The sequence below is a fragment of the Psychrosphaera sp. HA2-10 genome (assembly GCF_055693745.1).
On sequence record NZ_CM146341.1, the window covers coordinates 2,705,150 to 2,820,492 of the forward strand.

Sequence of the window (115,343 nt, forward strand, 5' to 3'; positions counted from 1 at the left end):
GTATGAACAGGGCTCTGAAATATTTATCGTCGACAACGGCAGCCAAGATGGCAGTGTTGAATTATTAAAGCAGTACCAAGCACAACATCCAGATATTATTAAACCCATATTTTTTAAAGAAAATACCGGCACGACTTTTTCAAGAAACAGTGCAATAAAAGAATCTACCGGCGACTTTGTTTTAGTTTTAGACTCAGACGCTTACATTACGCCAACTTGTCTTGACGCCTTGCTAAGCTATAGCCAGAAAAACCCTGAATGTGGCATTGTGGTCCCTAAACTGACTTACGCTAGCGGTAACTTCCAACTATCTTGTGATGTATTCCCAACACTTTTACAAAAAGCCAAACGCTTTTTATTCTTAAAAAACATGGAAGCCAACGAACACCCGCTTAGCAAAGTTACGGCCCCTGTTGATGTAGATTATGCCATATCGGCGTGTTGGCTGATTAGCCGAGAGTGTGTCGAGAAAACCGGCTTATTAGACGAAAAAATCTTTTACTCACCAGAAGACGTAGATTACTGCATTAGAGTATGGAAAACGGGTTTTAAGATCACTTACTTGCCACACACTCAAATGATCCATGACGCACAAGAGCTCTCTCGAGGTTTTAAACTCAGCAAGTTTCACTTTTCTCACTTAGGTGGTTTGTTTTACCTATTTAAAAAGCATCGTTACTTTTGGGGTTTAAGCGGGCTGTATAAAAAAATGGCTAGGCACAGCTAACCATGTGCGGATTTGTTGCCATCATTAGTCCTTTATTGGAAAAAAACACGGATTTGTTGCTAAAGGAAATGACGGCGACGTTAGATCATCGTGGCCCCGATGACCGTGGATATTTTATTAATAACCATAAAACCGTCGGATTCGGCCATACCCGCTTATCAATTATCGATATCGACAATGGTCATCAACCTTTAATTAAAAATGATGTCGCTTTGGTCTACAACGGTGAAATTTACAATCACAATGAACTTAGAGCATCGTTGATAGAGCTCGGCCATGAGTTTAACTCAAAATGCGATACCGAAGTACTATTGCACGCCTGGTTGGAATGGGGCGAAGCTTGTATAGACAAGTTTAACGGCATGTTTTCCTTTGCGATTTACGACCAAACGAGTAATAGCGTGTTTTTTGCGCGTGACCGACTTGGTATTAAACCACTGTATTGGTCACAGCTACCCGACGGCACAGTATTATTAGGCTCAGAACTCAAAGCCTTACTTGCTTATCCCGGTATCGAAAAACAATATTCACTGTCTGCTGTGCATGACTACTTCTCGTTGGGATATGTACCAGAGCCTTATACTATTTATCAAGGTATTAACAAACTGGCTGCGGGTCATAAAGTCACCATCGAGCTTAACAATATTAACGTAAACCCAGTGGAATATTGGGACTGTCTAAATAACATCAATACCAATGAAACGAGCACGAGTGCGCAAGAGCTCAACAACGGCCAGATGCTGTTAAGCGATGCCATTAACAAGCGAACCATTGCAGATGTTCCTGTGGGCGCGTTTTTATCTGGTGGCGTCGACTCGTCGATTATCGTCAGTGAAATGAATAAAAACCAAAACGTATCGACCTACTCCATGGGCTTTGACCGAAGAGAATATGATGAGTCAGCACAAGCAGAAACTGTCGCAACCTATTTAAAAACAAATCATATTGGCATTAGCGTATCGTGTAACACCTTTGATTACTTGCCCGAACTAATCGCCATGTTCGACGAACCCTTTGCCGACAATTCAGCCATTCCCACTTACTTGCTAACCAAACAAGCAAAAAAACAAGTAACGGTTATGCTCAGTGGCGACGGCGCCGACGAGCTTTTTCTTGGTTACCGTAATTACCGATTATTGCGCCTAGAAAACAAAATCAAACAATTGTTACCAAAATCCATCGGTAAACCTGTGTTTGCATTTTTAGCTAATGTTTACCCGGCAATGCCTTGGGCACCACAATTTTTAAGAGCGCAATCAACATTAGCAGCCTTAAATAACGATTTTGTGACTAATTTCCATCAAGCCATGAGCATTAATCCTCCCGAAGTTTTAGCACAAATATTTACGCCAGAATTCACGGCGTCATTAAAGGGTTATAGCTCAAAAGCGCATTTCGAAAAATATGCGAGTAAAGTAACGAATAAAGACGTTATCAAAAAAGCGCAATACATTGATTTTAAGACCTATTTGCCGGGCAACATTCTTACTAAAGTTGACCGCACTACAATGGCCAATAGTATCGAAGCGCGAGTGCCGTTTTTAGATCATCGTTTAGTGGAACAATGGTTACCAAAATCAAGCGAGCAAAACATCAAAGGCCGAAAAGCCAAGCTACTGCTGCGTCAAATCGCTAGCCATTTATTACCTAGCTGGGTAACAGGGCGAAGCAAAAAAAGCTTTACCTCGCCCATGGATGAATGGTTTAGAATGATGACCAAGTCCGAGCTCAAAAAGCGCATGCAATTAGACGTTTTAAAATCGAGCAATTGGTTTAATATGGACGGTATTGAGCAACTCATAGACTCGCATTATTCAGGCAAGCAGAACATTGGCATGACACTTTGGTCTCTCACAGTATTTGCCGAATTTTTGAAAGCCAACTTAATAAATAAAGAATCGTAAAATAATGAAAATTTTATACCACCATCGCATTGCTTCAAAAGACGGTCAGTTTGTTCACGTAGAAGAACTCACCAACGCACTTTTAGAGCAAGGTCATGAACTCAAGTTTGTGGCGCCACAAGTAAACGAACAGTCTGACTTTGGTCACGACGGTGGATTTGTAAGTAAATTAAAAACCGCACTGCCCGCCTTTATCTATGAATTATTAGAACTTACTTATAGCTTATGGGTTTTCATTAAACTCGCCGTGGCGATAAAACAATTTAAGCCTGAGTTTATTTACGAACGTTACAATCTTTATCAGCCAGCCGGCATTTGGGCATCCAAACTTTTTAAAGTACCGCTTATTTTAGAAATTAATGCGCCGCTTGTTGAAGAACGCAGCCGTTACAGTGGTTTGTCATTAAAGTGGCTGGCAAAAAAAGTAGAAAACTATACATGGCGTGGTGCTGATCATTGTTTACCAGTAACCGACGTTTTGGCGGATCATTTGCGCGATGCCGGTGTAGCTGAGAGCAAAATTACCGTAGTACATAACGGCGTACGTCAGCCATTTATTGACGAAATGCTCGCCTCGCCTATTGATTTAGAAAAAGACAACATAGTGATTGGCTTTACCGGCTTTATCAATCCTTGGCATGGAATGGACAAAGCCATTGAAGCCATTGCCGAGCATAAACACTTACCGTTAAAACTAGTGTGCATTGGTGATGGTGCTATTTTGCCAGAGCTAAAACAACAAGCTGCCGACTTAGGCATTGCCGACAAAGTTGAATTTAAAGGCTTAGTGACCCGCGACAAGGTACTGGATTTTGTAAAACAGTTTGATATCTCGTTGCAGCCAGACGTGACCGCCTACGCCTCGCCATTAAAAATGTTTGAATACATGGCCGTTGGCTCACTGATTATTGCACCACGAACACCCAACATAGAAGAAATACTCAGCGACAACACCGCCGTATTTTTTGAAAAAGGCAACCAGCAATCCTTTAAGGCCAGCCTTAACGAAGCCATAGAAAACTACGTAAACTACAAACACAAACGCGAAGCCGTAAAGCAAAGCGTCATCGACAAAGGGTTTGTATGGCATGAGAATTCAAAGCGTGTGGTGGCTATTGGGCAAGCGCTGATAAACAAAAACGCTAGGGACTAATACCATGATGAACAATAATAAAAACGTAATTTTAGTCGAGTTTAACGAACTCGTTCCTCACCTAGTTGATAAGTTTATGGCTGAAGGTCATTTACCTAATTTCAAAAGGCTCGCCGAAAAATCACAATGCTTTGTTACTGATGCTGCACAAGAAGGTGAAGCCCTAAACCCTTGGATTCAATGGGTTACGGTTCATACTGGTATGACACCTGAAGAACACAAAGTTTACCGTTTAAATGAAGCAGACAAGTGCAAGGGCCACTATATTTGGGATACGTTGTCTGAAAAAGGCGAATCTAGTCTTATATTCGGCAGTATGAATGGTTATATTACAGAGTCGTTTAAAGGTACTTACTTACCGGACCCTTGGGATACCTTAACTGAGCCTTCTGATAACTTAAAAAATTACGCTGAGTTTATAAAAGCTTATGTACAAGGTAATCCAGCGAAAAGCAAAGTCTCTGCACCTCAATTTTTGTCATTCATGATTCAAAATGGTTTGTCATTTAAAACATGCCTCAAAATCGCAAAGCAGTTAATTATCGAAAAACTAGACTCTAAGAAAAAGTGGCGCCGTGCTGGTTTACTTGACTGGATTCAACTTGATGTATTTAGACACCTTTACAAAAAAGAGAAACCAGCGTTTGCGACAATCTTCTCTAATAGCACAGCCCATATTCAGCACACTCTTTGGAAAGAGTCTTTTCCTAACGAGTTTGGTGAAAACTCAGTTAAAACAATGGCTGATAATCCTATGCTTTTCTCTTATAAAAACCACGATAAAATATTAGGTGATATACTCAAGCTTGCTGATGAAAATACTGAAATCGCTTTATGTACGGCATTGAGTCAGCAACCATATACTAAAAACGTTAAGTGTTTTTATCATATCAATGACTTTAATAAACTAAAAACTACATTAGCGATTCCAGGTAATCCCAAATATATTCCAGTTATGGCCGAGCAATTTCATATTCGATTTAATAACAAGGAGGACGTTGAGGCAGCATTTGAGCATTTATCTCAATTTGAAATGTTAAACTCAAGCTACTTCTATGAAGGTTCGAACAAAATATTCTCAATGACCATTGATGAGAACACCCTCCATATTAAAAATCGCTGTTCAACAGAAGTAGAACAAGAAGCGATATTTAAGAGCGTATTAACAGAACAAACATTCTCCTTTTATGATTTATTCTACAAAATGGATGATCAAAAGACAGGTATCCATCACCCTCATGGGATTTTCTGGATCACGGATTCTGATATAAACCAAAGTGACTCGAATATAATTCCACTTGAAAGCGTTTATCCGCAAGTTTTGAGATTAGTGAACTAATAATTTAAGGAGTTACCTTGTGAAATACTTTATAACTATAGTTTTAATTGTTTCTAGTTTTATAGTCTACCAATGGCTAGAGGTGCAGCCAGTTTCACTTTGCAAAACAAGCGAAACATCCACGCCTTACTGTAAGTACAAAGGAAAAGTAGACAAAATCTATCTAAATGAAAAAGGGCTAGCTTTGATTTTCTTGAAAAAACAATTTGACTTAAAAAGTGCCAATGAATTTGGATACAAAACCAGTAACAGCAAAGCCATGTCTTTGAATATTGATACAAACAAAATGGATAGAGAAATGTTTAATTTGCTTACTGTCGCATTTGATGAAGACCTTACTGTAGAGTTTCATGCTAGATCTGTTGAAAAAGGCTTTATGAAAATAGATAGAGTCTGGGTAACTAAGTAAGCCTCAATATGTCATTAACTGTAATCGCTTTTTTAGGTGCGTATTTTGGTTGTTTACTTAAAGCCTTCACTTCTAAGCCTATTTGGGGGCTTTACGCCTATCTAATTGCCTTCTATGCACACCCAATGGCTAGGTGGTGGGGAGCAAGCCTGCCTGATTTGCGCTGGTCTCTACTAGCTGCATTAGTGACGCTATTAGCTTTAGCTATGCATAAGAAAGATGAAAACAGTAACTGGTTCGAATTTAAAGAGACTAAACTATATTCGATATTTGTACTTTTCTTATTTATACAATATATATGGGTATTAAACGGAGCTTTACATTCTATTTACGTCCAATTGGCCGTAAAATATTTAATTCTCATCTTTCTAATTCAAGGCTGTATTAAAACTAAGCAAGAAGTTATTGGTTTTATTGTAGCAAATGTATGTGGTGCATTGTACTTCGCCTATTTGGGTTCGTCATACCCAGGAGGTCGATTAGAAGGAATCGGTGGACCTAGTATTGAATCATCAAATGGCTTGGGGCAGCATCTGTCAATATTATTAGTCTTTGCTTCATATTTGCTGTTTATAAGAATTGGTAAGTGGAAAATAGCGTTAGTCTTAGCAATAATTTTCATACTAAATACTATTATGCTTACTCAAAGTCGAGGAGCAGTCGTTGCATTAATTTTGACAGGTTTGGTTGCTCTATATTTTATACCTCGGGGTTATAAAAAGCACTTTATAATGCTCGCTGGATTAGGAGCTGTCGCCTTTTCTATTTTAATAGGCCCTCAAATTCTAGAGAGATTTAAAGGTGTAGAAGCCGACGCTGACGGACAAATAAAAGACAAAAGTGCTGGTACTCGTATCGTCGTAATAAAAGCACAGTATGAAATGTGGAAAGAAAATCCTATTTTAGGGCAAGGACACAGAACAACGTTAATTTTAAGCCCATATTTTATTCCACAAGAGTATATGACCACTGTTAAAAATGGCCAACAAGCTGTTTCTCGCCGAGCATCTCATAACTTCATTATGGGGGTGCTAACTGACCATGGCATTGTAGGTTTAGGCATCTATATAATGATCGTGATAACTATTGCAAAACACCTGTTCAGATTAAAAATGCATACAAAACACAATGCAGACTCTGATCTAATAGTGATACAAACAGGTCTTTGCTTAGCCTTTTTATGCTATTTATTTGCTGGGTTATTTTCCAACAACAAAATTTATGAAATTGCAGTTTGGTTAATCGCAATTATCCCAATCGTCGACAAATTAATGGGCAATTCAAGAATGGAACCTAAAGATGTTAATTAATGCAAGAGAGCTTAAAAAGCCTATTAATCTAAAAACAAATATTTGCATTTTAGGAGGTGGAGTCGCAGGCATTACGTTAGCAAACGAACTTAAAGAGCATTTTGATGACGTCGTATTGCTTGAAGCTGGCGGAAGACAATATGAACAGAGTATTCAAAAATATTATGATGCGCACACTGTACCTAAAAACTATCCAGATCCCACAAATTCCAGATTGCGTTTCTTAGGCGGCGCAAGTAATCACTGGGCAAACAATACGTCTCCTTTCTCCCCCATTGACTTTGAAAAAAGAAGTTGGGTGCCCAATAGCGGTTGGCCAATTACATTTGATGACTTAAAACCTTTTTATATAAAAGCTGCAACATATTGCCAAACAGGAATCGATAGTTACGAACCTGACTATTGGCTTCCTAAACTAAATAAACACAAGCTCTTTCATGGAGCTCAGCATACTGAACTTGCAATAGCAAAGGCATCTGTACCACCAACAAGATTTTTTGATAGTCATGGCCAAGCTTTAATTGATAGTAAAAATGTAAGCGTTTATACCTATGCAAGTATCAAAGACATAGAGTTTGACAACAATACTAATAGAGTTATATCTACTACATTTACTTCATATAATGGGATAGAACATAAAATTAGTGCTGAATTATTTATTATGTGCTTTGGAGGTCTTGAAAACGCTCGAATGTTGCTTCACTTCAATGAAAAGAATGGTAACAAATTGGGAAACAAATATGACAATGTAGGTCGATATTTTATGGATCACCCTACAATGAATGCAGCTCAAGTATTTAGCGATCATGACAAATTCAATAAAATGGGCATGATGGATAAAAATCGATTCATCGTTGCGTTTTGCCAACTAAATGAACAAAGCCTCAGGGAAAATGAAACCATTAACTTAAGAATGCCTTTTTCCCCTGCAAATGAATACCAAATGTCTGACGGTATATCGTCGTTTCATATATTGAAAGAAGCTATAGCTAATGGAGAGTTACCTGACGCCTTTGGTACTCATATTTCAAATTTCATCTCAGATGCGGATATGGTTTTAGAAGCTATTTCGCGAAAGGAATTTGATACTTCATTATTTGAATCCTCAAATACAAATGTTGGTTATCAAATACCAATGATGATTGAGCAGACCCCGCATAGAAGTAATAGAGTAAAATTATCGAAGCGAAAAGATGAATTTGGAATTCCAAAGTTATCAATCGAATGGGAAATGAAACAAATAGATAAAGACTTTATCTGGAAGTCCTTATCATTATTTGGTCAAGACTTAGGAGCGCTTTCATTAGGCAGACTTAGGCTATTAAAGGAACGAACATCTCGGTTATTTGGAAATCAAATGGGGTTTGGCCATCATCACATGGGGACTACGCGAATGAGCGATAACGAAGCAGATGGTGTTGTTGACTCTAACCAAAAAGTATTTGGAACCAGTAATTTATTCATAGCGGGTTCAAGTGTATTTCCAACTGGAAGCCATATACCTCCAACGTTAACTATCACTGCGCTTTCAATTCGCTTAGCATCTCATTTAAAGGAAGCTAAATTATGATAAATCTCTCTCGTCGTAAATTTATTCACCAAAATGGAATCCTAGCAATTGCGGCTTCTGTGCCTAGCCTGTTCAGTTTCAAATCTGTCAATTCATTAAGTTCCCCGGTTCCCAAAGAATTCGCAACTATAAGAAATGAATGGGATTTAACTTTTAATAGCACTCCGCAGCAATATATAGAAAGTATACCTGCCAAGTATTTTGATGATGCCGATTCATTTAAGAAGTTAACTTCGATCGAATTTAGAAATGGCCACTATATTGAGGTCAACGGATTGATGCTAAGCTTCTCAGAGGCTGCGTCAATAGCTATTTTAGTAGACTCTCAACTCACATGACGAATACCAAGGCAACTACATTTAGCCGGTTGTTATCCGGTGGCATTTTAAGAACGCTAACGCTGCTAATCACTATTGTGATTAGCTTCTTCATGATGCCATTTATGGTTGAGCACCTTGGCGATAAGACTTACGGCCTATGGGTTTTAATTGGTTCCTTAATGGGTTATTACATGGTGGTAGATTTTGGGCTGCTTTCTGCAACTCAGCGCTACCTTGCCAGGCACCTTAAAGAGACCGTGAGACTTAATGCCGTTATCAATACCGCCTTTTATCTGCTATCAATACTAAGTGTTATTGCTGTTCTGCTCACATTTGCTTTTTGGCACATTTCTCCTTTTTTAGTATCTGAATCTAATGTTGTTCCAACGATGCAGATGTTGGTCGTCATTATGGGAGCAAAGACCGTACTTACATTGCCACTCATGGTGTTTAATGGGATGTTAAGTGCAAAACTTAGGTTTGATATTGCATCTTATATAGAAATCGGTAAAAACATTCTAAGAACCGCTCTAATGATTGGGTATTTACTCAATGATTACGGGATAATATCACTTGCATTAATCACGTTAATCTCCGAGTTATTGGCTTTCTTCTTTATTACTATTTGTGCAATTAAAATCTATCCCGAAGCATCTTATGGCACTCGATATATCGATAAAACACTCGCTAAAGATCTATTTAAATTTGGGAAATATACGTTTATTGGTGAAACCAGCAACCTGCTAAAGTTCAAAGTCGATGATATCGTGATTGCAAAATATATTGGGCTAGCGAGTGTCACAACATATGCAATTGCTTTCAGTCTATTTAACTATGCTGGCCAGTTCATAAATAGTTTGCTAGGTGGGTTAGTCACAGTATTTACCACGAGCATTAATGATGGGCCCGAAGTTCTCCGAAAGCGGTTTTTAGTTTTTACTGAAATTTGTGCCCTCGTTGCTACTTATTTCACCCTATTCATGCTGTTAGCCGGTAAGTCGTTTATTATCCTTTGGATGGGAAGTGAATACAGCGAAAGCTTTACAATACTGGCCATTTTTTGCTTAATACTATTAATCAACTCATCAACACGGGCCTGTGTTCCATTATTTTATGCTTTAACAAAACACAAAAGACTGGCCTATTGGAACCTCATAGAGGGAGCAATTAACTTAACGATAAGTATCGCTCTAGTACAAAATTACGGAATCATCGGTGTAGCACTTGGAACATTAATTCCGGCGGTCTTTTTTAGGTTAATTTTACAAGTAAATTACGCATGTAAACTCATCGACCTTAATATTACACAATATTGGCGAGTCATAATTAAACACTGGTTAATGGGTGGTGCATTTTATCTCTTGTTTACTTTTATAGATTTGTCGTCTGCTATGGAAAGTTATATTGGATTAATAACCATCTGTGCAGGTCTCTCAGCTGTTTACATCCTGATCGTTTGCCGTTACTTTTTGTCAGATACCGTCAAAGAAATTCTAGTTAATAACTTATCAGCTAAAATTCCTCCACGTATTTTAGCCATCGTTTTCAAGAAGACTGTTGAAAAAAGAGGCACTGTATAATGAAGTTTTCAATTGTTATTCCAGTTTTTAACGGTGAGTCTGTCATCAAAAAAGCGATAAAAAGCGTTGCCCAACAGACTTTTTCTAATTTTGAGTTAATCTTAGTTAATGACGGTTCTACAGATAACTCTGAGCAAATTATTAACGAGTACTGTAAACAAATTCCAGATTTAAACTGGCAGCAAATTATTTCTAGAAACCGAGGCCGAAGCCACGCAAGAAACTTAGGTATTAAAGCCGCACAAGGACAATTCGTTTGTTTTCTCGATGCTGATGACGCCTTTAGTTCAGATCATTTAGAAGAATTTCATAAAGCAACGGAACGTTACCCAAATAATAGCTGTTTCTTCGCGGATAGTCAGATTAAAACAACGGATAAGTCATGGGCTCGATATAATAACTTTTTAGAAAGGATGTTAGGTAGAGGTACGTTTTGGAAACAAGAAGACGATTACATCATATTTGATGAATGTTTAGCTGAATACTTAGTAGAAGGTAGTCTAATTCCAATGTGCTCTACTGCTATCAGCCGTGAAGTGTTAATCGACGAACAAATGTTTAATGAGGCGTTTAGTTCATCAGAAGATTTTGACCTTTGGTTTCGCCTGTCTCTACAACATCGATTTATTGCGATTAACAAGCCTTTGTCTATCGTTTATCATCACGATGACAATACTAGTCATCCTAAACAAAAGTACGATAATTTATCGAAACAGCTCGTCGTGACTCAATCATTAATAGAAAAAGAGGGTTTGGCACCTAGATTACAATTTCTTTTAAAACAGAAAGAACATACACTTTTTCATGACCTGCTTTATCACTCAAGTGTTCGTTCAATTAATAGCGTGTTATCAGCGATAAAAAATCATCGACACTTAATTAGTCAACATAAAGTTGATGCGTTAAAGTCATTGATTAGAGCCATTATTAAAAGGAGATAATATGACCATATTTGTAGGAATGATCTCACTCGATGATAATACTATCAGCACTTCCTCATCTGAGCATTTAAGGCAGTCATCTTTAGCGTCGTTAGAATTACACTCTTTTACAGAAGAAGCAGTCTATTCGAATTTTGTTATATACCAATATGATATTGGGGTTTTTGAAAAACAATTCGAGAATAATTGCGATGACTTTGTCAGCGCTTTAGCGGGCCAGCCAATTTTTAATCATCCTAATGCAGATACCCAATCAGACTTCTCGTATCTTGCCCAACACAAAGATTCTGTGCCAGATTTGCTAACAAATGCGCGTGGCACGTTTGCGGGTGTGTTCCATGATATTAAACAAAATAAAACGTTTTTATTTACTGATAAAGTGGGTGTTCGCCCCATTTTTTATATGACCCGTTTAGGACGCCTCTACTTTAGTTCTAATTTTTCAGTCCTTAAACATCTCTTTTTCGATGAGTTAACCCTTTGCGCCGATGGTATAAAAGAATACTTAACTCTTGGTTATTCTTTAGATGACAAAACGGCTTTTAACGAAATCAAACGCCTTAAGGCTAGCCACTTACTTGAAATTAACAATACAATTAACAGTGTTGAGTATTGGGATTGGTCAATAATTAACACAGAAAGTGTGGACGACGATTTTTATCAACACCTGTTTGATACTTTTCAAGAGTCTGTTCAGCTTAGAACATTTGATAAAGAACACGCTTATTCCTTTTTAAGTGGAGGTTTAGATTCACGCGCGGTGACAAGTTCTCTCATCATGCAAGGTAAAACACTAACTTCATTCAATTTTCAAACGGCTTACTGTCAAGACACAGAATATTCAAAACTATATGCTGAAAAAGCAGGCATAGACTTAAAACCAATAATTGTACCTCAAGAGGATTTTCATGGTTGGTCACGTTTAATAGCTAAGAATATAAAAAAAGTAGAGAATAAACATAAGGGCCAATACGTTTGGTCAGGAGATGGTGGTACGCCAATAGGTGGTGTTTTTCTTAATACAGGTACTATAAATGCTTTCAATGACAGTATTAAAAAAGCAGTTGAAGTTTTTTTAACTAGCAACAATAAAGTCTTACTAGCCAATTACTTTGCTGGCCCTTTAACGGTTGAGCATTCCGCAGAATTAATTGACAACATCTGTTCAACCTTTAAACATTTTCCTAATGAAAGAGCCAAAGCGTTGTTTTACTTCTTACTAGTAAATGGGCAAGCAAGAACGTTACAGACTCACTTTGAGACAATTCATTCAAATAAAATTGAAATGGCCTTACCGTTTTTTGATAGCGAATTCATAACCAGTGTTTTTAAAATTCCAATGGAACAACTTACTTATCACAATGCTTATATGAAGTGGTTTGACTATTTCCCAGAGTTTACAAGACAAACCCCTTGGCAAACTTACCCAGGCCACGTGCCCTGCCCAGTAGAATATGAGAGTGAGTTTGTTGATCAGTGGGAAATGAATAAAAAGAATAATGTATTCAACTTACAAGAGTCTTTGGCTATTCTAAAAATTCTTCGCTATCCATCATCAAAAAATGTAAATAAAACAAAACTTTGTTTAAAAGCCTTTTTACACTTTGTAGGTTTGCAAAATAATAAATATTTGGTGAGGTATAATAAGGCATTAATAGACTTACTACAGACAGATCACATAAGATAGCGTTAAGTGGATATACTGCTGGATTTCAGATGGAGATTGTAAGTTTAAAAGTATTCTTTTAACGACACAGTTTAATATTCGCTTGAATGTATTGCTTTAATACTATTTATATAAAGGAACATTATGATCAACTGGAAAGGAAAAAAATATTATTTACATATTTTTCTGTCTATCGTTTCTAGAGTAATGAGTAAAAGAAGTAATATAATATTTTACGCCCCATCTATACATCATTCTGTACATCTGCAACCGGTTATTGAGCGCTTCAATAAGTTAAGTTATAGCAACCTTTTTATCGTTGGACCGTTTAGTAGTGATAAAAATAATACGGTATATGATTGTCTTGACGACCTACCAATATATAAGCATTATGATTTATTTATATCAACAGAATTTGTTTTTCCACCATGGTGGGTTAGAACAAAAACTATCTTTTTTGGACATGGTATTGGGCCAAAGTTAGGCTATCAAGGAGGTGATGCACTTGATAAATTTGACTATTGCTTTTCGCCTTGTAAGCCTATTTATAAATTACAATTAGAAAAAGGCGTTAAAGTAAAAAAAATCGGTTTACCAATTTTAGATACGCCTCCAAATACTTCATGTAACGACGTGTATAGAGCATTTTCCTTGCTCCAACATTTACCTTATATTGTATATGCTCCTAGTTGGAATAATAATGCAGACTTAATTTCTGATATAAGACTAATTATCGAACGATTAAGTACCTTAAAAAATTATAATATTATCATTAGTCCTCATCCAAATTTGTTAAAACCAGAATTGTGTAATGGGATTAATTACTTTAGCAATTGTAATTTACCTATCAATAAACCATCCAATAAGCTGTCAACCCTTGACATATGTTTTAACGCAGAAGGAGTCATTAGTGATATAAGTTCAATACTCTTTGAGTCAATTGCGCTTAAAAAGAAGGTCTACTTTGATGGGTATGACAATGTATATCACGCATCTGCTGCTTCGAGTATATTAAAAGATGTTAAACTTGCCATCCCTACAATACAATGGGAAAAAGATGTTGAAAAACAGATTTTTAATAATTACAACCTAGAACGTAGCCAGATTTTTATAGAGACATATTTGTTCAACAGAGGCTATGCAGGACTGGCCTTTTATAATGCGGTAAAGGAAATAATAGAGAATGACTAGAATATTGACGTGTGGAACATTCGATGTATTTCATATCGGGCATTTAAGAATGCTTAACAGAGCAAAAGAACTTGGCGATGAGTTATATGTGGGAGTTTCAAGTGATGAACTCAACTTCTCAAAAAAGAATAGATATCCTATATATACTGAAGACCAAAGAATAGAAATTATTTCGAGCCTCAAAAGCGTGTCATTTACATTTGTCGAAGAATCTTTAGAAGCAAAGAAAGAATATATCTTAAAGTATAATATCGATCTGTTTGTCATTGGTGACGATTGGGCTGGTAAATTTGATTACCTTAACTCTGTATGTGATGTGGTATATTTAAAGCGGACACCTTCTATTTCAACGACTGAGTTAATTGAAATAATAAAAGAATTATAGGTATGACTTTTGTTTGTGCTTAGTTCATTGTGTAGAGCTTTCCAAAGCAAAACCTAATAAAATAAACACTTCATTTTTTAGTAGTTATCTTAAAAATCACGACTTTTTAGTACAAATTAAGAAATAGACTTAATATCAATTGCCGATAGTGCCTATTATTTTTACTAAAAAGCAAACTGAGCAATAATCGTTGCTTAAAAAGTCAAGGTTAAACAATGTGCGGAATCCTAGGAACACTTAATTTCAATAACGCAGCGGATGCAGAACGTATTGCCGCCATGCGAGACACTATGCCTTATCGTGGACCTGATGATAATGGACTGTGGATTTCAGACGATAGCTATTGTGCCCTAGCGCATTTACGTTTGAGCATTTTAGATCCTACTCCAGCTGGCCACCAGCCGCGAATTGAACAAACAGGTCGTTTTGTTATTTCTTATAATGGCGAAGTGTATAACTACATAGAAATTCGCGCTGAATTAGAACAGAAAGGCTATACCTTTGAAACAGGAACAGATACCGAAGTTATTTTGCAAGCTTATGTAGAATACGGTGTTGAATGTTTGCATAAATTTAATGGCATGTTTGCTATCGCAATTTGGGATAACCAAACTCAAGAACTGTTTCTGGCTCGTGATCGTCTCGGTATTAAGCCTGTTTATTATTACCAAGACGACAACGAATTAATCTTTGCGTCTGAAACCAAAGCTATTTTAAAGGGCTTAGATGCCTTGCCAAGCCTTAATATCGAGCTTATCGACGACTACATGAGCTTTGGTTATATTCCCGGCGAAAAAACCTTACACCAAGGCATTAATCGATTAATGCCGGGTCATTATGCCATTATTAAAAACAAACAAATGAGTATTACTCAGTGGTGGGATCTTAAGTTTGATAATACCCAAGACAAAGGTTTTGACTATTATTTAAACGAAAGTAAACACTTACTTGAGAGTGCTATTGACCTTCGACTTCGCAGTGACGTTCCACTAGGTATTTTCTTAAGCGGTGGCATTGATTCAAGTGCTGTTGTTGGTCTACTGGCTGACAAAGTGAAAGAGCCACTTAAAACCTTTTCGATAGCTTATGATTTTGGTAAAAATTTCGATGAGACTCAATACGCTCGTATGGTGGCAGAGAAGTTTGGCACCGATCACCACGAACTTAAGATCACCCCACAACAGTTTAAAGACTTCATCCCAGAATACATTCAATTAATGGATGAGCCAGTAACAGAAGCCGCCGCAATATCGCTATTTTTCGTCTCTAAGCTCGCTAAAGAAAAAGTCACCGTTGCCTTGTCGGGCGAAGGTTCAGACGAAATTTTTGCTGGTTATGACTTATACCAATACATGAACGTACTAGAGAAATACCGCAACGTTGTTGGTCAATCTGGTAGCGAATTTTTTGCGGGCATCTCTAATAAAGTGCTGGGTAAAAGCCACAAGGTATCCAAATACCTAAACATGGCCACACAACCTATAGAGCAACGCTATAAAGGCATGTCTACTTATCCAGACGCCTCAAAAGAAGCCTTATATAAGCCCGAATTTAAACAACAGCTAGAGTCAGAAAAAGCACGAACCAACCACGGTGCGTTTTCAAAACAACTGTTCGAGAATATGAAAGGCCAAGATCAGCTTAACAAAATGCTCTACTTTGATACAAAAACTTGGCTCGTTGATGACTTACTAATTAAAGCCGACCGTATGAGCATGGCAACATCCGTTGAATTACGAGTACCCTTTTTAGATTATCGTTTAGTAGAATTTGCAGCGACGATTCCATCGCACCACAAAATCAAAAAAGGCGAAGGCAAATTCCCACTGAAAAAGATGATGGAAGGCATACTGCCAAACGACATCATTTATCGTAAAAAAATGGGCTTTCCAACACCACTAAAAATGATGTTCCAAAACGAGCTAAAAGACTACGCACAAGACTTGTTATTGTCGGACAATACCAAGCTGCACCAGTTCTTTAAAGTGGAACGCATCCAGCAACTCATCAATGAGCACAATGCCAATAAATATGACCACCATAAAACGTTATGGCAATTAGTAGTATTAGAAGAATGGCTTAGGAAGAATACGGACTAAATTAATATGGCCTATAAAAACATTCTCGCCATTAGCTACTTATTCCCAAACGTTGAGCGTCCAAATCATGGGATCTTTGTTTTTAATCGTTTAAAAGCAATGAGTAAATATGCCAATGTTATTGTGATTAATCCTATTCCTTGGTCTCCAGCTCATGGCTTTATAGATAAGTTTAAACACTTAGCTAATATTCCATTTAAAACCGAACGAGATGGCATTACGATTTATCATCCACGATTCTTTTCTATTCCTGGCCACTTTAAAGGTTTAGAAGTAATAACGTATAAACAAGCGGTAAAGAATGTCATCAAACAAATTGGCTTTGAGTTTGATTTAGTAGATCTTCACTGGACCTTTCCAGACTTACCAACAGGTGACTATCTAAGCAACTACTATAAAGTGCCTTACAGAGTTACTTTGCGCGGTATGGAAGCCTTCCACCAGCAAGACGGAGATGTAAGAGAAACACTGGTTGCTCATTATCTTAGTAAAGTTGATAGCATTATTTCGTTAAGCGAAGAAATGGCCGACACGGCAGATAAAATTGCCAATACTCGTTCAAAAACAAAAGTGGTTAGAAACGGGGTTGATACCGATGCGTTTTATCATATTGATCAAGCTGAATGTCGAACCAAGCTAAACTTGCCGCATGATCAAAAAATCATTTTAGGCGTAGGTGCACTTATTCACCGCAAAGGCTTTGACGTTGTTATTAAAGCCCTTAAAAAGATCATTCTACAACTAGGACTAAACAACACACACTTTTATATTTTAGGCTCAGAAGGAGCCGAAGGTGATTACCGTAAAGAGCTAAAAGCATTAGTAACTTCGTTAGGCCTTAAAGACCATGTTCACTTTATGGGTGCTGTACCTAATAATGAGCTTATTACCTGGTATAACGCCGCCGATGTATTTTGTTTATCTAGTCGCGGTGAAGGTAGCCCTAACGTACTAACCGAAGCATTAGCCAGCGGTTGTCCTGCAGTAGCGACTAATGTAGGTAGCGTACCTGAGATTATGACTAGCGAACCCAATTTAGGTACCGTAGTAAAAGTAGACGACATTGATGCAATTATTAAAGACTCAAGCGACCTGCTGCTCACAGAAACAGACCGAGTCACTCAAGCTGCTAACTTAAACAAATACACCTGGGATTGGTGTGCTAAACAAGTTTTATAATTTTAAATCTATTTAATTGGCTTTAATGCGTAGTCAATCGTTCTAATATATTTCGAAGACGCATCACCATGATCGTCGCGGTTCCAAGGCCATTTTGTTCCTTGGTTTTCACCTTTTTTAGACACATCTTTTATTGCAAAATAAATCACTTGGTAATTATTTAAAACACTCTGTGGCAATTGAAAGCGAGTCCAAACATCCCGGGTATAATCATTGGCCCTTCTCACATAGTGCGGGTTTTTAGTTCCTACATACTTTTCACCTGAGTAAAATTCTGGTGTGACAATATTTGCTGTATTATAGTTTGAATTAGTAATTGGCATTGTTGACCAGCGTATTTCAAAGGTCGAAAATTTATGCTCCCCCACTGAAAAATTACCACCATCTTTAAAGCCCATTTCCCAATAGTTATTTTCAGGCCAATAGCCGACCCACAAAGACGTAATAGACTCGTCATTTTGATTGGGTTCGATACTGTTTTTTGTGCTGTAAAAGGTTAATTCATCTACCACAAATTCAGTGTCTTGATCTTGTTTAGCTCTAATTTCAAAATAAAAACGGCTTAACTGAGCAAAGTATGACTTATCACTGTCTGATACAGGGTTATTTTTATGATAACTATTGCCCGGTTTTCCTCGATGATGATTTGGGTGATCGTCTAGTTCGACATGCAACCAAGCACCTGGATTAAAGCCTAAATAATGGTAGTAATGCTGATTACCCGGCCCTTCGCGTGGGCAACCGTCACCTGTGCTATAGACTGGTTGGCCTGTCTCCCAGCATAAATAAGTACCGACATGAAAGTTAGTCCCTATAGAGTGTGGTGTGCCCTCAGGGCCTTTAGTTTCTATTCCGTCTAGCTTTATATAAAACGACATTCGATCAGTAGATTCAGAGGTTACACCACGCTCACTTAACGGTTTACCTGCGTAATACATCCACCAAGAGGCTTGATTCGGTGCCGTATTATTTTGAGGATTGTCAAACACTCTAAAGCTACCACCTGATGAAGTTAACGGCGCTCTAATATCACTAACAATTTCGGCTAAGTTGTCATCTTTATAATCACCTTTATCAAAGCTGCGAGGGCTTTGTCCAAAGTAGGTTATAACGCCATCACCTAAAGGCCCTCCTGTGTCTAACACCCAACCTTCATTTGAATATGCTACGTCTGGCTGCCATAACCACCCATTCCAAAGCGTATCTTGGTCACCTTCGTCGTTCCAATCGAACAAAGTAGTTACGTCAGAGGCGACCATCACCGAATTATGGTAAAAGGTTTTGCTGGTTTGATTGTCATCTTGGGTTTTGTCACTATTTTTTTCTTTAGATTCTCCGCTACATGAAACAAGGAGAATAACTAACGCTATATAGCCACAGATATTTTTCATTGCTCTAAAACCTTCAGATTCTATAAATCGTTTGAGGATTGAGACTAAAGTATAGGACATGATTTACTACTCATTTTAGGTTTAGGTGGTGGGTACATTTAATACGTTGTGAACTGGGCGTTAAACAAGCCCCAACATTACTTGCTCTAACTGCCTTGCCTTTTGTTCGCGGTTATAGTCAGATAAATCTCTTTCATATACCTGTACATTGCCTGATTGTTGGCGTTGCTCGTTTTTGTGGTTAATAAGGTTTTTAATTGCAATGGCCAACTCTTCCGCTGCCATGCCTGTTTCCACGCCATCAAATGATGAGGCTAACTTATAAGTTGCACCTTGTGAATCCGCTTTTACTAACATAGGACGTTGCGTTCGCAGGTATTCGTATACTTTGCCCGGAATTTGTTTGTTAAATCGGGCGTCTTGAATAAGCACTAATGCATCGGCTCGTGTCATGTTATTTAATGCGTTAATAAAAGGCACAGGTTCAATAAACTGAACTAAGTCAGTAATGCCTAATGCAGTTAGTGCATCGCTAAACTCTTCGCCACTGCCTGCCCCTTGAAATATTAATTCAAAGTTTTCCGCATTCACTAAACCGTCGTTGTTTAACATGGCTATGGCTTCAAAAATGGGTACCGGATCGCGACCATGTGCATATAAAACACCACTGTAATACATTGAGAATTTTTTTGAATCAAAGGGCGTATTCGCTCGCTCCACCGAACTTAATGCGGCGAGGCGTTCAAAGTTTGCTTCGTCAAAACCGTTTTCAATTACGGTGTTTTTACTTTCAACTAAAGCGCCATACTTAGCCTGGTATAAATCGCGCACTGCGGCTGTTGCGTAGGTAAGGTGTGCTGAGTTTCGCATCACTTGGCGGTCAATTTTTTTATGTATGAAGTCTAACCATCGCCCTGCACTACCATTCATGTAATGACAAGGGTCACGATAATCAGCAACCCAAGGCAAGCCAGTTTGTTTTGATAATTTATTGGCTATGTAGTGTGTGCTTGGCGTTGGTGCTGAAGACCAAATAACGTCGGGCTTGTATTTTTTAATTAACTTTGCGCCCACTCTAACCGACGAAGGTATCCATGTAAGGCCCCAGCGGTCAGGTGTTTCCATAATTGAAAAGTACTTACCTTTGTACGACAAGTCGCGCTGAACATCGAGTGCTCGAGTTCGGTAAATTTTATCGTCTGGCCCGTCTTGATAAGTTGCATCCACTTTTGAATATGCGCTCGGGTCTGCCGTTAATACAATAACTTCCCAGCCCCACTGTTTTAGGTATCGATAAAAACTCTCGATGCGTGGAACTGACGCGCCATTGCTTGGTGGAAACTCAAAGGCGATCATCAGAACAGTTTTAGTGGCGCTCACGGGCTGTTACTCTCCGGCTATTTTTAATATTGATAAACAAAACTGATTAAACTCTTTTCGATGCGGCATAAATCGTGGCAAAGCCGTCAAACTGGTTTTAGACGTAATGCCACCATCATTTGTTGCTACCCCATATTGAATGCCAAGTTCATTTAGCATGTGTTGATGCTCCGCGGTAAAGTCTCGACCAAACCAACCATTTGGGTATGCAAATAGCGGCGGCACTTGTCCCAAAATATCAGTTAAATACTCCACCGACTTAGCCATTTCTTGTTTTGCTACTTCAGGCTTCTGCATCGCAAGAATACTATGAGAGTGCGTATGCGCGCCAACATCGTGGCCCAGTTTGGTTAGTTTATTTAATTGTTGTGCTGTCATCATGCACCTAGCCGGCTCAAAACGACCTATCTTTTTGTAAATGGCGTTAAGTGCTTCATCACGTTCTTGATTTGCTAAAAACTTAATTTTATTTACTAAGTATAAGTATGCGTTAGCTTTTTCTTGTTCGGTATTAAGAACAAATGACTGATCGAACATACCAAACTGCGTTGCCATGGTATTTTTTAACGACTCGGCCAATTCATCATTCCACAAGTAACCTTGTTCAGTTCCTTTTGTGGCAATAAAAAAGCTACCCTTTATGCCGAGCTTCTCAAAAACTGGCAGTGCGTTATCAAAGTTATCGACATATCCATCGTCAAAGCTTAGCACTAAAGCCTTTGGAGGCAACTTACCTTGCTCAATCAATGCCAACGCTTGGCTTAAAGAAAATATCTTAAAGTATTTATTTAGCTTGGTGAGCAACACTTCAAAATTTGTGGCAGTAATGTCGTCGGGGCAAAATAATGACGGATCGTTAAGAACGCGATGAAAGTACAATACCGCTAGTGGATGTTCTTTATGTTTTATTCTATTTATGCAGGCCAATAGGCTTAAACCCAAATGTAACATTTCTTTTGTATCCTTACTTATCAGCGCGATTAACAAGAGTACACGGAGTTGTTTTCTTTGTGAATAACCTAATGTGCGATAGCAATACATAATGACTATATTTATTGCGGCGCTAGTGGCAGAATAACAATCTAAATGCAGGCTACGGAAATTTAAATAGGCAACGTAAATGAAAAAGGTATTAACGGTATTTGGTACACGCCCTGAAGCAATAAAAATGGCACCTTTGGTTCATAAACTAGCCGAGTCAGAACATATTGATTCGCGAGTATGCGTCACCGCCCAACACCGAGAAATGTTAGATCAGGTACTGCAGTTATTTGAAATTACACCTGATTACGACTTAAACATTATGAAGCCAGGCCAAGACTTATACGATGTTACTAGCAACATATTAGCGGGCATTAAGTCGGTTATTGCTGAATTTAAACCTGATATTGTATTGGTGCATGGTGACACATCAACGACGTTTTCCGCAGCTTTGGCGGCGTTTTACCAACAAGTTAAAGTAGGTCATGTTGAAGCAGGCCTTAGAACCGGCAATATTTATTCACCGTGGCCGGAAGAGGCAAACCGTAAGCTAACGGGCGCCATCACACAATTTCATTTTGCGCCAACTAAATCGTCACAAAATAACTTACTTAAAGAAAATGTAACCGCCAGTAGCATTTCGGTGACGGGTAACACGGTTATTGATGCCTTGTTATGGGTAAAACAAAAGCTTGATAGTGATACTTCTCTGGCGACTCAGTTTTCACAGCAGTTTGATTTTATTGACCCCACCAAAAAACTCGTTTTAGTCACAGGCCACCGTCGTGAAAGTTTTGGTGATGGTTTTGAACGTATTTGCCAGGCGTTAGCGAACATAGCGAAACAACGCCCAGACGTACAAATTGTTTACCCTATGCACATGAATCCTAACGTACGGGAGCCGGTAAATCGGTTATTGTCGGGGTTAGACAATGTGTTTTTAATTGAACCTCAAGACTACTTACCGTTTGTATACCTAATGAACCAGAGTTATTTAATTATTACCGATTCTGGTGGCGTACAAGAAGAAGCGCCGTCATTAGGCAAGCCGGTATTAGTTATGCGTGACACTACAGAACGTCCAGAGGCGGTAGATGCCGGCACAGTTATATTAGTAGGCACCAACGAGCAAAACATTGTAGAACAAACCCTACTGCTCCTAGATGATGAGCAGCACTATAACACCATGTCACAAGCGCATAATCCGTATGGCGATGGACTCGCATGTCAACGTATTGTGCAAACGTTAGTAGAGGAATTATAAACATGGCTTTTGAAACAGTTTCGGTAATTGGTTTAGGTTATATTGGCTTGCCAACAGCAGCGGTTATTGCCTCTAGAGGTATTAAAGTGGTTGGTGTAGAGATTAACCAACACGCAGTAGATACCATTAACGCCGGTAATATTCACATTGTTGAGCCTGACTTAGATATTGTTGTTAAAAGCGTAGTGTCTACTGGTTTTTTACGTGCTACGACTCAAGTTGAAAAAGCCGATGCCTTTATGATTGCGGTGCCAACGCCGTTTAAACATGGCAACGACGATTCTCACTCGCCTGACTTAAGTTATATTGAGTCTGCAGCAAAAGCGATTGCGCCTGTTATTGAGGCAGGCAATTTAGTTATTTTAGAGTCAACGTCTCCTGTTGGCGCTACAGAAAAATTAGCTGGCTGGTTAAAAGAAGCCCGCCCTGACTTAACCTTCCCGCAAGATGCTGGTGAACAAGCCGACATTAAAGTGGCTCACTGCCCAGAGCGCGTATTACCGGGTTATGTATTGCAAGAATTAGTATCAAATGATCGCGTTATTGGCGGTATCTCGCCAGCTTGTAGTGCAGCAGCCGTTGAGCTTTATAAAACCTTTGTTCGTGGTGAATGTATTGTTACCAATGCCCGAACCGCTGAGATGGCTAAACTAACTGAAAACTCATTCCGTGATGTAAATATTGCCTTTGCCAATGAGCTATCAACCATTTGTGACCAGCTTCATATTAACGTGTGGGAATTAATTAAACTGGCGAACCGTCACCCTCGAGTGAATATTTTGAATCCAGGTCCTGGTGTTGGCGGTCATTGTATTGCTGTTGACCCTTGGTTTATTGTCGATAGTTGCCCAGAACAGGCTAAGCTAATTAAACAAGCGCGCTTAACCAATGATGCAAAACCGCATTATGTAGTGTCACAGATAAAAGAAGCGGCGGATCAATTTAAACGCCCTGTTATTGCGTGTTTAGGCTTAGCATTTAAAGCTGATATTGACGACTTACGCGAAAGTCCAGCTGTGCAAATTGTTCAAGAACTTGCGAACGCCAGCGTTGGTGAGTTGATTGCGGTAGAACCAAATATTAAAGCACTGCCAGATAAATTAGCTAGCCAAGGTATCGAGTTTGCAAACTTAACGTCGGCTTTAGACAAAGCTAACGTTGTGGTGATATTGGTTGATCACAAAGAGTTTAAAGCAGCGGATAAAAATGCGTTTGCGAAAAAAGTAGTGATTGATACTCGCGGCTTATTATAAACAAGGATAACCTGATGCAAAAGACGAAGCTCAACAATGGATTTGGCCAAAGCCTAATTTTATTTATTGCGCTGTGTTTTAGCTCTGTTTTGCATGCAGAAAAAGTTATCGTTGATGGTATGCCTTTTGATTCTTTTAAAAGTGCGGTGGCGGCAATTCAAGATGGCAGCACCGTTTATTTAGAAAAAGGCGTCTATAAAGACGGTGTATACATCACTAAAAATGATATTTCTATTTTAGGTGAGCCGGGCGTTGTTTTTGATGGTGCCTCCGCTGATGGTAAAGCTGCGTTAGTATTAACGGGTAAAAACGTGGTGGTTGAGTCTATTGAGTGCAAAAATATAGCAGTGCCTGATGGCAATGGCGCTTGTATTCGATTTGAAGGCGAAAACATAACCATCCGAGACTTGTATGTACATGACAGTCAATCGGGTGTAAAAACAAGTCGCGTTAAAGGCTTTGTACATATCGAGTTTTCTAAATTTGAACGTATTGGTAATCGCAATGGCTTTTCACACGCAATGTATATCATTGCCGATGAACTTAAGGTTCGCTACAGCCAGATATTGAGTACTAAAAGTGAAGGGTCTGGCATTAAATCGCGTTCTAAACGGGTAATTGTTGAAAATAGCCTATTGGCTTCTTTAGACGGTGTTGATAGTCGTTTAATCGACATGGCGGAATACGGCGAATTAATTGTTCGTGATAGTATTTTGCAACAAGGCGATAACTCATCAAACAGCCAACTCATTGCCTACGGACTAGAAAAGAAAGCTAGACAGTTTGCCGTTAACCGTATCGAATTGCGTAATAACTTAATCTTTTTTGATCGCACTCGGCCAAATGTGCTCATTTCAAAACAGTTAGACGATGAGTTTATTAATCGCGGTAATATGTTTATTGGCGATTTGAACCATGTGCCGCAAATGGTGCCTGGCAACGAGTGGTATATGAGCCGAGAAGATGCCAAGCTAGAAGCCTACCCATTTTTACCGAGCATTTCTGAGCGCGAAAAGATCATGGATTTTGTGCGTATCGCCGGTACTCCAAAAAACATTTAACATTATGGAAAATGCTTTGATTTCTGTTTCAATTTTACCACCTGATGAGTTTGCAGCTTGGGATAAGTATGTAAGTGATCACCCTCTTTCTAGTCTTTATCATAAAAGCGATTGGTTAAGTCTGATAGAAGCTTCATTTGGCCAAAAAGCATACTATTTTATTGCTAAAAATACCGACGATACCATTGTCGGAGTTTTGCCAATTATCAATTTAGACAGCTGGTTGTTTGGCAATTATATGGTTTCGATGCCTTATTTTAATTATGGCTCTGTATTGGCTGACTCAGTAGCGGTTGAGAACCAACTTATTTCTGCAGCGATTGAAGCAGCGCAACAAAACAAAGTAAGTCATATTCAATTTCGCGCCATAGAAAGCGCTGAATCATTATTAAAAACCATGCCGGTTTCGACGCAAAAAGTTAATATGATTTTGGACTTGCCAGAAACACCAGAGTTATTAGGCAAAGCAATTGGTTCTAAGCGTCGTTCGCAAATAAAAAGGCCTATACGTGAAGGTGTGTCTCATAAATTTGGTGGCGTAGAGTTACTGGAAGACTTTTACGAAGTATTTTGTTTGAACATGCGCGACTTAGGTACGCCGGTTTACAGCAAGACTTTTTTTAAAGCCATTTTAGAGACCTTTCCAGATAACTCGTTGCTGTGTGTTGTGTATTGGCAAGGTAAACCTGTATCGACTGGCTTTTTAATGCACTACAAAGACCGTATGGAGATCCCATGGGCAAGTACAGTGCGTTACGCCAACCGAATTTCTGTGAATATGTATTTGTATTGGCAAATTTTAAGTTACGCCATTGAGAGTGATTTTAAACAATTTGATTTTGGCCGTTCAACCGTTGATGCTGGTACTTATAAATTTAAGAAACAATGGGGCGCAGAGCCGCTGCAATGTTATTGGTATCATTGGGTGCCAGAGGGTGGCGAGGTACCAAATCTATCGCCAAGTAGCGCTAAGTTTGATCTTGCCATTAAGGTTTGGCAAAAGTTGCCGTTGTGGGTGACTAAAATGATTGGCCCACCAATTGTGCGAAACCTTCCTTAACTGCTGAGATAGTGGCTAACTACTGATGCTGACTTTACGCTGTTTCTATTTGATATAGCCCTAAGTAGGCATCGACCATTTTATCCATGCTGTAATTGTCGTAAACCAGTTGGTGTGCTGTTTCAATTTTTTGTTCGCGCGCCGTTTGGTCTAACTTAATCTCATTCAATGTTTCTGCGTATTGTTCTACATTTTTACTTTCTACGAACCAGGCATGTTGCTCAGAAATAAATTTGGCGATTCCACCAACGTTGGTTGTGATCACTGGTCGCTTTAGTGCCATGGCTTCAAGTATCGTCATTGGCATGGCTTCATAATTTGATGATAAAGCAAATAAGTCGGTAGCCTTAAGAATGTCTGGAATGTCAGATCTGAATCCTAAAAAGTCGATATCATCAGCACTGGCTAACTTATCTTTAAAATCGACAAGTTCTTGGTAAATTGGGCCATTGCCTGCCAACTGAAGTTTTACATTTTCCCAATTAGGGTAGGTCTTTTTAGCCAAATCAAACGCCGACAATAATAACTTTTGATTTTTAATTGGGTCTAATCGGCCAACCGTTGTGATCATAAATGGCGGATTGCTACTCGCGGACGTGTCTGAAGTATGATTTTCTGCTACGTGTTTTTCAACTGTGACGCCATTAAAGATAAGTTGGACTTTGCTTTCGCTGATTTTTAACGTTTCCGTCACCCATCGATATAAGTCATACGACACCACAATATAGTGGTCGATAAATTTTGAAATGAGTTGCCTGAAGCGATTGTTAAATTTATTTTTTCCCGCTGGATCGTCACCACCACGGCCATGATCGCAATGCACGGTAACTGGCACACCAGCTAATTTAGCAACTAAATGATATTCGATGGTGCCGAAGTTATAAGTATGAAATGCCGTTGGTTTTATCCGCTTTAGCAACCGAAACAATTTAACATGACTCAATATGTCATTGCCCGGTTGCTTACCTAAACAATAGACTTCTACGGGAACATCGATTTCCTTTGCTAATTCAAAGTCAGTCGTTAGTGAAATAAGTACATGTTTAACATTGTAATGTTCTGAGTTATTGATCAGGTTTACCACGACTTTTTCCAGCCCACCACAACCAAAACTTGGTACGATGTGGACGACCTTTTTTCTGTTAAGACAACTATTTATCGCTACTTTGTTCATATAATCATGGCATTCAATAAAGACTAACTTTACTATAACACCAGACTCATCAAAAATTCAGTAACGATATTGTTAAATCCTACGATAAAGGTTATTCCACTTAAGGAATATCCGCTTGAACAGTTAGAGCAAGAATGGATCGCTTTGTTTGAACGAAGTGCCGGATGCTTTTTTCTGTCTTGGAATTGGATTGGCAGTTGGCTGTCGATTTTGCCCAATTTTGACAATGTTTATGTGGTTCGGGCCGTCAGCACCGTTGTCAATAAGCCTTCGATGAATAACGATGCTTTGAATGACTATACATTGGACGACTATGCTTTGGACGACCTACTCGGCTTTGGTATTTTCTGTGAAACTCATGTTCGTCGCCACGGCTTTGTTACATCAAAACAATGGCATTTACATCGCACTGGTAACGATAAGCTTGATCAGATTTGGATTGAGTACAATGATTTCCTTCTGTCCAGTGGGGACGCGATTTCCAGCCACCAGATAAGAACGGCTATGTGGCAATCGCTATTAACATCTAACTCTTGTTCGCAAAATGTAGATGAATATATCGTTAATGTCGCTGAGTCAAACTCTTATAATGCATTAAAACAGAGTTTGTTTAACCAAAATCATGCTCATTCATTTACGTTTGAACTGGACAGCAAACAGCTCGGATTTAAAACCGCATTAACCGACCCAAAAATACAAGATTACCCAAATAAGTTTTCTAAGTCCTCGTTTAAACAAATTAGTAAAACAAGACTGGAATTGTCAAAGCTCGGCGACTTAGAGATTGAGTATATTACTAACCACGATGCTGCGTTTGAGTGTTTAAATTTTGCTAAAACTTGGCATATTGATAAATGGGCTTCTTCGCAAACCCCAAGTGGTTTTTGCAATGACGCTTTTATTCGTTTTCATAAAAAATTATGTGAGCAAAATAACAACGATCAAAAAGTGGTGTGTATTGTCGCGCGGTTAAATAATCAAGTTATTGGCGTTAACTACATATTTATTGATACTACTACTGCTTATTTTTATTTAAGTTGTTTAAAACCTAAGAATAATAGTCGAATAAAATTGGGCTTATTGCTTCATCAAGAGTCAGTTAAATATGCGCAATTTCAAAACCTTAACTATTACGATTTTTTAGCGGGGCAAAGTCGTTACAAACAACAGTTGTCCGATATAACAACCGAATTTGCCTGTTACACTTTGCGCCGAAAAAAAGCCCGCTTTGTCATAGAGAGTACTCTCAGCAAAGTTAAGGGTTATTTGGTTAGAAATTAATCACCACAGATGATATAAAGAGTCTGTAGATAATTTAATGGAATAATTATGAACTTATCAAAGTCTATTCTCACCACTTCTGTCGCCTTAGCTCTTGTTGGCTGCGGGAAAAACTCACCGGAAGAGTCGATTATTGCAGGCAAAAGCTTTCTGCAGAATAATGATTATGATGCTGCTATTATTGAGTTTAAAAACGCGATTAAAGACGCGCCTAATGACTCTAACGCTCGATTAATTTTAGCTGATTTGTATTTGAAGCGAGGCTTTTTAGACGCGGCTGAAAAGGAGCTTAATGTTTCTTTGCAAAATGGCGCCCCTGAACAAGCGGTATTTCCCAATTTAGTTAGGGTTTTGTACTTACAAAATGATTATCAACAGATCACTGAGATTGACGTTACTGTTGACGTTGATTTAAACACATTTTCAGAACTTGAAACTATCCAGTTTAATACCTTTCGAGGTATCGCTTTTGATAAATTAAATCAGCCAGAGGGACTTGAGATCTTAAAAAGTGTCGTTGAAAGTAATGACAATTCGCCTTTTGTTGCTCTTGCTCACGCTTATATTACCTTTAAAGAAAATGAAGCGAATAAGCAGTATGATTTTTCTGAATCCATTAATATTTTAGATAACGTAATTACCCAAAACCCTGACTTTACCGATGGTATATTGCTTCGTGGTTATCTCTACAGTGCATCAAATAATTATGAAGCTGCACTTAAAGACTTTAAAACGCACTTAGAGTTAATGCCAAATGCGAATTTTATTCGCTTTCACCTGGCGCATTCTTATCTTCGTTTAGACCAAAATAATAAGGCTCTTGAGCAGGCTGACATCATTCTCAAGCTAGTACCAAACCACCCTTACGCAAATGAAGTAAAAGGGGTTGCGCTGTTTAGAGAGGGTAACTTTGAAAGTGCTCAACTTTATATGGAAAAGGCGATTCAGTCTGGTGAAGATAACGATACAAATCGAACTGTTGCTGGGTTAAGTGCGTACCAACTTAATAATTACAATCAGGCGTTAAATCATTTAGAAAAACTATCTAAGAAGCTAGATGGTACGCATCCTGGAAAGCGCGCGTTATTGCTCGCACAGATTAAATTAGGTCATAACGATGCCGCAAGCCAAGCATTATCAGATATTTCTGGTTCTGTAGAACCAGAGTTGCTGTCGCAAATTACTTATGAGTTTATAAAAGCTGGCAATGAGGCCGGTGCCAGTGAAGCGATTGAACTACTAGAACGTTCTTTGGCAAAACTAGAGCAGGAAGACGTATCTTCGGACTTAAAGCGCCAGTTAGGTACATTTAAACTCTCGTTATCGGACATCAGTGGACTAGAGGATTTAGAAGAGGCCGTAACCTTAGCGCCAGATTCTGATTTAACTCGTTCTAATTTAGCGGCAGCTTATTTGCAGTCTGGTGAGTATCAAAAAGCTTTAGAAGTAGCGCAAGTATGGCTAAAAGATAAACCAGAGAGTGCGAGTGCTTATAGCTTAATGGGTATATCTCAATTAGCGATGGGCAATAAGCAGCAAGGAAACTCTAATCTTGAAAGAGCATTAGAGCTCGACAAGTCAAATATTGCGGCACAAATGTATGCGGCTTCGAAAGCGGCGGATGCAGGTAACTATAACAAAGCAACGAACATTGTTCGTAATGTTTTAGCTATGCAACCTCAATACTTTCCAGCAGTAGAAATGTATTACTCGCTAGCAATGAATTCCGAAGACGCTAAGCTATCCAGTGTCATTGAGCATATTGAGACTACGATTTCGAATGCAAATAACCAAGCTCTTACTATCTTTTTAGCCAAGATATATTCACAACAAAAAGAGTATGAAAAGGCGTTAAGTGTTTTAGATAAGGTAACTAGCAAGTCGGCAGAGTTTTGGCAAATGAAAACTCGTCTATTGATTTTAACCAATAATATCAAACAAGCCTTAGAGGTAGCAGATAGTTGGATTAAGGCTTCGCCAAATAAACCGGTGAGTTGGGCCAACAAATTGCAAATCACTGAAACTCTTGGGTTACATAAACTGACTATAGAAACGGCTGAAAAGGCGTTGGCCTTATTCCCTGATAATTCTTTGTTTTTATTATTTAAAGCCTACCACGCAATTAACACAGGCAAAATAAAACTAGCAGAAAGTGTGATGGAGAATGTGACAGACGACATTCGAACTTCTGGTATGGGCCTTCGAGTGACAGGCCAAATTATCGCAATGAAAGGAAACTATTCTGACTCTTTGCCAATTCTTTTGGAAAGCTACGAGAAATGGGATTCAAATGGCACTGCAGCGATTATTTACATTACTTACACAAAAGACAAGAATACAGATAAAGGTATTACGTTTTTAGAGCAACATGTAGAAAGTAAACCAAATGATGCAAATGCTACCTTTATTTTGGCAAATCACTTTATATATTTAGATAAAGTAAAAGCGTTAAAATACTACTCTAAGTTACTTACCCTAAACGATAAAAATTTAGTCGCATTAAATAATGTCGCTTATTTATATACTGAACAAGGCAAACATAAAGAGGCATTAAGCTTTGCATTAAAAGCTGCAGAAATTGCGCCAAACAATAGCCAGGTTATAGATACTATTGCTGATATTTATTTAAGTTTAAAACAAAAAGACAATGCAAAAGAGTGGATTGAAAAAGGCTTAGTCATTGCACCAGATCATGCTGGTTTATTGGAAAAGAAGCTTATCGTTAGTCAGATGAAATGATCGGCGATAGTAAATAACAGACATAAAAAAACCAGTTGATAATCAACTGGTTTTTTTTATTTAAGCTAAGTCTTATTTAGCTTTACGTCTTGCTACACCAGCTAAACCTAAAAGGCTTAAACCGAAGATAGCTAACGTTGATGGTTCAGATACTAGACGTAAGTCAATAGAACCTAATGAAGTTGTTCTAGTGTACTTGTCATATGTAGTACCACCAATCTCGTATGTACCATCTAACACTGGAGCATTACTTTGATTTTGTAAGTCAGCGTTTGCTTTCATATTAAGTACAACATTTGCACCTAGTAGGTCAGCTAAGTCATTTCCGTTTGAGAAGAAAAGACCAGAAACTACGTCAACAATTTTAAACGTAAAAGTTAACGCATTTTGACCACCTGAAATAGGTGTACCGTTAGATGCTGTTAATTCTAGTTTAAGTACGTCGTCATAAACTGTGTTATTAATTAAGTCTGTTAAGTCTATGTTCGCCCAACCACCAGTAAACACACCAACATAGTTTGTTGTAGGAGTTGTTGTATCTGGAACTAAAGCTGCAAAACCTTCTAACATGTAATCAATGTCAAAAGCCCAACCAGAGCTATATAACTCAGTGTTAGATCCGTTGTTAGGTGCAGTACCTAAGTTTAAGCCGATACCACGGTCTTGGACTAAGTCAAAAACATAGTCACCTGTTTGAATGCCAGCAACACCATTATTATCAACGTAATTTGAAACGTTTGTGCTACTCGCGTTAATTGTTAGAGCATCAACACCTGCAGTTAATGAATTACCATCTGTGTCGAACGGTGCTACATCTGTTGGATAACCTGCCATGTATGATGTATCGATAACAATAGGATCTGCAAACGACGCGCATGAAGCAATTGCTAATCCTGTTGCTACTAAAGCTTTGTTAAATGTTTTCATAACACTTTCCTTAATGGAGTTGTAAGCTGTGTGATACAAAACGTATCGTACTGCCTAGTACAAAGCAAGTTACTTGCCAACAATATAATATGTTGATTTGTAATAACTTTTTTCTTAATTCACTGTTTTTAAATTATACTTTGTAAAAAAGTTAGACAGTCTATTTATTAACTATATTGTGCGCTATCTTGTACATTAGTCTCTGCTTGATACCGCGGTTTCCAAATGGCAAGTAGGTTTTCTTGAGTTTGTTGGTGTAACCATCAAAGTGGAGGCCATGCGGTGCGACAATCACGTCACCTCTGTTTAGAAGTACTTTTAATACGTTAGATGCTGCAACCGCTGCACAAAACATCACACCCATTATCGTAGAAGGCCCTTTTTTTGCTTTAAAATCAGCCTTTTCTGGCAGAACCAAATACTTACGTTGTAACATTGATGGTGACAGACCAATTAAAAATTGGATTAATTGCTCATTTTCCGTTTGTTTGTCTTCAAACCTAAAATACTGTTCATAAGACATTTTACCCGGCATAAAGCACAAATAGGCACTGCCCATACCTAAGGGCGCTGCTGTTATAACGGGAATTTGCTTTTCTTCACATTTTTTAAAAACTAACTTTCGTGCCTCAAGCGCAAAAAAGTCTAAGCAGTCAACGTAAATGTCTACGTTGTCGAGAAATTCATCAACGTTATTTTCAAAGATTCCTGTTGGAAACTCTTTCACATCTGCTTCTGGATTAATATCTTTGATGACTTTGCCCATCACCGAGCATTTAGGCTCATCAATGGTAGACATATAAGCTCCGAGCTGACGGTTAAAGTTATGTACTTCATATTCGTCAAAATCAGAGATGTTAAAATTTCCGACACCTAAACGAGCCAGTGCAGTTACATGTGCAGAACCAACTCCTCCACAACCTGCAAAGGCGATTCTGCTGTTTTTTAGTTTGGCTTGTTCGGCCTCCGTTACCCAACCTATATTTCTTGAAAAAGCATCATCGTAATTAAACATAATTTGGCCCGACTTATGACTCAGTTTGGATTAGTTTTTTTGGAAAGGCATGTACACCTATTAATTCTGCATCGAAGTTTTCTTTGTTGTCCAAAGAAAGATCATTAATGATATTTTTAAATAATAGCTGAAATCCAGGGCTTAGTGTTTTATGCAACGAATAAGGATCTATGTAGTAAGGTGCTCGCTTGCCGTGGTAGTCAACAACAGGACCAATTTGTTCGAACTCTATCCCGACAAACTTTAAGCTTCGAGCTAGTCTAGGCTCCATCATAACAAAGACATGTTTTACGCCGGCCTTCATAACCACACTCGCAGCAGAAAGATATAAACCTACCGCAATAAAAGGGAAGCAACGTAATTCACGTTCAGAATAAACTGTTTCATTAATTGCACCTGTCGCAGCACCTTTAAACTTATCTGATTGTCGACGTCTGAATTCTGAAGGTACTGCTAATCTCGAAATCTCACAAATTTCTTCGCGTTTAAATAGGTTTGGGTTTAGGGTTGGATGATCAATTGAGTCTAGGCAATATTTTTCTATTGGTAATAGTTGTTCAGGAGAATTAGAACATACCATTCTAACCGTACCGGCATATTTTTCCGTAGAGCGGTGTTGTATGAGGCAGTGGATAGACTGCTTGTCAAATTCGTCATTTTCCAGTCTAGACTCTCTAAGCGGTTCAAATTTTAATTCCTCACAATAAACGTCGTGTCTTATTGCGAATGCCTTTTCTTTTTCAGATTCTGTCATTGCTACTGTTGGTTGCAAATACTCAGAGAAATGGTTAGCAATACTTTTCGCTTGTTGGTTGGCTAACACTTGCATCAAATATCTAACCGCACCACCTATTACAGGTTTTTTAGATAGACTTTTCAAGAAATTCATAACAATTGTCCTAAACTGCGTTCCTTTATCACTTACACAGTGCCTTTAAATTTTTCGTTTGTAAAACCATTTTAATGATGTTCTGTGCGTTATAAATTAGTAAAGCTTATTCCTCATATTTTGCCTTTAAAATAAGTTAAATAGATTTCAAAACCTTAATATTAAATTGCGCGTATATTTGTATTTAATAAACCTGTTGTAGTTAGGTAAATATCCTAGCGTAAAAGTTGGCATTTTATTTACTGTCAGGATATTTAACAACACCTTCTAAGTAGGAATAAAAAACAAACAAAATCAACGAGTTAAAATACGGCCTATAAATTGCACAATTATGTTTATAATTTCGGCTTGTCTGTTTATAATTAAACAAAGCTCTGTAATAAATTCTGGTGGTAAGAAACATGGAAAATCAAAAAAACGACGTTAAGGGCGCTTTAAAAGCCTCTAGACGACAGCTCCTGATCAAAAGTGCAAAGGTTGCCCCAGTAATAACGGCAATCGCGGCCGCACCTGTGTGGGCGACTGGAAATGCGAACTCTAGTCACCAATCTGCGGGAATGTCCTCTACTTCCAGAATCACGCGTTTTAACGGTTTTAGCCCTGGCTATTTCCATGATCACAAAAATGACAAAAATAAAGGCCCTAAAAGTTCGAGTTCATCAGCTCTCGTGACAAGCAATGACAACGAATGCCAAACATCAAAAGGCGGTAGCAAATTACCAGACTTTTACTACGACAAGTTTTATGGTGGTATTGGTGGTATTTTCCCGGGGTCGTTATTGGCAGCCCAAGTTAGAGATGTTCTTTCACCTAGCAACTGGACTAAAGGCGGCGAAACAGCCAATATCAATGGTCATTCAGTCACCCAGGTCGACCGCTTCATGCTAACAGCCTATCTAAATGCTGATCCATTGTATGGCGCAAGCGGTTACCCTTACACACAAGAAGAGATCCGTAACTTCTGTAGAGACTACGAACAAGGCCGAGTGTCGTATACTGATGCTAAGCTAATCTTAACTAACCTGATTCATGAAGGTCAGGAAGATATGAGTTGGGAAGCTGATACGGTTTGTTAAAGTTTTATCCTGGTATTGTGACCCGCACTCATGAGGGTCACGGTACTTATATCTACCACACCACGCATTCTGAAACCCTCTTTGTTCCCTTAGATAACCAAGATTTTTTTACCCTATTAAGTTCCGGCGCACCAGATAAGCAAGCCTTAGCTGCAACTATTATAAAAGACTATGGTTGTACTGAAGATGAAGCTTTGTCGGCTGTTAATAATACGGTAGACTCGTTACAAAAGAGAGCACTGATAGAGAGCTAGTCGTTGAAGATAAAGGAATTACCCCAATCACAGTTGAAAAAAGGAAATATTCTCAAGTTTGATGTCGGTCCTTTTTCTGTGTCTGTTGATAGTGACTTTGATGTTGTTTATCAAGAAATCTCAAAAATTTACTCCGAATTTACTGCTCTACCCGACAATAGTTTTGTTGATTTTGAAATTAGGTTACGAACCTCCAAGTCTTTTATTAGACGCTTCGTAAGAAAACAATGCATTTTTTCGCTAGGCGATAACGAACCTTTTACACCTATTGGTGCCTCACAGGCTTTTCCTATGTTTGAGTGGGGATTAAACTGGTGTATTTCTTCCCATAGCCACCAATATTTAATTGTTCACGCTGCAGTGATTGAAAAAGAGGGAGTTTGCATCGTAATGCCAGCGCCACCTGGTTCAGGTAAAAGTACCTTAACCGCTTTGTTGGTGTACTCTGGATGGCGGTTGCTTTCTGATGAATTAACCTTAATAGATACCGATTCGGGCTTAATACAACCTCTAGCTAGGCCAATTAACCTAAAAAACCAATCTATTGATGTAGTGCAAAAAGCTTTCCCTAATGCTATCCATTCAGATATTGTTCGTGATACGCACAAAGGTGATGTATGTTTATTTAAAGCGCCAGATAGTGCGTTGCAAAACATTAACATCAAGTCCAAAGCCACCCATGTTATTTTTCCAAAATATGTCGTGAATACCGATATTTACTCAGAAGCTATGAGTCAAGATAAGGTGTTTTTTTCGGTTATTGAAAACTCATTTAATTATAATATTTTAGGTTTATCAGGTTTTAATACATTGACTAACTTTGTTGATGGCATTCAAGGGTACTCTCTGCAATATAGTGATAATTCAGCTGCCATAGACTGGTTTGAGAGTTTGCAATCATGAGTAATCTTTTAATCTCAATATATAATAACCCCGCAAAGATCGAGCATTTAACGTTAGATGAGTGGAGTAAAATTGTCACTCATGGTCGAGATCAAAATATGCTTGGGCGATTATGGTGGCGAATTCAAGTGCATCATTGTGAAGAGTTTGTACCGAATAAAGTAAAGATTCACTTCGCTAATTCTAATAAGTTTGTCGCTCAACAAAAAGTTAACATTAACAGAGAGCTTAACGAAATAGCCACTTGCTTGTCTGAGCGAAACATCCCTTCTACTGTTTTAAAAGGCGCGGCTTATATTGCGTTATCATCAGATACTAGCAATGGACGAATTTTTAACGATATCGATATTCTTGTCGACAAGGCCCAATTGCGGGAAGCAGAAATAGCCTTGATGACGTTGGGTTATTTTCATAATAAAGAAACTGATTATGACAAACGTTATTTTCGAGAGTGGATGCATGAAATTCAACCTTTAGTGCACAACAAAAGGTTCACTACGATAGATTTACATCACAACATCTTGCCTTTGACGAACAAAAAGCACTTTAATGCAAATCGTTTAAACGCGGTATTGTTACCACAGTTAAAAATGCAAACTCTAGACGAGCTCGATAGGTTTATTCATAGCGCGACTCACTTGTTTACTGAAGGTGAGTTTCCTCACGCTATTCGAGACATTACAGACTTAATTATTTTATATAACGAAATAAGCGACGCCAATGCATCTAGCCGGTTGTTAGACAGAGCTAGGGCGTTGGGACTAGAGACTTATATTGAGTTGGCGTTATACTTTGTATTACTAAATATTGGTGATAAAAAGGGTTTCGATTCAGTAGAACAGCTCATTAATCGACGCTTTATTACTGCGCAAGTTACCTTGCCGTCTTATCACTTTGTATTTAGCGCCGACACTGTAGAGCAAGATGGTATTAGACAACGCTTTGCATTATTTTGGCTATATATGCGAAGTCACCTCATTAAAATGCCAATACATATTTTAATACCGCACTTATGTCGAAAGTTTATATATAACTTTAAAGAACGCTATTTAGAAGATAAATCAAAGGATAAACAAAATGACAGGCTTGGTTAATCAGTTTTGCGGTTCTAGATCAGTCGTTGCGTTGTATGCATTGCTATGTGTGATATTTACTCCTTTTTTAGTGTCTAATGCACAAGCCCACGAGCCAAACAAGCTCATTGAATTGGCCAACGCAACTAAGCAATCGGTTGTTGGTGTCGGTGTTTATAACCCGTTAAGTGCACCACGATATCAATTACGCGGTACAGGCTTTGTTGTTAGCTCAAACGCAACGAGTAGCATCATTGCGACTAATCATCATGTGGTTAATGGTGATGAATACTTGGCGGATAAAGCGCAGATTTCGGTGCATGTTGGTGAGAGTACTAAAGCTCGCTTTTATAACGCGACGTTGATTGCACAGGACGAACGTGCCGATGTTGCGATTATTAAAATAGATGCACCTCTACCCGCAATGCAATTAAGCGGTGCTAAATATAACGCGCCGGCTGGCAGCCAAATTATGATGGCCGGTTTGCCAATTGGTTCGGTATTAGGTTTGTTTAAAGCAATTAATATTGGTTATGTGTCAGCCTTTGTGCCTCAAGCGATTCCTCAACAAAATGCCAGTCAGTTATCAATTGAAATGATTAAAAGGCTTCGCGACCCACTTTTTGTATATCAACTTGATGTTACGGCTTACCCTGGCAATAGCGGTAGCCCGGTTGTTGAGGTTAAATCTGGAAAGGTCATCGCCATTATTAATAGTGTGCTAGTGAAAAAGACCCGTGAGAGTGTATTATCAGATCCTAGTGGTATTAGTTATGCGATTCCTGTTTCAGAAATACATGAGTTGCTTAAACAAGTGCCTCAGTAGTCAGTAGTCAGTAGTCAGTAGTCAGTAGTCAGTAGTCAGTAGTCAGTAGTCAGTAGTCAGTAGTCAGTAACTAGCATAATAATTAAAACAGGAACTAGTTGTGGAAATCGCATATTTTATTGGCCTAACTTTATGTTTGCTTGGATATTTAACCAATGCTGCGCTTTTATTTGGTAGTCGAGCAAAAGGTCCGGTTCGTTCAATATTTTTACTTACCTATATAACCATGATTATTTGGGTGATTGGTTATGCGCTAGGCGCTTCTGTATCGAGTTCACCGTTTTTCATATCACCATTGCTAGAATCTTTTCAAATTGCAATGTGGACGCTTTTGTTACTGGCAATATTAGACTCGCAGCACGAAAAGATTAGCAGTTTTATTAGAGGTAAGTTTGTACTAACTATTGGCTTTCTAGTTGTCATATTTAATATGGCGATATTTTCTCCACTTTTAAGTCCCGCTTTAGAACTGCAAATTATTATTGGCGCAAGCCTGCTAGGTAGCATCATTCAGCTTATTCTTATTGAACAAATTTATCGTAGTGCAGGTGACAATAAATGGGCTTATAAGCCTTTGGTATTGGGCCTAGCAATGGTAAACATTTTTCACTTAGTAATGATGTCGAATGCCTTGTTATTAAGTAATGTTGACATTAATTACTTAGCTTCGAGACCCTATATATATGCGATGTTAACGCCTTTCCTATTGCTGAGCATGAAACGAGTTTCGGCATGGAATTTACGCGTATTTATCTCTAGAGATGTTGTATTAAACAGTTCTCTCTTGCTGTTTTCAGGTATTTATCTGTTGATCATGGCGTTGACGGGCTACATTATTCAGCAAATTGGGGCTTCTTGGTCAGGAGTAATACAAACGGTATTTATTGCTGGAGCTTTAGTTGCTTTGGCTTATATCTTTATTTCAGAGTCACTTCGCAAATATTTCCGCACTTATATTCAAAAGCATTTTTACGCAAATCAGTTTGACTATCGCGAAGAGTGGTTAAAGTTAACAAATACCCTAAATGAAGCGGAAGGCGATAAAGACTTTTACGTTACTAGCCTTAAAGGGGTTTGTGGCTCGTTACATTATTCTACCGGTGCTTATATCGTGCGTAGACATGAACACTTAGAATTAACCACGCCCGATGTTTTTGGACTGTCACACAAAGGCATGCTTGAATTACATTGCCTCATTCCAAAACTAGATAAAAGTCACTGGATTTTAGACTTGCCAGATTTTGACCGAGAAGAATATAAAACTCATTTTAGTGACTGCAAAGTCGAGGCGTTAATGGCCGATGGCATAGAAATAGTCTTGCCTATCTTTATTAATAAAGAACTACATGGCTGCTTTTTATTATCCAGTAAAAATGCCGACCGAATTAAAATTAACTGGGAAATACGAGACTATCTAACCGCAGTATCGTCACAGGTAAGTAGCTTTATTCGATCGGGTGAAGCAAAAGAACGGCTAGAAGAGAACGCAAAATTTGCTGCTTTTAATAGAATGTCAGCGTTTGTTGTACATGATCTTAAAAACGTTATCGCTCAAATCGGTATGATTGTTAGTAACAGCAAGAAGTTTAGAGATAACCCAGAATTTATAGATGATACCTTTGAAACGCTTGAGCACACTAAGGTTCGCATGGATAAAATGCTAACGCAGCTGAAGGACAAACAGCAACAAAGAAGCTCGGAGGCCCTGATAGAGGTTAATCGGACGTTATCGGAAGTTGTTGAACAATTTCAAAATGCTAAACCTAAGCCGTTATTTGTTGCACACCCAAACGAGCTATCAATTGCACTTGATAAAGACAGGTTTAGTTCCGTTATCGGCCATCTCATCGACAATGCCCAACAAGCAACAGACGAAAACGGATCTGTTCTGGTGAAGCTTACATTGGACAGCCATAAGCAAGATATTAAGATTATTATTTCCGATACAGGCATTGGAATGAGCCAAGATTTCATTGATAATCAACTATTCAAGCCATTTGAAACCACAAAAGGAAATGCAGGCATGGGCGTTGGCGTATACGAAGCAAAAACCTTTGCTGCAGAAAGTGGTGGCATATTAACGGTAAATAGTGATTTGGGAATTGGCACCACTTTTGTGATGTGCTTACCTCTGACGACAAGGGAAGACTGATGGACAAGTTATTAATTGTTGAAGACGACTTAGGTATTCAAAAGCAACTTAAATGGGGCTTATCTGATTATGAATTGATTTTTGCCGAGGATCGTCAAAAAGCTATTTCTCAATTACGCCGCCATGAGCCAAAAGTTGTTACGTTAGATTTGGGCTTGCCACCTGACCCCGCCAATGCTTCTGAAGGCTTAGCTATTCTTGCTGAAATAATGTCACTCGCGCCGAATACCAAAGTTATTGTTGTTACTGGCAACTCTGACAAAGCCAATGCATTAAAAGCGATTGAGCTAGGAGCTTACGATTTTTATCAGAAACCTATTGATATGGAGACGCTGTCGATTATTGTTGGTCGCGCTTTCCACCTTGCTAAATTAGAAGCCGAACATCGCTCGTTGCAACATGGCCAAAATCCGTTCGGTGGTATTATTGGAAATAGCCCTGATATTCAAAAGGCATGTCGTTTAGCAGAGCGAATTGCGAAAGCAGACATCACTACCTTATTGCTTGGCGAAAGTGGTACAGGTAAAGAAGTATTCGCACGCGCCATTCATGATGCTAGTCCGAGAAACAAAGGGCCGTTTGTTGCTATCAACTGCGCGTCTATTCCAGATAATTTGTTAGAAAGTGAGCTTTTTGGTTACGAAAAAGGTGCATTTACCGGCGCCGCTAAAACCACCAAAGGTAAAGTCGAGTTTGCAAACGGTGGCACTTTATTTTTAGATGAAATTGGCGATATGCCATTAAATTTACAAGCCAAGATGTTACGTTTTTTACAAGAGCGTGTAATCGAACGTGTTGGCGGGCGTAGTGAAATTTCCGTTAATGTTCGGGTTATTTGCGCGACACATCGTGATTTACCAGATATGTCAAAGCGTGAAGAGTTTCGTGAAGACTTATATTATCGTGTCGGTGAAGTCACGATAGAAATTCCACCGTTACGCGATCGAAGTGGTGATGTTGTTGTATTAGCAAAGCACTTTCTAAATATTTTTAATAAAGAGTTTTCGCAGAATGTACGAGGTTTCTCGGAAGATGCCATTCAAGCCATGATGAACCATAATTGGTCGGGTAATATTCGTGAGCTACAAAACAAATTAAAGTCAGCAGTAATTATTTCTGATGCTAATTTAATTACCGCTGAAGATTTAGGTTTTTATAATGTTGCTTCAAGTGACAATGAAGTGACCGAGCTGAATTTAAAAGCGGTAAGAGAAAACGCCGAAAGTCAGGCTATAAGAACCGCATTTGCACAGGCAAAGCATAATATTTCACGCACGGCTGAACTACTTGGAGTAACACGCCCAACCCTTTATTCTTTGATTGATAAGTACAATTTAAAAGACATAAAGCCAGATTAATTCTGGCTTTATCTACTCATATTTTAATAACGTTGAATACCTAAAGCTTTATGATCAGTCGCCCTGGTTACTAGTCGCCCTGCCAGGTAAATAGATCGTCCAAACCAACATTAAACTCTCTAGCGATTCGAAACGCCGTTTCTAATGATGGTGAATATCGACGCTGTTCAATTGCTGCAACCGTTTGGCGAGTAACACCCACTAAGTCACCCAATTGTCCTTGAGTCATATTGCCATGGCGCTCTCTTAATTCTTTTACCGTATTAGCGATAGGAATTAATTTAGCCACACTTAAAACCCTCTTCGATATAAGACGATTTGCGCGATATATTCAGTTATTTGGCTAAATACTAAACTACCAAATACGATATAAAACAACAGGCCACCGTCGGCTAATACTAGATAATGAATCAAACCTGACACCACACCAAAGCCCAGAATAAAGCTAGACCAATGACTTGCTTTAACAAGAATACCTTGGTCTCGTTCATCTAATGCAGAATTAGCGTCTTTAGGCGCCAAAATGGCAATAACGATTTGTCCCACTACCGATATCACCACGAGTACTATTGTGTACGCAATTAACATAGGTAATGAAGGTTCTATAAGATGACCAGCTACACTTGATAACCCAAGTAAGCTAGAAATATATAGTGCTGTTGTTATAGATAATGCAATTAACATTACCCAAGCTGATTTCTCGTGAAATGACATGACTTTTCCTTAGTTTGGCCTAATAGTTATGTTAAAAATACTTAACATTGATAATGGGTCAAATATAGGGCTAAAGATTTTTCATGTCAAATATTTTTAACATGGGGATTTATGCGTGAATGTCTGATTATCGGTTTTCTAACATCAGCTAGCTAGTTAAGTTTTATTGTCAGTACTACTGTCAGCTGAGTTTGCGCTTGATTCATTTTGAATTTTTAGCTCTTTTAGAATCTGACTTTGTACCAATAAAGAACGACGACTCATCATTAAAATAGACTCTAGTAGCGTTTCAATTTTTTCGGTATTTAGTCCACTGCCCATTAATGCAGAGTTAAGATCTGCAAGCTCAGACTCCGATGGCATAAAGTCTTTATCTCTGCCTGATAAATCAGTTTTATTACCACCAGCATTTGGATTAGAAGCGGTCGCTGGCATACCAGAATGCCGAATAGTTTGGACGTCATCTACCTGATGATTAAGCTCACTTGAAACCTCTTTGATCACGTCATTAATAACATCAACATCTATGGTATGTTTTTCTTCCATAAAGGTGAATAACAGAACGCGATCTAAAAAGGTATTGATTTTACGAGGGATTCCGTCTGTGAATTTATGTACTAAGGACACAGCCTCTTGCGAAAACAAAGGCTCACCTTGCCAACCAGCCTTATTCATGCGGAAGTTTATATAATTATATAGTTCTAACTCACCTAGTGGGTTTAGGCTTGCAGATGCGATGACTCGTTGCCTAAACTGCTCCATGATTGGTGCGCTCAGTACACCTTCTAGTTCCGTTTGACCGAGTAAAAAGCTTTGGATAATCGACTTACCATCAACCTGAATATTCGATAACATTCTCAGCTCTTCAATAGACTCAACCGGTAAGTTTTGGGCTTCATCTATGATAAGCAACATTCTGCGTCCCATCGCACTTAAACGACGCATATAGTCAGTTAACTCTGCAATATGAGCGGCTTTAGTATCGCCCTCTGGGTGTAGTCTAAATAACTTGGTTATAGATATTATTAAATCGTCTGGAGATAAGTTAGGTGTAACTAGCTGTCGAGCGACAATATTTTCTTCTTCTAACTGTGAAATTAAGTGATTGGCGATTGTTGTTTTACCTGTGCCTACATTGCCTGTAATAACAATAAAACCTTCGCTTTGAGTAAGGCCATATTGTAAATAGGACAGCGCCTTTTGATGACCTGTACTAGCAAAAAAGATCTCAGGATCTGGGGTCAACTGAAATGGCTTGCGTGTTAACCCAAAAAACTCCTCGTACATTACTTAATTTCTCCATCAAAGTAACTTTCTATGTTTATGTGCGAAAGCTTAACATACTCGCTCTAGCCTTTAACGAATTTGTGGCTAAGCAATTAAAATTATCAAACTTTAAGATTTATTATTACTGCTATTATTTACGCCTAGTTAAAATAAGCGTTAGGGCCGGCACCCAAATTAACGACGCTAAGGTAGTAAATGCTAACCCTGTAATTATTACGGTACCCATAGGTTGCCATAAATCACCACCATAGAGTGTTAATGGTAACAAACCTACCACTGTCGTTAATGAGGTAAGAATGACTGGCGTGAATCGACTCGCTACCGACGCGACCATCGCTTCTTTCGCTGAGTTAAAACGATAACGGCCTCGATTAAAACCATCCACCACAATAATTGCATCGTTCACCATGATACCAATCAAGCTAATTAAACCAATAAACGCCATCATGGAAAAACTTAAGCTAGTTATGAACATACCAAATACCGATCCGGCAAAGGCAATGGGTAACAGACTTATAATAACTAATGGCTGTGCAAAACTATTAAACTGAATAAATAGCAGCACAAAAATACTTACCACTACCACGATGAGTATTTGTGATAACCCACCAAAACTCTCTTTTCGTGCCTCTTCTTCGCCACCAACCTTATAGCTTAAGCCGTTATGCCACGACAAGCTTTGCAAGTAGTCTTCAATTTTTGCTGTGATTTCAGCCACATTGCCAGGCTGAACCACATCGGCAGAAACGCGAGCCATTCTAATACGTTGATAATGATAAAACGCCGGTTTTAAACGTGTGGCTTGTATCGATGCAATCGCTGATAAAGGAATATCAAGACCGGCATTATTTTTGATATACAGTGACTCTAACGCGTCTACCGACTCTTGCTGACTACGAATTAAAATTGGATAGGCCTGACCAAAACGGTCGTTAATTTCTGCTGCAAACTCGCCATCAATCATTAAACTCACTTGCTGCTCCGCAGAAGCAAGATCGACATTGCGCTGCTTTGCTTTAATTTCGTCTATTTTTATATCGTAAGCAAAACCAGACTCTGCCGTGATGTTGCGCACATCAAAAGTATGTTCAAGGCTTTCGATGTAGGCCTGTAATTCTGCGGCCCGATTAGCAAGCTGATCTAAATCGTCACCTAATATTCTAAACGTAATAGGCCTGTCGGTTACTGGACCTTGTTGAAATTCAAAGACGTTGATTTTACCTAAACTAGAATTCGCATATTTAGTTCGTATCGTATTAATCATGCTTTGAATTTTATCTTTTTCGTAATTGTCAGCTATCACCATTAACTGTGCATAATTGGCACGCCCACGATCTGACGTATGGTTGTAGTATATGCGTGGACTTGTGGCACCGACGGTTGTCACCACATTTTTTACATATTTTAATTTTTGTAACTCTTCGCTTAGCTTTAACGCAGACTCTTGAGTAAAGGCAAGTGAGGACTGTACCGGCGTTTCTAAATTAACCACCAGCATGCTTTTCTCTGCTTTTGGAAATAGACTTACGCCCACTTTCGACATTAAGCTAATACAAGCAAATAACCCAACTGCAAATACCAAAAGCACCAAGATAGGTCTCACTAACAGCTTATTTAACAGTTTAGAGAACCAACCCTCGGCAAACTTATTTAACTTGTACGACAGTGTCCAACTCGACTCCTTTGATACACCAAACACACTCATTAATACCGGTAAAACAATAAGAGCAACGACTAATGACACCAGTAATGAAATAGAGACAGATACAGGCAAGGCTCTCATAAAGTCGCCAGTGTCACTTTGTAATAGCAATAACGGTAAAAACGCAAATACCGTAGTTAACGTGCCGGACATTAGTGGCAAACCAACATCACTAATCACCTGTTTAATTGCCTCAATTCGACTCGATACCTTATCTTGTACCTTCACAAATTGTTCGACGACCACTAAAGAGTTATCTACTAATAGTCCTAAGGCCACTATAAGTCCGGCGATGGTCATTTGCTGTAATACAAACCCCATCAAGTTCATAATCGTTAGCGTTGCAAAAATAGTAATTGGTAACGCCAAAGATACCCAAAACGACTGTTTGAAGCCCATAAAGAAGAACAGGCAAACTAAAATTAATAAAAGGCCACTCGCGAGATCTCTTAAAAAGCCGTTAATTCGATAATGAACACTATCTTCTTGAGCAAATATAGTTTGAGTTTGTAAGTCTGGATGAGATGTAGAAAATTCGGCAAGCACCTGCTCGACTTGTCCACCAAGTTCATAAATGTTGGCGCCCATACGCTGTTGAGCGGTGACAAAAACAACTGGTTTATCGGCTACAAACGCTAAGTTGTCAGGGTTATTAAAGTCTATTTTTACACTTGCTACATCAGCGAGGGTAATTTGCGCTGAGTCGTGCATTTTGATCACTGTATTTTGCAGTTGCGATATATCTTTATACTCACCGGACAAGTTTATCGTAAACCTAACTTGTTTATCATCGATATATCCTGCGTGTGTTGATTGACCTCTTTCCGCGACTGCCGCCATTACTTCTTGAATATTAACTTTATAGCGAATCAGTTTTGCAGGATCAACATCTACCGCAACGACTAACTGAGGCAAGCCCCATACTTCGGACTGTTGGATATTTGGTAACGCTTGCAATAGGTTTTTTAGTTTATTGGCACCGCGTTGAATGGTTTGCCAATCATTGTCAGGATGCGAAATAGCTAACTGTAAAACATTAACTGTGGTTGGGGACGCTTTAAAGAAGATGACATTCTGCACATCATCCGGTAGCTCTCCTCTTATTCGTGTAACCGCACGAACAATTTCGTCGAAACCATCTTCTGGGTTAGTTCCGTGAATAAACTTTATAATCATATTCACAGAGCCATGACGGGCTCTTGATTCTATCGTTTTTATGTTTTCAACCAGCCCAAGTGATCGCTCTATTGGTTCAATTACCTGAGTTTCCAAAAGTAACGGCGACATGCCAGGGACAATGACTTCGACAACATTTATCGGTAATAAAAACTGCGGATCTTCCGCCTTTGGCATGGTTAATAACGAGTTGCCCCCGAGCAAAAAAACCATCGCTAGCAACAAACCTAACAAGCGAATATTTTTTGACAGGTATTGGTTTACCGAGTGCAACATAGATGCATTAATCCATTTTTACGATATTGATTGACGATTGAGAGTCTGCTTTAACGTAAACATACTCTGAATTATGATCGATGACTTTCAAACGCTTTGGTGTCGCTTTTTTGCCATCGTTGTTGAGCATTAAGATAGCCGTTTGATTAAAGTCTAGCTGTACATAATCCGCAGGGATCGGGTAAACCATGTTCATTGACTGCGTTAAGGTGACATTGTATAGCGAGCCAACTCGCGTATTCTCAGTATCAGTGATCATAATTTTTACAACAAATAGGCCTGTATTAGCTTCTGGCATTTGCGGTACGGTTTTAACTTCGCCTAAAAGCTTTGCGTCGCTGCTACGATTTTCTAACATAATTTTTTGACCAACGGCCAAATGCATCAACAGTTGATCTTGTACTGCTACTTCAACCACTAAGTTATCTGCAACCGGCGCGATAGAAATGACGGCTTGACCGGCGTTAACAAATTCACCGGCATCGATATAACGACTAATTACTACACCATCAAACGGCGCAACAATTAGTGCAGCATCGAGAAACTCTCGTGTACGAATGATTTGTGCTCTAAGTTGTGAGGAGCGAGACTTCTGTCGGTCGACATCGCTTTGAGAAACGGCATTCACTTTTTTAAGTTTTTTGAGTCGTTCAATCTCTTTATTAACGAATGCCTTTTCTGCAATTAGTTGGTTTAATTCAGATGACAGATCGTCGGTATCGACTTTTGCTAATACATCGCCTTTTTTAAAGGTTTGACCCTCTTCCAACGATAATTCAATGACGTTACCCGCTGACTTAAACGACTGTTGATAGGTCTTAAAAAACGCTAATTGACCAACTCTAGTATTGGTTTTGACATAAGGCTCAGCCTTTATTTCCATGGCTTCAGAGGCAATAGCCGACGTTGTCCAAAGGGCAAGTACAGCCAATAGAATTACTACTCGATATATCAATGTCGACTCCTTGTGAATTGAGACCCTTCAGTACCTAATATTCCCTTAGAAATACTGAAATATGTAATCTTGAGTCATTATAGTATGTGAGGGGCTTTTTTTTATCCATTACTCAATAAAATATTTTCACCAAAACTGAAAAAAAGGTTCTAATTTTCTGGGTTTTTGTTCTAGTCTTGTGGAATACCCGAGCGATGACGCTCAGACACTTTTTCTTTAAAAATTAATTTATTAAGGCTACTAATGAAAATCGCCATCTTGTCCCGTAATGAAAACCTGTACTCTACACGTCGCTTAAAAGAAGCGGGTGAAGCACTAGGTCACGAAGTTGATATTATCGACACGCTTCATTGTTATATGGACATCACTTCAAGCCGACCAACAGTTCGTTATCACGGTAAAGACTTACCTAAATACGATGCTGTTATTCCCCGTATTGGTGCGTCGGTCACTTTTTACGGAACTGCGGTAGTTCGACAGTTTGAAATGACGGGTACTTTCTCTGTAAATGAGTCGGTAGCGATTAGTCGTTCACGCGATAAATTACGCTCGTTACAATTATTGTCGCGTAAAGGCATTGGCCTACCTCGTACTGGTTTTGCGAGTCGCCCTGATAAAATTAAAGATTTAATTAAAAATGTTGGTGGCGCGCCTCTCGTTATTAAGTTACTTGAAGGTACGCAGGGAATTGGCGTAGTACTAGCAGATACTAACAAGGCAGCTGAAGCAATTATCGAAGCGTTCATGGGCCTAGAAGCAAACATCTTAGTACAAGAGTTTGTTAAAGAAGCGGGCGGTGCTGACATTCGTTGTTTAGTGATCGGCGGCAAAGTGGTTGCAGCGATGAAGCGTCAAGGTGCAGAAGGCGAATTCCGTTCTAACCTACACCGTGGCGGTAGCGCAACGCTGGTTAAATTATCAAAAGCTGAACGTGAAACAGCGGTAAACGCAGCAAAAGCGATGGGCTTAAACTTCTGTGGTGTTGATTTATTACAATCGGCAAGTGGACCTATGGTGATGGAAGTAAACTCTTCGCCAGGTCTTGAAGGTATTGAAACGGCAACAGGTAAAGATGTTGCGAAAATGGTATTTGAGTTTATTGAAAAAAATGCAAAACCAAACAACAACCGTACTAAAGGTAAAGGTTAATGGCGCAAAGCTCGTTGATTATCGATGGTAATGAAATTCTTCCTGGCACAAATGTTAAGTTAGAATTACCCGTTGCTAAACTGTACACAGACTCCGATGTTTCCTTGCCGATTCATGTGTTTCGTGCAAAAAAACCAGGACCGACTGTATTTGTTAGTGCCGCTATCCATGGTGATGAACTCAACGGCATAGAAATTATCCGTCGTGTAATTTCAAATCCTAAATTTAAGATATTACGTGGCACCTTAATCGCGGTGCCAATTGTTAACGTTTACGGTGTGGTAAACCAAAGCCGATATATGCCTGACAGACGTGATTTAAACCGTAGCTTCCCTGGCTCAGCCAAAGGCTCATTAGCATCTCGTGTTGCAAACAAGTTTTTGACCGAGATTGTTAGTAAATGTGATTATGGTATCGACTTGCATACAGGCGCGATACATAGATCTAACTTGCCACAAATTCGCGCTAACTTAGAAGACCAAGAGACGAGTGAGTTAGCACAGTTGTTTGGTGTGCCGGTAGTATTAAACGCTGAGATACTTGAAGGTTCTTTGCGAGAAGCGGCCAGCCAAACAAAAACTAAGATCTTGTTGTACGAAGCTGGTGAAGCGTTGCGTTTTGATGAGTTTTCTATTCGTGCCGGTGTGAAAGGCGTTAAAAATATCCTTCGACACTTTGGTATGTTACGTAAAAACAAACACAAACAGGTATCTTGTGCCGTCGCTAAAAACAGCAAGTGGTACCGAGCTAATGCCAGTGGTATTTTTAATACTCGAGTGTCACTAGGTGACAAGGTTGAAAAAGGCGATGTATTGGCTGAAATTGGTAGCCCTTACGGTAACGTCATTAACAAAGTGATTGCCGAAAAGAATGGCATCATTATTGGTCAACAAAACATTCCTTTGGTGCAAGAAGGTGAAGCTATGTTTCACATTGCCTTTTTTACCGAAGAAGAAGATGACATTGTTGAACATATTGAAAACGTTCAAGAACAATTATTACCAGAGTTGTCTGGTGGTTTAGAACAGCAATAGAGATAAAAGCATGACTGATAAACTAATTGTTGGAAATTTAGAAGTAGTTGAATTACCAGAGCTCACAATTTCTGAGCTTGAAGTTCGTGTTGATACTGGCGCAAAAACATCGTCTTTGCATGTTGATAATATTGTCAAATGCAAGCTAGATGGTAAACGAGCAGTGCAGTTTGATATTCACCCTGATATTCATAACGTTAGTAAAATCGTATCGTGTAAAGCGGAGATACATGACATTAGGCGAATCAAATCGTCTAATGGCACGTCAGAACAACGTTATGTGATTAAAACTCCTATGGTCATTGGTGGATTAACATTTGACATTGAAATCACCTTAACGGACCGCTCTGATATGAGCTACTTAATGTTGTTAGGTCGCGAAGGCTTAGGTAACCGATTTTTGGTTGATCCATCGCAAGTATTTCTTTGTTCTGATAAATAAGCTAAGGTTAAAAAGTGTTTATTAATCAAACAAGGAATTCGTATGAAAGCACTTTTTTTAACTTTATTATTAGTTTTTTCCTTTCAGGCTCAAAGTGAAAGCTTTGAGATAATAGATTTTTGTAAGTCCGATTGTTCGTCTGAAAAAAATCAGCTTAAACGACTTGCTAACCAAGGCTCGGCGTTAGCTAAAGTAGCATTAGGCATCATGTTTATTGACGGGACAGGCGAAGATCCTGAAGTAGATAAAGGTTTAAACTATTTGCGCTCGGCTCTAAGACAAAAAGAGCCGTCTGCAATTTTCCAAATGGCCCACTTTTACCACAGAGGCCTTTATGTTGAACAGGACACAGACTTAGCACTAAAACTATATAATAAAGCTGTAAAACTGAAAGTTCCTGAAGCCCACACACAGCTTGAAATTTTAAAAGCCGAGTTATCGGAAAAACAAAACTCTAATGTATCCCTTGTAAGTACACAAATTAACAGTGATGAGAAAGGTAAAACTGACGCTAAGTCATCAAGTATAAAACAAAAACCAGTTGTCTATGGGCAAAATAAAAAGATCCGTACGATGGAACGTATTCGTATTACAAAAAAAATATCTTTTGATCACGTTATTACCGCCGCAAACTCACAAACTTGTACACCCGGCATGTCTTGCGCCTTTCCTTGGCGGTGGGTTAACTTGCCTCTTATTATTGAAGAAGATAAAAGTTAATAAAGCCCCATCAAATCCAGATGGTAATAATTCTCATTAAAACTAATATATTTAGATCCAATCACGCAAAATTGCCGTAAGTTGCTACAGTAAGGTATTAATCAAAAAGGAGATTCTATGAGCGACTTACAAAAAGTTTTATATACAGCACACACTCACACTACAGGTGGTCGTGATGGTGGTACTGCAAAATCTGATGACGGAAAGTTGGATCTATCTTTAAGCGCACCAAGAGCACTAGGTGGCAACGACGGTGAAGGTACTAATCCAGAACAGCTATTTGCGGCAGGTTATTCAGCTTGTTTTATCGGCGCGCTTAAAGCCGTTGCAGCAGGTGATAAAAAGTCAATTCCTGAAGACACTTTTGTTAATGCAAGCGTATCTATCGGTCCTATTGAGCATGGCTTTGGTATTGAGGCTGAGCTAAATGTGTCGTTAGGCGATATGGACAAAGATGACGCCAAAGCCTTAGTAGAAAAAGCGCACCAAGTTTGCCCATATTCTAATGCGACGCGCGGTAACATTAACGTAACGCTAAACGTATTATAAATATCACATATAATTAAAAGCAAAACGCCCTATTTATTAGGGCGTTTTTTTATGTATAGACAAACCTTTTTTTAACTTTCTGGTGCAGGATCCGAGGGCAATGCGCCATCTTTAATGCTTCCAGTGGCTTTTGCCGCTTCCAGCTTTTTATCCGACGCTACCTTTGATGGATTTAAAATTAAACTAACAATCTTCCAACCACCTTTTGGTGATGTCTTTTTATCTGACTTAAAGACTTCAACACGTTTCTCACTAATACTGATCAGCGGAATTAAGTCACGGTCGTACTTATTCAAATAATCTTGGAAAGTAAAGTCTTCGCTAATATTAGTCGTTTTAATGACTGCCCCTTTTTTCATAGCACTAGCAAGGTAACCATAAGTGACGCTCTCACCAAATAACGTTAGCTTTTTAGCAAAACCTTCTGATATTTGATGGCTTTCCATACTGGCATTGTCACTAGTAGCAAGACCTAAAATGGTTGCTTCATGACCAAACTCATGTTCAAAGTGCGTCATTACCATGGGGTTTAACTGCCGATACGGTGACAATACGAGTAAATTGCCTATCCCGGATAAATCCAAGCGTCGAGATGCATGATCAGAAATAGGATTACCAAAGTAGGTGCGAGCATTTTCCATACGCGCTTTTTTAATAGCGTCCCAGTTTGGATCGGCAATAGTTGTCGCAATGTTATTATTCTTAAGTTCCGCCGCTAACGCTCTAGAGAAGTCACTCGCACCAAATAATAGGAAACCATTTGGCTCAGGCTCACGAAGTTTTAGGATTTCTGCAACTTTGGTCGAAGTCAAACTTTGCAAAACAACCGTGGCAATGATCACTAAGAATACCACTGGCACTAAAACGCTAGCTTGCTCGTAACCTTGCTCTTCAAGTTTTAATGAGAATAGTGCAGATACCGCAGCTGCAACAATGCCTCGAGGCGCTATCCAGCTCAGTAACATAAGTTCTTTTAATGGCAGTCCAGTACCAATTGACGAGATAAAAACGCTTAACGGGCGAGCAATAAATATAAGACCGATAATGACAACTATTGCACCAAAGCCCACGGCTTGAATCTCAGCAAAATCGATACGACTTGCTAGTAAAATAAACAGACCTGAGATAAGCAAAACACTTAGCGTTTCTTTAAACTCTAAAATATCATCAACGTTCACATTTTTCATGTTCGCTAGAATCATACCCGCGACTGTCACCGTTAATAAGCCAGACTCATGAGCCATCGCATTAGACATTGCAAATACGCCTAGTACTATGGTTAGCACAGCCGTATTTTGTAAATAGTGTGGGAACCAGTTGCCGCGAATAGCTCGACCTAAAAAGTAACCTGCTGCCGTACCAAAGGCTAATCCTGATAATACAGTTTGTCCAAATGCCCACAGCGTATGAGTAAATGCATCTTGTTGTGTCATTAAAAATTCAAACACTAAAACCGCAAATAACGCGCCAATTGGGTCAATAACAATACCTTCCCAGCGCAAGATATTAGCCACATTTCCCTTTGGTCGTACCGTTCGTAACATAGGCACGATGACGGTTGGCCCAGTTACGGTAACAATTGCAGCAAATAAAGCAGCCAAACCGAGCGGTATATCTAAGCCAATATAGGCTAATGGCGTTACCACCAACCAAGTTATCAATACGCCTACACTACATAGGTTTCGCACCATAGCACCATGCCCGCTAATGTCGGCTATTTTTAGCGTTAAGGCACCTTCAAATAAAATAATAGCTACCGATAGCGAAACAACCGGGAACAGTAAGTCACCAAAAAGCTGATCGGCGTTAATTGTGCCTGTTACTGGACCAACAAAAATTCCGGCAAGTAACAAAAACAAAATCGCCGGCAGTTTTACTCGATGCGCAAAAAACTGACAAGCAATTGAAATGATTCCCACTAATGCTAGTGCGAGTGTTAAATCTGACATATAGGTTCCTGTCTATGAGGATAAGCAATCTCGACAATAACGAACTGTTAAGTGTAGAGCAATAGCAAAAGAATAGTAAAAACTAACGAACTTTCATCCAATTAGGATCAAAATAGTAAAGGTTGATGATAACAGAAAGAGAAAAAAAAGCCTGTTCACTATTGGAACAGGCTTCTGGCAGATATTTAGGATTTAATAAGGCAGAGGAATTTGCTGATCGTTAATCATGAATTGCATATCAAGTAAGCTAATTTTTGATACGAATTGTTTCTCTAATTCCACAATGAAACCTTGCTGAATTAATGAGTTAATTACTGTTCCTGATTGAGCTTGTGCAATTTCTTGAATTTGCTCTTCAGGCATACCTTGAGCTTGCGGATTTTGACGAATCTGAGAAGCTACCATCAGTTGCGCAAAATAGTTTGCTAGTCCTTTATCAATCAGCAACTCACCATTGGCTTTAGTGTGAGTTAACCAAAATTTAGGATCAGCAATATTGTCAGGTAATGCCGTAATATTAACTAATTCCGAGTCTAGCTGACCATTAAAGCTGCCTTGTGCAAAAGTACCATTTAATTTAGTTAAATTTACATGCGGATTTGCTTCGACTAATGCAAGAACGTGTTTACCAATAAACTCAGCTTGCAGCGAGTTATATTGCTCAGGGTCGCTGTCGATCATTTCATTTGCTTGTTTTAAGAAGCCTTCATACGCCTTTAAGAATTCGCTATCAATGTTAGTAAACTCAAATTCAACATCAAAGTCTTGACCATCATATTGACCATCTTTAAACGTTTCTAGGGCATAACCTATCGACATATCGGCCAACTGAGTTGTTTCGTCAAGTTGCGTATCTGTTGTCAACGCTAAACCGGTAAGTTCAACTTTTTGGCCTGTAAGGGCGTTTGTATAGGTCACATCTTCAATCAACATTCTTGCTGTTGAGTCATAAAAGCCCATAGCAAACAGCTGTTCCATTGATACATCACCAGTGAAATCAACATTCATGTTACCGAACATTAACTCACCTTCGGTGACATAAAACTCTGTTGCTAAACCTTTGCCTTGGTAAAAGACGCCTGCGCTTGAAGATTGCCCTTTTCCTTCATACCCTTTATATACGATTTTAAGAGGTTGCTCACAGCCAACACAGTTAAACTCTAGCGCTGGCATCATATCGTTAAACAAATGATTACCTAATAAGGTCATGTGATTGGTAATTTGGTATAAAGGTTGGTTGTTTTCTGTCGTTATATTTTCAGAAATTGAACGACCATCAACACTGGCGGTCATTGTTAACCAACCGAATGTTGCTACATCATTAAAAAGTAGCGGTCCATGTTGCGCGGTTACATCAATAATTGACGTAATCGGCTCCATCGGCTCTTCATTTACATCGGTATTTGGAGACGAAGCGTCGAGGTCGAGGCTAATGCTAATTTTAGCGTCTGAGGCAAACCAAGAAGACTCAAAAGAAGTGATTTCAGCTTTGTATCCTGGAGTTTCATTTAACTTGGCGATTTGCCCGTTTAATACTGACTCAAACTGAGAGCCAACCACTTTTGGGCCAACGATAGCGGTCGCTAAAACTGCACCAGCAACGATAGATAGACCTGTTTTAAGATTACTCATGTTACGTCCTTGTTTGGATTTTATTTTTGTTGTTACCCAATTATGCCCATAAATTTTCCAATGTGTAACTATTTTGAATAATTAACTATGAAGTTAAAAAGGCTTTTTAAAGCACTTTTTTTAACAATCTTGCCCAGCGGCCCAGCCACTGGCCCAAGCCCACTGAAAATTATAGCCACCTAACCAACCACTTACGTCTAACACTTCACCAACAAAATAAAGGTTTGGAACGGTTTTGCACATCATGGTTTTTGATGAAATAGTATCTGTATCTACTCCGCCCAATGTCACTTCTGCCGTACGATACCCTTCAGTACCATTTGGCTTTATCTGCCAGGACTCTAACATTTTGATTACTTGGGCAATTTCTTTATGCTGCAATTGCTTTAATGGTTTGTCCGTTAGCTTTTGTTGTTCAAGAAGTACCTCAACAAACCGTTTTGGTAACCAAGTTGCTAAAGTATTCTTTAGACTTTGATTTGGGTGTTGTTGCTTTTGTTCGTCTAAACTAGTCGTGACGTCTAGGCTTGGTAAAAGATCGATGCTGAGCGCCTCGCCAGGTTGCCAGTAATTCGAAATTTGTAACACAACTGGACCCGATAAACCTCTATGCGTAAACAACATGTCGGCCGCAAATGTGGTGCCATCATTAGACTCTATACGCACAGGCAAACTCACCCCGGATAATTCAGACAGTGCATCCTTATCTTGTTGATGCAAAGTTACTGGCACTAAGCCCGCTTTAGTTGGAAATACTGGCAAACCAAACTGCTCAGCCACTTGATAACCAAAAGGCGTTGCCCCGAGTTTAGGCATTGATAGGCCACCCGTGGCAATGACCACACTTTCACACTGGTAGTTCATCGAAGGTGTTTCAACCACAAAGCCTGAATCTACTTTTTCTATACCTTTAATGTCGGTTCTTAAACGCACCGTTACATTTGCTGCGTCACATTCGGACATTAATATTCGAACAATTTCTTTGGCACTGTCATCACAAAATAACTGACCAAAGTCACGCTCATGATAAGCAACATTATATTTAGCAATAAGACCTAAAAAGTCCCATTGTGTATAGCGAGATAAAGCAGATTTAACAAAGTGAGGATTGCTACAGATGTAGTTATTTGGCTCTACGTCCATATTGGTAAAATTGCAGCGACCACCTCCTGAAATTAAGATCTTTTTACCTGCTTGTTTGGCGTGATCAATAACCAATACGCGGCGTCCTCGGTAACCGGCCTGCGCGGCACACATTAATCCAGCGGCACCAGCACCAATTATTACTACGTCAAAATCTTTATTCATGTTTGTTTAATCACCAATAATTTCAGGTTTAGGTTAGTCAGAGCCTGCATCCACTCTAGAAACAGCGCGCATTTTCCTTGATTGACGCGATAATCACAACCTGTTAAATAAAAGAATAAAAAATATACAACTAAGTGCCTCAAACGGTAGAGTATTTAGCCTAATTAAATTACAATGCGCTCGCTCAAGCTCTCTGGTTTATTTTGGTGATTCATGGTTAAAACTTATCTCTGCATTTTTCTTTTTAGTGCCCTTCTTTTTCCGGCACTTACAAATGCAAAAACTTTACTACGCGATGATGATGACTTTGAGTTAGAACCTATGTTCAAAGATAAAACATGGGATATGTCTGCTGAGTTAGGTATTTTGATTACGTCCGGTACAACTCAGTCTACGTCGTTTTTAGCGAAAGCTAATGCCAACCACGAATGGCAAAACTGGCGGATGCAATACTCGTTTAACGCACTTTACAAAAAAGATGACGTGTATGATGCCGAACAGCAAAAAGAAGTCTTTAAAACCAGTGCCGAAAAATATATTTTTAACTTGCAAGCCGATTACGAGTTAACTGACACCGATGCGGTGTTTGGCTTTTACAGCTATACCGACGATCGATTTGCTGCATACGTAGAATATGCAACCATTGTAGCCGGTTACAGTTTCCGAGCTGTAAATGAAGACGATATGGTTTTAGATCTAAACATAGGTCCAGGTTATGCCAAAGGGTTAACGTCTGAAGGCGAAACTGAACAAGGTTTAATTATACGTGGTTCTGCTGCATTTAAGTGGGACTTCACTGATTACGCACGATTTGTACAAAATGTTTCTATTGAAACCGCCGGATTTAACACCCGAACGATTTCTGAAACCTCGCTAAACACTCGACTTACTAGCTCTATGCAAATGAAAGTTGGGTTCAAAGCGACACACAATACTGAAGTTGAAAGTAATATACCGAAGTTATCTACAGAAACTTCATTAACACTAGTAATGAATATTTAATAAGACGACAAGGATTTATAATGAAAAAGATTTTACCACTTAGCCTTTTAACAGCGGCTATTTTAGCCCCTTCTGCGTTTGCAAACGAAGAAGTAAACCCGTTAGAAGTATCTGCAGAAGCCGGTGTTTTAATTACTACAGGTAATACTGAGTCGTCTTCTTTCTTTGGTAATATTACAGTTGTGCAAAATTTAGAAGAATGGAAAAACACATACACATTCGACATTCTGAAAAAAGACAATGAAATTGTTAACGCTGCCGGCCAAAAAGAAACAGAAACTACTGATGACAGATTCACACTTTCCGCTCAAGGCGATTACAAGTTAGGTCCTAAGTCTGCTGTATTCGTATTTGGTAGCTACACAAACGATGAGTTTGGCGCCTACGAAAAGTACACAACTGTTGCAGCTGGTTATAGCTTCCGTGCATTAGAAAAAGACAATATGCACTTAGACATCAACGTTGGTCCTGGTTATACAAAAGCAGAAACTCAAGCTGGCGAAACTGAAGATGGTTTTGTTGGTCGTGCGTCTGGTGCGTACAAGTGGAAAATATCTAAGTCTGCAACGTTTATTCAAAACGTAAGCTTAGAATATGCCGATTTCAATACGCGTACTATTACTGAAACAGCGCTTAAAACAACGCTTACTGACATGATGAAAATGAAAGTTAGCTACAAGACAATCACTAACTCAGACGTTGCGCCTGGTTTAGACAAAACAGACACAGAAACAGCGGTAACGCTAGTTGTTAACTTCTAAGCAAACGCCTTAAAAGTTGTCTATACAATTTCATCTCATGCTTTTACATTAAGAGTGTGAGATGAAACTTTTACCAAACATGGCGTCTCGCCAATAAATTCCCCATCAGCTTCTATTTCGAGCCCACCTTTAATAATTTCACCTTGATGATCACTGGTAAGTATTTCGTGATGCACTTCTTTTTCGGCTAAGTGCTTACCCATTGTTAATCTCGTTAATAATGCTAACTTTCGATGCAAGGCTAACTTAGGCACTCTTATTAAATGTAAATTTGCCTCCAAAGCTTGCGCATTAGGTGCAATAGGCAAACCACCGCCAAAAAACTTGCTATTGGCGAAGGCCGTTATTAAATTTCTATACTTATAGGTGTTAGCGTTTACGTGACTGTTTGAAGCACTGCTCTCATTGCTGCTAAGCAACAACTCGCATTCTGGCTCGTGGTAAAAGGGAATATATCGCGCAGCAGCAACTAAATAGCTTAACGACTTAAACATCGACTTTTTATGTACGAGTTGTTTGGCGATAACCGCATCAAAACCAACCCCTAGCACATTGTGAAAGTAACGAGTTTTAGCCTTCAACTTACACTCACCTAGGTGCAATGTTTTAGTCTTGTCTGCGATTACAATATCAATTAATTGCTGGTTACTCAGTCCGTTTGGGTATTGTGTGACATCGTACCAACGTTTCGCAAAGTCGTTTCCTGTGCCAGCAGGTAAAAGTCCAATTGCAATATTGTTATTAAGGCCGTCTTGCAACACACAGTTGATAACAACATTAAATGTGCCATCTCCGCCCAATACAATAACGTCACTGAATTCGTTTAGATGATGTTTAAAATAGTGCTGATTTGCCGTCAAATTAGCTTCGGTAGGATACAAGCTATAAGGTAGGCCCTTTGTTTTTAATGCGGTTAATAATTGTTCCAACAAATGTTGTCGCTTGGTATTTTGTACCGGGTTAAAAACAATTAAGAAATGAGGCTTGTTGTTTTTGTTGCCACTTTCCTTACTTAGGTTCAATCTCTATCACCTGTTCGTTTAAGCGAATAACTGAAGGGCCTCGCTGACGATCGTTCGAGATGTTTTTACCACCAAACTCAACCAGAGTGCCACTATAAAGAGTATGGTTTACATGAATTTCAATAACATCCATATAATCACGACGACGCTGAATGATGCGTTTACGTTGAGCACTCAACTTGCCAACTTGTTTTGATAATTTGGCAATTTTCATCTTTAATTCTTGTTTTTGTTGATCTGACATCAACATTTTGAGTTTTTCTTTTAGCTTGTCTTGCTCTTCGCTAAATGGGTGAATTTTTTCCCACAACATATCTTCTTTTTGTTTGAAGACTTTATAAGTACGGTTCATCGATATTCTAGTATCTGCCCCCGCAGGCGCTCCCAAATGGCCAACTTCAATACCTTTGCTCACTTCAATATTACCGCCGATTAACTTGCCATTCGCTTTAGCGCCTTGGCCAACTCGAAGTGATGCTGCAACCACATTACAGTGCGACAATTGTTTATGTACAAATACATCACGCTTGGCACGAATATCGATTTGGTTTGCAAACGCAATATTAACTCGATTACCCGCCTCTAATAGGCAGTTGTATTGACGGCCTGGCTGTTCTGGCTCTAATAACTTACCTGACGCACCAGCAATCACGGTAATTTCACCTTGGCAACGAATAGACGCAGATTCGACAAATCCACCAACTACAACATCGCCGGTGGCAACAACACGCATTTCTGGCGACACATCGCCACTAATAATTACGGTTCCGTTGAACTTGATATGACCTTGTTTTGGTGTCAGCTCGCTGATGGTGTAAACATTGTCTACTTCCATGCGTTCGTCTATCACACGGGCTAACCCTTCGCGACTGGCGACTAATATGTTTGGGTCAAGCTCATCGACAATGGTACCTTGCGACAATTCTAATTCAGCATCTTTGCCTGGTGTTGGAGGTAAATCATCACCAAGAATATTACGACCTGGTTTACCATCTGTTAGGGGGATTTTTTGATATATTTTTTGGCCTGGCTTTACTGTCTCAATATCGCCTAAATCGCGTAAATCAACTTTTCCGCCTTCTTTTTCCGCCGGTTTGCGAAGTTTATCTGAAAATAATTCCACAAGCGGTTTGAAATAAGCGTTTTTGCCATGTTTAGGCTCTAGTCCAAAGGCTATATCGCCTTCAAATATTTCACCGGGCGCTGCGTCAAAACCCTTTTCTAATAGCTTTTCAACTTTAGAGCGCTTAAGACCAAAACGCACACCTTGTAATTTACACGCGGCCTTTACATCATCGATGGACGGCATTTCACCGCCATAAGCACTAACAATTTTAAGTCGGCCAACCATTTTGTCTGGACTAATGATAACGGTCAACTCAGCATCACGTAATTCGGCAATTTTATGGCCAACATCTGCCGTTTCAAATTCACCTTTTTCTATTTCGGCAATTTTTTCGTTAACCAGTTCAGTGAAATTCGTTACTTCGTCGTGCAGTAAAAAGGCTTCAAAAAAGTACGATTCTTCAAATGCATCTATTATGTCTTTCTCGCGCACAGCCTTTGTATCACGCTCACAATGCAACGCGATAAAAGTGTCTTTGCCTTCTTGAGAAAACTTAAAATTGTGCACAATACTTCCTATTACTGCTTATAGATAACGCCAACTGTGTTTGATTGTAACCAAGTTTCATGCCGAGATGTAACAACTTTTACACTTATTTTGTGGATAATTTATACTTTTCCTGCCCATAATAAGATATTGAAACAAGGAGATATAAAAATGTTAAAGATAGTATCGGCCGCAAGTCTTATTTTCATTAGTTTTGTTGTTTGGTCTCATGCCGAACACGACAAACCTAGATACGTGTCAACAACTGGGGTTGACGAAGGGCGATGCGACAAAGTTGAGACTCCTTGTAAAACCATAGGCTTTGCCGCCGCTCAATCAAACAAAGGCGATATAGTCTATGTTGCCGCAGGTAATTATTACCTTACCGACGTAGCTGACATTTTTTACCTTACCGGTTCTCTTATAACCGTTAAGGGTGGTTACTCTCCTACTGATAAATATAAAAGTCAAAGTGTTACTAAAAATCCAACATATATTCACGGCATTCCGGCAGAGTATCACCAAGCATTAAGCGATAAAGGTTTTAATCCAATAGCTGATATAAAAGCCATGTCGGAAGAAAAGCGTGTCGCACTAGATGCAAAAATATCTGCAGTGAAGGCTTTAAGCTTGTCACAAAAAGACATGGCCTGTGTTGATAACATGGCCGGCGACTTTCAATGTAATAACATGGATTTAGTAGCACATGTTCCTCTAACCGCAATGAGCAGTCGTCCAGGCGCAGGAAACGATGTGTGGGGACACGTTGATCTTAATACCGATACTGAATATGCCTTAATTGGCGTGCGTAACGGTGTTGCTGTATTTGATTTAAGTGATCCTTCTAATCCTATTGAAGTCGGCACGGTTAGTGGCGTATTTGCTTCATGGCGCGACATTAAGGTTTATCAATATTACGACAAAGCGAATGTTCGTTGGGCCGCTTACGCTTATGTTTCTACCGATGGGGCCGATGGTGGCGTTGCTATTATCGACTTAAACGACTTGCCTGAGTCAGTGTCATTAGTTAAAACTGACCGCAGCAATGCCAGAGCGCATAACGTTTATATATCGAATGTTGATTACACCACTGGCGTCCCTATTAACGACTATGTTTCTCGCTTGCATGTAATGGGTTCTCCGTCTTATGGCGGCGCCCACCGTAGTTATTCGTTGGCTAACCCTGAAAATATTTCATCGGCTTATGTACCGTTAGATAAATCGCGAAGCGATTACACGCATGACGGTACATCTATGGTGGTCACAGATGAACGTGCTCAAGAACAATGTAATCAAGCGTCTAATTTATGTGATGTGTTTGTAGATTTTAATGAAAACGAAATGCGCCTTTGGGACCAAACCATTCCTTCAAACACCACAGAGCTTGGTTCAGCAACATATCAAGGTGCGCAATACGTGCACTCTGGTTGGTGGAGTGAAGATAAAAAATACATATTTTTACACGACGAACAAGACGAGCTTTATAACGGCATCAATACCACGCTGTATGTGTTTGATGTGCAAGATCTCACTCAGCCCACATATAGTGGTTCGTGGGTAGGCAATACGCGAGCAATTGACCACAATGGTTATGTTCGTGGCAATCGTTATTACATGTCGAATTATGAAAAGGGCATTACCATTTTAGATATTACCAACCCAACGACTCCGGTTGAAGTTGGTAACTTTGATACCTTTCCGGTAAGTAATAACAATAGTTTTAATGGTGCGTGGGGAGTTTATCCTTTTTTACCAAGTGGCTTAATTCTAGCTAGTGACATTAATTCAGGATTATATATTTTAACGGACAATACTCGTGACGTAGCAGCCGGTAAAATCCAATTAACTGAGTCATCTTATGCTGCTGAAGAAGGTAACGCGGTGACCTTTGTTGTTGAGCGAGTTGATGGTGCAACTGGCGCGGTTAGTGTTGACTATGAAACATTACAACTGTCTGCCGATGGTGATGACTTTACCGCATCTACAGGCACTCTAACTTGGGCTGATGGCGATACAAGCAACAAAGAGATTGACGTGTTGGTTGCCTTAGACACTGATGACGATGAGTTTAAAGAGCGCTTTAAGCTTAAGCTTTATAACGTGACCGGAGGCGTAACATTGGGACAAAATAAGTCAGCTTATGGCGTAATTGCTGGTAAAGGTAATTATGGTCAAGTTCGCTTTAATGACGAGGAAGTAACGGCTTTTGAAGGTGTTACCGATGCACAAGGCAACAATCAACTAAGCTTCAGCTTAACGCGCTCCGTGAGCGATACAGGTGCTATTTCAGTAACCGTTGGCGTAGCACCAACAACTAGTGCCAATGCAACTAACGAATTGACGTTTATTAATGACACTGTAAGTTGGGCCGATGGTGAACTAGGCTCAAAAACAATTACCGTTGCAGTAAATAATGACGATGAAGCGGAATCACTGGAACAAGTTATATTGTCAATCACATCAGCAACGCCAAGTGATGCCAGTTTTGTTTCAGAAGTTTTAATCAACTTATATGATGACGATTCCAACATAGCACCAAGTTTTACTGCGAGTGGCGCGTCTGAAACACTGTATAGCAACTATTCGCTTAGCTCTCGCATCAGTAACGTAACTGATGATGCTAGTTTCCCGCTCACTTATTTATGGGAAGTTACGGCAGGCCCAGACGGAGCAACCATTACTGATGCCGACTCGGCCACACCAATATTTAATGCCACCGCGGTAGGTACTTATACCGTTCAAGTTACAGTCAGCGATATTTTTAATGCATCAACCTCAGCTGAGTTTGACTTGGTATTAGAAGCACCACCAGTAATTGTTATAAAATCTGACGACACATCAAGTAGTGGCTCAAGTATGTCGTATTTATTGTTGTCATTAAGCTTATTATTGCTAGTTTTAAGAAGAACGAGAAAAGAATTGATTAAACATTAAGCAATTAATAACATAGAAGCAAATCAGGGAGTGACAAGCAATTTAACTTTGCTTATACTTCCTGCGCTTCATTAAGCCCCCTTAGCTCAGTTGGTTAGAGCATCCGACTCATAATCGGCAGGTCCCCTGTTCAAGTCAGGGAGGGGGCACCATCCCACAAGACTTTCCCGGTAAGTACCCACTTACAAAAATATCAAAAACTGTATTTGTAGCAGATTTATAGCAAACTAATTAGCTTGATTATTTGTCTATTTGCGTTAGCTTATTATTTTAATAATGACTAACTGTCTCACAATATGTCCCAAAAACTTACCATACCAATGAAGACTGCTCTCCTAAATATCTATTCAGGGGCCGATAAACAAAGTCATTCAAAAAGCACTCTAAAAGCATTACAGTCTCGGGGGTTAATAACAGAAAAATTGGAGCTTACTGAAAAAGGTAGATATACAGCATTATTATATCTCCCGTTAAATAAACAGTGCTCCGCGTTGGATATTCCAATTTTCCCGCTGTCATTCTCAAACATACGAAATCCAGAAGAGATATCTTGGAAACATTTTGAGGATCTAGGGTATATTGGAAGTTTTTGTGAAATTGGAGGGATAGCGGCAGTCATCAAGGCATTCTGTTTAGAAACTCTAGTCAAAGCAAGTCCATATTACGGGACTCAAATTTCTGCTAGACAAGACGCATGTCTAAAAGGGCCTTCTTGCTATTATTATTGTGACAATCATACTATCTCAAAAATAAAAGATGACTTAAAAGCAACCGACAAAGAAACTTATTTAAACAACTTTGAAGAAATATTAAGTTATCCGATGATAAACGAGTGGTACCCTAGTTTAAGCATGGAATTCGCTCTAGCTGCTTTCGATTCTAATAACAGTGAGTTTTGGATTGGTTGTTTAAATTGGTTGGCAGAATCACCTAACAATCGCAACGGTTGGCCCGACTTAACCATCATTAAAGAAAATAAAATCAAACTAATAGAAGTTAAAACGACAGATAAACTCCATATAAGTCAACTAAAGACACTGTCAAAAATCAAAGATTTCTGTGATGTGGGTGTTGTAAAACTTTCAAAAAAATAGGCAATGATTTTAAAGGCACTTTCTATATGCTAAAACTTAAATCCTTATTAATTTCCTACATTAAGACAACTCCAGGTATTTGATGGATTGTTAGAAATAATATGGGCTATTCTCTCTTTATCAAACAATTCAATTTTATTTTTCATAGCAAATTCTTTTGCTGGTACTGTAAAGCCGTTGCGACTCATTACTAGTAGATGAATAGCATTATGTTTAATATCAATATAATCGAGCTCATCAAATCTAATAAAAATTGTATCTCCAACTAATTTTCGGATTACTGGAGTGTCAATAGGGGCACTGTAATATTTAGCCTGTCCTAATATGTATATATCTTCGTTTTTTATAAGTTGACCTGTCATTGAGTTAATGGAACTCTTGTAGGAGCCGTATATATCTATTCCCTTGTCACCACTTACTGCGGTACTTTTACAGGTTATCCCTACATCCTCTAAAAATGCTATACAAAATTTCTCAAACCAAATTCCTTTGTTTGAATTATTTTCAAAAGATTCAACTTTCTCTATCGTAGCCTTATACAAATCACTAGTATCATCAATTAGTCTTTCTAGATGCATTCCATCAAAGCTTTCAGACAAAGAAATGACTTCACACCCTTTATTATCACTATTAATATTTCTAAGGTTGTCTATGAGTTTCTGATGACCTTTTTGTTTAGGGTCTGCGACCATTTCACAGTATCGCTCAATTTCGGTTTGAGATAATTCACTCGATGACTCCAACGCATCGATCAATAGTTTGTCCAACCTCATACTCCCTTTCCATGTGTAAGAAAGTAAAAGATTGGTCAGCGTTATGTAGTCATTAGTTTTCATCTAGAATTTTAATTATCTTATCTAGTTTAGATTTAATTTGCTTTAGTTGATCTAAATTTTCAGGAACCCAATCTTCCACGACTGGATAACTTGAGATATCCTCATAAAACCTTTTAAGTTTATTTTTCCACTCATCCCTTAGGTTTAAATCAGCTTCTTCATTCATAAGCGAATGAAAAGTAACATTACTTTCCTCGTCTATTAAATCAGTAAATAGCTCGAAAACTTTGTCAACATCAGTTTCATTTGTAATTTTACTATTTACCAAGTCTCTGAATTGCTTTGTATTCAACCCTTGTCCTGATGCAGAATTAACAAGCGCTGGAAAATTTGATAGCAACTCTTCTTTTAATTCATCTTCCTCATCTTCAAAAGAAAACTCATTTGTTGTTGAATTCATTCCAAACAGGCTACGAACTTCCTTATTTTTCTCAATTGCTTCTATATACCCAAACTTTTCTTCGGGAATAGTGTCTGAGATTTCTGAAATTTTGTCATATATCGTAAAACGTATGATTGATTGCCGGACTTCGTGCACAGACTTTCCTAGTTCATCCGCAATTAATTTGTAAACTTTATTGGGAGTTAAGCTAGGGTCTGAGCTTTTGAACCCATCATATAAAGTCCTTAAATGTTTCGCTTTTGATACTGGATCCCACTCTTTTACAACGGTCACATTTGCAATGCCTTGCGTTATTTTTATTTCTCTTTGATACTCACTATCAGTCTCGCCCTGTGACTTTTCCGCAAGTAATACTGGAATCGAACTCTCGCTTGTAATCCCATCGATAAGCTTTGATTTTAAACACGCAGTTCTCGTATTACCCTCAACAACAACGTAGCCAGTCTGGTCAGTAAACTCATCTGCTCTTTCATGATCTTGCACTTTTTGTACTACAATTCTATTAACCCATTTAATGTCAATCTGCATGGATCTAAGTAGGTCCTTTACAAATTTTTTATTTAATAGATTTTCAAGCAACAAATCCTGGTTGTTTGCAACATTAGAAACAAACCTAGGATTAAACGGATCAAGTTTTATATCTTTCAATACTATATCTTTCGGTGATAAGTCCATGTTTTATATCCTATTAGAATAATCTCTATTACTATATAACTTCAGAAGGTGTAGTAACAGTCTCTTTTGTCTGATATGTACCAATCTGCAAGTACAGTTATTTACAGAACTCCAAGTTAAAGAGCAAAACCTGCTGGTTGCATACTCCATGTTCGGTGGCGAGTAACCAGCAACTTACCCAAATACCTAATACCTTTTATCGCTTTTATTATCGTTCGATCAAAGTAACTTATTTTAACTTCGCCAGTGGCAGTATCTATTTTATTTTCATATGCGGCCCTTATAGGCTGTTTGTTTCGTTTTACCGTCGCTCCGCCCATTAACTCGACAAAATCACACCACTTGCTGTTGTCGGCTGCGCTACGTAGTTTTTCAATAAGACTATCCGGTTTAAATTGTTGTTTTAGTCGTCTCATTTCACGCCAGACGGAAACGGAACACCCTCCAATCTGTTGAAACTGGCGGATACACCAACAGGAGGCCCATGCATCTACTCGTTGAGCAGACGTTTTCGGATCATCGCCATAAACGCCTTCATCTAACCCTTCGCCATCGATATTTTTAGATATGTACTTAGCGATATAGCCAGTTGCCGAACCTTTTTCAGGATCGATAATTTTAAAATCACAACGGTTTTCTATTGCGCCTTTTTCATCACCATCTTCCTGCAATGAGTAAAAGCGAATAATTTCTTGTAAACGCGCCCTGAGCTTCGGTTCAACAAACAACATCAAGTGCCAATGTGGGGTTCCATCATGTTGGGGTTCAGCAACTCTAAAACCAAATACCCGAATAGATTCTCGATTAAGCTGAGCTCGCATTAGTTGCCAGTTTTTACATAAGTATTGGTTCGTTTCGTAAGGAGTAAAGCCTTGATAGGCTGTGTTTTGCTGACCACTTTTTGCGTATACCGAATGGTATTTAGATGGTGCCGTAATCGTAATAAACAAACCTTCTAGGCCCTTAGCTTTTGCGTAGTCCTCAAAGCCACGCATTCGAACCATAAGTTCTGCTTTACGTACCGCAGGATTAGAAACATTTAGATCAGATAGCTCTTTTAAACTAAAGGATTGCTTCAAATCATTAACGACATACATTGACGATAAAAGGTTATCGTTTTTCTGTCTTTGGGCCAGTCTGCTTTTCGTCACGTAATCACTTGAATAAATTTCCCCATGTTTATTAACCAAACCTAACTTTATATGTGCAGCCTCAAATGATTGCCTTACGACTTTACGCAGTTTTCGTAACCACCAGCTTTTTTCACTTAGTCGCCTAATTACGCCTTCAACCGTTACGCCTCTCTCCGTTAACGGTTTTACATCAATCGAATACTTGCGCAATAAGGCAAACAGTTCCGTTAACGCAATTATTCCAGCCGAATCCATTCGCTCGACCTCGTTAACGGTTTCGCTATTGGTTTGACTACAGTTCTGCTTAAACTGCGAAATCAATTCGCCTCGTTTAGTTTCTATTTCGCTATACGGTTCGCTATATTTCGCTCCCCGTTTGGCTATGGTTTCGCTATTTGTTTGCCCCCTGTTTCGCCTAGCCTTTCGCTCTCTATTCGCTATATTTTTGCATCGGTTCGCTATTTCATCGGATATATTCGATAAAGTATCTTCATCCAATGAGTCCAAATGTCTAATCGGTTCAGGAATGGTTTCTTTTAGCATCCTTGCTTGTCGGCCTATTTCAATATTTCGAAGCCGTTTGCTTGGCTGTTTAAAAGCCAAATAAAGCACCCTCTCCTTAATTTTATTTGGAAACATGCCTAGCTTTTCAAACGCAAAATATACGTCTTTTGGGTCAGTGCAATCTGCATAATATCTTTGAATTATTACATCATCGGCAATGAGGGCATCTGTTATCGGATTGAATTTAAAATTAAGCATCATGCACCTCATACTCAATAAAGTGCTTACCCTTATCAGTCAGCTGATATTGAACGTAAGGCACACCAAAATAAGAAACAAGTGTCAGTTTAATTAACCCTAACCTTAATATATTTCGAATAATTGCTTTTGATATTCTTACATCATAAATTTCAGCTGGTTGAAAACTGCCATCATGTGTCCCTAAGCTAATATCTCTAGCTAAGACTTGGCTATTGTTCAGGGCAATCATTACTTTAATTTCGTTTTCTTTTAGAGCCGTTACTGAAGTCATTAGCACGCCTCCAAACTATGAGTTTGTTTAGCAAAGCTGTTTAGCCAATTATCCAAATCTTCTTTTAGATAGCGAACTGACCGGCCAACTTTTATAAAAGGTGGTGCTGGGGTTCTATTTTCACGGTTGCCATCCATACGAGATTGGCGAAGGAAGGAGCGAGACATACCGATATATTCTGATGTCTCGATTTCTGATAAAGCTCTTTTGTTCATGTTTTATTACCTATTCGTTGAGCCTTAAAATGCGGTATTGCACTAAGGACAACGAAAAAGGTAATGGATGAAAAATAGTGAATTCACTATAGCGTGAATAAATGAACCATAGCGTGAATTTGTGAACTATAGCGTGAATTTATCCAATTATTCTTGACTCTAGTAGTTTATTGTAAAGATTTTAGATGTTCATTTAATATATCTTTACCTTCAGGAAACCAACCTGTTTCAGGAAAGTACGCTCTAAACCAAAAGGACCAAATATTTATATCGTCTTGAGTAATGCTTACTGGCAATGCACTCTGCGCTGGGTCAATTAACTCAGGGCAAAATGTAATTGCACGGCTCTTAATCTTTTTCATTGTAGGCTTATGTGGTTTAACCTGAATTGCCGCAACAGCTAAAGCTTCTTTTAATATTTCTTTAATATTCGAGCCAGATTTATACAATGACAATTCGACTGCTTTAGCGTAATGCTCACTACTATCCGAAATTCGCCCACTCAGAATCAACAATCTGCCCTTCAGCCATTCTTGGTGATAAGCAAGTTCATCTGTCAGATTATTTTCTTCTACTAATCTTTCAAGTTTTGCTAGTCGGCTAGAATATTCAGAGAGGCTACCCTCAGGTTTATTTGAAGTTCTTTTTAAAAGCTTATGTAGTTGGTTTCCCTCAACAGTAAGAGTATGTAAACTAGATTTATTTAACTGCTCAGCATAGAACTCAAAAAATACTCGTCCAAAATCTATCGTCGGTTCGCTATTAGTCAGTAAACGAGATTTCACTGCATTTCTTAAAATATCAACAAACTTGTAATTCGTTTTTCGATGAAAAGAGTCAATAAACCGCGTTAAAAATAGGGTTTCACGATCCTCTGTAGCGGCCATTTCGTCAGAAAGTGATGCCCACTGAGCAATCCGTTGTAAACTTCCTATATTTGGCAGCTCTTCTCCACTCTTCCACTTTCTGAAGCTTCTCTCATTATCAGCGAAGTAATCATTTACATGATTATCTGATAATTTGTTCTGATTTTCATAAAATGAAATAGCACTTTTAATAGGATATTCTTCACAATAAAAGAATGGAACATTGTTATTTGGCATTTGCTGAGTTCCAACCTTCCATATAACGCTAGCTAACATTTCAACAAACAAATACCTATTTACTGAATACATTACTGCTTTTTGAGAGATCCCTTCCATAGGAACTCGTTTTACTATTTCCGAGTAATTCTGCAACCCCATTCGAACACAATCCGAAAAAAAGTATGCAAATGATTCTGATACAAACTCTTTTATCGGTTTGAAAAAAAGCTCATGGATTGATTGTTCTAATATTCTAGGATCCATAGACTTTCTTGATGAGTAGTCCTCTTCTTTTCTAAATCGCCGCACGCCATTACCCGTTACCCGTTTCGTATCGGCAATATCAGCTAAGCTGTTTAGAACTTTTCCTAAATTTTGGTATGGCTCATTAAATAATTGAGCGCTAGGTTTCATTATATTTTTCGTATTCAATTTAGTAGTCATCGCATTCTCTTTTGAAATTATGTAAATCCAGAATCAGATTCTCCAGGTACACACAAAAATCAAAAGGAATCAGTTGGCGCATTTTTACACTTTATTAAACGTAAAATGCAGCTTTATTAATTATTTTCCTTAAATAGGTTCTTTCTTATTTTTGTATACCGATTTCTCATAGTAGAAAGCTCTAAGTCTTTTCCCGAGTTATAACTATTTACAAAAGCAATATCAGCGTGACTGATAGCTCTTACGATGCTGTTACAATCATAAACCCTTTCTTCACTTCTAATATCTTTCATTAAAATACGCCATGCTTCTAGAAATTTAGGGTTATTATTAACAACAATTATTCGCGCGAACACCCTGTCTATTTCGTCTTTGAAATCCTCAGGATCGGGCTTAGCTGAATCGACATTTTGTTGAGGTGGTTCAGGTATTCTAGTTATATTTTGCAACTCGTTTACATTTATCACAGATTGTAATATCAAGAATTCTTCACCCTCAACATAAATATCTCTTATGGTTCCAGTATTATTACTAAAAGGGTTATTGCCGATTGGTTTAAGTAGCTCTTCCTTTTCTAGATCAAATCTTTTAATCGCTAAAGAAAGGTTGCTATCAGTGTCCACGCTTAGCTTCGTATTTATGAAAATGCCATTTTTTTTGTTTGGGTCTAGATGATGTAGTGGCTGCCAATCGTTGAATAGCTCACAAGATAGCGGCTCATGTTGAGTTTTATTAAACTGAACAAGCTCGGGTTCCTCTAACTCAGCAACGTATAAAATAATCGATTTTCTAGTTGCTAATCGAAAGCTATCCTCTTCGTTAAGAAGTAACTTACCATTATATAACCCTTGACCGTGTCCAATAACTTCAGAACCATTTAACGAAAAGAACACTCCTTTTAATTCCGTGCAATCTATAGATAAACGAACTTTCCTATTTTTGGCCAAATCCACTAGTTGTGATTTAGATATATTTGAATGCCTATCAAGTTCATCCATTGAGTAATACTTATTTGCAGTCACTTAACGTCCTTTTAAAAATGATTAATGACTCTGAACTTAAACTTATTTAAAGATAAACCAGTGTTTTCATGGTGTTCAGATCATCTATAACTTTAAATTTTTACACGCCCATGTTTAATTTAGGTATGATTCATAAGCACTTTTTGTTTTAAAGTTAACTTTAAAACACTTTAAGATTCACTCAAGAAAAACAAATTATTCAAGATTACTTTCTATCTCTATTACGGTTTTTCTTAAGATCTCATTATATTCTTTTGAATCCATAGCGTAATGAGCCCTCCGGTGACAAGTAGGACAAACCGCAATAACGTTTTCAGGTAGATCTGCACCACCATCTGAAAGTCTCGTTAAATGATGTACCTCTAAATAAGGGCCTTGATTTGTCTCAAATGGTGCTTTTAATCCACAGCCTTCACAGTGGCCATTCGCTCTTTTTTTTGCATATAAACGTATCGCATCACTTCTATATTTAACACTAACAAGCTGTGTTTTTTGATCTGAAGTAGCAGGGGTTCGGCTGGTTGCTATTTCGCGCAACCTGGATAATGAAGTGGTTCTAGTCGGCCTAACTAAATAATCACCGGCTGGCGACTCAATTCTAACTTTACCTGAATTATCGATGTCTAAATGAAAAACAAAAGCATCTCTTTGTTCATTATTTTTGTCGGGCCGCTGCTCTGTATGATGAGTTATATAATTGCATCTACCCACAAAACGAACATGGCCTTGAGTTGTAGATTCGAATAGAAGTATCTCTTTATTATTCTTCCTGTGATCCCTAATGGCAAGATTGCCTTTAGACATCGTCATATCACCTTCTTGGCCTTCCCCTGTGTACCTGAAAGTGCCGTCCGGACTAAAATCGTCTGAATAACCGTATTCTGCGCCGGCTTTACTTGTAAATATGAATATATATGGATGATTAGAAGGTGTTGATATTCCACCATATTGTTGACCCGCATAGACCCCATGAATATGTTGCCTACGATTATAAATTTTCCCTATTTCAAACACTGTACATCCCTGCTGTGCAATAAAAGACTATGTGAAAGCATACTATCTCACATCAAAGCCAATTAAAAGATTATGAATTTAATGACTTTTTTAGCTAGTCAGCAACTTCTATTACGTCATTTCTAACTTTTGTTTGTGTGTAATTGACGGGAGGATATTCACAGTGATTTTGGAAGTACCACCACAAAAATTGCCCTTCAGCTTTTGCTGGTGTTGTTCCAAACTTAGAGAACTCACAAAACTTAACTGTTATTTCTCCGTACTCCTTGAGTATTACTGAGTACTTTAAAAAATTGGCTTTTGACGTTGCATGAAGTTTAGCGTCCTTAAAGCGCCTCTCTTTAAAGCTATTGTCTGTTTTCCCTATGTATATAATTCTGCTTTCACCACGCAACCGTGGTATCGGTTTCTTAGACATAAAAAAGTATATTATTTTACGAGTTTCATTAGCCTTATCTGACCCGTAGACTGCTTTAAATTTATCAATTGTTATTTCATCAATACTATTCGGTAGTGTTTCGAACTGCTCAATTTGAGTATAAAAGTCACTATAATCTAAAGTTTTCAAGTTACTTGTCCTTCCTATTTATTTATCCCGTCAATCCAACAACTCAATCGCTGCTGCTTTGTGGTCTGGCGCTAAATGAGCATATCGTAAAGTCATTTCTATCGAAGAATGACCCAATAACTCTCTGACAGTATTCAAGTCGACACTTTTCATCACTAACATGCTAGCAAAGTGGTGGCGTAAATCGTGGAACCTGAAGTTGCTGATATCAGCTTCTTTCAAAAGATTCATCCAAGCTTTCTTAAAGTCTGCTAATGGCCTATTGGGCTCATTCTCAAATACATGCTCAACCGTTCCGCCTTCTTTTTTCCATGTTTTTAACATATTTAAAACAATCGCGTTTGTTGGTATATGTCTGCGCTTCCCTGACTTAGCGTTTTCTGGTTGAACGGTAATTGTTTTGTTTTTAAGATCTACGTCATCCCACTTAAGACTTAAAATTTCGCCTTTTCGCATTCCGGTATACATAGCCAATTGAACAATTGGTGTTAGGTGATCAACATAAGTACGTTTTTTAAATTCAGGTAACGTTGGTTTGTTTCGCATAACACGATGAAGGTTCGCATTATCACGTTCTTTTTTAATTCTGACTGTACGTTCTTCTAAAGCTGTTTTTAATCTTTCTTGTTCGTCATCATTTAAAAAGCGAATGCGTTTATTGTCACTTCTTAGTTTTTTAATGTTTTCTAAATTGTTCTTTTCAATAAAGCCCCATTCGACCGCACGATTTAGTAGAGCTTTAAGAGTCGAAACATATCCATTAATTGTTGCTTCTTTCATGCCCGACTTTCGTTTTTCGTTTCGCCAAACTTCAATTTGGCTTGCTGAAATATCAGCTAACTGCTTTTCTAATAAGTGAGGAAATCCGGCTTTTATCGATTTAATAATTCGATCGGCTGTTTTGGGGTTGCGGGCTTCTTGATACGGTAAATACGTTTTTTCTAAAAATATAGAAAGTTTAGTTAATTTATTACGCTCAGTTTGTTCACGCTTTTCTTTTTTCTCCGCTTGAACGTCAACACCGTTCGCCACCTCACCCAACTTTTGTTTTGCTAAGTCTCTGGCTTGTTGCGGTGTGATTTGTGGATGGGAACCAAGTTTAAAATTTACCTGTCTTCCATCTAGTCGATAAAACACGTAATAAACAATTTTCCCTTTTGGGGAAACTCTAAAATGGAACCCCGATATCACTGAATCATTGACCCTCCGAATTTCTGGATCGAGGTCCTTGATGCAAGCGTTATTGATTCTTTCTTTAATCGAGTTCCGTTGAGTCATTTTTAGCACCAAATAAAATATGTAGCATATTTGTAGCAGGTTAAATGAACCTCAATGAAAAAGCAAAGATTTCAAAGAACAAAAGCAACATAACTAACAATCCAATAAATACAACAACTTACAAACTTAACCTGTTCATTATTGTTCACTGAGACCCATCAAAAAACACTGAAAAACAGGGCTTGAATTTTTCTCATAATCGGCAGGTCCCCTGTTCAAGTCAGGGAGGGGGCACCATTTCTTCTCCATTAAAGTCCAACAAAATCCACCAGCCCAATAAAATTAACGCATTCAGAGATATTCATTGTCCCATTAAGTCCACAGTGGTTTACTATCATCCAGCACTTAATGTTACATAAGATGTAACATTAATCACTTTTCAGTAAAAAGGATGTTACATGGCTAAAATAGTTACACCATTAACCGCTACCCAAGTTAAGCAAGCTAAACCAAAAGAAAAGCAATATAATTTGTCTGATGGTGGCGGATTAGCATTAAGAGTTATGCCAAATGGCTCTAAACAATGGCTATTTAACTATCAAAAGCCTCACACGAAACAACGAACGAATATTAGTCTTGGCCTTTTTCCCGATATAAGCCTCCTATCTGCAAGAGAAATTAGAACTAAGTTCAGAGAGCAAATTGCAAACAACATTGACCCAAAGTCCCAGCGAGATAATGAGTCGTTAGAACATGCCAACGCTCTGAGGAACACATTTCATAGAGTCGCAGAGGATTGGTTCGAACTAAAAAAGAAAACAGTAAAGCCCGCTACATACAATAAAGCTTGGATGATTCTGTCAAAACACGTTTTCCTTTCATAGGAAATCTTCCAGTACGAGATATAAAAACTCAGCCAGTTGTCGAAATTTTTAAAGCCCATTCAAACCAAAGGTAATATAGAAACTCTTAAAAGAATTTGCCGTTATATTAATGAAGTTATGCACCATGCTATTGCAATGGGATTAGTTGAAGTAAATCCTGTTAGAGATGTAACTAAATTATTCCCTCCCGTAAAGCATAAAAATATGCCATCGTTACGCCCGGAAAGACTTCCAGAGTTTATGAAAGCTCTATCTAATGCAAAAGTTTCAACTGTGACTAGGTGTCTTGTGGAGTGGCAGTTATTAACACTTACCAGGCCAGGGGAAGCCGCCAAAACTGAGTGGACAGAAATTGATTGGGAACGGAGAATTTGGGTGATTCCTGCTCATAAAATGAAGAAAAAAGCTGAGCATATAGTCCCTCTTACCCTGCAGATGATTAGCCTCTTAAAATTTATGCAACCGATAAGTGGTAACGATCAATACGTATTTCCATGCCAAAGAGGAATGCACAACACACATATCAACACTCAAACTGCAAACATGGCTATAAAACGAATGGGCTTTGCTGGTGAATTAGTGGCACACGGGCTCAGAGCACTCGCTAGTACAACCTTACATGAAAAAGACTTCAATTCTGAATTAATAGAAATGTGTTTGTCTCATGTAGATAGTAACTCTAGCCGAGCACCTTATAACCGAGCAGAATTAATAGAGAAACGAAGAGAGATACTGAGCTGGTGGTGTGATCATGTTGAAAGGTCATCTATTTTTTCATCAACAAGTTTGACATCACAATCATAAGAACACAAACAGTGGATCAATACTTATGCAACCAGTTAAACGATGGCTAAACAAGCGACATTAGTTAACTATCGATTTGAAACCAATCCAGGTAAGATACTTTTCTTATCGACGTGGAATTAAGTTAGGACTGACTATGATTAAAAGATATAAAGTAGGAGAAAGGACCACTGGTGGAGATACTATCTCCTTTATTTATGGTAACAATGATAAAGCTATTGTTTATCTTAACGATGCTGGGGCACTAAGATGGGAAGTTTCATGCGACCAAAACATATTCTCAAAATCAGTAGATAAATATCAATCTTTATCTGGCAAAATCCCAATCTCAACACCTGAAAAAATAAGAAAATCTGTTGAAGGAGAGTTAGCATCAGCAATTAATCACGCATTCTCTTGTGAAAAAGAAAGTGAAGTTGATCAATTTTTCATGTCTGTTGAAAAAAGAATCCTGCTGCTATTGTCTCCTAATCAAGCAAAGCTATGGTTAGTTTTGTTTGGATTAACCTCAGCTACTGCTATTACCTTACTCCTATTTACTTTAAATAAATTTGTTGGATTATTACCGCACGATTTATTTCTTTGTGGTAGTACTGGTGTATTGGGTAGTACTCTCTCGCTAATGCAGAGAAATACAAGCATATCAATCAATTTAGAGGATGGAAAAATATACATCTTCCTTCAAGCTGCATTTATTCCAATTTTAGGGTTATTTTCTGGGTTTTGTATTTTTCTTTTATCAAACTCTGACCTTGCTTTTAGTTTCGCGAAAGAGAATATCTATAATTTGATGTCTTTGAGTGTCATCGCAGGCTTTTCTGAGAGGTATATTCCCGATTTATTCCAGAAGGTTAGTAAATAAGCTCTTTAAAAAAGGATTTGTAGAGCTTCACTCGGCCACGGACTTGGTAATACCCACTAAATGTTAGAATACGTAACTTCTAAATCAAAATTTGCCCTTCTAATAATAATAATATCTATATACCTTGTAATTTCCGCCAAAGTTGACTAAAAATTAAACAACCATTTAAAGGGACTTACATGCTATGTCTAAATCTACTCTCCCAACCTGTTTATTTTTCGCGTGTTCCATTTTATTTAGCGCATACACGATGGCCGACAATGAATTTATATCTACACGAACTGTACTAAGTGACCCAAGTAAAGATACAAGTGCATTAGATTCTCAACCAGCGAAATTTCAATACGGGATCGAAGCTGGTACAGACATAGATGGTGAAGCCAACTCTGGAGGGGTCTTCTGGGAAGTAGACCAAGGTAATGGATTAACTCGTTTTAATTATAACGTGGCGGATTTAGCGAAAATTGAATCCGATAAATCCAACTTAGGGACTATATTACGATCCAGTGGTGATTATGCAAATTTACAGTTTTCTTACCTCTCCCCCAATCTTTTCAATTTGGGAATAGGATGGACTGCGGGATTCGGTTATTCCGAGCTCACATATTCTGAATCGTTTGAATCTCAACTAGATGATGGCGGACTAATGGCTTTTAATATCGGCCTGATACCATATAGTGATGATTTTACATTTCTAGAGAAAGAGGGGAGTTACAATTTCACATTTGCATATGAGAATAGACTAATAACTGGAGACTTGGCCAATAACGATATGCAATTGAAGTCACTTTTTCAAGATGAGGTCGATTCATTCAATGGTTACAGTGCATTGATGGAATTTCATTTAGACACGCAGAAGTATTTCATAAAGGCCACCTACTTTTCTGCAGATGGCATCTCAGGATTTGATGGTTTGCAAATTAGTATTGGCGTAAAAATCATAGCTGATTTATCAATATCTGATTAAGGAAGATAACATGAGAGTACCCCTTTCCATACTTATCCTAATAACATCTGGTTCATTATCTGCATCAAGCATCCCATTTAAAAGCCTTGATAATATGAAAACAATAGTATCCGAGGGTGCTTTTGAAGCTGTTGATAATCATAGTTTATTAAGCATTGACAGAATTGGTCATTACAGTGGTAACTATATTGGTTATGACTACTTTTATGACAATGATTTAGAGAAAGCATTGGACGTTCAATACAGTTTTTCCTATCTGTTAACTGATATAGATAACGACAAACAGCCAATATCTAAAACAACGGGTGTCAGTAAATTTGATAACAATGTCTATTTTACTTTTGCAGGAGAATTCGACTTTTATGCAGGTTCTCGATACTCAGGGCCTGTTGTGAACAGAAGGTTTAATCCCGGTGTTCAAGTAAATTACTCTCGTAATTACTCTTCGACTAGTCGATGGGTTCTGACAGACTTTGGTTTTGGATTAGAGCATGAATCGAATGGTCAAGCGACACATGAAGCGAGAGAGGGCACCCCACCTGTAGATGCCACTTTGCAGGAGAGGCTTTCTTATATAGACCCCCTTCCAATTTTAGCCAGCCAATTTAAGTACATAAATAGAGACAAGGCTGGTAATACAAGAGATGAATATTACCATGAGATGGCCATCGAAACTGTTAGTCGTGGTTACAACTTTATCTCCGCCCATGCAACAGTTTTTATTGGAATGTACGAAACGTTTCAAGTTATGGCCGGAGTCAAGCTTAGACATGATGTTATAACCGACCCTGATGATGGTATTTTTTGGGACTCGACTTATAGTGACTCAAAGTTCATTAACCACAAAGGCACCAGAATTGGGCTTTATGGCTACTCTAGGGAAAGTTTTTTAAATTTCGAAACCTTACACCTTGCTTTAGAATACCGCACAGGTCAGCTTATAGGTGGAAAACCTACATCAAATAATACCTTTGATTTTACAGTAATGACGAACTTTAATGTATGCGATTTAGACATACCTATTTTTTACAAGTTCCACAGTGGTTACTTAGATGAAGTCTTCAACTACCACATTAAGAGTACTAAACACTTGTTTGGATTACATTTAAACTTTTAGGTTATTTTTGACTCAATGAGTAAAGCCATGTCTACTTTTGGGTTGTATGATTCGACCTAGAAATAGTGTGGCCCTGTTCCAAACCATCAGTCGCCCACGCAGGTATCAATTTAATTCTATGTATCTGGACTGTGTGACCTGAAAATTGGTCAATCTAACTGATATTGAATAGCCAACTACCCAATATTAACCTTCATTGTATTGACGACGAAATAGTTGGATAACATTCATTAAAACCTCTTTATATTATTGTGGCATTTCTTTGAGCTTATCTCGACCATGAGCAATGGACACAGCGGCCACTGCCCCCATTTTTAATAACAAAGTCTTTATTTTCACGACTTCAAGATCAGTAAGCTTAATTTGTAGCTCATCATATTTACGTTCAATGTACTTGTCCACCAGCTCTTCATATCTATCGGTTTGTCCGCCTATCAAAAAGCCAAAATACTCCGGTTTTGACATTAGTTCACTAAGGAATAAAACTTCAATTTCTGTCAATTTATGCTTGAAGTAATTGTTAACCCTGTCTACCTGGGTTTTAGATAAACACAATAAGACTTCAGACTCTCGCTTCGCTTTCACACTATTAGCCCAAATGCTGAGAGCCAAGAGCAGCGCAAACGCAATAAATACTAACCCACCTACAAATGAAAGAACCCACCAATACCAAGCCATACTTATCCTCCTTTAATTAGCAAAAAGTAAATTGGTTTTTAAACTTACTCTAACATTCCATCAGCAACTCTTAGACTTAAAGTTTTCGTCCGTTTGTGAAGCATTCATAGGAAGTAAAAATCGTTGCAACAAAAATAACACTATGTCGAAGAATATAAATTGCACTCCGATGATCAGCATGTCAATCGCTTCAATTTGTAAACGCGTATCATCCTGATACGAACCAAAGACCGTAATACCAACAATAATTATCAATATAGAAATAATTAACTTGAAGACAATGCTTAAGGCATTGCTTAGCGTGATAATAACAGCTCTAGTGTTCAGTTTTAGTTCATTAATTAAAACGTCAGTGGGAATTTGATTACGCCTAGTTTGAGATTTCACCATTTCATCAGCTAGAAAGTGTACTCCGTGATCTTCCCCTGAAACACTAGACACCTAGCTTGCCGATTTATATTGGACTTCAAACTCTTCAGGGGAAGATCACTGGACGAATGGCTGGTTTATTACAATACTGAACGAACTCATCAAGGAAAAATGTGCGTGGCAGAACGCCACTTGAAACATTAGAAGATGGGAAACGCATTTGGGCGGAAAAGAATTTAGCTCAAATCTAAGCTGACAGTCACCGATAGAAAAACGGGTAACTGTCAGATCAAGTCTGAGCTAGTACACTTTAATAGTTGCGAATACCCAGTAAATTTCCAACCTGTTTGTATTTCAAGACAATAAAAAGGCGATCATTTAGATCGCCGATTACAGGGAGTAATATTAATTCTTATTCGGAACAACCAGTCCAGTTTTCACCATCAGTGCTGCACTCATATAATACTGTTCCATCATCTTGCTTAGTAGCTCTCTGCCAATTGTCATCATTGTCGACATCTATTTGCACATCACCTTCTTCTTTTCGCTTACGCCAGTATGCCGTATCAATATTAACGCTATCTTCCCATTTATAAGGGGTTAAAATAAGAGTATCTATCATGCTTTGTGCGTTTAAGTCGGTTGTTGCGGTGAACTCTTTCCAATCAGCTAATTCTGTAAAACGGGCTTGTTCAGCTCTAAAGTAAAATTCTGCACTATATGCAGCATCACCTTCGGTATACCTGAGGTGATAATTTCTCTCATATGGAGAACTAAAGTCATCAAAGTTACATTCTTCAAACGAGTTAGCTAAAGCATCTGAATCTGAGCCATTACCAAGTTCATAATGAATCCCATCTACATCAAAACTTACCCTTTCGTTTTTCGCGCAGCGATAAGTTCCGTTAGAATCTCTATAAGCGTCCTTTCTAACACTTAACCAGCCATTTTTGCCTTGATCATTCCACTCTTGGCCTAACTCATGGAACTTACTGGTGATGAAATCAATTTGGTCCAGCTTGTCAGTATCTTGAAGCTTACTAAATTCAATAAAGTCTTCTGTACCAAGAAATACAATAGCATCACGATACCAGCCATTATCAACTTGAAAATATTCATCTAACTCTGGACTTCTATGCACAAAAACTCGGATCTCAGCATCTGGATAGTCTGCATATTGTTTTCTTAAATCGGTTTTATGCTTATAAGCTGCTTTTAATCCTTTCATAATATCTTGTGCTGCGTGAAAAGCCTCAGAGTCTTTATCCGCAATAAAGTCAGCATACATTTGATCCGCTGATAGGTTGTAAAACTGAACTAAGCCATTAACCGTATCCTCAATTTCTTGTTGTAGCTCTTGAACAGCTTCTTCGTGATTTTTCAGATAATGGCAATGCTTAGCGTTAGATGCACTGTCATTAGGGTTTTTACCTTGATTCTCCGCAAATCGTGGATAACTGCGCTCAATCGCTTCCCAAACCACTGTCGTTAAGGGGGAAATATTTCTAACTAAACCGTTAGTGAAGTCTTGTTCTGTTATGGGCTCAAAAGTGGGTTGCAATATAATTTGATAGGGTTCGGTTACTTCATGAGCTTCAACTCCCTCATCTTCAGAGCCCTCATCCCATGCTCCTGCTGGAACATCAACAATGATTGCAGAATAAGCCAAACACTCAGCATCTTCTTCAGGTACAACTAACGTGTAATCACCACTTTCTTCAGTTTCTTTTTGTGGCTCATTTGGTTCAGCTTTACCATTGCCATTAATATCCAAAAATACCGTTCCGCCAACAATATAACCATCAATGGCTTTGCCCGTAACAGTTAGTACTTTTTCAGTTGGGGTTACATTTTGACTATCGTCATCTGATGAATTACTTCCACAACCACTAACAACTAAACCAAATGCCAGCGATACTGCTAAAGTCACTTTACTTCTTATCATCTTTATTTCCTTTTAGGGCTAATACTTATTACCTTACAACCAGTTGGCAAGGAAGAAAACACAAACTTAACCATATGAAATAAAATGATTTTAAGCGTTCACTCTTCCGCCAATTATTTGTACTTAACCGACAAATCACATGATTTCCCATTTATGATTGCTGAAGTGACGGCATCCAATACCACTGTCCTTGCCAATTAATTAATTCTTTATTTAGCGAATTCACCAAATAGGGAAAATCCAAGCTAGAAAATGCTTCTATGCGGTGGATTTCCCCGTCGTGAAATTCACTTATTTATTGTTTTTTTTTTAAAACTTATCAATTAACTACAATGTGATCTAAATTCATCCAAGCCGCTTTTCCACCGTTATTTATTATCTTAACCTGAAGGAAGCTATTACGTTCTTGTGTAACTTTTTGTATTGCAATCTCACCAGTAACTCTTCCTCCCATTTCATTTAAGGTTTGAATGAGGTCAAAACAATCCGAAGGGATAGCTCTTGATATGTACTGTAAACCGCCGTAGCTTTTTTCTAATTGTGTTAGCCTTTGGATAGAACTGTATGTTTCACACATATAACTACCGCGAACAATTACACCTCTTCCGTTTTTTATATCCTTAATTTTCCTCATTTCGGGAGTAACGTATCCAAGTTCGATAGCTTTTTCTTTAACAATTACCCCACCAATACCTTCGTAAAGCATCCTTGCATACTCTTGTTTTTGCTCCCCGCTTAAATGACTAAGTCCCTTCGAATAATAAGTACGGGCTGTTGTCAGGTCTTTTTCAATTCCTAAACCTCTGGCATGGTACTTAGCCAATAATGCATAGGTGTAACTAGCGTCTTTCTCATTTGCTACTTGCCATTCTAATAATGGTTCAAGAACCTTAATTGATTTTTCATATCTACCAATTGCGTCATAAACCGTTTGAAGTCCGTAATAACCAACATAATAACTATCTGAATGCAGGCCTTCATAAATATCTTCAGCTCGATCGTACTGACTCAGTGCCAAGTACTTTTTACCAAGTTTGTCTAACAAACTTACCTTCTGATTTTCGTCTTCTATTGTTGAAATCAGGGTTTTCGCTAGTTTATGCTCATTTTTATGCACCAACTTGTTTATGATGTCGTTTCGATTTTTCTCTTCCTTAATTGTTTCAAACGCTATTTCTATGCCCTCAAGCTTCCCTAAGGAGATATTTACTTCAGCAACTTTTGTTTTATAAGACTCATTTTCAATATCACTCGACATAGCCGATTCACAAGCCATTAAAAATATTTCTTGGCTTGTAAAATGCGTTTTGGCCAATTTTATGAATTTATCATGCGATTTCTTTATTTGACCTGAATGCGCATTTTCATCACATATTTCGACACCATTGTTAGATATCTCATTCGCAACATACCAAGAGGATTTAGTGGTTTCGTGAACAGACTTTGAAACAGCCACGCACAAGAGTGAAATAACACCCGCCATAAATAAGGCATTGAAATGATTGTTAAGCTTTTCTGTAATCCATTTATTAGCTACGATTTGCTGCTGTGATTCTGCTTGTAGTAAACCCAACGCAACCGAACCACCAACTAAAACACCAATAACTAAGTGGCTGATTAACCTACCTATTGAATTTGCATCCTCAAAAGATTTCGCCCCAATGTTCACTAAGTAAATGATTGCAGTAAAAGTAAATATTACACCTAACACAATTTTTAGAGTCTTTGACATTTTTTACTCCTTCTAAAGCATCATTAACCAATTAACTATCCCGTATGCACCGAGACAAAAAGCGGCAACAGTAAATAATCGGGATAAAATATTTGACTCTCCTGCATAGCCACACTTGGGGCATCGTGTCGCTCTGGAAGAAATTTCAGCGTTACATTCGGGGCAATAACCTAAACTCATTACATATCCTTTAATTGTATTTTAATAAAGCGTCCCTTGGCTGTAGCAAAAAGGGAACACCAATAAAGATATGTAAATTCAGTAAGTTGGGGTGAACAAACCCGACATCATGATGAACATAGCCGACTTTATATTGTGCCGGCCAAATTTTTTACTTAGGTGACTGAGTTATAAACTCTTTTGGCGACTGCCCGAAAGCCGTTTTAAAACTTCGGCTGAAATAACTGGAAGAATTAAAGCCAACTAAATCAGAAGTAAGTGAAATTGATTTCCCTTCAATTAACAATTCCTTTGCTTTTAGCAATCGGTAATTTCGAATGTACTCGGCTGGAGTTTGATTAAATATTGCCTTTAGTTTTCGTTGAAGTTGCCTTTCGCTCATAGCAACCGAATCAACTAGCTTTTCGACACTAAACTCATTATCAGCATAGTTCTTCTCAACTAGTTGGTTTAATCGCTCAATGAATTTTTGGTCACGCTCACTGACAATACTTTCCATGGGGTCATTCTGATTTTGCTGAGTTTTAAATCTTAGCTTTTGGCGCTCGAGTGTGTTTTTTACTTTTAGGAGCAATTGCCGAGCTTCAAATGGCTTGGATATATAATCAACCGCCCCCAATTCGAGCCCTCTTAATTCACTTTCTTCATCCGCTTTAGCTGTTAATAGCATCGTTGGGATATGACTGGTATTGTCATGTTTTGCAAGGGCTTTAACTAATGAGAAACCATCCATTTCTGGCATCATGACATCTGAGATTATCAAATCTGGAATGTGTTCAATGGCAAGCTCTACCCCTTTTGAACCGTTGGCTGCATTGGAAACTTTGTAATCACTTGATAGTAAATCGACCAAGAAACCACGGAGTTCATCATTGTCTTCAACAATAAGCAGTGATTGTCGTTCTTTTTCTTTAGATTCAATTTTGCCTGCTCCAAGTTCCATTATTTGTCTTTGAGCTGGTGACGTTTTGGTGCTTTCGATAACAAAGTCATTAATCGTTAAAGTAAAAATGACCGAGCCAGCTTTACTCGAGCAGTTTATATTCCAACCATTTTGCTTACATATATCTCTTACTAGCGATAACCCTAACCCAAAGCCTTGCTCAGAGTCGCTTTGACCCAAGCGTTCAAAACGGTCAAATATTCTTTCAATTTTCTCTTTTGATAATCCAGCATGCTGATTTTCAAAAATTAATTGGCACTCGCCATCAAGTATTTTTGACTGAAGCCTAACCCAGCCACCAGCACTAGTGTATTTCAATGCATTGGAAAGGAGGTTCTCAAGTATTGAAATCAGATCTTCTTTATCTGCTTGCACTAAAGCATGGCTACTTAGATGTTGCTGTAATTCAATTTGCTTTTGTTGCATTAAAGGCTCAAAAGCTATGACATAACGAATAAGCAAATCATCAATATTGATTGGTTCAATTTGCTTTTGTTTTTGCTCGACCTTACTTAAATGCAATATCCGCTCTACTAAACCAAACAATCTCTTTCCGTTATTCTGAGCTAGATTGATAAGCTTTTTCTGCTGCTCTGTTAAATTTGATTGTTGAGCTAATTGTTCAATCGGTGCGTTAATCAGGGTAATTGGGGTTCTAAGTTCGTGAGAAATATTGGCAAATAGTTGATTCTTTTGCTCTAAAGTAGATGCTAACTCAGCCGTTTTTTCGTCTACTGTTTTCTCAAGTTGTGTTTTTTGCCTTAACAGAAAGCTTGTTCGATAACGGTAATAACCATAACCTGTGAATATCAATAATAATAAATATAATATTAGTGCGATATCTGATCGGTAATAAGGTGGGCTTATCAAGATGTTTACGTCACTTTGAGCTTTATTCCATACTATTCCATCGCGTGAATATTGCAGCTCAATGCGATATGAGCCTTTTGCTAAACCACTGAGTTGAATACTGTTAGCATTACCATTATTAATCCACTTACCTTCGTTTAAACGATACCTAAATTGGCGTTGTTCGATTTGAAAGAAATCATCAACGAAGTACTCAAGTGAAATGGTGTCTGTTGATGCCATGAACTCTAAACTAAGGGGAGCTCTAACTAATGCTTTGCTATCGGGTGAAATCCATCTCAAACTAGCGGCAGAATCACCTTGCATTAATCGCTCGGGAATAATTTTTGAAACACCATCAATACCTGAAAAATAAAGGCTTCCATCAACTCCAGTTGCAACACCTTTGGTATTAAACTCACTACTTTGTAATCCATCACGTTTAAACAATGCTTTGATTTGATTCGTTGATTTATTCCAACGATATAGACCATTAAACGTCGATAACCACAAGACGTTTTTCGACTCCTTCGTTACAGCCTGTATGTAGTGACTTTTTAACGGTAAAGGATAGTGTTTAAACGTATCTGAAGATGGTTGATATTGATAAACTCCGTTGCTGGTTCCAAGGTATAGCTCTGCATCATCTATATACACATAGTAAACAGTAACTTGGGGCTGGTTATCGCTTAATTGAAGTGAGTAGTGGTGAATTAAATCGCTTTCAATATCATAACGATTTACTCCGTCCATCGTACCAATCCAAAGCTGGTTACTCTGGCCTTCTGCTAGTACATAAATATTGGCGTTTGCTTTTATACCCCTTGCATTGCCACTGACACCCACTTGTTTAAAGTGACCCTGATTTTCATCCACCAGCGTTGTTAATCCACCACGCCAATTCGCAACAAAGATCTGGCCTTGTGTAGTTTCAACGACATCTAAAACCGCACCTTCCGCCGCAGTATCAGGTATTAGTTTGGAATGGACATTATGTGAGATCGTATTTAATGCGGCATCAAGATGATACAAGCCATTATTCGTTGCCAACCAAAAACTGCCGTCATGAGATGGTTCTATTTTTAGAGTAAAGGTATCAAGCACTAACTCCGCTTTACCCAATCGACCATTGTCTGATATTGGGTAGCGGTATAAGCCACCAACGGCGCCAGTCCAGAGATAACCATTGTTGAGCATTAATGAATTTATATCATCTGATAAAAGGCTATTTTGAGCCTGCTCTGAATACTGATAGGTTTGAATTGCAAATCCATTGGCAGGAATGGCTATGACACCACCTTGAAAACTGCCGAGCCAAATGGTGCCATCACGACTTACAAACACAGAGCGAACATCGCGGGTTATATTTCCAAGCTCATAAGGTTTAAGCATTGAATAATTACTGAATGTTTGGGCTTTAAAGGAAAATTTACTCAGGCCATTATTTGTTGCAATCCACAACGAATCTGCATCTTCAGCCAAGTTAGATACCGTCAACTGCTGATAGTCTGGATTTGGGTTTAATCGTTCAAAGCACTCACAATCTGCTTTAAATCGGCTTAAGCCACCAAGTACAGTGCCAATCCAAATTTCGTTCTCAGTGGTATTAAACAATGTATAGACTGTATTAGAACTTAGGCTTTGATCATCATTCGAATCATGACCGAAGTAATCAAAGCGCTTTAAGGTAAGATCATAACGATTTAAACCGCCCCCCCAAGTCGCAATCCAAATATAATTGCCCTGTCTTGCTAATGAACGAATTGATTTATGATTGGTTCCATTACCATTATCACTGACAGGAAACGTCGATACCTCTTGTGTAGTTATGTTTACTACATTTAACCCATTATCTGTGCCTAACCATAGCTCATTACCTACTTTGAGTACTGCTTGAATATTGTTGTGAGACAAACCTTTTGAGCTATCATAGCTGGTAAAACTATCTGACTCTTTATGGTATTGACTAATCCCATTATGGGTCGCTATCCATAGAGAATTGTCAGGTGCCAGATAAACTTGATTAATACTATTTCCCGCCACGCTATTTACATCATTCGGTTCATAGCGGTATACCTTAAAATTCTGGCCATCAAAACGATTCAGTCCATCCTCAGTCCCAAACCACATATAACCATCACTATCTTGAGCAATGGTATATACCATACTATTTGATAAACCATCTTCGATGTTATAACTGATGTAGTTAGGGTTCGGTAAAAATTGCGCAGCTAATGATGATCCCGAATAAATGAAGATAAAAAGTAAAACCGTCCGTAGTAACGCCATAATCAAATTAAGTTTTTAGAATTATTATAATAAGCAAATCATACTTTATTTCTTACTCGGTCTCATACACTTAACCGACACTCTCATGTCAGTATCCGACAAAGCACCAGAATATTATTGTCTAAAAATCGAAACTGCAGGAAAGTTATATGGTATCAATACGGAAAAACATTGGCCTTATTTTGGAAAACATGGCCGGTATTGAGCTATTGGATGCCGACCAACTTAATTCGCTCCATTCAAAAATAGCGCATACCTTTCTCCCACAAAAAAAGCCCGTTTAAGGGCTTTCATTATTTTAGATTAAGAGCAGCTAATTGTTGCTACGCCAACTTATCGTTCAAGTCTCCAAGTCGGACGTTCAAGCTTGATGTCTTTACCAACAGCTTTGATGATCAAAGGCACTAGGCGTTCTTGATCTGGGCCTACGAGTGAAAAAACATGGCCATTGATGTCGTTTCGATTAATGACATTTTGCTCTTCAGGCGCCGAGCTAAAGTTAGACTTATTCTCGTCTACGATTTGCTTGGACAACGTTTGTTGCATTTCTTTGGTCGCCATTGCCTTTTTTGTCGCTAGCTTGTTTGTTTTAGTTCGAGCTGTGCGACCAACTCTGTGAAGATAGTCGTTATTGTTAACAGGCAAGTCAAAGTTAACCACATAATATAAATCATCAATATCGATACCACGCGAAACAATGTCGGTTGCCACTAGGTAATTAAACTCACCAGTTTTAAAACCTTCTAGTCGTTGCTGACGTTTTTTCTGTGAAATGTCGTTATGAATACCAGTTGTTACAAAGCCTTGTTCGTTTAATAGCTTATTTAGGTAGTTCACTTCGTGTTTGCTGTGCGCAAAGATAAGAACACGAGTGCTATCAAGGCGTCTCAATAGTGCATATAAATGCTCATGTTTCTCTTCACGACGCACGCGGTACATAGTATGGACAATCTGATCGAGAGCCGGCTGAATATCGCCACCTTTAATCAGCTTCACGCGGTTTTGGTATTCTTTACTAAATTTGTTAAGTGCTTTTGAGTCCGTAGCCGAAAACAGAACTTTTTGTGCCTTGGCAGGCATTAACGCCATCATATGTTTAAGTTCGCTATGAATGCCCATGCTAACTAAACGATCTGCTTCATCCATTACAAAAAACTGAATTTTTTCAAGTGAGATGGTTTTTGCTTTTAGCATGTCCATTAAGCGCTTTGGTGTTGCAACCAAAATATCGGTACCGCGTTTAAAACGATTCGCTTGCGATTGCATTCTAACGCCACCAAAAATGCTAATAGTACGAAGGCCTAGACCTTTACCGTATAAGCCAATCGACTCTTCTACTTGCAAGGCCAGCTCACGAGTTGGCACTAAAAACAATGCACGAATAGGTCTTACTTGCTCTCCGCTGTAATCAACCTGACTTAACTCTTGTAAAATCGGCAATAAATAGGCCGCCGTTTTACCCGTTCCAGTTGGTGCAATCGCATAGGTATCTGTACCTGATAGGACCGCGCCAATGGCTTTTTCTTGGATGTAAGTAGGCTTGCTGTAGCCTAATGTTTTGGTATTGGATTGAAGGGTTTTGTTAAGTCCGAGTTTTGCGAAAGATGCCATGATGCTCAATTGTTGACGAATAATGGTTTTATTATACCTCAAGTCTGCCGAATTGGTGTGCAAATTGCGCACGTAAATTTTTACCAATTAGCTAACTATATTGGAGTGACAATTTCAGCAATTGAATTAACTATATTTTCTGGTAAGTTAGCTTACAAATAAATGATACGCCGATATCTAAAAAATCGATTGTTAGGCTTTTAATAACTCCGATTGCCTAGCGTATATTTAACTGGAGTTTTACTTAAAAAGGATTTACCCGTGAAAGACATTTTTGTTTTTGATTCAATGTTAACCCCTAAAATTATCACTTTTATTTATTGGCTTATGCTTTTAGGCTGTGTAATTTCTGGTTTGAGCGCTATGTTTACTCAATATGGTGGCGGATTTTTTGCAGGGTTAGGTATCATTGTTTTTGGTTCTATCGGCTCAAGAGTTTGGTGTGAGTTACTCATTGTTTTATTCAAGATCCACGAAAACCTAAAAGCTATCGCGGAAAAGTAACAAACCGTATTTAAATCAAATAAGAGACTAAGGACAGCTGTTTTTAGTCTTTTTTTGGTACATTAATTTGGCTTTTTGTATTGAAGCTAAGACCTATTAATAACGCTCAATATATAAGGAAAGCTTTTGAAAACTCTATTCATAGTTACCCTGGTTTCGCTTCTGTCGTTTACCGCCCATTCACAGGAGCAACTTCACGCATACCCTATGTCTGGATTGCAATTACATGCAACTAATAACGTAACAAAAGTCGACGCTGACGGGCCAAACGTTCGATTTTTCCTAAAGAACAAAGAAATATTCGCCACTGCCTTTATTTTTAAAGACACGCGAAATCCATACCCTTTACTAAAGGCCTTTTCTGAACAGTTTCTTAAAAGTGCCTATGCTAATAACGACTATCAGGTATTTAAAAATAGTGAGATAGAAACTTCATTCAAAAATGAAAAGAGTCATGGCGTAGAATACATGCTTGATATAGATGGAACGAAATGCGAGTTACTTTTGGCAAACGCCGTAAATAATCAAACTTATATCTTCTTCAATATATCAAACGAGAAAACGACTTCTAAATGTGAAGAGCACGGTGAGAAGCTAAAATCCTTTGCGAAACAAGTAACTGAAAGTATCACCATAAATGTCATCTAATAACATTAGGCTGATAGCGACAAAACGTGTTTTTGATTTTATTACAATGGAGTCGCGACTATGAAGCTTGAACAAAAAGTCCCTCCGTTAGTTCTATTGGCCCTATGCGCATTGTGTATGTTTCTAACGAATCATTTTTACGCCGATTTGAATCTTACTTATTCGTTTAATTTAATTGCGCTATTGCTGCTTGCGCTAATAGGAATATGTTTTGCGCTAGCAGGCGTCGTGGCCTTCAAAATTCATAAAACCACCGTAAACCCAGTAAATACTAAAAATGTTTCTACTTTAGTGAATTCTGGCATTTATAAACACACTAGAAACCCAATGTATGTTGGTATGCTCTCGGTATTAATTGGCTATTTAATATATTTGGCCAACCCGTTAAATGTTGTTTTTGCTGCGTTTTTTGTGTTGTATTTAAATAAATACCAGATCATCCCTGAAGAACAGTTTTTAGAGAAGCTATTTGGTAGTGATTTTATCACCTATAAAAAAACAGTAAGGCGTTGGCTTTAACCTTCAGAAATGGTCCTATTTTCTTCACTTTACTGTTTTGAATTTTGCAATTTTTCCCATTAATCGCCCGAACTGTCTGATCCGTTCGACTCGTCAATAAAAAAATTAGGGCTGCCTTCAAACAGATCTTTGTTCATTTCACTGTTAAACAGTTTAGTGTCCATATCGAATTGACTAAATCCCAAATGTGTCAGTTTGTATACTTCGGTGTAAGCATCGTTCACTATATCAAAAAGACCACGCATGGCTCTCTCCTCAAGTTTTACATTTCGGTTAATAGTTACAGCTGGTGTACTTTTTTTACAAGAAAGAAACGTACCAGTTTGGCTATTTTTTGTACTACCCTGTTTTGTAAAGGTTTATAATTTGTTGTGTCGTGAGGCATCTGTTGACGTTGCACCAATTTGATCAAATCTCGAATATTTTTGCACCAAATGGGTTCGCTTTATTTCTATATTACTCATCTAATTAAAAAGATTGCATCTGCTCTTTATTTGATGATAAAAATTTAGATAGTTTATAAACAAACGATTTAGGAATGCGGTAAATGCAAGATCCGGTTCATGGTAGTTTTAAAGTATGGCTAGAAGGCCACTTGGTTTATTGTGATTATGCGGAAGGGTTTAACGCGGCTGGTGTTAGAGCCATAACGGAAGAGATATTGCGCGTAGCTGCACCTGTAACAAAGTGGGTTATGCTGCAACGGCCAGAACCTAGTGCTGGCATTACTTATGATGCCATAGAGTTAATGTACCAAAGTTATGTGCAACTGCAGCGAGCAGGCTGTTTAGCTGTCGGTTTACATGAAAATAGTATTTACGTGCATTCAGGTCGATTTAGAAAGGATGGCGAACTTACCATGCCTATTGTTATTGATAAGGACATTCCGAAGCTCATGGACTTTCTAAACCAAACCTTAGAGAAAAATAAAATCTTTTAACGCATCTTAATAATCAAATTACCCGGATGTCTTTTTGGCAAGCACCTGTAACAAGTCCAAGAATGCCTGCACCGATTCCACCGACGCCGATTCTTGCATCGTGTGGTACCCAATCGTTGGTATTTGTATTGTTGTTCCGTCAACCAACCCATTTGAGGCAGCGATAATTCGCCCAAGCTCAGTGCTTCCTAAAGAATGTGGAGACTCACCTCGACTCACTCTTAATGCATTATCGTCTTCGACATATTTATCTTTGTAAATGTAACTAATGTTATTGTCTTCGCATAGCTTTGCAATCATCGCAGTTGATGATGAATTGAAGTTTGCATTAGCGTCTTTTTCTCTAAGCACCAGTAATTGTAAATTAGCTGTTTCTACGTTTGGAAATGGACTAGTATCAACAACAAATAACTTATTGGTATTGCCACCAAAACGGCGAAACCATTCTAAAAGATAACGCCAGCTTTTCCCCGCTTCTTCTTGTGCTGTAAAAAATGCCGTACCTTGAAACCCTTGACTGAATAAGTGAACAAGTGCGGTTGCGGTGAGTACGTTATCAAGTTGTCCTGATAATCGCTCTTCGGTAATTTTCAACTTGTCTTTAAAGGCGATGGGCGTTCCCGCCACGACATCTTCTAAACCTTCAATTTCGAATATCAGGTTGTTGCGATATTCACAGACGTAGCTATTTTTTATGACACCATTCCCACGATAAACGCCTGACCAAGGTTCGTATGCATATACTGTTTCCGACTTGAACCGCTCAGTTACCTTAGTCATCAGTTCTTCAGAAACTGAGTTATTTAATAAGTCTGTTTTATTTGCCGATATAAACGCCGCATATTGAAATTCATTAGGGCCAGTGCAAATCAGTCCATGCCGATCGATGTGAGCAGAAAACATGGCGCTAAATGGATCAGAACCTTGTGCAACGAGCAAACCCTCGTACCAAGTTACTTTGGCGCCTCGTTCTTCAAGTTCTCGTTGTAAAACCCTAAAAAACGAATGTTCTGCGCCAACCACACTGGGTTGTCTTATGATCGTTTTCAACAAATCGATAAAGTCATTGTCTAGCATTATGTCGCCTACGGTTTAGGTGTGGATCCTTGCCTATCAAGGTCCATTAATAATGCTTTGAATATAAACCTGAAATGGCAATACAACTAGTTTTTTTAAGGCTCTATTTGCGTTAATTGTTGAAAAGTATAACTAACAAGAATTAACTAATTAAATTGGTTGGTTGAGATTACAAAATTAATCGAGCAATCTAATAGGGGTTAAAATCAACTAGAGTCGTTCAATCTTGGATAAGCATTTATCATCTGTGATATCGCAAAGTATCCCTAATGTCTCAATATCTGTTTCAATAATATCTATTTGTAAAAGATTAGAAACAAAATCTTTCAATAAAGGCTTATGGATTAACCCCATCATTTCGATGTGATTTAAGCCGTTGTATGTGTTTAATACTAATTGCTTTAAATGTATATCACTCCAGTCTAAAGCTGGTGTTACCCTATCATCAATAGAAGCATATACATATGTCGGTACAGTGGTCGATTTGATTCTACTGATTATATCTATGTCTTGAACATCTACATTTGATTTTTTGTACACTAATTGAACCGCATCTTCCACATCTACTTGTGATATGAACTTGGAATAAAACTTTTCTTTGTGCAAAATATCCCATATGGCGATGGTCGAGTGTTCAAAGTTAGTCATCGGAGCAACTAAATGAAGGTGAGGATTGTCAATTTTCTCAGAAACAGCTTGAGCTGCAACAGCCCCCATCGAAAAACCTATTAGGTGAACTTGGTTAGGCTTCTTTTTCTCAATATATGAGACTATAGGCGAAACATAATCTAAGCCAAATTGAAACGAATCAGATTTATCCGCACTTTGGATTACAATGACTTCTGCACCACTTATATATTGTAACCACAGTTGCTGGATATAAATGATTTCGCTTGGCTGGCTATATCCAGAGAATATAAAAATTAGATTGTTGTCAGAATTTGCATTCACTACATCAGCATTTCTTAGCTTGAACAGCCACTTTTTATGGTTTTTATTTACTTTGAAGCTAAACGACAATTCCATCTTATCAACTTCTAAGTCTTTAATCTTTTGCGCTTTAATACAATGAAAATCGTTGTCACATAAATCAACTACAACAATACCTTCAGCAATATTGCCTGAAATATCAAGTGTATTTGAAGATGTTATTTTATTAGCAATAAAATTCGAACAGCCCGCAATAAAAAGAGTAAAGAAAATAGTTATGTATAACTTCATTTAGCAACCTTTCATTCCATTGAACTTTATAGCTTCACCAATTAGCCTAAAACTATTTATGAGTTCAGGCAAACCAATGAAATCAGACACTTATCTTAATGGCATGATTAGGAATGTCAAACATCATACTGGTAATGAGTATGCCAGATTTTCATTTATCAAATACTCCACTTTGATCTCTTTGTACTTATCTTTCTTGCTATCCATCATTCTCATCCAACCTAAGTAGTTTGATAGATATTCTGTACCAACGCCATTAAACCTTCGCTTCCAGCCGCGTAAACGGCTCATATAGCCATTTACATTCTGGATATGGAATTGACCACCGATCACTCGCTCACCCTTGCTTACAATGGTTCGGTAGTGCTGTATGTTCTCTTCTTTAGCAAAAGAACGGTATGCGTGTGCGCCATCACTACAAAGAATACTGTCATGGTTTACTATTGGCCTCATTGCGTTGTGAATCTCATCGCTTGAATGCTCTTCCAGTACAAAATCAGTTAAACCACCACTTCTGTCAACTACGATCAATACAGGGATTTTATCGTCAACAGTTCTTCTATCGCCCATACCTCCACGCTTTCTAGATTTTCGGTCATAAATAGTCTGATTGCCTTTAAAACTCTCCATATAGAACATTTCATCGGCTTCAATTATCCCTGCTACATCTAATGGTTTCCGTTGAGCTGGAGCTTTTAAGAATCTGTGTCGCCAACGAAACGCTGTAGTCTCTGCAACCTCTAAAAGCTATGCCACTCGTCTAATTGGCAAACCATCTAACATGTACTCTAGGTTTTTAGCCCAAAGTTCACGCTTTCGTAATCGTGCTAGAGGTGTTTTGGTTAGGGCATTGAAGGTTTTACCACATGTTGAGCTTTTGCATTTGAAGCGTTGCAAGCCAGCAGCCATACCCCATTTGCCAATTTCCTCATTGCCACAGTGAGGGCATATAACATCATCACCTTTACATTCATTGATTAGGTTATCTGTATCACCACGTTTGAGGTCTTCAACAACATGGTGATGTAGCAATCGTTTCTGATTGTGTGTTAGCTTAGATAACGACTCAATTATTAACGTGAACTGATTCTTCTTCAATGTCCCGACCTCTCTAGCTTTGGGACAATTAGTTATAGTACAAATTCAGAGATCAACAACTAACGCAAATAGAGCCTTTTTTAAGCACTTTACTAACTTTGTAATATATTTTTAGCGCATTTTCACTTCGACCTGTTAGGGTATAAAAAAAGTTCGCTGTTTCTGCATCCAGTTTTTGTTTTGCGACGTTACAGAAATAACAACCAACAATAGGTCAAATATGGAACATGATGAATTATTGCCTCTTCTCAGTGCGACTGCGAAAGGCGACAAAAAGGCATTTGCTGAATTGTATAATGCCACCAGCGGCAAGCTGTATGCCATAAGCTTAAAAATGCTGAAGAACAAAGCTCTGGCCGAAGAAGCACTGCAAGATGCGTTTATTAAAATTTGGCACAACGCTAGCGACTATCAATCAAGTAAAGGTGTAGTCATTTCGTGGATGATTAGCATCGTTCGATATCGAAGCTTAGATCTTATTCGCCACAATAAAGTGCGAAAAGAGCAAACCCTCACTGGGGAGCACAGTGCCGACTTAGAAAATGTTGAAATTAACCATGAATCAGACTTAACCATTGAGTATGAATCAGGTAACGACAACAAGTTAGTAGACTGTATCGAGCAGTTAGATCAACAGCAGCGCCAAGCTATTCATTTAGCTTATTACAAAGGCCTAACCCATTATGAGTTAGTTGATCATGTATCGTCACCATTAGGTACGGTAAAAAGTTGGATTCGACGTGGCTTACAACAATTACAAAGGTGTTTAACGTTATGAATTATGAAAATCAAAAACTCATAGACATGTTGGCAGCAGAGTATGTGTTGGGAACGTTAGTGGGTTCAGCGCGAGATCGCTATTCAAGACTTATGTTAACGTCAAACCGAGCTCGTGAGGCTACTTGGAAATGGGAGCAGCATTTAAACCGGCTTGCCAGTTCAATTGAGTCGGTGACACCTGATCAGCAAGTTTGGGAAAGGATCAGCCAACGTATTGATACCAACGTGATTGCCCTAAATATTCAAACCCGATCCAGTAGTGATCAAAGCAATACATTTACAGAAACACCGAAAAAACAGAAGAGCAGGTTCCTGCAAGTTTGGTCTATGGCCGCGTCGGTTGGTTGTATTGCTCTTGCGGCTGTTATTTGGCAATCAGAAAAACCGTTGCCAATTGATCCGTTTGAAAGCAGTCAACTTGCTGTCTTTAAGAATGAAGCCAAAACACCATTATGGTTAGTTGATGTTCAAGACCAAAACTTAATTGTTAAGGCAAGCTCCTCGCTTGAGGCGAGAACGGACAAAGATTACGAGCTATGGATGATATTGAAAGGCCAAGCCGCACCAATTTCACTGGGTTTATTGCCTAAAGATGGTATGAAAACATTGTTGAAGAACAGCCAATTTAATGCGCAAGATATTGCATTATTAGCGGTCAGCTTGGAGCCTTTAGGTGGTTCACCAACAGGTTCACCTACTGAAGTGCTTTATACGACAGACCTAATTGTGCTTTAAGGCGAGTACGATTTACCTACGTTAACTATTGGTTAATGGCCCGCTTTACAAAACCAGACTTGAAATAGAGTCTGGTTTTTTTATGTATGGATGTGTGAATATCTAGCAAATTAAACGACATTTTAAATATTTAAATTAATTTCACCTTTTCTGCATCCACTTTGAAACCTCGCGCGTTTTCTTCATGACTTCTTAATAAAACAAAGGATAAAGTCATGAAATTGTTAACTCCATCTTTAGTCGCTCTGGCTGTATGCAGTACTCTTTTCAGCACGGCAAGTGATGCCTCGAGTCATAGAGAAGCACCAAACATTGCTCGATTTGCAGCATTAGACTCAACAGATTTTTACGCATTTAATAGTTACGAAGAAGGCCGCGGCGAATACGTCACGCTAATCGCAAATTACATTCCTCTGCAAGACGCGTACGGTGGTCCAAATTATTTTGCGATGGATCCAGACGCTACATATAGCATTCATATCGACAGCGATGGCGACGCCATTGAAGATATGACCTTCGCCTTTAATTTCAAAAGTAAATTGGCGCAAGATAATGAAGGCATTGCCCTTACCGTTGGTCCTGAAGGTAATCAAAGAACCGTTGCAGTGCCTTTAAAGAACATTGGTGGAATTGCACCAGGCAACAACGCCGCAGTTAATTTTAGCGAAAGCTACTCAATGTCTGTTATTACCGGTCCACAGCGCACTGGTACAAAAACCATGCTCACGAATCCAATGACCAATACCAATGAATTTGGTAAACCATTGGACTATGTAGGTAATAAAACATTCACATCAATGGCGAATTACCAAGCCTACGCCGACCAGTTTGTCTATCAAGTATCTATTCCTGGTTGTGGCAGCATGGCAAAAGTATTTGTTGGTCAACGTAAAGACCCATTTGTTGTAAACCTTGGTAAGACTTTTGATTTAGTGAACTATGTACCAGTTGAAGGTGACAGCGCTCCAGGTGCCGGTGATGGCGAAGGTTTCCCTGGCGGAATTACGCAAGATGATAGTAATGATGACCTAGCGGATAAAAACGTAACTTCTATTGCTGTTGAAGTGCCAAAAGCCTGCGTAACCGGTGAAGGCAATGGCACTATTGGTACATGGACAACGGCGAGCCTACCTCAGGCACGTATTTTAAATCCAAATGCAACCTTTGAAAAACCAAGTGTAAGCGGTGGCGCATTAACTCAAGTATCTCGTTTAGGTAATCCTCTTGTGAACGAGTTGGTAATTGGCTTAAAAGATAAAGATACTTTTTCTTCATCTCACCCACAAAACGATGGTCAGTTTATCGACTACGTTACTCACCCATCATTACCAGAGCTTCTAAACATTTTGTTTAAAGACGCGGTAAACACAACGCTAGGCACAAACATGGAAACGTTAGCACCAACTAACTTCCCACGTAATGACTTAGTTACTGCCTTTTTAACAGGCTTCCCTGGCGTAAACCAGCAAGCAACAGTGACAGGCGCTGAAATGCTTCGTTTAAATACTGGTATCGCGGCTACAGCTCAAGCAGATCAATCTGCATTTGGTGTTGCCGGTAATGACTTAGCAGGATTCCCAAATGGTCGTAGACCTGGCGATGACGTTGTAGATATCGCACTTCGTGTTGTTATGGGTCGCTTATGTCACCCAGTTCCAGTTAATGGCACTGATACTGACTTAGGCTTATGTGCTCCGGAAGATGCAAATACAGGTTTAGTTCCATTTACTGATGGCGCCCCGCTAGATGCAACTATGATGGACGCATCGTTTCCATATTTAGCAACACCTCTTGCTGGCTCAAAATAGGAGCATTGCTATGAATAACATGAATTTACTCCGAATAGGCGCCCTTGCATCGGTATTGGCCATTTCAGCTTGTAGTAACGATAAAGATGACAAATCTAAGGTGAACTATTTTCCACAAGCAACGGATGCCATTGTCGTCACACAAACGGAAGTAGCTATCAGCGATATGTTGTTAGGAACTGATAGAAACAACGATCCTCTAACGTTTGCCTTAGTGTCTGAGCCTAAACTTGGCATTGTGCTTGTTGCAGAGAATGGCAATTACACTTACACACCTAATCAGGAAGTCACCGGCGAAGACAGTTTTGAGTTTTCCGTTTCAGATGGTGTAAACCAACCAGTTATAGGAACGATAAACATCACTATTGAGCAACTGCCAGTTGATTTTTCAACTCAGGTTAGAACAGCGTTTCGCCAAGAACCATCTAGCTTACCGCTTAGTGTTAATGGTCGACATTACCTTAATACTGAGGTGGAAACGGATTTTGATGAGTTGCTTGTCGATTTTTAAGTTCTTTCGTTAAGAAGTGAGTTCACTTTAAATTGCCAAGGACGGCTTTTTTAATCAACCAGTTTTATAAAAAGGACCAATCATGAAGACATTAGCGACGTTTTTTTTATTAATAATTAGCGTAACGGCTTCAGCCGAGTCTCATATTCCTAAACCTGACTTTATAGTCGCAAAGACAACAGTTCGCCATAACGAGAATGTGTCAATTATTGAGTTAGAAAAGTTGGTTATGGGTAGCCAAAACGTTGGCGAAACAGAAGTTAATCAAGGCTTCCTTAAAACTGAGTTAGCCAAGCGATATCAGGCGAATCCCACCGCTAAAGTAGGTTATTTGTATGCTCGTGTTTTACAACGAGAGCATCTATTTAATGACGCACTCACGGTAATAGACACTATTTTACAAACTAACCCGAACATGGTTAATTCATTGTTACTAAAGGCTAATATGTTACAAACAAAAGGTAAATTTGATTCCGCCAGGCTCACATGTTTACAACTACTAGGGCTAGCAAGTGTTGAAACAGTAAGTACCTGTGCACTAGATGCAGAAAGTCATAATGGCAAAGTAGAAACGAGTTACAAAAGTTTGCTATCTGTCGTGGGTGATAAGCCATCAAGTCAGGCAACACAACACGTATTAGCTGAAATGGCGTTTAGACTTAACCAACCCAAACAAACACTAAAACACTTAGCCAATGTTGACTTAAAGAAAGCGCCGGTAAGCATTCTCGTTTTATGGTCTGATGCACAATTAGAATTGTCAAACTACAACGCTGTAATAGACACGATTAGCAACTTGATCTCAGAGCCAAATAACTTAGAGGACGCCTTATTACTTAGACTCGCACAAGCAGAAAAGCAAAACATTCAAAGTCAAACGAGTAAGTGGCAAGCCCTAATCTCAAAACGAATTGAATTAAGAGAACAACGCCAGGATACTTTTCATGCGGCTGATCTTGCGTTGTATTATTTAACGATTGAAGACAATAGTGATAAAGCCTTGTATTGGGCCACCATTAATTGGCAACAAGCAAAACTTGAATCCGACAAAACGTTACTTGCAAGAGCCTCGGCAAGATTCAAGGAGTTTAAAAATGAATCATTTTAAAATGGTAGTCACTTTTATTGCCTTTCTTGCATTCGCCTCTTTTTCATCATTTGGCCACCAGCTGAGCACCAGCTATCTCACACTAAAATCAGAATCTGAAAAAACACAAAATCTATTGGGGGAGTGGCAAGTAGAAGTTAAAGATCTAGAACAAGTCATCAACTTTGACATCAATAAAGACGGGAATATTACGTGGCAAGAAATTACGTTCCAACAATCTGCCATTTCACAGTTTGTGAAAAGTGTTTTGACTACGACTCAAAACGAACGTCAATGCGTTGTTACAAGCCAAGGCTCACTAAAACTAGATAGCCACTTTAATCAGCCTTATTTAAATATCCCTATTCGGGTAAATTGCCAAAGCAGTGGCGATTTTGCTATAAAATATGATGCTTTTTTTGATTTTAACGCTAACCACAAGTCGCTTGTTTCTATAAACCATACCAGCTTTGTTTACGATATAACGGATAGAGAAAGCTTGGTTCGGGTTGATCAGGTAACAGCGTATTCCACAGCTGTTGAGTACTTATATCAAGGGGTTCTACATATTTGGATGGGTCTTGATCACATCCTATTTTTAATTGCGTTATTACTCACTTGTGTATTATTACGTGAACAAAAGCAATGGCAAGCGAGTCCATCAAAAGTACAAATTTTAAAACAAACAGCCTGGATTGTTACCGCGTTTACTATTGCTCACTCTATAACACTAACCGCTACTGCTATGGGTGTTATTGCACCAAGTAGCAAGTGGGTAGAAATAGGTATTGCCATATCTGTAGTTTTTGCAGCCCTCAATAATATTTGGCCTGTGGTTATAAGACTCGGCTGGGTTACATTTGGTTTTGGTTTATTGCATGGAATGGGCTTTGCCGGTGTACTTGGCGAGCTGGGCTTATCAAATCAATTTCAATTATTAAGCGTGCTGACATTTAACCTCGGTGTGGAAATAGGTCAGTTGGCGATTTTAGCGGTGGCATTGCCATTGTTAATAATGATCAGAAATTACGCTTGGTATCAAAAGTGGATAATGCCTACGGGCTCGTTGGCCATTGCTATTATTGCTACACAGTGGACTATTGAGCGCCTTTAAATGGCAACTAAAAGCAGAAAAAGCGCCGAACAGTCTATCAATGTGCTTTTTCTGTTTGTTTAACCTTTCAGCTTTACATGCCATTTTGTAAGCAAACTTTGCAGTACGCCTAGATCAATCGGTTTCGGTGTGTAGTCGTCCATACCAGCTTCAAAGCACTTCTCTTTGTCACCTTTCATCGCGTTGGCCGTCATAGCGATTATTGGGATACTTTTATTATGTTCGCCCGCTTCGCCATTTCGAATTGCTTGCGTAGCTTCGTAACCATCTAAAACCGGCATATGACAATCCATAAATATCACATCAAACTCTCGTTGCTGTGACTCACTTAAGCGTTCTAAAGCCTTAGCGCCGTTAATGGCCACTTCTATTTCTACACCACTTTCCGTAAGCATTTTTTTTGCAACCATCTGGTTAATCAAATTATCTTCAACGAGCAAGGCTCTCATCGTAACCTTCTCAAATGGTTGCGCCTTTTCCACTTCTTTAAATAGTACGTTGTCGGTGTTTGAGCTAACACCTAGCTGTACAGAAAAGGAAAATGTACTGCCAACACCAAGCTCACTTTTAAGCTTTATGTCGCCACCCATTAGCTGGCAAAGCTGTTTTGAAATGGATAATCCAAGTCCAGTTCCACCAAATTCACGTGTTGTCGACGAGTCTGCTTGAGTAAAAGATTCAAAGATAGAGTTTATTCGACTTGCCTTAATGCCAATACCTGTGTCTTTGATATGCCATATACATTCAATAGTGTTCTGATCGATTGGCTTTGTTTCAACGCTTATACTCACTTCACCTTCTTGGGTAAACTTTAACGCATTGCCAATAATATTATTCATTACCTGACGTAGGCGACTAGCATCACCTAATACAAAGGCTTCATTGACTTTTGTCATATCCAATGTAAACGCTAAACCTTGAGCGTCTGCACTCGCTTTAAAAGTTCTAAATACCGAGCGAGTTAAGGACTCTATATCAAGCTCTTGTGTTTCAATTTCCAATTTTCCAGCTTCAATTTTTGAAAAGTCTAAAATATCATTTATCAGAGATAACAATGACTCTGCGCTATCTTTAGCGATGACAGCGTATTCTCGTTGTTGCTGTCCTAGCTCTTCTTTTAGCATTAAACTTAACGTGCCAATAACACCGTTCATTGGTGTGCGAATTTCATGACTCATGCTAGCTAAAAACTCAGACTTCATTTTTGCTGACTGCTCTGCACGCTCTTTGGCTTGTTTTAAATAGCTTGCAGTGCGTTGCTGCTCGGTAACGTCATGCTGAAAGCCAATATAATGGGTGAGAACACCTGAATCATTAATAATTGGACTGAGTGTTAGATTGTTCGAAAATGGTGTGCCGTTCTTTTTATAATTTATAACTGTAATTTCTAACGTCTCTCTGTTAGATATCGCAGTTCTCATCGCCTCGACTTTGGCTGGGCTAGTTTTAGCTCCTTGTAAAAAGCTACAGTTTCTACCTAACACTTCTTCAATTGGGTAACCTGTTAAGTCTAAAAAGGCTTGATTTGCATAAACAACAGGCTGATCACCATTTAACATATCACTAATGACAATAGCTGTACTTGCTTCGTCGATGGCTTTGTTCTTCATCTGAAGTTCAAACATCAAATCTTTTTGTTTGGTTAAATCTGTCGCAACCAAAACAAAGCCAATTTCTTGTCCATCGCTAATATAATGGTTCAGTCGCCACTCAAGCACTAGCGGTCTGGAGGTTAACGTACCGTATTTACTGTAATCAATTTCAACTCTATTTTTTTGTTCTAGTTCTTGCCAAGTTTGTTGCGGAAAAATCAGGTTAAAATCATCAGGCAAGGTAACTCGGTACTCTAATCCAAGTTCAAACATGCTGTTGTTTTGCAATACGCTATTAAAGTTATGATCTAACACCAGTAAAGGCTCTGACATTGAATTTATGACACTTTCAAAACGATCTCGTGATAACGATGTATTTAATAAGTCGTGTAATAAAAAATTAACCGATGCTTTAATAGCAACTACTTCACTAGGCTCTCGGCGAGATATAGGTTGATTAATTGGACTGCGACCTTTGCTTGCTTCACTGATACTATCGCGCAGTGATTTTAATGCTTGGCTCGCAATTTTTGCAGAGATACGCGCACTGTAGTTTGTAGCAAAAATAACAACCATAAGAAGAAAAAACACCATAACAAAAAGCTGTAAAACATCTTGATAGGCTTTTGTTAGACGTTCGACACTAAATGCTCGCCACCATCGCCCTTCCGCTTTTACCGAGAATGTGCCTGATAACTTTTTCTCAGTAATGATTGTCCCAATAGGCAATTGGTCAGGTTGAGAACTGAACATCACTTCATATTCGTCATTAACTAATACTTGAACACCTAAACTTGATGAGTATGAAATGACGTCTTGCAGAGACTTTACATAAACAACTATTGCGCCTTCAGCAGTTGAACCATACATAACGGGTGCTGCGATTAGAATGCCGTGTTTAGAGACATCTACATTAACTCGGCCTTGTTCAAGCACTTCACTTCGCCAATTAAAGTTTTTGTGGTTTAGTTCGAATAAGGTCCAATTTTTTACCACGATTGGCTCAGCATTAAAGTTTAAAAAACCAATCGCGATATCATTACTGTTGGTTATTTTTAGCGACTGAAAAAACACCGAAAGATAGTTCTCACGCTGTTCATAATCTATTAGGCTATTAATAATAAGGTCATTTTTTGCCAAGTTGGAAACTTGTGTGGTGATATTGTCTATGTTGTTGACCGCAATCTTTTCTATTTGCTCTAATTGCGCTCGATGACGGTTATTAAGTTGATCTTCGATAAATAGAAAAAAGCTGATGAACAGCACAATGGATACAATCAAGGCCATCGACATGACCTTGGGCATCGCTTGCTGAATCAGTATTTTATATAGCGGTCTATTTCTTTGCATTGGTGTTTGGTACTAAAAATCCTGATTCGTTATATTTTGCCATAAAGTAATCTTGCGCCATTAATGCATCATGACTACTTGCGGTAAACGGCGGCTCGTACAATTTAACTAAGCCATTGTGCTTATTAATTTTTTCTAAATTTTTTCGTATGTTATCAGAATCTACCGATTTACCTAGCTCTATAGCTTTGGCGAGTAAATAAACCAGATCATATGCATGTGCCACACCCGTTGCGCCAGAAATACTTTCAGCGGTGGCATCTTTATCAAACCGCTTTATGTAGGAGGATAAAACTCGATCGTTTAATACAGCGTTTGTCGGTCTCAAAAAACTATATGTTTGCAATACTGAAATGTCGATTTGTTGTAACAACTCAATACCGACATTTTGTGTAAATTTACCACTTGCTATGCCCCAATGAGAATAAACAGCTAAGTCTTTAAATTCTGGGTTAGAGGCTAACTCACGAATAATAGTCGCCCCCTCTGGCGCATTTGCTACCAGCAAAATGGCGGTTGCTCCACTTTTTTTTATTCGTTGCAATTCATTTTGCATCGACTTTTGGCGCCAATTAAACCATGCAGTGTGAGTAAGCTTGATATTAGATAAAACGCTTTGCGACTCAATAGGAGTACTATTGGATCGGCCCCAAGCAGTTTGCTCCAGCAATAAAGCTATTTTTTCATGGCCATCTTGTTTTGCTGCATTAACTAATACCGAGCCGGCTTCTGCATCACGGACCGATAAACGAAAAACAAAGTTAGGATCAAAGTCATTATCAACAATCGCTGTACCTGCAGCCCATGGTACCAAAAATGGGATTTTATATTTATGTATCAAGGGTAACTCTTGCATAACCACTGGCGTATGAACACCACCTAATATGGCAATTAAATTTGGCATGCTCGAAAATGACTTTATATTATGCTTACCCCGGGCAGGGTTGCCACGATGATCTTTGCTTACTAGCTTTAATTGGCGACCTAAAACGCCACCTTTTTTATTAATTTCATCAATCGCTATTAAAGCGCCACGCTGTATTGCTTCACCGCCGTCTTTTGCAACAGCAGATAAGTCAGCATCAAGGCCAATGACATAAGGCTCTTTAGCATTAATAAAAAAGCTAAATGCCACTAAAAGAAGCAATAATTTTTTCATACCACACTCAGTGATTTTTTATTCAGTATAATCAGGATTTAACGCGTTTGTAATCCAGTTTCCTATCATACTTAAATAATTTAACCTTTTCATAGTGTTGTTGCATATTGCAAACCGATACAAGTCTCCGTATTCTACCGCTACAGGCAATGGGATATGAAGCGATAATGATAAAAACAAATAGCGCAAAAATTTTAGTCGTAGATGATGACGCGACTCAAATTCAAACAGTGGTTAGCCACTTACAAAGCATGAACTATGAACTATTCATTGCCAAAAATCGTTACGATACTTTAAAAACTCTTGCCAATAACGATATTGATCTAGTTTTGTTAGATATTAATTTGCCCGATGGTAATGGCTTTGAAATTTGCCGCGAAATTCGCTCTCAACACGAATTTAATGACAATCTTAGTATCGTGTTTATGACCAGCCATCATTCCAACGAACGCGAAGCAGAAGGCTTGTCTGTTGGCGCAAACGACTATATCTACAAGCCTTTAAACCAACAAGTATTGGTCGCCAGAATCAATGTACAACTACAGCAGTTACGTAAAACCAAGTTGTTGTCTCATTATGCAAATGTTGATGCACTAACGGAACTTGGCAACCGTCGCGCGTTTGATGAGCAATTGCAGCAAGAATTAAAACGTGGCGAAAGAGAAGGTGTGCCTGTTTCACTTCTGTCTTTGGATATCGACTTTTTTAAAGCTTACAACGATCATTATGGACATCCGCAGGGCGATAAATGTCTCCGTGAAGTTGCCAATTGCATTAAAAGTGAATGTCGCCGCCCGTCAGATTTTGCTTTTAGAGTTGGTGGTGAAGAGTTTGCCATTGTGTTGTATAACACGCCTGCAAGTGGTGCCATGCTTTTTGCAGACAAAATTCGCAGTAAACTGGCAACTACAGCCATTCAGCATGAGTTTTCTTCGGTATCGGATTACGTCACAATGAGCATTGGCGTTACGGATACACTAAGCGCATCTTACAATATTGTTGAGCTGATTGCCCAAGCTGATGAAATGCTTTACCAAGCTAAAGAGGGCGGTCGTAACCAAGCAATCGCGCATGACTGGTTAGCGGTTATTTAATTAAACACTGCTATAATTAAGCTCGAATTCAATTTTTAGGTTTCACCCATGAATACGTCATTCTCAAATACCAGTGAGCAGGTTATGTCTCACCCCATTTTGTACCCAGAACAGTTACACGTTTTACAGCCAAGTCTTGCCAGTATTAATGAGCTTGGGCAGCCAGAGACTTACTTGTTAATTATTGAAATGTTTGTACAACAATACGAATCTTTTAATAACGAGATTCAAAACGCAATAAAGCTTAATAATGGGCCTGAGCTACACTCACTAATCCATACTTTAAAAGGCTCTTCTGGCGCATTAGGCCTACAAAAACTAAATGAAATAAGCACCGAATTAGACTTGCAACTTACCCAAAAAGTGAACATTGAATGTATAAATTTCAAGCCACTTTATGACTGTGTAACGTCTAGTATTACCGATTGCCATCGGGTGTTAGAACTAAATCAAAAAACAACACCGCCGCACCGCCCAGATCTGACGAATGATGGGGATTTATCTGAAATGTTAATCACCTTAAGAGAGAAGCTACATAATCATGAGTTGATTACGCAGCCTTTCCTTAATTTATTGGTCTCTATTTTAGATGACAAGAACTGTAGAAAATACGATCAGGTTCTTGATTTAATAAAGCAGTTTGAATATTCAAAAGCTTATCAATCATTAATAGAATTAGATTAAACAATATTTGTTTATTTGGCCGGTTAGTTACTCGGCGTTACATTTATTCGTTTTTTTCAAGTCGATGTTATTGTCTTTAGCCTCTTCAATAATGTCGACGTCTTCTAAAAATAGGAAATACCCTTCTTGAGCGTCTGTCTGCAAAAATAAGTCTACTTCTAATTCCTCAAACTGCTCTAAATTACCAAAACAATTACTACTCATCGATATGGAAAAGTTACCAGCCCCTTTAACGCCGTTCGCTTTATTTGATTTCGCAATCGCCAGCGTTTCTGCAATTGCCACAGCGTCACTTTCTGACAGTTTGAGAATAGTGATGCGCTCTCGAGGCTCAATATCTTCTAAAAGAATCGGCGAGAAGTCCGCTTTAAGATCGGTTACTACCTCAACCAATGCCATGTGTTCTCGCAATACTGCCGAACTTGTTTCGTCACCTGTGGTTTCATATTTCATTCGTATTTTTGCTGCACCCGTTTGTACATCGACCGCTTCATTAGTGCGAATGGCAATACGAACTTCCGCTGGTTTCATATCAATTGGAGAAATTTGACTCATTTTGTACATGGTAGAAATAGGCATGCTCATACAGCCGCTAAGAGCAAACATAAAGACACTAGTTAAAAGAAAAGCTTTGGTTTTCATATACGTCCCTGAATAAATTTAATTTTGAGTTGAGATATTTAATGACTTTGTAGATTAACGACTTGGTGAAAAGTTCGCCATTGGTTTAATTATATTTATGTAAATTAATATGTCGTAAACGTTTTATACCCCTTTCAAAACAAACTTTGTTTAAGACGACTATTTTCTTTGAAATACCAGACTAGACTGGAAAAATTGTCGAAATTTTGTTTAAATCGCGCCCCTAAATTAATACTCATGTAACAGCCTTGTATTAATATTTAATTTACTGTGCTTTTTTTAAGCATGACTTAAGCACGACCCCAAGAGGAACTCAATAACGTGATCACTACTGCTAACATCACAATGCAATTTGGCGCGAAGCCATTATTCGAAAATATCTCGGTTAAATTTGGTAACGGTAACCGCTACGGTTTAATTGGCGCAAATGGATGTGGTAAGTCAACGTTTATGAAGATCCTTGGCGGTGAATTAGTGCCATCAAGCGGTAATGTAAGCTACGGTGAAGGTGAGCGTTTAGGTAAGCTTCGCCAGGATCAGTTTGGTTTTGAAGAATATTCAGTGCTAGACACGGTTATCATGGGTCACCAAGAGTTATGGGACGTTAAACAAGAGCGTGACCGTATTTACTCTTTGCCTGAAATGTCTGAAGAAGACGGCATGAAAGTAGCCGATTTAGAAACGCAATTTGCAGAAATGGGCGGTTACGAAGCTGAGTCATCGGCAGGCGAATTATTACTAGGTGTTGGCATAGGCACTGAGTTGCATTACGGATTAATGAGCGAAGTTGCGCCAGGCTTTAAACTGCGTGTTTTACTGGCTCAGGCGCTGTTTTCAGAACCAGACTTTTTATTGCTCGACGAACCAACCAACAACTTGGACATCGACACAATTCGCTGGTTAGAAGACATCCTTAACCAACGTAACTCAACCATGATCATCATTTCGCATGACCGTCACTTCTTAAATTCAGTATGTACTCACATGGCTGACTTAGACTACGGTGAGCTTCGCGTTTACCCAGGCAACTATGACGAATACATGTTGGCAGCAACTCAAGCACGCGCGCGAATGATCTCTGACAATGCTAAGAAAAAAGCCCAAATTGATGAGTTGAAATCCTTTGTTGCACGTTTCTCTGCTAACGCTTCAAAAGCTCGCCAAGCAACGTCTCGTCAAAAACAAATGGAAAAAATTAAGTTAGATGAAGTAAAAGCCTCTAGCCGTGTGAATCCATTTATTCGCTTTGAACAAGAGAAAAAGCTTTATCGTCAAGCTGTTGAAATTGAGAATTTATCAAAAGGTTTTGATGAAGGTCCTTTATTTGAAAACTTTAACCTTATGGTTGATGTTGGTGAGCGCATTGCCATTATTGGTGAAAACGGTGCGGGTAAAACAACGCTGTTACGCACATTACAAGGCGATCTTGAGCCTGACACAGGTTTTGTTAAATGGTCAGAGAATGTGAAAATGGGTTATTACGCTCAGGATCACGCCGCTGACTTTGAAACTGACATGAATTTGTTTGACTGGATGAGCCAATGGCGTCGTCCAAATGACGATGAGCAAAGCATACGTAGTTTCTTAGGTCGTATGTTGTTCTCATCTGACGATATTAAAAAGTCGGTAACGGTTTTATCTGGTGGTGAACAAGGTCGTATGTTGTTTGGTAAAATGATGATGGCAACGCCTAACGTTTTATTACTCGATGAGCCAACCAACCACATGGATATGGAATCTATTGAGTCTTTAAACATGGCACTTGAGAACTACGAAGGCACGTTAATCTTTGTTTCTCATGATCGTCAGTTTGTTTCTTCATTGGCAAACCGTATTCTAGAAATCAAAGGCAACAAGATCATTGATTTCCGCGGTAGTTACGATGACTACTTGAAGTCTAAAGGTGTTGACCACTAGGTCATTCTGGCTTCGACAGACAAAAGGCTCTAATTCATTAGGGCCTTTTTAGTTTTTAGTTTTTAGTTTTTAGTTTTTAGTTTTTAGTTTTTAGTTTTTAGTTTTTAGTTTTTAGTTTTTAGTTTTTAGTTTTTAGTTTTTAGTTTTTAGTTTTTAGTTTTTAGTTTTTAGTTTTTAGTTTTTAGTTTTTAGTTTTTAGTTTTTAGTTTTTAGTTTTTAGTTTTTAGTTTTTAGTTTTTAGTTTTTAGTTCGGATTAAAGCAGCGGAATAACTATATCCATAGATACCAGAAAATATAATACTGGGCGCTACGGTTAACCAAAGGTTAGGTGTTTGGTTTATGACATTCACGAGCGTGACCAAGCCACTTTGAATTAATAGCGGCAGTAAAGGTGCTAATAAAGCCCCCGGAAGCTTTTGCCCTTCAAAAAATCGAGCTGATTCATTTAATCCGTGTGATAGTGCTTTTTTAATGGCTTGATTCTGCGTTGACGTTGAATGAAATTTACAAAGTATTGGCATCATAAACGCTAGTGAAAAACAGTGACCGTGAAACTTAGATACAGAACGTTCTAACAGCCAGGTAAATAATAGTGTCATTAACCCGCTATATGCACCTTGTACAAAGGCAGCTTGAATGGTGGTATTCAAGGGTATGGCGTCACTTAAATTAGCCCAATATGCCCACGCAAAATAAAAGCTAAAGGCCACCAGCGCTGAAATTAAAAGCCTCATGTTCGAACTACTCATTTTTAAGCCTTCTTAATTTGCATATATTTTATATACACATGTGACTAGTTTTATTACCGGCTAATCAACACTTAGAGCTGATTAGCGGTTCGGTATTTACCCTTGTAATCAAAGATTTTATCTTGCACTTGCCAAACTATATGTGTCTTTGATTTTCGTTTTGGATCTTTTTTGGCGATAACAAAATCCGGGATAATAAAGCCCTGTGACTCTTTTAAGACCTCATTTAGCGACATAAAATTTCGCGGCTCACTAGAGTTCCTAAATCGTCTACCAAATTGTAAATTAAAAACCGAGCGTTGCTTTTCGGAACTCAAATCAAAAAACTCTTTTAGCTCTGTACCGTCTTCATCATAGTAAACGATTTTTAGCGCCCCATTATGTTCCGAAAACGTCATGCCACTACATCTAATAACCATTCGATTACTTAGTTTTAAGGCTTCTTTAAGCTTTTCATCGGGATCGACAAGCTGATTTTTACAATCGTGGCATTCACGTGCGGCAATATCATTTTGAGCATTACAGGTAGGACATTCTTTAAACCTGAAGCGATAATCGCAAGGCATGATCTCATTATCCTGTGAGCTGTATTCTCTGCCACTCTTATGTTTTGAGCCTTGTAAGTCTGCTGACATTGAGCCATCTAACGTTGAGCTACCTAGCATTTCTTCTTCTGGCATTTCAAGAATGCCTTGGCAAGCTCTGCCGTAGTGTTCAAGCACTTTTCCGTCGCTGTCAGTAATGCCCCAAAATGTATTGGCAAAACCGCATGATGGACAAAAGACTTGAACCAGCTCACTTCTAGAGTCCGGTTTTTTCTCGCCTACTTCTGGGTGAAAGATGTTTATCCCATTTCCTGCATAATCAATCACTAAACAGTCTTTTTTGCCTTCAGCTAAGCGCAAACCTCGCCCAACAATTTGCTGATATAAACTCACAGACTGCGTAGGTCTAAGAATCGCAATTAGGTCCACATGCGGCGCATCAAAACCCGTTGTTAATACCGATACGTTAACTAAGTATTTTATTTTCTGGGCTTTAAAGTCATTGATCAGCTGTGCCCGTTCGTCGTTTTTTGTTTTAGCGGTGATCAAGGCGACTCTTGAAACAGCATCGGACGTTTGTTCGTCGGTCTGCTCTTTAGTTTTAGTGTTAGTTAGAACTGCACTTTCATTTTTAGATTCAAGGTAACCGACAATTTCTTTGGCGTGTTTTACCGTGGCGGCAAAAATCATTACACCCTTTCTATCGCCTACTCGCTCATTTTCATTGTTTTTGTCACGACTATGAAGCTCACCTTGTGCTAACAGTTGAATTTGCTCCACTATGCCTTCTGTGACACGAGGGTATTTGCCCAATAACTCATTCACCTCTGCGTCATCAAATTCGCCAAACTTATTAGATTGCAGCGCAGAAAAGTCATATTGCTCAACAGCAGCGTCAATTAATTTAGGTGGCGTTAAAAAGCCGTTTTTAATCATGTATGACAAGGGCAGTTCGTAAATGCATTTTTTAAACGGTGTTGCTTGTGAAGATCTCACAAAACCGTGGTAATGATGTTGATAAATCCAACCAAGTCCTAAACGAAAAGGAGTCGCTGTTAACCCTAGGATTTTAAGCTCGGGATTATACGCCTTTAGTTGGCCGACAATTTGACTGTATTGATTGCCGGATTTTGCCTTTACTGACGTTTCACCAGCTGACTTTTTATCAACTGCGTTTTCTTCAACAAACTCTTCTTCAAAGTGGCTGACGCGATGACATTCATCAATAATGATCAACGAATATTGTTGAGCAAACTTTTCTAGGTTTCGTGCTACCGATTGCACGCTAGCAAATGTAACTTGATATTTTGTTTCTTTACGACTCAAACCAGCTGAAAAAACACCACTTTTTACGTCCATTTGCTCGGCGTATTCATGAAACTTTTGATGATTTTGCTCAACTAACTCTTTAACGTGGGTTAACACCAATATTTTTCGTCGGGCTATTCTGGCTAACTCAGCTATAACCAAGCTTTTACCTGCACCCGTTGGGAGCACGATAACAGCCGGATCGTTAGTCTTCTTAAAGTGACTGACGGTTGCGTCAACGGCTTCTTGTTGGTATTGACGAAGTTTATACATTGAAATTCAATTTTTATTTATAGATTAAAGGTTCGGTAGCAGGTTACTATTGCGTCAATAAGTTATAGATATTTATTAGTTTTTTCTTATTTGTAGGAAAAATATCACACATTTTCTTACAATTGTGAAAGCTCACATTCTGCTTGTAGTGTTTTAATATACTACACAAAGCTAGTTTAACTTTATAACTACCTTAACAAAATTTTAAATGGATTAAGTCATGAGCAAAAAATGGTTAAAAATTGCAGCACCTATTGTCATATTATTAGGTGGCGCTGTTGCGTTTAATATTGTTCAAAACAATGGCCCTAAGCCGCCAGAAAAGAAAGAAATTGATACCCGCCCTACTGTAACCGTTCAGCAAGTTAACCCAGAGTTTCATCAAATAAGAATCCGAGGGTATGGCGCGGTGACTCCACTTGAGAAAACCATGATTTCAGCACAAGTCTCAGGCGAAGTTGTTAAATGGCATCCTAATTTTGTTGAAGGTGGTTTAGTAAAACGCGGAGAAGTGTTATTCGAGATTGAATCTGACACTTATGAAGTCGCCTTACTGCAAGCCGAGTCACAATTAAAAACGGCTCAAGCTCAGTTAATCGAAGAACAAGGTCGTGCCGAAGTAGCAAAACGCGAAGCCAAATCGATGCCAAATGAGCGCGTTTCTGACTTATATCTACGTAAACCACAAGTAATGAGCGCTGAAGCCGCTGTAAAACTGGCACAAGGTTCGGTTAAGTTAGCGCAACGTGACTTAGACAATTGCCGAGTACTTGCACCTTACGACGCCCTAATCATTAAGCGTGACTTAGGTACTGGTCAATTTGTAAACCGAGGTACGAATGTAGGTGAATTATATAACGTTGAAAAAGCAGAAATTGTTTTCCCTGTTGCAGGCTTCGATCGTACCTTCCTACCTAATACCTTGACCGGCTTACGTGCTGAAATATCTACTCGTGAAAAGTTCTCAAGTACACGAAATGGCATTATTGTTCGTGATACTGGCATCGTTGACCAAGCAACGCGTATGGGTAACATAGTAGTTGAAGTTGAAGATCCGTATGGTCTAAAAGCAGACTTACCTCGTTTAATGTTTGGCACTTACGTTGAAGTGAGCTTTGACGGTCAAGGCTTGAATAACATAGTAAAACTTTCTCAAGATTTAGTAACAAATAACCGCGTTTGGGTATTAGGCGATAACAACACGTTAAAGCAGAAGAAAGTTGATGTAGTCAAAGAAGAAGGCAAAACATTCCTTATCAGTGGTGGTTTAAACCCAGAAGACCAACTTATTATGACAATTCCAGAGTACGCTCAGGATGGCATGAAAGTTAAGTTAGCGGGCGAGTCCGATAAAAACAACGATAAACCAAAAGATGATTCAAATGTAGTTCCAACGTCTGTTGCTCAAAGCAATAAGGATGCATAACGCTCATGTCTGAAATCAAACAAAAAAAAGAAACGGGACTCATTGCCTTTTTCGCGAATAACTCGGTGGCGGCTAACCTTATGATGGTGTTCATCATCGTTATGGGCTTAATAAGCTACTTTACAATTCAGCGTCAGATGTTTCCAAATATCGAAATTAACTATATTCAAGTTAGTGCGGCCTATCGCGGTGCCTCGCCACAAGAAATTGAAGAAAGTATTTTAATAAAAATTGAAGAGGCGCTAAAAGATGTCACAGAGATTAAAGAGATGTATTCCAACGCATTTCGAAACTCTGGTCGAGTCTCTTTAGAAATAGATCCTGACAAAGATTTAGCAGAAGTACTCGATAAAGTTAAAATGCGAATTGACAGCATTGCGACTTTTCCCGCCGCCATGGAGCCGGTTAATGTTAGGCAGTTTGAATTTAATCAACAAGTTATAGAAATGTCTCTAGTCGGAGATATGTCTGTAGAAGAACTAAAGCCGATTGCAAAACAAATTGAAGACGAATTACTCCAACTTAATAATGTCT

At 38.6% G+C, this 115,343-nt stretch carries 99 protein-coding genes, 1 tRNA gene and 2 pseudogenes (2 of these 102 running past the window's edge); 59 read left to right on the plus strand and 43 right to left on the minus strand.

Features of this window, described 5'->3' with window-relative positions; genetic code table 11:
* From ACZ1GV_RS12300 to ACZ1GV_RS12370, 15 genes are all read left to right on the plus strand, one after another.
* Positions 1 to 727, plus strand: partial view of a glycosyltransferase family 2 protein gene (locus ACZ1GV_RS12300; protein ID WP_472674412.1) — the 3' portion only. Its footprint begins 86 nt before the window's first position; the window shows 727 of its 813 coding nt (coding positions 87–813); the start codon falls outside the window, past its left edge; the stop codon is at positions 725 to 727.
* 2 nt (positions 728 to 729) lie between these two features.
* On the plus strand, positions 730 to 2,631 hold the full coding sequence (gene asnB / locus ACZ1GV_RS12305; protein ID WP_472674413.1) for an asparagine synthase (glutamine-hydrolyzing): 1,902 nt from the start codon (positions 730 to 732) through the stop codon (positions 2,629 to 2,631).
* Between the two features lie 4 nt (positions 2,632 to 2,635).
* Positions 2,636 to 3,784: a glycosyltransferase family 4 protein gene (locus ACZ1GV_RS12310; RefSeq protein ID WP_472674414.1), complete on the plus strand. Its 1,149-nt coding sequence runs from the start codon at positions 2,636 to 2,638 to the stop codon at positions 3,782 to 3,784.
* A 4-nt stretch (positions 3,785 to 3,788) separates the two neighbouring features.
* Complete coding sequence (locus tag ACZ1GV_RS12315; RefSeq protein WP_472674415.1) at positions 3,789 to 5,123, plus strand: alkaline phosphatase family protein; 1,335 nt, start codon at positions 3,789 to 3,791, stop codon at positions 5,121 to 5,123.
* A gap of 19 nt (positions 5,124 to 5,142) precedes the next feature.
* A complete protein-coding gene (locus ACZ1GV_RS12320; RefSeq protein ID WP_472674416.1) occupies positions 5,143 to 5,532 on the plus strand; it encodes a hypothetical protein in 390 nt (129 codons plus the stop codon).
* 8 nt (positions 5,533 to 5,540) lie between these two features.
* Positions 5,541 to 6,842: an O-antigen ligase family protein gene (locus tag ACZ1GV_RS12325; protein WP_472674417.1), complete on the plus strand. Its 1,302-nt coding sequence runs from the start codon at positions 5,541 to 5,543 to the stop codon at positions 6,840 to 6,842.
* Positions 6,832 to 8,412, plus strand: coding sequence for a GMC oxidoreductase (locus ACZ1GV_RS12330; protein WP_472674418.1), 1,581 nt, complete (start codon positions 6,832 to 6,834; stop codon positions 8,410 to 8,412). The genes ACZ1GV_RS12325 and ACZ1GV_RS12330 overlap by 11 nt, the downstream gene beginning before the upstream one ends.
* Positions 8,409 to 8,750, plus strand: a complete 342-nt coding sequence (locus ACZ1GV_RS12335; RefSeq protein ID WP_472674419.1) for a hypothetical protein — start codon at positions 8,409 to 8,411, stop codon at positions 8,748 to 8,750. The genes ACZ1GV_RS12330 and ACZ1GV_RS12335 overlap by 4 nt, the downstream gene beginning before the upstream one ends.
* On the plus strand, positions 8,747 to 10,312 hold the full coding sequence (locus tag ACZ1GV_RS12340; RefSeq protein ID WP_472674420.1) for an oligosaccharide flippase family protein: 1,566 nt from the start codon (positions 8,747 to 8,749) through the stop codon (positions 10,310 to 10,312). The genes ACZ1GV_RS12335 and ACZ1GV_RS12340 overlap by 4 nt, the downstream gene beginning before the upstream one ends.
* Positions 10,312 to 11,253 (plus strand): glycosyltransferase family 2 protein, encoded by a 942-nt coding sequence (locus tag ACZ1GV_RS12345; RefSeq protein WP_472674421.1) that lies wholly within the window; start codon positions 10,312 to 10,314, stop codon positions 11,251 to 11,253. The genes ACZ1GV_RS12340 and ACZ1GV_RS12345 overlap by 1 nt, the downstream gene beginning before the upstream one ends.
* Position 11,254: 1 nt before the next feature.
* Entirely contained in the window at positions 11,255 to 12,940 is a 1,686-nt protein-coding gene (locus ACZ1GV_RS12350; protein WP_472674422.1) for an asparagine synthase-related protein, read from the plus strand.
* A gap of 123 nt (positions 12,941 to 13,063) precedes the next feature.
* The gene (locus tag ACZ1GV_RS12355) at positions 13,064 to 14,110 is read left to right on the plus strand and encodes a hypothetical protein (protein WP_472674423.1); all 1,047 of its coding nucleotides are present in this window, start codon (positions 13,064 to 13,066) and stop codon (positions 14,108 to 14,110) included.
* Complete coding sequence (locus tag ACZ1GV_RS12360; RefSeq protein WP_472674424.1) at positions 14,103 to 14,495, plus strand: FAD synthase family protein; 393 nt, start codon at positions 14,103 to 14,105, stop codon at positions 14,493 to 14,495. The genes ACZ1GV_RS12355 and ACZ1GV_RS12360 overlap by 8 nt, the downstream gene beginning before the upstream one ends.
* A gap of 215 nt (positions 14,496 to 14,710) precedes the next feature.
* Entirely contained in the window at positions 14,711 to 16,594 is a 1,884-nt protein-coding gene (asnB, locus tag ACZ1GV_RS12365) for an asparagine synthase (glutamine-hydrolyzing) (RefSeq protein ID WP_472674425.1), read from the plus strand.
* Between the two features lie 6 nt (positions 16,595 to 16,600).
* Positions 16,601 to 17,773 carry a glycosyltransferase gene (locus tag ACZ1GV_RS12370; RefSeq protein WP_472674426.1) on the plus strand — a complete coding sequence of 391 codons (1,173 nt, stop codon included), beginning with the start codon at positions 16,601 to 16,603 and terminating at the stop codon, positions 17,771 to 17,773.
* An 8-nt stretch (positions 17,774 to 17,781) separates the two neighbouring features.
* On the opposite strand, the gene ACZ1GV_RS12375 is transcribed toward ACZ1GV_RS12370, so the two are convergent.
* The 3 genes from ACZ1GV_RS12375 to ACZ1GV_RS12385 are packed head-to-tail and all read right to left on the minus strand — an operon-like array spanning position 17,782 to position 21,495.
* A complete protein-coding gene (locus ACZ1GV_RS12375) occupies positions 17,782 to 19,224 on the minus strand; it encodes a hypothetical protein (protein WP_472674427.1) in 1,443 nt (480 codons plus the stop codon).
* Between the two features lie 60 nt (positions 19,225 to 19,284).
* Entirely contained in the window at positions 19,285 to 20,544 is a 1,260-nt protein-coding gene (locus ACZ1GV_RS12380) for a glycosyltransferase (protein WP_472674428.1), read from the minus strand.
* Positions 20,545 to 20,550: 6 nt separating this feature from the next.
* Complete coding sequence (locus ACZ1GV_RS12385; RefSeq protein ID WP_472674429.1) at positions 20,551 to 21,495, minus strand: polysaccharide deacetylase family protein; 945 nt, start codon at positions 21,493 to 21,495, stop codon at positions 20,551 to 20,553.
* Between the two features lie 169 nt (positions 21,496 to 21,664).
* Here ACZ1GV_RS12385 and wecB point away from each other — a divergent pair, with 169 nt between their 5' ends.
* The 4 genes from wecB to ACZ1GV_RS12405 are packed head-to-tail and all read left to right on the plus strand — an operon-like array spanning position 21,665 to position 26,163.
* Complete coding sequence (gene wecB / locus ACZ1GV_RS12390) at positions 21,665 to 22,789, plus strand: non-hydrolyzing UDP-N-acetylglucosamine 2-epimerase (protein ID WP_472674430.1); 1,125 nt, start codon at positions 21,665 to 21,667, stop codon at positions 22,787 to 22,789.
* 2 nt (positions 22,790 to 22,791) lie between these two features.
* Positions 22,792 to 24,042 carry a UDP-N-acetyl-D-mannosamine dehydrogenase gene (gene wecC, locus ACZ1GV_RS12395; protein ID WP_472674431.1) on the plus strand — a complete coding sequence of 417 codons (1,251 nt, stop codon included), beginning with the start codon at positions 22,792 to 22,794 and terminating at the stop codon, positions 24,040 to 24,042.
* Positions 24,043 to 24,056: 14 nt separating this feature from the next.
* A complete protein-coding gene (locus ACZ1GV_RS12400) occupies positions 24,057 to 25,103 on the plus strand; it encodes a hypothetical protein (RefSeq protein WP_472674432.1) in 1,047 nt (348 codons plus the stop codon).
* Positions 25,104 to 25,119: 16 nt separating this feature from the next.
* Positions 25,120 to 26,163, plus strand: coding sequence for a FemAB family XrtA/PEP-CTERM system-associated protein (locus ACZ1GV_RS12405; RefSeq protein ID WP_472674433.1), 1,044 nt, complete (start codon positions 25,120 to 25,122; stop codon positions 26,161 to 26,163).
* Positions 26,164 to 26,197: 34 nt separating this feature from the next.
* On the opposite strand, the gene ACZ1GV_RS12410 is transcribed toward ACZ1GV_RS12405, so the two are convergent.
* Positions 26,198 to 27,337 carry a glycosyltransferase gene (locus tag ACZ1GV_RS12410; RefSeq protein WP_472674434.1) on the minus strand — a complete coding sequence of 380 codons (1,140 nt, stop codon included), beginning with the start codon at positions 27,335 to 27,337 and terminating at the stop codon, positions 26,198 to 26,200.
* 69 nt (positions 27,338 to 27,406) lie between these two features.
* Between ACZ1GV_RS12410 and ACZ1GV_RS12415 the strand changes: the two genes are divergently transcribed.
* Together ACZ1GV_RS12415 and prsT are read left to right on the plus strand one after the other, a co-directional pair.
* Positions 27,407 to 28,618 (plus strand): GNAT family N-acetyltransferase, encoded by a 1,212-nt coding sequence (locus tag ACZ1GV_RS12415; protein WP_472674435.1) that lies wholly within the window; start codon positions 27,407 to 27,409, stop codon positions 28,616 to 28,618.
* 48 nt (positions 28,619 to 28,666) lie between these two features.
* A complete protein-coding gene (gene prsT, locus ACZ1GV_RS12420) occupies positions 28,667 to 31,357 on the plus strand; it encodes an XrtA/PEP-CTERM system TPR-repeat protein PrsT (RefSeq protein WP_472674436.1) in 2,691 nt (896 codons plus the stop codon).
* Between the two features lie 72 nt (positions 31,358 to 31,429).
* On the opposite strand, the gene ACZ1GV_RS12425 is transcribed toward prsT, so the two are convergent.
* The 3 genes from ACZ1GV_RS12425 to ACZ1GV_RS12435 all read right to left on the minus strand — a co-directional run bounded on the left by ACZ1GV_RS12425 (position 31,430) and on the right by ACZ1GV_RS12435 (position 34,188).
* A complete protein-coding gene (locus ACZ1GV_RS12425; protein ID WP_472674437.1) occupies positions 31,430 to 32,284 on the minus strand; it encodes a PEP-CTERM sorting domain-containing protein in 855 nt (284 codons plus the stop codon).
* 160 nt (positions 32,285 to 32,444) lie between these two features.
* Entirely contained in the window at positions 32,445 to 33,299 is an 855-nt protein-coding gene (locus ACZ1GV_RS12430) for a ThiF family adenylyltransferase (protein WP_210560861.1), read from the minus strand.
* A gap of 13 nt (positions 33,300 to 33,312) precedes the next feature.
* Entirely contained in the window at positions 33,313 to 34,188 is an 876-nt protein-coding gene (locus ACZ1GV_RS12435) for a PEP-CTERM/exosortase system-associated acyltransferase (RefSeq protein ID WP_210560860.1), read from the minus strand.
* Between the two features lie 401 nt (positions 34,189 to 34,589).
* Here ACZ1GV_RS12435 and ACZ1GV_RS12440 point away from each other — a divergent pair, with 401 nt between their 5' ends.
* The 7 genes from ACZ1GV_RS12440 to prsR all read left to right on the plus strand — a co-directional run bounded on the left by ACZ1GV_RS12440 (position 34,590) and on the right by prsR (position 41,830).
* Positions 34,590 to 35,264: a hypothetical protein gene (locus tag ACZ1GV_RS12440; RefSeq protein WP_472674438.1), complete on the plus strand. Its 675-nt coding sequence runs from the start codon at positions 34,590 to 34,592 to the stop codon at positions 35,262 to 35,264.
* A gap of 17 nt (positions 35,265 to 35,281) precedes the next feature.
* Entirely contained in the window at positions 35,282 to 35,518 is a 237-nt protein-coding gene (locus tag ACZ1GV_RS12445; RefSeq protein WP_472674439.1) for a hypothetical protein, read from the plus strand.
* A 3-nt stretch (positions 35,519 to 35,521) separates the two neighbouring features.
* Complete coding sequence (locus tag ACZ1GV_RS12450) at positions 35,522 to 36,421, plus strand: HprK-related kinase A (RefSeq protein WP_472674440.1); 900 nt, start codon at positions 35,522 to 35,524, stop codon at positions 36,419 to 36,421.
* A complete protein-coding gene (locus ACZ1GV_RS12455; protein WP_472674441.1) occupies positions 36,418 to 37,515 on the plus strand; it encodes a nucleotidyltransferase domain-containing protein in 1,098 nt (365 codons plus the stop codon). The genes ACZ1GV_RS12450 and ACZ1GV_RS12455 overlap by 4 nt, the downstream gene beginning before the upstream one ends.
* On the plus strand, positions 37,499 to 38,320 hold the full coding sequence (locus tag ACZ1GV_RS12460) for a trypsin-like peptidase domain-containing protein (protein ID WP_210560854.1): 822 nt from the start codon (positions 37,499 to 37,501) through the stop codon (positions 38,318 to 38,320). The genes ACZ1GV_RS12455 and ACZ1GV_RS12460 overlap by 17 nt, the downstream gene beginning before the upstream one ends.
* A 100-nt stretch (positions 38,321 to 38,420) precedes the next feature.
* Positions 38,421 to 40,472, plus strand: a complete 2,052-nt coding sequence (gene prsK / locus ACZ1GV_RS12465; RefSeq protein WP_472674442.1) for an XrtA/PEP-CTERM system histidine kinase PrsK — start codon at positions 38,421 to 38,423, stop codon at positions 40,470 to 40,472.
* Positions 40,472 to 41,830 (plus strand): PEP-CTERM-box response regulator transcription factor, encoded by a 1,359-nt coding sequence (gene prsR / locus ACZ1GV_RS12470; protein ID WP_210560852.1) that lies wholly within the window; start codon positions 40,472 to 40,474, stop codon positions 41,828 to 41,830. Before prsK ends, prsR begins: the two co-directional genes overlap by 1 nt.
* A gap of 70 nt (positions 41,831 to 41,900) precedes the next feature.
* Here the strand turns inward: prsR and ACZ1GV_RS12475 are convergent, their stop codons facing one another.
* The 5 genes from ACZ1GV_RS12475 to ACZ1GV_RS12495 all read right to left on the minus strand — a co-directional run bounded on the left by ACZ1GV_RS12475 (position 41,901) and on the right by ACZ1GV_RS12495 (position 47,940).
* Positions 41,901 to 42,119, minus strand: coding sequence for a helix-turn-helix transcriptional regulator (locus ACZ1GV_RS12475; protein WP_210560851.1), 219 nt, complete (start codon positions 42,117 to 42,119; stop codon positions 41,901 to 41,903).
* Between the two features lie 2 nt (positions 42,120 to 42,121).
* Entirely contained in the window at positions 42,122 to 42,544 is a 423-nt protein-coding gene (locus ACZ1GV_RS12480; protein WP_210560850.1) for a hypothetical protein, read from the minus strand.
* A gap of 156 nt (positions 42,545 to 42,700) precedes the next feature.
* Positions 42,701 to 43,831 carry an ExeA family protein gene (locus tag ACZ1GV_RS12485; protein ID WP_472674443.1) on the minus strand — a complete coding sequence of 377 codons (1,131 nt, stop codon included), beginning with the start codon at positions 43,829 to 43,831 and terminating at the stop codon, positions 42,701 to 42,703.
* A gap of 130 nt (positions 43,832 to 43,961) precedes the next feature.
* Positions 43,962 to 46,985 (minus strand): efflux RND transporter permease subunit, encoded by a 3,024-nt coding sequence (locus tag ACZ1GV_RS12490; RefSeq protein ID WP_210560848.1) that lies wholly within the window; start codon positions 46,983 to 46,985, stop codon positions 43,962 to 43,964.
* A 7-nt stretch (positions 46,986 to 46,992) separates the two neighbouring features.
* Positions 46,993 to 47,940: an efflux RND transporter periplasmic adaptor subunit gene (locus ACZ1GV_RS12495; protein ID WP_210560847.1), complete on the minus strand. Its 948-nt coding sequence runs from the start codon at positions 47,938 to 47,940 to the stop codon at positions 46,993 to 46,995.
* A gap of 243 nt (positions 47,941 to 48,183) precedes the next feature.
* Between ACZ1GV_RS12495 and rimK the strand changes: the two genes are divergently transcribed.
* The 5 genes from rimK (at position 48,184) to ACZ1GV_RS12520 (ending at position 51,834) form a co-directional block, all read left to right on the plus strand.
* Positions 48,184 to 49,089: a 30S ribosomal protein S6--L-glutamate ligase gene (gene rimK / locus ACZ1GV_RS12500; protein WP_210560846.1), complete on the plus strand. Its 906-nt coding sequence runs from the start codon at positions 48,184 to 48,186 to the stop codon at positions 49,087 to 49,089.
* Positions 49,089 to 50,123 (plus strand): succinylglutamate desuccinylase/aspartoacylase family protein, encoded by a 1,035-nt coding sequence (locus tag ACZ1GV_RS12505; protein ID WP_472674444.1) that lies wholly within the window; start codon positions 49,089 to 49,091, stop codon positions 50,121 to 50,123. The genes rimK and ACZ1GV_RS12505 overlap by 1 nt, the downstream gene beginning before the upstream one ends.
* A 10-nt stretch (positions 50,124 to 50,133) precedes the next feature.
* Positions 50,134 to 50,565 (plus strand): ATP-dependent zinc protease family protein, encoded by a 432-nt coding sequence (locus tag ACZ1GV_RS12510; protein ID WP_472674445.1) that lies wholly within the window; start codon positions 50,134 to 50,136, stop codon positions 50,563 to 50,565.
* Between the two features lie 42 nt (positions 50,566 to 50,607).
* Entirely contained in the window at positions 50,608 to 51,285 is a 678-nt protein-coding gene (locus ACZ1GV_RS12515; RefSeq protein WP_472674446.1) for a tetratricopeptide repeat protein, read from the plus strand.
* Between the two features lie 117 nt (positions 51,286 to 51,402).
* Positions 51,403 to 51,834: an organic hydroperoxide resistance protein gene (locus ACZ1GV_RS12520; RefSeq protein ID WP_472674447.1), complete on the plus strand. Its 432-nt coding sequence runs from the start codon at positions 51,403 to 51,405 to the stop codon at positions 51,832 to 51,834.
* A gap of 71 nt (positions 51,835 to 51,905) precedes the next feature.
* Here the strand turns inward: ACZ1GV_RS12520 and ACZ1GV_RS12525 are convergent, their stop codons facing one another.
* The 3 genes from ACZ1GV_RS12525 to ACZ1GV_RS12535 form a co-directional block, all read right to left on the minus strand.
* Positions 51,906 to 53,783: a cation:proton antiporter gene (locus ACZ1GV_RS12525; protein WP_472674448.1), complete on the minus strand. Its 1,878-nt coding sequence runs from the start codon at positions 53,781 to 53,783 to the stop codon at positions 51,906 to 51,908.
* A gap of 192 nt (positions 53,784 to 53,975) precedes the next feature.
* Positions 53,976 to 55,415, minus strand: coding sequence for a YdgA family protein (locus ACZ1GV_RS12530; protein WP_472674450.1), 1,440 nt, complete (start codon positions 55,413 to 55,415; stop codon positions 53,976 to 53,978).
* 120 nt (positions 55,416 to 55,535) lie between these two features.
* Positions 55,536 to 56,723: a BaiN/RdsA family NAD(P)/FAD-dependent oxidoreductase gene (locus ACZ1GV_RS12535; protein ID WP_472674451.1), complete on the minus strand. Its 1,188-nt coding sequence runs from the start codon at positions 56,721 to 56,723 to the stop codon at positions 55,536 to 55,538.
* A 213-nt stretch (positions 56,724 to 56,936) separates the two neighbouring features.
* On the opposite strand from ACZ1GV_RS12535, the gene ACZ1GV_RS12540 reads away from it, so the two are divergent.
* Complete coding sequence (locus ACZ1GV_RS12540) at positions 56,937 to 57,725, plus strand: DUF481 domain-containing protein (RefSeq protein WP_210560839.1); 789 nt, start codon at positions 56,937 to 56,939, stop codon at positions 57,723 to 57,725.
* A gap of 20 nt (positions 57,726 to 57,745) precedes the next feature.
* Positions 57,746 to 58,486, plus strand: coding sequence for a DUF481 domain-containing protein (locus ACZ1GV_RS12545; protein ID WP_472674452.1), 741 nt, complete (start codon positions 57,746 to 57,748; stop codon positions 58,484 to 58,486).
* A gap of 35 nt (positions 58,487 to 58,521) precedes the next feature.
* On the opposite strand, the gene ACZ1GV_RS12550 is transcribed toward ACZ1GV_RS12545, so the two are convergent.
* Together ACZ1GV_RS12550 and ACZ1GV_RS12555 are read right to left on the minus strand one after the other, a co-directional pair.
* Positions 58,522 to 59,508 carry a diacylglycerol/lipid kinase family protein gene (locus ACZ1GV_RS12550; protein ID WP_472674453.1) on the minus strand — a complete coding sequence of 329 codons (987 nt, stop codon included), beginning with the start codon at positions 59,506 to 59,508 and terminating at the stop codon, positions 58,522 to 58,524.
* The gene (locus ACZ1GV_RS12555; RefSeq protein WP_472674454.1) at positions 59,495 to 61,141 is read right to left on the minus strand and encodes a DUF342 domain-containing protein; all 1,647 of its coding nucleotides are present in this window, start codon (positions 61,139 to 61,141) and stop codon (positions 59,495 to 59,497) included. Before ACZ1GV_RS12555 ends, ACZ1GV_RS12550 begins: the two co-directional genes overlap by 14 nt.
* A gap of 150 nt (positions 61,142 to 61,291) precedes the next feature.
* Here ACZ1GV_RS12555 and ACZ1GV_RS12560 point away from each other — a divergent pair, with 150 nt between their 5' ends.
* The 3 genes from ACZ1GV_RS12560 to ACZ1GV_RS12570 all read left to right on the plus strand — a co-directional run bounded on the left by ACZ1GV_RS12560 (position 61,292) and on the right by ACZ1GV_RS12570 (position 65,148).
* Positions 61,292 to 64,054 carry a choice-of-anchor B family protein gene (locus tag ACZ1GV_RS12560; protein WP_472674455.1) on the plus strand — a complete coding sequence of 921 codons (2,763 nt, stop codon included), beginning with the start codon at positions 61,292 to 61,294 and terminating at the stop codon, positions 64,052 to 64,054.
* A 75-nt stretch (positions 64,055 to 64,129) separates the two neighbouring features.
* A tRNA-Ile gene (locus ACZ1GV_RS12565) sits at positions 64,130 to 64,206 on the plus strand.
* A gap of 144 nt (positions 64,207 to 64,350) precedes the next feature.
* Positions 64,351 to 65,148 carry a VRR-NUC domain-containing protein gene (locus ACZ1GV_RS12570; protein WP_472674456.1) on the plus strand — a complete coding sequence of 266 codons (798 nt, stop codon included), beginning with the start codon at positions 64,351 to 64,353 and terminating at the stop codon, positions 65,146 to 65,148.
* A 47-nt stretch (positions 65,149 to 65,195) separates the two neighbouring features.
* Here ACZ1GV_RS12570 and ACZ1GV_RS12575 read toward each other — a convergent pair whose 3' ends face one another.
* The 10 genes from ACZ1GV_RS12575 to ACZ1GV_RS12620 form a co-directional block, all read right to left on the minus strand.
* Complete coding sequence (locus ACZ1GV_RS12575; protein WP_472674457.1) at positions 65,196 to 65,915, minus strand: restriction endonuclease; 720 nt, start codon at positions 65,913 to 65,915, stop codon at positions 65,196 to 65,198.
* Between the two features lie 58 nt (positions 65,916 to 65,973).
* Positions 65,974 to 67,062: a hypothetical protein gene (locus tag ACZ1GV_RS12580; protein ID WP_472674458.1), complete on the minus strand. Its 1,089-nt coding sequence runs from the start codon at positions 67,060 to 67,062 to the stop codon at positions 65,974 to 65,976.
* Positions 67,063 to 67,178: 116 nt separating this feature from the next.
* Positions 67,179 to 68,960: a replication endonuclease gene (locus ACZ1GV_RS12585; protein ID WP_472674459.1), complete on the minus strand. Its 1,782-nt coding sequence runs from the start codon at positions 68,958 to 68,960 to the stop codon at positions 67,179 to 67,181.
* Entirely contained in the window at positions 68,950 to 69,231 is a 282-nt protein-coding gene (locus ACZ1GV_RS12590) for a hypothetical protein (RefSeq protein WP_472674460.1), read from the minus strand. The genes ACZ1GV_RS12585 and ACZ1GV_RS12590 overlap by 11 nt, the downstream gene beginning before the upstream one ends.
* Positions 69,231 to 69,446 carry a helix-turn-helix transcriptional regulator gene (locus ACZ1GV_RS12595; RefSeq protein WP_472674461.1) on the minus strand — a complete coding sequence of 72 codons (216 nt, stop codon included), beginning with the start codon at positions 69,444 to 69,446 and terminating at the stop codon, positions 69,231 to 69,233. The genes ACZ1GV_RS12590 and ACZ1GV_RS12595 overlap by 1 nt, the downstream gene beginning before the upstream one ends.
* A gap of 167 nt (positions 69,447 to 69,613) precedes the next feature.
* Complete coding sequence (locus ACZ1GV_RS12600) at positions 69,614 to 70,975, minus strand: hypothetical protein (protein WP_472674462.1); 1,362 nt, start codon at positions 70,973 to 70,975, stop codon at positions 69,614 to 69,616.
* 116 nt (positions 70,976 to 71,091) lie between these two features.
* Entirely contained in the window at positions 71,092 to 71,997 is a 906-nt protein-coding gene (locus ACZ1GV_RS12605) for a hypothetical protein (protein ID WP_472674463.1), read from the minus strand.
* Positions 71,998 to 72,192: 195 nt separating this feature from the next.
* Complete coding sequence (locus ACZ1GV_RS12610) at positions 72,193 to 73,011, minus strand: HNH endonuclease (RefSeq protein WP_472674464.1); 819 nt, start codon at positions 73,009 to 73,011, stop codon at positions 72,193 to 72,195.
* Positions 73,012 to 73,105: 94 nt separating this feature from the next.
* Entirely contained in the window at positions 73,106 to 73,579 is a 474-nt protein-coding gene (locus ACZ1GV_RS12615) for a hypothetical protein (RefSeq protein WP_472674465.1), read from the minus strand.
* A gap of 30 nt (positions 73,580 to 73,609) precedes the next feature.
* Entirely contained in the window at positions 73,610 to 74,857 is a 1,248-nt protein-coding gene (locus ACZ1GV_RS12620) for a tyrosine-type recombinase/integrase (protein ID WP_472674466.1), read from the minus strand.
* Between the two features lie 398 nt (positions 74,858 to 75,255).
* On the opposite strand from ACZ1GV_RS12620, the gene ACZ1GV_RS12625 reads away from it, so the two are divergent.
* The 5 genes from ACZ1GV_RS12625 (at position 75,256) to ACZ1GV_RS12645 (ending at position 79,431) form a co-directional block, all read left to right on the plus strand.
* Entirely contained in the window at positions 75,256 to 75,681 is a 426-nt protein-coding gene (locus ACZ1GV_RS12625) for an integrase arm-type DNA-binding domain-containing protein (protein WP_472674467.1), read from the plus strand.
* 36 nt (positions 75,682 to 75,717) lie between these two features.
* On the plus strand, positions 75,718 to 76,485 hold the full coding sequence (locus ACZ1GV_RS12630; RefSeq protein WP_472674468.1) for a tyrosine-type recombinase/integrase: 768 nt from the start codon (positions 75,718 to 75,720) through the stop codon (positions 76,483 to 76,485).
* Between the two features lie 136 nt (positions 76,486 to 76,621).
* Positions 76,622 to 77,347, plus strand: coding sequence for a hypothetical protein (locus ACZ1GV_RS12635; RefSeq protein WP_472674469.1), 726 nt, complete (start codon positions 76,622 to 76,624; stop codon positions 77,345 to 77,347).
* 250 nt (positions 77,348 to 77,597) lie between these two features.
* Complete coding sequence (locus tag ACZ1GV_RS12640; RefSeq protein WP_472674470.1) at positions 77,598 to 78,314, plus strand: hypothetical protein; 717 nt, start codon at positions 77,598 to 77,600, stop codon at positions 78,312 to 78,314.
* Positions 78,315 to 78,324: 10 nt separating this feature from the next.
* Positions 78,325 to 79,431: a hypothetical protein gene (locus tag ACZ1GV_RS12645; RefSeq protein ID WP_472674471.1), complete on the plus strand. Its 1,107-nt coding sequence runs from the start codon at positions 78,325 to 78,327 to the stop codon at positions 79,429 to 79,431.
* Between the two features lie 246 nt (positions 79,432 to 79,677).
* Here the strand turns inward: ACZ1GV_RS12645 and ACZ1GV_RS12650 are convergent, their stop codons facing one another.
* On the minus strand, positions 79,678 to 80,109 hold the full coding sequence (locus ACZ1GV_RS12650; protein ID WP_472674472.1) for a hypothetical protein: 432 nt from the start codon (positions 80,107 to 80,109) through the stop codon (positions 79,678 to 79,680).
* Positions 80,110 to 80,169: 60 nt separating this feature from the next.
* Positions 80,170 to 80,550 carry a hypothetical protein gene (locus ACZ1GV_RS12655; protein ID WP_472674473.1) on the minus strand — a complete coding sequence of 127 codons (381 nt, stop codon included), beginning with the start codon at positions 80,548 to 80,550 and terminating at the stop codon, positions 80,170 to 80,172.
* 42 nt (positions 80,551 to 80,592) lie between these two features.
* Here ACZ1GV_RS12655 and ACZ1GV_RS12660 point away from each other — a divergent pair.
* Positions 80,593 to 80,729: pseudogene (locus ACZ1GV_RS12660) on the plus strand (IS481 family transposase); the annotation flags it as partial.
* 161 nt (positions 80,730 to 80,890) lie between these two features.
* Here the strand turns inward: ACZ1GV_RS12660 and ACZ1GV_RS12665 are convergent.
* From ACZ1GV_RS12665 to ACZ1GV_RS12685, 5 genes are all read right to left on the minus strand, one after another.
* Complete coding sequence (locus ACZ1GV_RS12665; RefSeq protein ID WP_472674474.1) at positions 80,891 to 82,423, minus strand: hypothetical protein; 1,533 nt, start codon at positions 82,421 to 82,423, stop codon at positions 80,891 to 80,893.
* A 319-nt stretch (positions 82,424 to 82,742) separates the two neighbouring features.
* Complete coding sequence (locus tag ACZ1GV_RS12670) at positions 82,743 to 84,155, minus strand: tetratricopeptide repeat protein (protein ID WP_472674475.1); 1,413 nt, start codon at positions 84,153 to 84,155, stop codon at positions 82,743 to 82,745.
* 12 nt (positions 84,156 to 84,167) lie between these two features.
* Positions 84,168 to 84,335 carry a zinc-ribbon domain-containing protein gene (locus ACZ1GV_RS12675; RefSeq protein ID WP_472674476.1) on the minus strand — a complete coding sequence of 56 codons (168 nt, stop codon included), beginning with the start codon at positions 84,333 to 84,335 and terminating at the stop codon, positions 84,168 to 84,170.
* Between the two features lie 151 nt (positions 84,336 to 84,486).
* On the minus strand, positions 84,487 to 88,416 hold the full coding sequence (locus ACZ1GV_RS12680; protein ID WP_472674477.1) for a hybrid sensor histidine kinase/response regulator transcription factor: 3,930 nt from the start codon (positions 88,414 to 88,416) through the stop codon (positions 84,487 to 84,489).
* A 333-nt stretch (positions 88,417 to 88,749) separates the two neighbouring features.
* Complete coding sequence (locus ACZ1GV_RS12685; RefSeq protein WP_472674478.1) at positions 88,750 to 90,027, minus strand: DEAD/DEAH box helicase; 1,278 nt, start codon at positions 90,025 to 90,027, stop codon at positions 88,750 to 88,752.
* A gap of 261 nt (positions 90,028 to 90,288) precedes the next feature.
* On the opposite strand from ACZ1GV_RS12685, the gene ACZ1GV_RS12690 reads away from it, so the two are divergent.
* The 3 genes from ACZ1GV_RS12690 to ACZ1GV_RS12700 all read left to right on the plus strand — a co-directional run bounded on the left by ACZ1GV_RS12690 (position 90,289) and on the right by ACZ1GV_RS12700 (position 91,698).
* Positions 90,289 to 90,531, plus strand: a complete 243-nt coding sequence (locus tag ACZ1GV_RS12690) for a DUF4282 domain-containing protein (protein WP_472674479.1) — start codon at positions 90,289 to 90,291, stop codon at positions 90,529 to 90,531.
* A gap of 126 nt (positions 90,532 to 90,657) precedes the next feature.
* Positions 90,658 to 91,179 carry a hypothetical protein gene (locus ACZ1GV_RS12695; RefSeq protein WP_472674480.1) on the plus strand — a complete coding sequence of 174 codons (522 nt, stop codon included), beginning with the start codon at positions 90,658 to 90,660 and terminating at the stop codon, positions 91,177 to 91,179.
* 60 nt (positions 91,180 to 91,239) lie between these two features.
* Complete coding sequence (locus ACZ1GV_RS12700) at positions 91,240 to 91,698, plus strand: methyltransferase family protein (protein ID WP_472674481.1); 459 nt, start codon at positions 91,240 to 91,242, stop codon at positions 91,696 to 91,698.
* Positions 91,699 to 91,757: 59 nt separating this feature from the next.
* On the opposite strand, the gene ACZ1GV_RS12705 is transcribed toward ACZ1GV_RS12700, so the two are convergent.
* The gene (locus ACZ1GV_RS12705) at positions 91,758 to 91,943 is read right to left on the minus strand and encodes a hypothetical protein (RefSeq protein WP_472674482.1); all 186 of its coding nucleotides are present in this window, start codon (positions 91,941 to 91,943) and stop codon (positions 91,758 to 91,760) included.
* A gap of 302 nt (positions 91,944 to 92,245) precedes the next feature.
* On the opposite strand from ACZ1GV_RS12705, the gene ACZ1GV_RS12710 reads away from it, so the two are divergent.
* On the plus strand, positions 92,246 to 92,638 hold the full coding sequence (locus tag ACZ1GV_RS12710) for a hypothetical protein (RefSeq protein WP_472674483.1): 393 nt from the start codon (positions 92,246 to 92,248) through the stop codon (positions 92,636 to 92,638).
* An 18-nt stretch (positions 92,639 to 92,656) separates the two neighbouring features.
* Here ACZ1GV_RS12710 and ACZ1GV_RS12715 read toward each other — a convergent pair whose 3' ends face one another.
* The 3 genes and pseudogenes from ACZ1GV_RS12715 to ACZ1GV_RS12725 all read right to left on the minus strand — a co-directional run bounded on the left by ACZ1GV_RS12715 (position 92,657) and on the right by ACZ1GV_RS12725 (position 96,034).
* Positions 92,657 to 93,715, minus strand: a complete 1,059-nt coding sequence (locus ACZ1GV_RS12715; RefSeq protein ID WP_472674484.1) for a peptidase M42 — start codon at positions 93,713 to 93,715, stop codon at positions 92,657 to 92,659.
* 210 nt (positions 93,716 to 93,925) lie between these two features.
* Positions 93,926 to 94,936 (minus strand): hypothetical protein, encoded by a 1,011-nt coding sequence (locus ACZ1GV_RS12720; protein WP_472674485.1) that lies wholly within the window; start codon positions 94,934 to 94,936, stop codon positions 93,926 to 93,928.
* Between the two features lie 123 nt (positions 94,937 to 95,059).
* Positions 95,060 to 96,034 (minus strand): annotated as a pseudogene (locus tag ACZ1GV_RS12725) (IS1595 family transposase).
* Positions 96,035 to 96,254: 220 nt separating this feature from the next.
* Here ACZ1GV_RS12725 and ACZ1GV_RS12730 point away from each other — a divergent pair.
* The 6 genes from ACZ1GV_RS12730 to ACZ1GV_RS12755 all read left to right on the plus strand — a co-directional run bounded on the left by ACZ1GV_RS12730 (position 96,255) and on the right by ACZ1GV_RS12755 (position 102,069).
* Complete coding sequence (locus tag ACZ1GV_RS12730) at positions 96,255 to 96,812, plus strand: sigma-70 family RNA polymerase sigma factor (protein ID WP_472674486.1); 558 nt, start codon at positions 96,255 to 96,257, stop codon at positions 96,810 to 96,812.
* Entirely contained in the window at positions 96,809 to 97,549 is a 741-nt protein-coding gene (locus ACZ1GV_RS12735; RefSeq protein ID WP_472674487.1) for an anti-sigma factor, read from the plus strand. Before ACZ1GV_RS12730 ends, ACZ1GV_RS12735 begins: the two co-directional genes overlap by 4 nt.
* 215 nt (positions 97,550 to 97,764) lie before the next feature.
* Entirely contained in the window at positions 97,765 to 99,357 is a 1,593-nt protein-coding gene (locus tag ACZ1GV_RS12740; RefSeq protein ID WP_472674488.1) for a DUF4331 domain-containing protein, read from the plus strand.
* Between the two features lie 10 nt (positions 99,358 to 99,367).
* Complete coding sequence (locus ACZ1GV_RS12745; protein WP_472674489.1) at positions 99,368 to 99,868, plus strand: Ig-like domain-containing protein; 501 nt, start codon at positions 99,368 to 99,370, stop codon at positions 99,866 to 99,868.
* 82 nt (positions 99,869 to 99,950) lie between these two features.
* On the plus strand, positions 99,951 to 100,976 hold the full coding sequence (locus ACZ1GV_RS12750) for a tetratricopeptide repeat protein (protein ID WP_472674490.1): 1,026 nt from the start codon (positions 99,951 to 99,953) through the stop codon (positions 100,974 to 100,976).
* Entirely contained in the window at positions 100,963 to 102,069 is a 1,107-nt protein-coding gene (locus ACZ1GV_RS12755) for a HupE/UreJ family protein (RefSeq protein ID WP_472674491.1), read from the plus strand. The genes ACZ1GV_RS12750 and ACZ1GV_RS12755 overlap by 14 nt, the downstream gene beginning before the upstream one ends.
* 59 nt (positions 102,070 to 102,128) lie before the next feature.
* Here the strand turns inward: ACZ1GV_RS12755 and ACZ1GV_RS12760 are convergent, their stop codons facing one another.
* Entirely contained in the window at positions 102,129 to 105,011 is a 2,883-nt protein-coding gene (locus tag ACZ1GV_RS12760) for an ATP-binding protein (protein WP_472674492.1), read from the minus strand.
* A complete protein-coding gene (locus ACZ1GV_RS12765) occupies positions 104,998 to 106,170 on the minus strand; it encodes an ABC transporter substrate-binding protein (RefSeq protein ID WP_472674493.1) in 1,173 nt (390 codons plus the stop codon). The genes ACZ1GV_RS12760 and ACZ1GV_RS12765 overlap by 14 nt, the downstream gene beginning before the upstream one ends.
* Before the next feature lie 167 nt (positions 106,171 to 106,337).
* Between ACZ1GV_RS12765 and ACZ1GV_RS12770 the strand changes: the two genes are divergently transcribed.
* Positions 106,338 to 107,264 carry a GGDEF domain-containing response regulator gene (locus ACZ1GV_RS12770; RefSeq protein WP_472674494.1) on the plus strand — a complete coding sequence of 309 codons (927 nt, stop codon included), beginning with the start codon at positions 106,338 to 106,340 and terminating at the stop codon, positions 107,262 to 107,264.
* A gap of 48 nt (positions 107,265 to 107,312) precedes the next feature.
* Entirely contained in the window at positions 107,313 to 107,948 is a 636-nt protein-coding gene (locus ACZ1GV_RS12775; protein WP_472674495.1) for an Hpt domain-containing protein, read from the plus strand.
* Between the two features lie 27 nt (positions 107,949 to 107,975).
* Here ACZ1GV_RS12775 and ACZ1GV_RS12780 read toward each other — a convergent pair whose 3' ends face one another.
* Positions 107,976 to 108,590, minus strand: coding sequence for a hypothetical protein (locus tag ACZ1GV_RS12780; RefSeq protein WP_472674496.1), 615 nt, complete (start codon positions 108,588 to 108,590; stop codon positions 107,976 to 107,978).
* A gap of 321 nt (positions 108,591 to 108,911) precedes the next feature.
* Here ACZ1GV_RS12780 and ACZ1GV_RS12785 point away from each other — a divergent pair, with 321 nt between their 5' ends.
* Positions 108,912 to 110,507, plus strand: coding sequence for an ABC-F family ATPase (locus tag ACZ1GV_RS12785; RefSeq protein ID WP_472674497.1), 1,596 nt, complete (start codon positions 108,912 to 108,914; stop codon positions 110,505 to 110,507).
* Between the two features lie 237 nt (positions 110,508 to 110,744).
* On the opposite strand, the gene ACZ1GV_RS12790 is transcribed toward ACZ1GV_RS12785, so the two are convergent.
* Both ACZ1GV_RS12790 and ACZ1GV_RS12795 read right to left on the minus strand, forming a co-directional pair.
* Complete coding sequence (locus ACZ1GV_RS12790) at positions 110,745 to 111,257, minus strand: hypothetical protein (protein ID WP_472674498.1); 513 nt, start codon at positions 111,255 to 111,257, stop codon at positions 110,745 to 110,747.
* Between the two features lie 71 nt (positions 111,258 to 111,328).
* Positions 111,329 to 113,383, minus strand: coding sequence for a DEAD/DEAH box helicase family protein (locus ACZ1GV_RS12795; RefSeq protein ID WP_472674499.1), 2,055 nt, complete (start codon positions 113,381 to 113,383; stop codon positions 111,329 to 111,331).
* A gap of 220 nt (positions 113,384 to 113,603) precedes the next feature.
* Between ACZ1GV_RS12795 and ACZ1GV_RS12800 the strand changes: the two genes are divergently transcribed.
* Together ACZ1GV_RS12800 and ACZ1GV_RS12805 are read left to right on the plus strand one after the other, a co-directional pair.
* Positions 113,604 to 114,809, plus strand: coding sequence for an efflux RND transporter periplasmic adaptor subunit (locus tag ACZ1GV_RS12800; RefSeq protein WP_472674500.1), 1,206 nt, complete (start codon positions 113,604 to 113,606; stop codon positions 114,807 to 114,809).
* 5 nt (positions 114,810 to 114,814) lie between these two features.
* A protein-coding gene (locus ACZ1GV_RS12805) for an efflux RND transporter permease subunit (RefSeq protein ID WP_472674501.1) crosses the window boundary here: on the plus strand, positions 114,815 to 115,343 show its beginning. Its footprint extends 2,639 nt past the window's final position; the window shows 529 of its 3,168 coding nt (coding positions 1–529); the start codon lies at positions 114,815 to 114,817; the stop codon falls past the right edge of the window.

Coding starts and splice junctions, on each gene's coding strand:
- ACZ1GV_RS12440 (WP_472674438.1), top strand. CDS start 34,590: ATGGAAAATCAAAAAAACGACGTTAAGGGCGCTTTAAAAGCCTCTAGA.
- ACZ1GV_RS12700 (WP_472674481.1), top strand. CDS start 91,240: ATGAAGCTTGAACAAAAAGTCCCTCCGTTAGTTCTATTGGCCCTATGC.
- ACZ1GV_RS12590 (WP_472674460.1), bottom strand. CDS start 69,231: ATGACTTCAGTAACGGCTCTAAAAGAAAACGAAATTAAAGTAATGATT.
- ACZ1GV_RS12670 (WP_472674475.1), bottom strand. CDS start 84,155: ATGTCAAAGACTCTAAAAATTGTGTTAGGTGTAATATTTACTTTTACT.
- ACZ1GV_RS12375 (WP_472674427.1), bottom strand. CDS start 19,224: ATGTCCTATACTTTAGTCTCAATCCTCAAACGATTTATAGAATCTGAA.
- ACZ1GV_RS12515 (WP_472674446.1), top strand. CDS start 50,608: ATGAAAGCACTTTTTTTAACTTTATTATTAGTTTTTTCCTTTCAGGCT.
- ACZ1GV_RS12730 (WP_472674486.1), top strand. CDS start 96,255: ATGGAACATGATGAATTATTGCCTCTTCTCAGTGCGACTGCGAAAGGC.
- ACZ1GV_RS12585 (WP_472674459.1), bottom strand. CDS start 68,960: ATGATGCTTAATTTTAAATTCAATCCGATAACAGATGCCCTCATTGCC.
- ACZ1GV_RS12685 (WP_472674478.1), bottom strand. CDS start 90,027: ATGGCATCTTTCGCAAAACTCGGACTTAACAAAACCCTTCAATCCAAT.
- ACZ1GV_RS12705 (WP_472674482.1), bottom strand. CDS start 91,943: ATGCGTGGTCTTTTTGATATAGTGAACGATGCTTACACCGAAGTATAC.
- ACZ1GV_RS12535 (WP_472674451.1), bottom strand. CDS start 56,723: ATGAATAAAGATTTTGACGTAGTAATAATTGGTGCTGGTGCCGCTGGA.
- asnB (WP_472674425.1), top strand. CDS start 14,711: ATGTGCGGAATCCTAGGAACACTTAATTTCAATAACGCAGCGGATGCA.
- prsR (WP_210560852.1), top strand. CDS start 40,472: ATGGACAAGTTATTAATTGTTGAAGACGACTTAGGTATTCAAAAGCAA.
- ACZ1GV_RS12400 (WP_472674432.1), top strand. CDS start 24,057: ATGCAAAAGACGAAGCTCAACAATGGATTTGGCCAAAGCCTAATTTTA.
- ACZ1GV_RS12735 (WP_472674487.1), top strand. CDS start 96,809: ATGAATTATGAAAATCAAAAACTCATAGACATGTTGGCAGCAGAGTAT.
- ACZ1GV_RS12315 (WP_472674415.1), top strand. CDS start 3,789: ATGATGAACAATAATAAAAACGTAATTTTAGTCGAGTTTAACGAACTC.
- ACZ1GV_RS12600 (WP_472674462.1), bottom strand. CDS start 70,975: ATGACTACTAAATTGAATACGAAAAATATAATGAAACCTAGCGCTCAA.
- ACZ1GV_RS12680 (WP_472674477.1), bottom strand. CDS start 88,416: ATGGCGTTACTACGGACGGTTTTACTTTTTATCTTCATTTATTCGGGA.
- ACZ1GV_RS12520 (WP_472674447.1), top strand. CDS start 51,403: ATGAGCGACTTACAAAAAGTTTTATATACAGCACACACTCACACTACA.
- ACZ1GV_RS12715 (WP_472674484.1), bottom strand. CDS start 93,715: ATGCTAGACAATGACTTTATCGATTTGTTGAAAACGATCATAAGACAA.
- ACZ1GV_RS12750 (WP_472674490.1), top strand. CDS start 99,951: ATGAAGACATTAGCGACGTTTTTTTTATTAATAATTAGCGTAACGGCT.
- ACZ1GV_RS12410 (WP_472674434.1), bottom strand. CDS start 27,337: ATGAACAAAGTAGCGATAAATAGTTGTCTTAACAGAAAAAAGGTCGTC.
- ACZ1GV_RS12560 (WP_472674455.1), top strand. CDS start 61,292: ATGTTAAAGATAGTATCGGCCGCAAGTCTTATTTTCATTAGTTTTGTT.
- ACZ1GV_RS12325 (WP_472674417.1), top strand. CDS start 5,541: ATGTCATTAACTGTAATCGCTTTTTTAGGTGCGTATTTTGGTTGTTTA.
- ACZ1GV_RS12525 (WP_472674448.1), bottom strand. CDS start 53,783: ATGTCAGATTTAACACTCGCACTAGCATTAGTGGGAATCATTTCAATT.
- ACZ1GV_RS12580 (WP_472674458.1), bottom strand. CDS start 67,062: ATGGACTTATCACCGAAAGATATAGTATTGAAAGATATAAAACTTGAT.
- ACZ1GV_RS12345 (WP_472674421.1), top strand. CDS start 10,312: ATGAAGTTTTCAATTGTTATTCCAGTTTTTAACGGTGAGTCTGTCATC.
- ACZ1GV_RS12650 (WP_472674472.1), bottom strand. CDS start 80,109: ATGGCTTGGTATTGGTGGGTTCTTTCATTTGTAGGTGGGTTAGTATTT.
- ACZ1GV_RS12760 (WP_472674492.1), bottom strand. CDS start 105,011: ATGCAAAGAAATAGACCGCTATATAAAATACTGATTCAGCAAGCGATG.
- prsT (WP_472674436.1), top strand. CDS start 28,667: ATGAACTTATCAAAGTCTATTCTCACCACTTCTGTCGCCTTAGCTCTT.
- ACZ1GV_RS12765 (WP_472674493.1), bottom strand. CDS start 106,170: ATGAAAAAATTATTGCTTCTTTTAGTGGCATTTAGCTTTTTTATTAAT.
- ACZ1GV_RS12570 (WP_472674456.1), top strand. CDS start 64,351: ATGTCCCAAAAACTTACCATACCAATGAAGACTGCTCTCCTAAATATC.
- ACZ1GV_RS12620 (WP_472674466.1), bottom strand. CDS start 74,857: ATGACTCAACGGAACTCGATTAAAGAAAGAATCAATAACGCTTGCATC.
- ACZ1GV_RS12355 (WP_472674423.1), top strand. CDS start 13,064: ATGATCAACTGGAAAGGAAAAAAATATTATTTACATATTTTTCTGTCT.
- ACZ1GV_RS12800 (WP_472674500.1), top strand. CDS start 113,604: ATGAGCAAAAAATGGTTAAAAATTGCAGCACCTATTGTCATATTATTA.
- ACZ1GV_RS12640 (WP_472674470.1), top strand. CDS start 77,598: ATGGCCGACAATGAATTTATATCTACACGAACTGTACTAAGTGACCCA.
- ACZ1GV_RS12770 (WP_472674494.1), top strand. CDS start 106,338: ATGATAAAAACAAATAGCGCAAAAATTTTAGTCGTAGATGATGACGCG.
- ACZ1GV_RS12595 (WP_472674461.1), bottom strand. CDS start 69,446: ATGAACAAAAGAGCTTTATCAGAAATCGAGACATCAGAATATATCGGT.
- ACZ1GV_RS12385 (WP_472674429.1), bottom strand. CDS start 21,495: ATGTTACATTTGGGTTTAAGCCTATTGGCCTGCATAAATAGAATAAAA.
- ACZ1GV_RS12530 (WP_472674450.1), bottom strand. CDS start 55,415: ATGAGTAATCTTAAAACAGGTCTATCTATCGTTGCTGGTGCAGTTTTA.
- ACZ1GV_RS12435 (WP_210560860.1), bottom strand. CDS start 34,188: ATGAATTTCTTGAAAAGTCTATCTAAAAAACCTGTAATAGGTGGTGCG.
- asnB (WP_472674413.1), top strand. CDS start 730: ATGTGCGGATTTGTTGCCATCATTAGTCCTTTATTGGAAAAAAACACG.
- ACZ1GV_RS12330 (WP_472674418.1), top strand. CDS start 6,832: ATGTTAATTAATGCAAGAGAGCTTAAAAAGCCTATTAATCTAAAAACA.
- ACZ1GV_RS12780 (WP_472674496.1), bottom strand. CDS start 108,590: ATGAAAACCAAAGCTTTTCTTTTAACTAGTGTCTTTATGTTTGCTCTT.
- ACZ1GV_RS12370 (WP_472674426.1), top strand. CDS start 16,601: ATGGCCTATAAAAACATTCTCGCCATTAGCTACTTATTCCCAAACGTT.
- rimK (WP_210560846.1), top strand. CDS start 48,184: ATGAAAATCGCCATCTTGTCCCGTAATGAAAACCTGTACTCTACACGT.
- ACZ1GV_RS12430 (WP_210560861.1), bottom strand. CDS start 33,299: ATGTTTAATTACGATGATGCTTTTTCAAGAAATATAGGTTGGGTAACG.
- ACZ1GV_RS12510 (WP_472674445.1), top strand. CDS start 50,134: ATGACTGATAAACTAATTGTTGGAAATTTAGAAGTAGTTGAATTACCA.
- ACZ1GV_RS12745 (WP_472674489.1), top strand. CDS start 99,368: ATGAATAACATGAATTTACTCCGAATAGGCGCCCTTGCATCGGTATTG.
- wecC (WP_472674431.1), top strand. CDS start 22,792: ATGGCTTTTGAAACAGTTTCGGTAATTGGTTTAGGTTATATTGGCTTG.
- ACZ1GV_RS12480 (WP_210560850.1), bottom strand. CDS start 42,544: ATGTCATTTCACGAGAAATCAGCTTGGGTAATGTTAATTGCATTATCT.
- ACZ1GV_RS12425 (WP_472674437.1), bottom strand. CDS start 32,284: ATGAAAACATTTAACAAAGCTTTAGTAGCAACAGGATTAGCAATTGCT.
- ACZ1GV_RS12455 (WP_472674441.1), top strand. CDS start 36,418: ATGAGTAATCTTTTAATCTCAATATATAATAACCCCGCAAAGATCGAG.
- ACZ1GV_RS12505 (WP_472674444.1), top strand. CDS start 49,089: ATGGCGCAAAGCTCGTTGATTATCGATGGTAATGAAATTCTTCCTGGC.
- ACZ1GV_RS12460 (WP_210560854.1), top strand. CDS start 37,499: ATGACAGGCTTGGTTAATCAGTTTTGCGGTTCTAGATCAGTCGTTGCG.
- ACZ1GV_RS12665 (WP_472674474.1), bottom strand. CDS start 82,423: ATGATAAGAAGTAAAGTGACTTTAGCAGTATCGCTGGCATTTGGTTTA.
- ACZ1GV_RS12635 (WP_472674469.1), top strand. CDS start 76,622: ATGATTAAAAGATATAAAGTAGGAGAAAGGACCACTGGTGGAGATACT.
- ACZ1GV_RS12360 (WP_472674424.1), top strand. CDS start 14,103: ATGACTAGAATATTGACGTGTGGAACATTCGATGTATTTCATATCGGG.
- ACZ1GV_RS12775 (WP_472674495.1), top strand. CDS start 107,313: ATGAATACGTCATTCTCAAATACCAGTGAGCAGGTTATGTCTCACCCC.
- ACZ1GV_RS12335 (WP_472674419.1), top strand. CDS start 8,409: ATGATAAATCTCTCTCGTCGTAAATTTATTCACCAAAATGGAATCCTA.
- ACZ1GV_RS12350 (WP_472674422.1), top strand. CDS start 11,255: ATGACCATATTTGTAGGAATGATCTCACTCGATGATAATACTATCAGC.
- ACZ1GV_RS12795 (WP_472674499.1), bottom strand. CDS start 113,383: ATGTATAAACTTCGTCAATACCAACAAGAAGCCGTTGACGCAACCGTC.
- ACZ1GV_RS12740 (WP_472674488.1), top strand. CDS start 97,765: ATGAAATTGTTAACTCCATCTTTAGTCGCTCTGGCTGTATGCAGTACT.
- ACZ1GV_RS12625 (WP_472674467.1), top strand. CDS start 75,256: ATGGCTAAAATAGTTACACCATTAACCGCTACCCAAGTTAAGCAAGCT.
- ACZ1GV_RS12645 (WP_472674471.1), top strand. CDS start 78,325: ATGAGAGTACCCCTTTCCATACTTATCCTAATAACATCTGGTTCATTA.
- ACZ1GV_RS12340 (WP_472674420.1), top strand. CDS start 8,747: ATGACGAATACCAAGGCAACTACATTTAGCCGGTTGTTATCCGGTGGC.
- ACZ1GV_RS12675 (WP_472674476.1), bottom strand. CDS start 84,335: ATGAGTTTAGGTTATTGCCCCGAATGTAACGCTGAAATTTCTTCCAGA.
- ACZ1GV_RS12490 (WP_210560848.1), bottom strand. CDS start 46,985: ATGTTGCACTCGGTAAACCAATACCTGTCAAAAAATATTCGCTTGTTA.
- ACZ1GV_RS12485 (WP_472674443.1), bottom strand. CDS start 43,831: ATGTACGAGGAGTTTTTTGGGTTAACACGCAAGCCATTTCAGTTGACC.
- wecB (WP_472674430.1), top strand. CDS start 21,665: ATGAAAAAGGTATTAACGGTATTTGGTACACGCCCTGAAGCAATAAAA.
- ACZ1GV_RS12310 (WP_472674414.1), top strand. CDS start 2,636: ATGAAAATTTTATACCACCATCGCATTGCTTCAAAAGACGGTCAGTTT.
- ACZ1GV_RS12545 (WP_472674452.1), top strand. CDS start 57,746: ATGAAAAAGATTTTACCACTTAGCCTTTTAACAGCGGCTATTTTAGCC.
- ACZ1GV_RS12755 (WP_472674491.1), top strand. CDS start 100,963: ATGAATCATTTTAAAATGGTAGTCACTTTTATTGCCTTTCTTGCATTC.
- ACZ1GV_RS12720 (WP_472674485.1), bottom strand. CDS start 94,936: ATGAAGTTATACATAACTATTTTCTTTACTCTTTTTATTGCGGGCTGT.
- ACZ1GV_RS12710 (WP_472674483.1), top strand. CDS start 92,246: ATGCAAGATCCGGTTCATGGTAGTTTTAAAGTATGGCTAGAAGGCCAC.
- ACZ1GV_RS12790 (WP_472674498.1), bottom strand. CDS start 111,257: ATGAGTAGTTCGAACATGAGGCTTTTAATTTCAGCGCTGGTGGCCTTT.
- ACZ1GV_RS12540 (WP_210560839.1), top strand. CDS start 56,937: ATGGTTAAAACTTATCTCTGCATTTTTCTTTTTAGTGCCCTTCTTTTT.